Source organism: Pustulibacterium marinum, assembly GCF_900116665.1.
GTDB lineage: Bacteria > Bacteroidota > Bacteroidia > Flavobacteriales > Flavobacteriaceae > Pustulibacterium > Pustulibacterium marinum.
Window position 1 is genome coordinate 1 of record NZ_FPBK01000014.1, and the last position, 93,668, is coordinate 93,668.

Here is a 93,668-nt window from a genome sequence, read left to right on the forward strand (position 1 = left end):
TTGTTTCACTATTGAGCTTATACTATATTTAGGAGCATATTCTATATGCATGTGCACATGGTCTTGACTTACAACTCCTTTTAAGATCTCAATCCCCTCTGCATCACATATTTGTATCAGTAGTTCGCGACATCGTGATTGAATATCTCCTTTTAAAACTTTATATCTATACTTGGTAGACCAAACTATGTGGCAACTAAGACGGCTGGTGGTATGTGCACCCTTTCGATTATAGCTCGTCATAAACTAATCTACAAAATTTTATCGCACTACTAAAGTGCTGCAATAAAATTGCAGGGTTTTAATATCCCTGTTCTGAGACCAATAAAAATAACAAGTGATAAACACTCCCTTTCTTAAGATATGAAAGGGAGTGTTTAATATAGGATGTAGTTCTCATTAATGAATCTATACAAAATTTCAATTTAAAATCATCTCTCATATTCTTGTTTAAGAACGATTTGTTTTGATATGCGTTATTGTAGCTTTACATACAAAAAAGGGACACGCAATGCATACGTGCCCAAAAAAACAAATGGCGGATAAGACCATTATTTGACTTTTCAAGTATTCTTGGTAACGTCTTTATAACTCTTCTAGAGACAATTTCCAGTATTCTACTAAAGAATTTGTTTTTACTTTTTCTTTGTACTCTTCAATGTATTTTTGGTTCAGACTATCGTTGTCTTTATACTCTTTAAAAACATAGAACTAAAATATTAAAAAAACGAAACCTAAAAATTAACTACACTATCCAATGCATCGTCAGCCTCTTGTTGCATGAAATGTGCTTGGTAGCCAATGGTAGTTAAAATAGAAGAATGTCTGTACAATTTTTGCAACATTTGAATTGGAATTTTATCGCCTGATAAATTTCCAAAGCTATGTCTCGCAATATGCATCGTCAAGCGTTTTTTAATTTGAAGTGTTTCTGCTGCCTGTTGCAATAGCGCTTCTCTTGAAATAAGCGTTTCGTCCTTTTGAATATACAGCTTGGTAGCAATTACGACATCCTTGCGGATATCTTTTACAGCCTTACCAAGCAACATTTCATTGTGACCATTACCGTAGCCTTCTGCGGTATCAAAAAAATTACATCCCTGATCGAATGCATAACGAATTAACGCTAAACTATCATTTGCTTCCGGAAGCGGACCATAAGCATGGCTCAACCCCATGCAGCCGTAACCCACTGCGCTTACCTTAACATCTCTCAATTTTCTATACTGCATAATTCTATTTTTATAATTCACTAAACCATTTTACCACTTCTGGGTCTGTATGGTTTTTAAATGTACTTTTTCCTGTGTCGATAGATTTGATGTCTTTCATATCCGTGTCATCTAATTTGAAATCAAAGACATTGATGTTTTCTTTGATACGTTTTAAGTGAACTGATTTAGGGATAACCACAATGCCTCTTTGAATCATCCAGCGTAATACCACCTGTGCTACTGATTTGTTATGTTTTTTAGCAATATTGTTAAGCAATTCATTTTCAAAAACATTTAGTTTACCTTGACCAAATGGAGACCAAGATTGGTGCAGTATGTCATTGTCTGTTAGAAATTGATTGTTCTCTATCTGCTGATTGAAAGGATGTGTTTCAATTTGATTAACGGCAGGTTTAATTTCATTGTATAGTATAAAATCCATTAACCTATCAGGGCGAAAATTACTTACGCCAATGGCACGTATTTTACCTTCTTTGTACAACGCTTCCATAGCTCGCCAAGAACCATACACATCATTAAAAGGTTGGTGAATTAGGTAGAGGTCTAAATAATCCAATCCTAAATTTTTAAGCGAAAGTTCAAATGCCTTTTTGGTATGTTCATATCCGGCATCCTGTAGCCAAAGCTTCGTGGTTATAAACAGTTCTTCACGAGCCACTCCACTATTTTTAATCCCTTTTCCAACAGCTTCTTCATTTCCATATTTTGAAGCAGTATCAATTAGACGGTAACCAGCTTGTATAGCATCTGTTACACTTTTTTCACATTCAGCCAAGTCATTCATCTGGTAAACACCAAAGCCCAACATCGGCATTGTTACACCGTTATTTAATTTTATATATTCCATGATTTTCTATTTTTTATCCTTGTATTTTGTTTTTCCTTCCTGCAATAATTTTTTTAAAAGCGGGTACATCGAAAAGATTAGGTAATGGGCCACCATGTAAGTTTTTATTTAAGTTGTCTATTGCGCTCATGTCTTCAGCGCTTAGCTCAAAATCAAAGATGTTGATATTGTACAACAAACGTTCGTAATGCTGCGACTTAGGAATGGCTATTAATCCTTTTTGGATATGCCAGCGAAGAACAATCTGTGCTGTTACTTTTTTATACTTTTCAGCTAGCTTAACAATGGTATAATCCTGTAAAAGTCTTATCGGAGTTGTTGGGTTACTAGCACTATTGGCTAACTCACCTCCAATAGGACCCCAAGATTCTGTAACTATACCATGTTTTTTATGGAAGTCTCTCAATTCCTTTTGGATAAGATAGGGATGTAACTCAACCTGATTAACAGCAGGTACAATCGAGGTTTGAGACATGAGGTTTTCTAGATGCTCCGGAGTAAAATTACTTACTCCAATAGCACGGATTTTTTTATCGGCATATAATTTTTCTAATGCTTTGTAAGCTTGTACTGTTTTATCAAAATCCGTAGGAACCGGCCAGTGTAAAATATACAAATCCAAATAATCCAACCCTAAAAGGTTAAGGCTATTCTCAAAAGCTTCGATAGCGTTATCATAACCGTAATCTTCTATCCATAATTTGGTAGTAATAAATAGCTCGGAACGATTAATACCACTTCTTTTGATTCCTTCTCCTACCTCTTTTTCATTTCCGTAATTGGTTGCAGTATCCACCAAACGATACCCATTTTGTAAAGCGAAAGCAATGTTTTCAGCCGCTTGAATGGTAGGTAAAGCAAAAGATCCAACACCTAAAACCGGCATTTCAACACCATTATTTAGCGTAATTGAAGGGCTTTTTGCTGGTGAGTTATTGAAATTTTGATTTGTATCATGATGGAACACTGAATTTGCAGAAGTCATGCTTGATACAGCCAAAGCACCGGAGGCTAGGCTAGCTTTTTTAATAAAATCTCTTCTTTTTGACATAACGATATTTTTTTAATTATTTAATAGTATACCCTCCATCCGGAACCACAGCTTGCCCAATCATGAAACCAGCGGCATCACTCGATAACCAAAGCACCGTAGACGCTAACTCTTCAGATTTTCCCATTCTACCTTTTGGAATACTACTAATGATGGCATCCATGTGCTCAGGATGATCAGCAATGGCGTAGGCGACCATTGGTGTATCAGTAGTTCCTGGACAAATACAGTTCACACGAATCCCTTTTGGAGCATATTCTAATGCCGTTGCTTTAGTCAGTCCCACAACGCCATGTTTGGCAGCCGTATATGCACCTAAATTGGCAGTGCCTACAATACCGCTTTGAGAGGAACAATTCACAATAGATCCTGAACCTTGCTCGCGCATTTGCTGTAATTCATATTTCATGCAAAGCCATATGCCTTTTAGGTTCACGGCAATGGCTCTATCGAAGTCTTCGGACAAAGCATCAGCTGTTTCAGCTACGGCAACGTGCATACCTGCATTGTTATAAGCTATATCTAGCTTTCCAAATTTTTGAATCACTTGTTCCACCATATTTTTTACTTCAGCTTCACTGCTTACATCGCATTTAATACCTATCACATCATATCCTTTATCTAAAAGTAATTTAACGGCTTCATCTAATGCCTGTTGATTGAAATCAGCCAACACTACTGACGCGCCTGATTCAGCAAATTGTCTGGCTGTTTCCAAACCTAATCCTGAAGCTGCACCGGTGACCAGTGCCACCTTATTTTTAAATAATAATTCCATCTTTGATCATCTTTATTTTTGTTACTACAAAATTATCCGCTTTCATACAGAGCTACTTATATCAATTACAGAGATGCTGTTACATTTTACAGAAATGGATAACCTTCTGTTTTACATTATTATAATTTGGATAAATTTGCTTTAGAAAAATAGAATTGCAATGAAGAATACAGTGAATTTTAATACAGTAGATAGTTACAATAAGTATGGAGGACAAACGACTGTAAATCCTTTGGTAAGTATTGTTGATTTATCAAAAGGACCGCTGAATAGCTACACCCAATTGAATGTGGGTTTATACATCATTGTTTTTAAAGACAAATATTGTGGCGAAATAGAATATGGCCGCAGTTCGTATGATTATAATGAAGGTGCCTTGTTGTTTTTTTCACCCGGACAGGTCATTCGATTAGAAGAAACGGAAGAATTACATCAACCAAAGGGTTATGCATTGGCCTTCCATCCTGATTTTCTGCATAGAACATCACTGCTCAAAAACTTTCACGAGTACACATTTTTCAATTATGCAATGAAAGAAGCACTGTATATGTCTGAAACTGAGCAGGCAAATATTCTGGATTGTTTTGCAAGGATAAAATCAGAAATTGAAAGACCCATTGATCAGCATAGCAAGCGAGTAATCATCTCTGCCATCGAACTTTTATTGAGTTACTGCATCCGATTTTATGACCGACAGTTCATAACCAGAGAGAAAATGAATTATGGCATACTTGAACGATTTGAAGAACTCATTAGAACTTATTTTCAAACAAATAAACCCCAAGAATTAGGACTTCCCACTGTTTCCTATTGCGCATCTGAATTATATCTATCGCCAAATTATTTTGGTGATTTGGTAAAAAAAGAAACCGGTAAAACGCCACATGAATATATACAAAACAAAATAATTAATTTAGCCAAAAATAAAATTTCTGATCCGACTAGAACTTTAGGAGAAATAGCATATGACTTGGGATTTAAAAGTCCTTCTCATTTCTCTAAATTATTTAAACAAAAAACAGGTAAAACTCCATTAGAATATAGAAATTTAAATTAAAGGACAACAAGTTCCCAAACATGAAACTTATTGCCTTTTAGTTTAGTAATACACTTATTAAGAATTTATCAAACAAATTTTCATGTCTTGACTTTTTCCACCAAATATTTGGGCGGATGGTATTCAAAAGAGAGATTATAAAATTTACGGGAATAACTTCTGTCTAAATTTTTACTAAACAGCGTGAAGCACCCGTAATAAAATTTATCTTTTTCATTCTAAATTTTCATTTAATTACTGAATTAATTCTTTTAGCCCCTCAAATAATGATGAGGGTTTTCTCTCCAATAAAATTTCTAAATCATTTGATGGAAGGTCTAATACACCATTTTGTATGTCATTTTGGAAAGAAGCCAATGCTTCCGCTATATTTTCTGCCAACCCTGCTTCCTTCAAAAGATTTTTGTATTCAACTTGACTTATTTTTTTTACGTCAAAATCTGTATTAGTCGCTTTCTTTAATGCTTTTGCTAACTCTGCATACGTTGAGGACGTTCCTCCTAATTCATATATGAGTTGAGGATTCTCTATAAAAAGGACGTTGGCAGCAGCTTCTGCATATTCTCTTTCTAAAGCCCAACCAACTTTGCCTTCTTCTGAGGAATAAGCAAAAAGGTTTCCTTTTGATGCGTTAACTAGAAGTGATAGTTCGTTTTCTAAATACCAATTATTGCGAAGAACCGTATAGTTTAGACCTGACTCCTCAAGTAACTTCTCGGTATTTCTATGGTCTTCTGCTAAAAACGTTTTAGATGCTTTAGCATTTACCAAACTTGTATAAGCTACAAATTTTACGTTTGCATTTTTAAGCGAATTTATCACAGCCCTATGTTGATCTATTCTTGAAAACGTAGGATCTGAAAGGGTATTTGGATTTGCATTGGATGAGATAAACAATACTTTATCAACTCCTTGAAAAGCTGCCTCCATAGCCTTTTCATGGGTATAATCGGCAATCCTTACTTCAATTCCTTTTTGTTCCAGATTCGCTGCCTTTTTAGGGTCGCGAATCATCGCTATTATATTTTCTGCATTTGTTTTTTTGAGCAAGTAATCAATGACGAATGTTCCTAACTTGCCACTTGCTGCAGTCACTAAATATTTCATAATACTACTGTATTAAAATTGTTTTTCTACAGTGTTGATTTCAATTTTTTCAAAAAACTGATACAAAGGCAAGGTTTTTATTAATTCTTCCACTTTGCTTTGTTTTAAATCTGAAAAAACAAGAAATACACCTGTTGTATCATGTTTCAGATATAGTTGTTCTAAAAGCCCCTCCTTTTTCCAATTAGATACTACTTGATTTTCAAGAGGTAATAATTCTTCAAAATTTGGAATTTGAGTAGCATGTGCTACTATATCAACAATAACATTTTTCATCGTTTTATTTAAATTATAATTGATAAGCCAAAGCAAGTGTTGCAACTCTATGACCAAGAATTTCTGCTGTATTTTTATCTTCAATGCTTGGAGTTATTGAAGGATCTTCGTTTTGAGCAACCGCCATTACACCAATCCAACTTCCTAAATTGTTAATCCCATTAGATTGACCAGGTAATTCTCCTAAACTTACCCAAATCATACCGTGTTGCATTGCAAACAAATTAAAATACTGAAGTGTATGCAACTTATCACCACTTTTAGCACCTGATACTGTAAAACCCGCAGCAAGTTTGTTTTTCCATTTTTGATTAATCCAACTATAAGATGTTGCATCAGCTAAAGCTTTAAACTGAGCAGAAACACCACCCATATAAGTAGGAGAACCAAATATGATAGCATCACTCTCATCTAATTGGTCTATAACGTGTTGATTTTTATAACTACCATTAATTATATCAGATGGATTTATTGCTATTAAGTTGGCTTCTACACCTTCAACTGAATTGGCACCTTTCTCAATTGCTTCTGCTAATTTTTCAGTGTGACCAGTACCTGAATAATATACTATTGCTACTTTTTTCATTTTACTTTTTATTTAATTGTTCAAACTAATTTTCTGAATTAAAACCTGTTTTTTATTTTTCTATACTTTTGGTTGTTTACCAAGGTAAAGGCTTTCCATCTCTAAAAAATTGCCCAGTTGGTCCATTATCAGCTAAGGTAGCTGCCCATACTATTCCCTTGGCGCTTTCGCTTACTGGCCGAGCTCCATATGCTGCCAAACCGGGACGTGTGGCTGTAAAACCTGGACAGATTGCATTCACCAGTACATTATCCCTTCTAAAGTCTTTACTCATCTTAACTGTAAGACCGTTAAGAGCCAATTTCGTTATCGCATATGGAGTCAAAGGATAATCTCCCATCATGTTCAATGCTGGTCCAGGAAAATTGATTATTCCGAAATCTAGATCTCCGTAAGAACCTGCTCCACTAGAAACATTTACGATTCTACCATGACCACTAGCTACTATTAAAGGATAAAAATATTGAGTAACAGCCCATGTACCCGTTACATTCGTTTCAAATTCTATATTAAATTCGTCTAAGTTTTTTTCAAAGGCTGTTGCAGAACCATCTAACATTAGTGCCGCATTATTGATAAGGACATCCAATGTTTGATGATCTCTTTTCACTTTCTTTACGGCTTCAGTAATACTTGCCCTATCTAAAAGATCAATGCATACGGCTGAAGCCTTTATACCTTGTGTATTCAATTCGGCTGCAATGGAATCAGCTTGTTCAAATTTTCTTGCGGCAATGATTACGTGAAATCCTTCTTGTCCTAACTGCTTAGCGATTTCATACCCCAAACCTATTTTGGTACTCACACCGGTAATTAATGCTGTTTTCAATTTATTATGATTTTAAATTTATTAACTCCATGATCTTAATTCGGAATTGTAAAGAAAAATCCCTCATCAACTAGGCCATTATTTTCTTAAAAAAGAAAAAGCGTGCGACCAACTATTATTGTGAAAAGCATAACGTATCCACATCAAAGCAAATGATTCCATATAAAAGGCTTCCCCGATGACTCCAAGATCCATGATATCTTTCCAACCCCAGCCTTTTGCAATTTCTGTTACTTTAGCTTTAGCCTCATTATCATTTCCTGCTACCATTAATACGGGATAACCTTCCTCTCTTTGAGGGTTCACCACTATGTGCATACTCAATGTGTTAAACGCCTTAACTACTTTAGCATTGGGTAAGCGGTTTTGGATTTGCTCTCCTAGTGAGTTTCCTATAGCTCCACCAAAACTTGGAGGAATGCCATTAGAAAGGTCAAGAGGGTTGGTAGTATCAATAACAACTTTACCATCTAAATTCTCTTTTCCTGCCAGATCAATAGCATTGATAGCTACATCACCAAACGTTGAAATAAAAACTACCTCTCCAAATTTTGCAGCTTCAGAAAATGTACCTAATTCAACCGTTTTATTATTCACCTGCCATTCTTTATAAGGAGGTGTCCCTATTACATCAGGTTTGGTATTAGCCAGTGTATTCTCTACATTTCTTGTACCAATCATAATTTCATGCCCATCGGAAATGAGTCTTTCTGCCAGTGTTCTTCCAACCATTCCGGTTCCAAAAATTCCTATTTTCATTTTTTCTAAATTTATTCGTTATTGATCCTATTTAAACTTTCTACGCTCCAGCACCGCCATCAACACCATAATCTGAACCTGTTACAAAACTTGCTTCATCAGATGCAAGAAAGGCTACCACCGATGCTACTTCTTCCGGTTTACCAAAACGCCCCAAAGGAACCATGGCCATTACGTTATCTTTGTGCTTTTGGGATTTCTCTTCAGATAAAGCTGTTTTCTCATAAATAGGTGTTTCAATTGGTCCAACACCAACGGAGTTTACTCGAATACCATCCTTAGCCAATTCTTTGGCCCACACCTTTGTCAGCATATTTACTGCTGCTTTACTTCCTGCATAGGTGGACATATTAGCTAATGGCTTTGATACGATAGATGTTGATATATTAATTACACTTCCTTTCGTTTCTTTAAGCATTGGTAATGCTTGTTTTGTTAAATCAAATAAGCTACGTACATTGATACCAAATACACTATCGTACTCGTTCATGTCGATTTCAGTGAATGGGGTTACTGGTGCAACACCCGCATTGTTTACCAAAATATCCAGTTGAGGTAAAGAAGTTATCAAACGCGCTATATCATTCGTGTTTTCTAAATCGACAACCATGTAAGATATTTTTCTGTTTTGACTTGCTGATTCTTTTAAAGTGCTTTCGGTACGGCCAATAATAACCACCACAGCACCTTCTTCAGCTAAGCGTTTAGCAATTGCTCTCCCTATACCAGTTCCTGCTCCAGTAATAAGGGCTGTTTTATGTTCAAATCGTTTCATTGTTTTAAGGTTAATTTTATGAACGATTGTTTTTATCGTAGTTTAAAATGAACTTTACCAACTCTGGATCTCTATGCGAGAAAAAAGCCGTTTCTTCTTTATTCAATGCAGCAATTTGCTTCATATCTTCATTGGATAGTTCAAAATCAAATACTGATAAATTTTCAATCATTCGTTCCTTGTTTACAGTTTTAGGAATCAGTACTACTTGACGTTGAATGAAATAGCGCAATGTTACCTGTGCTACAGATTTGTGATACTTTTCACCAATTGCAGTTAAAATTTCATTATTGAAAAAATTATTTTTCCCTTCAGCAAATGGTGCCCATGATTCTAATTGTGTGCCGTACTCTTGCATTATTTTTTCACTTTCAATTTGACCATTAAAAATGTTAGTCTCCAATTGATTAATGGCAGGAACAATATTGTTATGTTCAACCAAATCGATGTAGCGGTCTGGATAGAAATTACTAACTCCAATTGCTCTTACTTTACCTTCTTTGTATGCATCCTCCATGGCTCTATAAGTACCATAATAGTCACCAAATGGTTGATGTATTAACAACAAATCGATATAACTGGTTTGTAATTTTTTTAAAGATTCATCAATGGAAGCTTTTGCTTTTTCATAACCAGCATTAGACACCCATACTTTAGTAGTTAAAAAAATGTCTTTTCTGGAAATGCCACTTTTAGTAATGGCTTTCCCTACACCTTCTTCGTTATAATATGCTTGAGCAGTATCTAAAGAGCGGTATCCTACTTCAAGTGCATTTGAAACTACTTGTTCAGTTTCTTCTGGAGTTACTTGGTAAACACCAAATCCTAAAATTGGCATTTCAACTCCGTTATTTAATATTATCGTTTTCATGTCTTAAAAATTCTGTGTTAATCATTTTATAGGACAAATGTATCCCCTCTGACCATGAAGAATATTACCCATTTAACTCAACTCCATACCATTTTTACTTTTGAACTATTTATTTCTAAATTTGTATACCAAATAGTGAAGCATGGACAGGATTGTTACTATTGACAGTGTTGCGAAATACAATGAAATAAGAGGAACTAAAACCGAACACAACTTAATTAGTATTTTAGATTACGAAAGACTTAAAAAGCCGGAAGTTGGAAAATATAACTTTGGAGTTTATGCAATTTTGTTTAAACAATCGGTTTGTGGAGATATTAAATACGGAAAACAACAGTATGATTATGATGAAGAAAGTTTAATTTTTATTGCTCCTGGTCAAATTTTTGAAGTAGAGAATCATAGAGAAGATACCGAGTCTAAAGGTAAAGCTCTCATTTTTCACTCTGATTTTATTAGAGGTACAGAACTTGGAAAAGTTATTGATGATTATTCTTTTTTTTCTTATTCATTTCATGAAGCCTTACATTTATCAGAAAAAGAACGAGACATCATTTTGGACATTTTTGGTAAAATTGAAACAGAGTTGGAACATAAAACAAAGGATCGTCTAAGCAAAACTTTTATAGTTGACTACCTTAAACTATTTTTAAATTATACAACACGTTTCTACGACCGCCAATTCATTACACGTAAACAAGTAAACAAAGGGATATTAGAACAATTTGAAAGTTTACTAAAAGATTATTTAAAATCGGATAAACCTCAAAATATAGGAGTCCCAACAGTTGCTTACTTTGCTGATGAATTGCATTTATCGCCCAATTATTTTGGAGACCTTATAAAAAAAGAAACTGGGATTTCAGCCTTGGATCATATTCAACACAAATTAATTGAAATTGCGAAAGAAAAAATGTTCAATATTGAGAAATCCATTAGCCAAATTGCCCAAGAAATAGGCTTTGAGTACCCCCAACATTTTACCAGAATGTTTAAGAAGAACGTTGGTATTTCTCCAAAGGAATACAGAAATTCACTTAATACTTAAATCCTTTTTTTATTTATTAAATCTGCCTTGTTTCTGATGCATTTGCAGTGGCGTTCATTTTTATCAAAATCTCTTTTGCTGCATACGAACCTTCCCGCATTTGATAGACCTGCGGATCTCCCAGTATAATGGCTTCTCCATTTTTCAACCTTTCAAAAATATCTTTTGACTGCTCCATATTGCTTAATTTTGGTTAGCCAGTTTATAATCTGCTTCACTCACAGGCTCTAACCAGTTGTTTTCATTCGTTTGTGGATTACCTATAATGGAGAGATGGGAGAACCAACTGTTAGCGGTGGCTCCATGCCAGTGCTCTACATTAGGGGCTATTTCAATTACATCACCCGGTATGATCAGTCTTGCTTTTTTTCCTCTTTCCTGATAGATACCTATACCGCCAACACCAACAAGGACTTGTCCGCCCGTGTGACTGTGCCAATTGTTGTAACAGCCAGGTTCAAAGGTGATATTGGAGATGGGTACGTTTAATTCTTGGTTTGAAGTGAGACGAGATATGTACGATTTTCCTTTAAAGTACTGTGCATACCCCGTATTTTCAACACCTGTAGGAAATTCACTTATATAGGGAATCCTATTTCCGTTTACCGTTTGGGTATTGCCCAGTTTACTGAAAATCGCAAGCATGGTTTGCGTATCCAAAACATCCATATCCACGAGTTTCAACGATTTCACCATTTCTAGCGTTGTCTCTTTATAATTTTTGAAATGTGGTGTTTGCAGATGTGACTGGTACGCATTTTTGTCTGCATAAATTTCTACGATCCTTACCTGGTTAGGGGTTTCTTTCTGGAACATAGGAAAAATCCCCACAACACCTGGTTCTATATGAACCGAAGCAGCTGCTTCCTCTTTTAAAATAGCTTTGTATTGTTCTAAAAACTCAGGAACGATTTCAATCTCAGAAATGCGTACCATCATTTCTGGGCTGGTTATTGGTAATTCATCAACTCCAATAGCTTTCCTTAAAATATTCCCCTGTTCACGGCTTACAAATTCGTCGATGATCATGGTAAGCTCGTTTAGCTGGGCATCGGTTATACCAGTATTTTTCCCCATTGCGATATGTGCTTTAAGTTGTGGTACTACACCTGACATAGACGCAAGTGCTGAAATGGTCACAAACTCCCTTTGGCGATGGCTCAATACATCACTGTTAAATACATCTGCAAAAAGATGTTCTTTAAGGAAATTATCGATTCGTGGCGTGAATTCACCAAATCCAGGAGCAGGTTTTTCCTGCCGCCTTCCAGTCAATTCTTCAAGCGTTTTTCTACCCTGCTCGTATTTGTCCTTCGTTTTATTTTCAACAATGATGGCTTTGCCTTCCTTATCCTTTATTCCTCTTGCTGAACGTTCCTCCACCACAGATTTGAAAACACCTAGAGCATTTAAACTACGTGGAAAACCGCAATACGCATACAATTGTGTTAAAGCTTCCTTGATTTCGTTTATAGTAAGACCTGCATCCAGACCGTCATTAAGTTTTGTCTTTAATAAGGCAGTATTTCCCGTAGCTGTTAAAGCTGCGATAGCCGCCATATGCTGCTGGTGTTCATTTAAGGCTGTAAAAACAGCTTTTTCGTTTGTTTGTGCGTTCATGTTTTCAATGTTTATTGTGAAGAAAAACAGCAGTAGAATTGTTGTGATTTTAATTTTCATGTACATCAATTTTATTTTGCTTCAATTATTATTTTTAAACTATAGTTATCAAAAATTTCTTGTGATAGCGATAAGCATAAGTTTTAATCTTCTCTGTATTATCATGTTTGATAATTTTCATTTTCAAAACTTTTAAAAACAAATTTCCGAATAGATTCCATTATTTATTTATATAGAATACAGATATATTTACCAGTTTTACTGTTTTTGTAATAAACTATACATTGCTAATAAAATGATTGATAACTTTGTTTAAAGTGGTTGAACTATGGGAACAATTATAAAAATTGATACGGTAAAAAAGTACAATGAGGCAATGGGCATTGATACGAAACACCCTTTGGTAAGTGTGATAAATTTTGATGAAATACCAACCTATATACAGTTTCGCAGACATATGGGCTTATACTGTATTTTTCTTAAAAATGTAAAATGTGGAGATATCAGATATGGCTGTCAGCCTTATGATTATGAAGACGGAACCTTGGTATTTATTTCGCCGGGGCAGGTTTATGGAATTGATAGCAGCGGAAAAATCATCAAACCTTCCGGAAGAGCTTTAGTCTTTCATCCTGACTTAATTTTAAGAACTCAGTTGGGAAGTGTTATAAAGGACTATAATTTCTTTTCCTACGCTGTACATGAAGCATTACACCTTTCCAAGAAAGAAAGGGCTACCATTAATGACTGTCTTGACAAAATAGAACATGAAATCGATTTGAACATCGACAAACACAGTAAGCCACTTATCGTATCTAATATCGAGCTGTTGCTAAACTATTGTAAACGATTTTACGACAGGCAGTTTATTACAAGAAACCATGTAAATATAGATATTCTAGTGAGATTTGAAGAATTATTGCAGCGTTATTTTGGCTCAGGAAAAGCTCAAACTTTGGGGTTACCTACTGTGACTTATTGTGCTGAGCAGCTTCATTTATCGCCAAATTACTTCGGTGATCTCATTAAAAAGGAGACTGGTAGTACGGCCTTAGATTACATACAAACTAAATTAATAGATCAAGCTAAAGAAAAATTGTTCATTCCTGGAAAATCTATCAACCAAATAGCTGATGAACTAGGTTTTAAATACCAGCAACATTTTACAAGATTATTCAAACAAAAGATTGGAATTACTCCACAGGAATTTAGAAATTTAAACTAGAGAATAGTCCTATTGTACTTAAAAACCATTTGAATAATTCCACTGTAAAAGACTGATCTGTATGTTTCTTACAAAAATCTATTCCAGATAAAACATCTGATTAAATTATATATGATGTATCCCCGCTATTCGGAAGTTGCATAACCCCTACCAACTTAAGCTATATCTTTATTTCATTTGGTTGAAAAAGAATTTTATGACCTCAAAATTTACATCTGAGGTTGTCCAGTGACCAACATTTTCATACGTTTTAAAAAGTGGAAAAATATGTTTTTCCTGATATAGCTTTTGACATATTACATATCTTTCTTGTACTTTTTCCCCTATATGATTATTAATTATTTGGCGTTCATTTTCACCATAAGCATCGTCAAATTGGACGGCATCATTTTCATCTAATTTTCCCATATAAATAAATTGAGGAATTTGTTTATACGAATCAATATCAAACCTTTTTCCAAATAAATCTGAGAAGTCATTTAGCCCAAGAGGATAATTTAATTTTGTACCATTAATTTTATGTTGAGGCAACATCAGTTCTCCATTAAATCCACCAATGGCTAATGCTTTAATAACATGGGGATGAATAAAAGAAAAACGGTTTGTAAACGTTGCTGATGCAGAAAAACCATTCATAAACACTTTTGAATTAACTTGAATGTTCATTTTCTTTAAGACCATTTTAGCATCACTAATCATAGCAAGCAATTGCAAGTCTAGCCTTTTTAATTCAGGTGATTGTTCTAATATTACATCTCTGTCTAAAGCGTGTGTATACATTAATTCTTGTTGAGCCGGCCTAGGAAATATCGGTACAAGTAAGGGGATTTTTAGCATTGTAGAAATATTGTTACCAACAGAACTTACCGATGCTAAATCAATAGCATATTGCTTGTGAACTTCTATACTATCTGTAGGTCTCCCAGTATTGTTTGGCTCTACCAACAGATATGTTTTTTCATTCCGTGGTGTATCTTTTGGAATAAACAAAATATAGTCATGATAAAAACCCTTGTTTATATTTTTCTGAATGATAACTAAAGTATCGCTTTGAGAAGATCCTAATGTTTTATTTTGAGAGAATGAAAACAGACAATTGATCGATAAAATGAATAAAAATATGGTTCGCATATACTTTTTTCAAACTAGACGACTCTTATAGAAATTTGTTACCATTACTGTTTAGTTCCTTATACTGTTTTCATACAACAATCAGTTACGGATTGGTTAAAAACTAAGGTGGCCAAAATTATTGCCCCTTGTTCTAGCGTTTGTTCGCAGTACACAAAGCATCAATTGTTGTTTTACGGTTTGTAAGTTTCTTATTTCACTATTAATTTTTCCAATTCTTCTCTATTATCTTCTCCCCATTTTGCTGTAGACTTAATAATTGGAATTAATGATTCTCCCAACTCAGTTAAACTATATTCAACTTTAGGAGGTTTTACATCATACGTTTTTTTTGAAAGAATGCCGTGATTTACTAATTGTTTTAATTGTCCCTCTAATACACGCCTAGTAGCATTTGGTATTTTTCTTTGTAAATCACTTGGTCTTTTTATTTCATTATAGATACACCAAACTAAATTGATCTTCCATTTACCATTCATTACTTCCATAAATAAATGCAGTCCACAATCTATGTTTACAGGGGTTTTCCTTTCGTACATACCAAATCAATTAACATTCAAATATAGCAATTATAATACGGACAAATTTATCCGTACTTGACTCTGCTGTTTAAGGAACGTAATTTTGGATACATAAAATAATCGATATGAAATATAAATTATTTGGTTCTAATACAGGCTTATATGCAAGTGAAGTAATTTTAGGAGCTGCGAACTTTGGAACTAGAAAAGGCTATGGTGCTACACCACAAGAATCTAAAAAAATACTTTCTGCTTATACAGATGCAGGAGGAAATTTTATTGATATATCTGATTTGTATCAATTTGGTGAAGCAGAAGAAATAGTTGGAAACTTTTTGAAAAACCAACGAAATAATTTTATTATCTGTACAAAATATACAAAAAGTAGTCAAATTAATCCCGCCAAAAGCAATTATGGAAATCATCGTAAATCGATGAAACAGGCTGTGGAAGCAAGTTTGAAGCGATTAAAAACCGATTATATTGACATTTATATGCCTCACTTTGATGATGGTGTAACTCCTATGGAAGAAATTATAAGGGGGTTAGAAGATTTGGTTAAAGAAGGGAAAGTTCTATATACCGGTTTAACTAATTTTCCTGCTTGGAAGGTTGCATCCATTGCAAGCCGGACAAAATTAACCGCTTTACAAATAGAGTACAATTTGTTGCAGCGAACGGTAGACCGAGAGTTTCTTCCTATGGCAGATGAATTTGGTTTAGGAACAATGATCTATTCACCATTAGCGGGTGGTCAATTAACTGGAAAATACAGAAATGGAGCGTCCGGCCGTTTAAATCTAGGAAGTGATTCTGAATATACAGAAGACCACAGAACAAAAAAAATCATTGATGAACTGGTTGTAATAGCAAAAGAAATAAATGCTACTGCTGGACAAGTTGCATTTGCTTGGGTATTATCAAAAAACGTATTTCCTTTAATAGGTGCTCGTAAACTTTCTCATTTTGAAGATTCTTTACAGGCAACAGCCCTTCAATTAACTCACGAACAAATTACGAGTTTAGATAATTTAAGCAAGGTTTCATTAGGTTATCCTCATGACTTACTAGCTACTGTGCAATAATCATATATAATGATGCTCCTTGCCCAGTTTAATTCATAAAATTCATAAAATGATACCTGAAGCTATTCAAGTAAATATGACCATCCACCACATTGTTTTTACGATTTTGGATGTAACCGAAACAGAAAAATTTTACACAAAAATATTTGGTCAAGCGCTTTATACCAATTCAAGTACAGCAATGTATCATGTCGGGCAAGCGATGTTAATTTTTGTAGCAAAGGAAAAAAATCGAATTCTGAATTTGCCCCTTCGGCTATTGGTCTTGATCATGTAGCATTCGGACTTAAAAATCTGTCAGAATTAAAGGAAATAGAAAAAGTCTTAAAAGAAAAAGAAATAAAAAATAGTGGAATCCATATCGATGATTCAAGTAAAAAGGAAAAAATCTGGCTCAACGATCCGAGTAATATTAGAATTGAATTTTACCTATAAAATTTAAATTTTCTATATCATTTCATCATATAGCGTTTTTTCATTACAATGTGGTATAACGATTTTATATAGGATCTTAGCATCTGTTTTTGTTTTCCACATTTTTTGCAAGTTCAATCACTTTTTTAATCGTGTTGTTCAATTCCTTTTTTCGCCAGTTTATGTATAAATCTATTTTTTACTCTAATTCTATAAACACAACATTTTCGACTTTTGCCGATTTGAATGACAACGGTAAAATTGAGATTCCAAGTCCTTTAGATACGAGGTTTACTATCATTGCTCCAAAATCCGATTCAATAATGGCTTTGGGTTCAATTTCATTGTTTGAAAACCACGACCTTAATAACGAAGCAAAAAAAGTGGTTTGGTGTAAACCAGAAATAATAAACTTTTCGTCTTCTAATCCAGTCAAATCTTTTTTTTTAACCTATGGTTTTTAGAGACAACCAAACAAATTGGTTCAGAATAAAGTTTATGGGAGTCAATATTTGCATTTTTAATTTTATCTCTACTAAATGCTATGTCGGCTTGAAAGTTTACTAAAAGTTTTTCGTGATTTTCGTCTGTCGGTTCCGTTAATTCTATTTTTAAATCAGGTAGATTATTGCTTAATTATGTTAAAATTATGTTCTAAATGTTAAAGTGATACCTATATGGATACCCCCTCAACTAACGTCCTTTCTGAACCCTTATAAACACTAGGAAAATGAAATTTTGGTCGTTGTCTCCGACTCCACAAAAAAGCCTGTAAATATTTAATTTACAGGGTTTTGTTTTTTAAGGTAACAATTTAGTTGCCAAAATAGTTTTTGATAAAGAGACAGTATTCTATTTAAATTGCTTACCATTATTTAGATTACCAAAAATCCGAGGAGAGAAGTTTTATGTAGCACCTAGCTTGGACTATTCAAACATTTTATATCAAAAAAAATCAATTATTTTATTGCTCAATTTTGAATGGTAATTTTTTATCCTTGGGAATGGGTATTATTTTACCAAAATCACCTAATTTATCAGAATATAAAATTTTTGAATCTTGTAGAGAATTTTTTATTACCATCCTATATTCCTTTTGATAACTGTGATCTTTTTTCTTTATAAATGGATTTAGTTCAATACGTCCTTCTTTATCTAAATCTAGATAAGTCACTTTATTAGCTTGCAAACTAAGATTTTCCTTTTCTGCATAATTAATTACACTTTCAACAAAAAATTTAGGATTAGAAATTATTAAACCATAACCTCCAAAACTTGACATTTTTTCATCCACTTCAAAAATATTAGAATTTTCAAAATCTTTATCTGTAATAGCATAAAAACTACATGTTAAATAGTTATGATTAAATTGAGTTAACTTGGTTAATGCATCAGGTACACTTTTAAATTTAAATTCTCCATGCTTTGGATGATTCAAGGTTAGCTTAATATTCTTGAAATTTTCAATAAATATAGCTCCTTCATTTTCATCTCCCTGCTCTTTGTTGGATTTTTCTATTTGATTAAATGCTTTTATTGATTGAAAATATAATTCACCCTTGTTCAATAAAGATTCTAGATATCTTTTTTTACCAAATTTAATTAGGAAAATAATTCTTTCAGGTTCTTCCATTTGTCAATTAAATATAATACTATTTAAATACACAACATTTTTAGGCCTCAAAACTCACAAAACTGCTACTTTTTCCTATCTTAGAAAAACACTGTTTTGGACTCAACTACACTTCTAAAAACAGATCAATAATCAAAAGAGATGTCCCGTAGATACCCCGTGTATCTCGCGTAGATGTCTCGTGTTTTGACTAATGGGCAATACTTCCGCAACCGCACCGCAACCAATGCGCTAACTTCTAAAAACCTTCGTATCATCAAATACTAACTAGTAGTTAACCTAACTCAAATGATTCCACAAATTCTTATCGGGTAACAATGCTAAGCCTTCATGAATTAACAGCGCTATCTTGGTTGATTTCTTTTTAAGGATTTGTAAATGAGTATACACTTTTTCTAAAAGCGCTTCATCGGTGGCTAGTTCATAAATTTCTAAACACAACAACCATTCATTGCTGTAATTGGTTTGCAGGGTTTCAAAAATACGGACTAATTCCGCTTCATTAATGTCATGCGTATTTCTTAACTCCCTTACCCTACCATATAGCTTTTCTAATTGTTTAGAACTTTCGGTTTTTTCCGGCTTAATAGTCAGCGTTTGAGATGGACCATATACATTTGGAAAAGAGGTACAATCGGCGGCACCTGCATAGGCCGAAGTGATTTGATTACCCACAGCCATGTCAAACACACCATATTCCGGCATAAATAATAGTTGTTCGCCATACGTAACGGTACAATCCTTTAACTGAATCACTATGAGTTTTCCGTAGATATTCCGAATATCGGTTACATAAGTTCCAGAAACTTGGATGCCACTTTCAAACTCAAATACGACGTGATTATTCGTACTTAAAAAATGCTTTTTAAAATCTGTTGGATTTAGATCTTCTAACAGTATCGTTGTGTTACGAAGTTTTCCCAAAGGCGAGCTAAAACCATCGGCATGGGCCTTAATACCATGACCTATCAGTTCTTTGTCTCTAGTAGCCAAACAAGTTGCACCATCGGTTTTGTAAAAAATCACCTCTCCATTAGCATCGGTGATCACCTTAGCAAAATTACCCGAAACTTGTAGTCCGCTACTTAATTCTATGGTGCCCACCATACGGGAGTCTACCAACTTTTGAATACCGGAGCTCCCTCCTTTCCGAACACTCAACGTATTCGAAAATTCTTCTAAAACTTCCATCAAATGAGCAAAATCCGGTGTTACGTATAACTGGGGTTGTGGTTTGGTAATATTAAATTTCTGTTTGGCAGCATCCAAAGAATACGGTATCTTTTTAACTTCCTCACTCATACACCACTTGCTCTCGCCTATGGATGATAAGAGTCCGGCACCGTAAATTTTGGGATCTTCCATACTTCCTACTAGACCATACTCTACCGTCCACCACTGTAAATTTCTAATTTCAGCCATTTCAGAGAGCTGCACTTCCATTTCTTGCAGTTTGGCTACCTCCTGCTCGGCTTCTTCAATCTGAGCTTCACTAATGCCTTCCGCTTCTTTTAAAATAGAGAGTTTCCGCACTGCTTCATACAAATCCATGTCGTATTTAGATAGGATAGCTTTTGCTCCCACTGCACCTAAACGTCTTAAATACTCGGCATAATCAGGGTTCGCAATAATAGGTGCATGACCAGCCGACTCATGGATAATATCCGGTGACGGTGTATATTCTATATGCTCTAACTGCCGAATATCCGAAGCAATCACCAATACTTTATAGGCCTGAAACTCCATAAACGCATTGGGCGGTATAAAACCATCTACCGCCACAGCAGCCCAACCTATTTCCTTTAAAATACGGTTCATACCATACAGGTTAGGAATTTTATCTATTTCCACCCCTGTCTTTTCTAAACCTTCCATATAGGACTCATGCGCTACTTTCGAAAGGTAATCGGCATTCTTACGCATCACATACCTCCAAACCGCCTGATTTATGGGCGTATAGTCCTCATAGTTTTGAGGTTTTATAAACTGTTTTAGGTGTTTTGGTAACCTATCTATAAACTCATTGCTTTCAAAGCCTGTGGTCTCTGTATGTTCCATGTTCGTAAGTGCTTAGTCTTGTAACAGCGTCATCCAGGCTTCTTTCAGTTTCATTTCGCTTAAATAGGTTTTAGCCAAATGCTGAAGTGCTTCGTGTCGCTGCTCTTTGTTGTTAGCATAGGTAGTTAGAATGCTACGGATATTTGTTTCGTTTGAAAATGCTTGTACTTCCTCCATATCGGGTAAATGCTCTACATTCCCCAATCTACCCAAATCGTTACCCGAAAGTATCTTGCTAAATCGAATGTGTTCAGGTATACTATCTACACCAATTCCCTTAGTGGTTAAGGGCTTTGGAATTTCAAAACGAACATTCTGAGTGGTTCTACAATACCAACTTCCACCCATTCGGGCAATCAAGTCTAATTTCTCTAGGTTGATTTTAGTTCCTTCTGAAATCACTTTTTCGTTTACATGAATGTACACCACTTCAGCAATAATCAGGTTTCCAGCACCATTACTATCTCCTAAAGCAATGATGTCATTCACTTTACATTCAAAAGCCACAGGTGATTCCTGTACATACGGTGGTTGAATGACTTGAGATTTTCCGGGAGTAAATCCGGATTTCAGAAACTCATTCACGCCAGCATCATATTCAGTACTAGATAAAGACATCTGTTCCGCCATTGAAAAGTCTACCGTATTAATCACAACCTCTTTCACTTCCTTTACATTTTCCAACGTATGTTTGGTGGTATTATCTCGAACTCTACGCGCCGGTGAAAACACCAAAATAGGCGGATTGCTGCTAAAGCAATTGAAAAAACTAAACGGACTTAAATTTACTTCGCCCTTAGCATTTATAGTACTTGCCAATGCTATGGGCCTTGGCGCCACAGCATTTTGCAAGTAATATTGCATTTCTAACGGACTAATATCTTTGGGATTTATACTTATCACACGCTTCTGTTTTAATGTTGTTTAATTGGCTGGTAAAATAAGCGTACTCACCTCTCCAAAACCAACTCGAATATGCTCTTTAACAGCGCTACCTTTCATAATTACGGTATCGCCATCTTCTATAAACTTACGTTGGCTACCATCGGGCATGGCAACCGGCTTGGTACCTTTCCAGCTTATTTCTAACATAGAACCATAAGAATCAGGAGTTGGGCCACTAATGGTACCCGAACCGTACAAATCTCCGGTAACGATATTACAGCCGTTAACCGTATGATGTGCCAATTGCTGACTCATATTCCAATACATATATTTAAAGTTGGAATTACACACTGTTTTTTCTTCTCCGGATGGAATTTGGATGGAAACACTCAAGTCAATATCAAAATTCTTGGCTCCACTAAACGCCAGGTATGGTAATACCTCAGGATCTTGTTCAGGTCCTTCTGTACGGAAAGGCTCTAAGGCTTCCATGGTAACTATCCAGGGCGAAATGGATGAGGCAAAGTTCTTCGCTAAAAATGGCCCTAACGGAACATATTCCCATTTCTGAATATCTCTGGCAGACCAATCGTTAAACAAGAGCATACCAAAAATGTGGTCTTCCGCATTTTCTACCGAAATAGATTCCCCTAATGTATTTCCGCCACAGGTAACAAAAGCCATTTCTAATTCAAAATCCAGTAATCTGGTAGGACCAAAAACAGGTTGTGTTTCACCCGCAGGTAAGGTTTGACCTTTCGGTCTACGTACAGGCGTACCCGAAACTACAATAGAAGAAGCACGCCCATGATAGCCCACCGGTAGATGTTTCCAGTTAGGCAATAAGGCATTATCAGGATCGCGAAACATCGTACCCACATTGGTAGCATGTTCTATAGATGAATAGAAATCGGTATAATTTCTAACATCTAGCGGCATTAGCATGGTCACCTCTTCTCTAGGTAGAAAAGCATTTTCTCTGTCTTCAGCATTGTTTTGCAGTTCATCATTTTCTTCGCTTAACAATTCAATGATTCGTTCTCTAAACTTTGTGGTAACCTCTTTTCCTAAGTCTATAAAATCATTCAAATAACGATTCTCAAAGATGAGGATGCTTCTCCCCGACACCATTTCAAAATAACCTTTAGAGGCCAAATACGCTAAGTCGATCATATAATCGCCAATGGCGGTGCCCATTCTTGGTTGCTTGTCTGCTGTTTTAAATATTCCAAACGGAATGTTGTATATCGTAAAATCAGAATCTGCGGGAATATCTACCCAAGATTTCATTTTGTTCATTGTTTGTGTGTTTAAAAAGTGTGTTACACTATTTTATAAAGTCCCTCGGCGTTCTTGTTCTCTTTCAATGGATTCAAATAATGCTTTAAAATTACCAGCTCCGAATCCTTTGGCGCCCATACGTTGTATGATTTCAAAAAATAAGGTAGGTCTGTCTACCACCGGTTTGGTAAATATTTGCAATAAATAGCCTTCTTCATCGGCATCTACCAAAATGGCTAAATCCTGTAAATCACTTATATTTTCTTTCATGATAGACATATGCGCTCCTAAACGATTTGGAATGTCCTCATAATACGCTTGTGGCGGTGCCGAAAGAAACTCCACACCCCTAGCTCTCAATTCTTTTACCGTATGAATAATATCATCAGTGGCTACCGCGATGTGTTGCACACCCGGACCTTCATAAAAATCTAAATATTCTTCAATCTGAGAACGTTTGTTACCCTCCGCAGGTTCATTGATCGGGAATTTAATACGTCCGTTACCGTTGCTCATCACCTTGCTCATTAAGGCTGAATATTCGGTGTGAATTTGTTTGTCATCAAACGATAGAAAGTTTACAAAACCCATCACGTCTTCATACCACTTCACCCATTGGTTCATTTCTCCCCAACCAACATTCCCCACCATGTGGTCTACAAACTTAAAACCAACCGGACTTGGGTTGTAATCAGATTCCCATTTCTCGAAGCCTGGCAGAAAAAGGCCGTTATAATTTTTACGTTCCACAAATACATGAACAACATCTCCGTACGTATGTATTCCTGAACGAATTACTTCGCCCATTTCATCCTTTTCAACAGTGGGTTTCATAAACGATTTGGCACCACGTTTGGTAGTTTCTTCCCAAGATTTGGTAGCATCTTCTACCCATAAGGCAACCACTTTAACGCCGTCTCCATGTTTTAACAGATGCTGATTAATTGGTGAATTGGAGTTCAATGGTGTAGTTAATACAATGCGTATTTTATCTTGTTTTAAGACATAGGAAGTTTCTTCTTTGCTGCCCGTTTCCAAACCTTTATAAGCAAACGATTGAAAACCAAATGCAGTTTTATAGTAGTGTGCAGATTGCTTGGCGTTGCCCACATAAAACTCTATATAGTCTGTTCCTAGCAGCGGTAAAAAGTCTTGCGCTCCTTCAAATATTTTTTCTAATCCGTATTCTACGTTTTTTATTTCGCTCATTATGTTGATTTTAGCTATTCTACAAATGTGTTCTTATGCGTCTAACCAAGATTGGTAATAATCGCCATATTGGATGGCGATGGCTTCTTCGGTCACCATTAATGGCGCGAAAGTGTCTACCATGACGGCTAGTTCTTTGGTTTCCTTTTTACCAATACTTTTTTCCATTGTCCCTGGATGTGGTCCATGTGGAATCCCAGCCGGATGCAAGGTTATTTGTCCTCTACTAACATTTTTTCTACTCATAAAATCTCCGTCTACGTAATACAAAACTTCATCAGAGTCTATATTACTATGATTGTATGGCGCCGGTACCGATTCCGGATGATAATCGTACATACGGGGTACAAACGAGCAGATGACAAAGTCTTTGGTTTCAAAAGTTTGGTGAATTGGCGGTGGCATGTGTAATCTCCCAGTAATGGGTTCAAAATCATGAATAGAGAATTTATACGGGAAATTGTATCCATCCCAACCTACTACACTAAAAGGATGACACGCATAGATATATTCGTGTATCATATCTTGCTTTTTAACTTTCATTAGAAAATCTCCTTTTTCATCAAAAGTTTCTAATTCTGAAGGTGGATGCATATCGCGCTCGCAGAAAGGTGAATGCTCTTGATGCTGCCCAAACCAGTTTCGGTAACGTTTGGGAGTATAGACCGGACTTTTAGATTCTACAATAAACAATCGGTTATCTGGTGTATCAAAAGTAATTTGATAAATCATTCCGCGTGGAATTACTAAGTAATCACCATATTCAAAATCTATGTTTCCTAATTGCGTTCTTAGTTTCCCTGTACCTTCATGCACAAAAATAACTTCATCAGAATCTGTATTCTTATAGAAATATTCCGCTAACGATTTTCGAGGACTCGCCAAAACAATATGACAACCGGAATTAAACAAAACGGTCTTTCTACTTTCTAGAAAATCATCTGTTGGTGGAATCTCAAATCCTTTTAAGGAAATGGATTTCATATTCTTTTCAATAGCAACCTTTGGTGCTACGGAATAAGATTTTACGACTTCTTTAACCTGCGTAGGTCTGTTGGTATGGTATAATAATGTTGACATTCCGTCAAAACCTATGGTACCAAACAGTTCTTCGTAATAAAAATCGCCATTCGGCTTTTTAAATATGGTATGTCTCTTTTTGGGAATCTTCCCAAGTGAATGATATCTGGGCATAACTGCTGTATTTGATTTTAATGACAACAAAACTCAACACATCCTACAACGTTTTCGGTAATCGTTATAAATCAACAGTACAACTATGTTTGTTTTTCCATGAATTATAACTTTAGTAATGAAATTGGGATGTAGAAGAACTTAGTTGGTTTTGTCTCTCGATGCTAAAATATAAAATTTTATCATTTTAAAAGTATTAAAATAAGTTATTTATAATTTTTGACACTAAAAATTATAAATAACTTAAAACACGCTTCACTGAGATCACGTGATGAACATTCAAACAAATGTTCTTTACACACAAATTATGCTTCCTTAAAAGTGCAACTATCACTTTTATTTCAGCTCTATTCCTACTCCTATTTTAGCCAACAGATAAGGATTGTGATCGATCACTAGAAGGTCATTGTATACGCTTAATTGCTGCAAGACTTCAAACAATAAATCAATATCGGCATAATGCAAACCGATACTAGGTTCATCTAAAATTAACAGCTGATTTTTAGTTTTTGCCTGCAACCAATTGTTTAGCAGTAATCGTTGTTTTTCTCCGGAAGAAAGCGATTTTACATTTTGATCTATTCGCAAGTGAGATAAGCCAATCTTCATAAGATTTTCTAATTGCTGAACGGCTTTTGCTGTACCTGAAAAATTACCTAACCATTCCTGTAATTCTGAAACATTCATCGCTAAAATATCCGCAATGTTATTATCATAAATGGTTTTTGACAATATCTCATCTCGGTAACGCTTTCCATTACAAACATCACAGGTTTCAATGTGTTTTGCAGCAACATCTAAACTGGTAGAAACTATTCCGGTTCCCTGACAATTAGGGCACTGACTTGCCTTGGTTTTATAGGAGAAATCTTTGGCCTTACCTCCGGTTTCCTTGGCAAACACTTTGGTGATCACATTCAAAATATATAGATAATCAACCAGTAAAGTACTGTTGTACGCTCGTAATTGTTTCGGTTCAAAATAATTCACGCCTTCATATTGCTCCGGAAAATCAATACTACTACAATTTATCGGTTGTTGCTGTTCTAAACTCGGCATCAACACCTCTTTCACCAGCGTGGTTTTTCCTATTCCCGATTTTCCGGTGATTGCAGTAATTCCTCCTACTGCAATATCAAGTTGCTCTTTTTGCAAGCTATGTTTCGAAATTCCTTCAATATGAATTACATCTTTTCCTTGTTGAAATTCGATATTTTTAGATGCTGTTTTTACAAATGGATGACATGCTTCGGAATTTAAATACGTTTCTGGTTTTCCTTCAAAGATTACTTCCCCTCCTAAACTTCCTGCTTTTGGTCCAATCTGCACCAAATGGTCTGCTGCCAACATAATATCCTTATGATGTTCTATCACAATCACTGTATTTCCCTTGGCAACCAAGGCTTTTAGCAAGGCTATTACATCGGCAATGTTGTTTTGCGACAATCCAGCCGAAGGTTCATCTAACAAATAAGTAACGCCTTGTAACGGACTGTTTAATTGTTTGATGAGCGACACCCGTTGCTGCTCTCCACCACTTAACGTGCTCGATTTTCGATTCAAATGCAAATGATGAATATGCAATTGTTTGGAGCGTTGTAAAGTCGCTTTTAAATGTTCATTCAGTTTTGAAATCAGTTCCGCATCTATAGTTTCTTTCGGCTCTGAATTGAGCAACCAATGTTCAAAATCCCCCAAACTTTTTGCTTTTACATCATGCATCGACAAGCCATCTAAAGTGACGCTTAGTCGTTCGGGTTGCAAACCACTTCCCTGGCAATGAGAACAGGTTTCCGGACTCAACAAAGCAAGCATATGATCTTTGTGTTTGTTTTTGCGTATCATGAAATATTCATCCATTAAATACGTAAACAAACCTTTCCAAACCATGTTTACCTGCTGCGTTCCTTCTCTAGATTTGGTTTTGAATGCCCAGGTTGCTTCCCAGCTTTTTTCCGGTATTCCGTGAAATAAAACATCCTTTTGCTCCTTCGTAAACTCTTTAAAAGGCGTCTGCAACGTAAATCCGTATTTCTTACCAATTTCACTGACTATGGCCATATATTGTCCGCCAGCCTGACCGTAATAATACAAAGCTTTGTTATGTTCTAAAAGTCCGTCTGAAATGCTCAGATTTGGATCTAAAATGATTTTAGAAACATCCGGAAGCAATGCTTCTCCAATCCCATCACAAACACCACATTTACCCAATTCATGTGCGTTTGAAAAATGACTAGCCGACCATTCTTTGCCTTCAAACTGCGCTTTTCGTGAAAAAGCAAAACGCAAACTTTTATCAATATCGGTTTGTTTGGCCACATCAGAACGCTGCGAAAATTGATGATCTTTCCGCGTGATGCAAATGCTAGGCGTTAATCCTGAAATATGATCAACTTCAAACTGATAATCAACACCTACTCTGTTTTGCTGATAGCTGGAAAATTGTTTACTCATTTCCTGCAAACCGTACCCATGTAGCGTATCAATAACCAATGAAGATTTTCCGGATCCTGAAATTCCCGTTACTACCGATAATTGTTGCTTTGGAAAGCTGATATTCAAATCTTTCAACGCATGTGTTCGTGCTCCTTTAATTTGAATCTCATCAGTTAAAACTGACTCAGGAACCGATTCGTTTTCAGTATTTATGGCTTCGGAATTATCTACTAACACATCACAATTTGCTTGAAACAAAGCATGATTTTCAAAACATACAATTCCCGACGTGGCTATTTTTAATTGCTGTAAAGCGTTTACCAATTGTATTACATTTTGTTGATGCAATCCAATGCTTGGTTCTTCTAACAAAAGAATGGTTTGCTTCGTTGGTTTTGCGAAATGCTTTGTCAGTTTAATTCGTTGTGCTTCGCCTCCGCTTAAGGTATTGGAATGTTGTCCCAACCTTAAATAACCAACGCCCAAACGCTGTAACAAGGCTAAAACTTCTGCTAATTTCTTTTCAGCTTGAAAGAACTCAGAAGCTTCATTAATACTCAGGTTATAGATATCTGAAATGTTCTTGTTATTCCAATGAACCTGCAAAACTTCCGGTTTAAAACGCTTGCCATTACATTCGGGACAAGTCTGATTAATGGTTCCCATCACGCTCATGGAAAGTGTAATAACGCCCGCACCTTCGCAACGCGGACAACGCCCCGCTTTGTTATTGAACGAAAAAGCGTTTTTCTTCAATTCCAAAGCTTTGGCTTCATCAGTTTTTTCTAATAAATCTCTGATTTTATCTGCAATTCCGGTATAGGTTGCAGGATTGCTTCGGGGTGTTTTTCCAATCGGTTGATCGGTTACCGTGAGTAATTGCAAGCCTTTGGCTTCACTATATTTTTGAATTGAAGTTAAGACGGTGGCAGTTTTTCTACTTACCACCGCTAACTGCTTTTCGAGTGGTTGAAATTTGATTTCTGAAATCTCTTTTCTCTTAAGATTGATTTTAGTTTCGGGAGCATGTAAGGCCTCTAAAGTGGGACTTTCAATACCTTTCGCCTGAAGAAAATCTGTTCGTTTTCCGTTGAAAATGATCTCTCCACCTTCAACACCTGCTTTGGGTCCTAATTCAACAATCCAATCTGCTTTTTTGATTAAATTCAGATCATGTTCCACCACTAAAACGGTATTTCCACGACTGATCAATCGTCTTAAAATATGATACAAATGCTGCTGATAGGCCGGCGACAAACCAATGGAAGGTTCGTCAAAAACGTATAAAATCCCCTGCAAACTGCTATTCACCTGTTTGATGAGTTTGATACGCTGGCCGTCACCGCTTGAAATTTCCGTACTCGGCGTACTCAATCGGTAATGATCCATGCCCAAGCGAATCAAATCTTGCAATTGCGTACAAAGCTTGTTTACCAACACCTGCTCGCCTGCTTCGTAGGTTTGCGATTGTAATTTTTCATACAATTCGTTTAAAGGCAATTCCATCCATTCCTGAAAATTCAATCCCTTCCAGCGATACTTTAAATGAGCTGCCTTGATACGTGCGCCGTGACAACTAGGACAGGTTTTGGCGCTGGTAAAACGCAAAATACTCGGATTTCTGTCTAAGCGAAGAATATCGCTCATAATAGGCAAAATTCCTTTGTAATAGCCTATTTCGCGCGGTTTTGCTTTGAAACCTTCCCAACGTAAACGCGACTCTAAACTGTGTTTTCCGTAGTATACTTGTATGCGATCGCTTCCGTTCCAAATTACATTCTGCTGTTCTTTGGACAGTTCTTTCCACGGAATATCTACATTGAATCCGTGCGCCACACAAACTTTGTTCAATTCCTCTACCGTTACCTGAGAATACACAATATAACCATTCGGCAAAGTGGTAACAATAGCTCCTTCACGCAAGGTCTTATTTGCATCCCCAACCAATTTTTCAATATCAATATACTCGGCCTCACCAATTCCACGACAGGTTTCGCAAGCTCCTTTCGGATGATTGAAAGAAAACAGTGATTTGCTCATGCTTTCTTCCGCAGCATAACGCGCAAACAGAATTCGGAAAATAGGCGTCAACTCCGATAACGTACCAAATGTAGCATTGATAGACTGAAAACGTTTGGACTGTTCTACTTTAATCACCGGAGGTAATTCGGTAATATCATCTACCAAAGCCGTTGGAATTGCGGTTGCATTCTGCTGATTGTACGCCGGTAAACTCTCTAAAAAATACCGATAGCCTTCGTTACCAATAACTCCCATGGCAAGAGAAGATTTCCCCGAACCGGAGAGTCCTGTTACCACAATTAATTGGTTTTTAGGTAAGGTTAACGATACATTTTTGAGATTGTTTTGGTAAGCGTTTTGAATGCGCATGTAGACTTGATTTTTCTTTAAAAAAATCAAAGATAGCCAGAATGTTTCCCAAATGCGAATCCTTTACTATTGCAATGTTACGGTTGTACTGGAAGGAACCACCTTCTTTAAAAAACCATTATCAGAAAAATTTAAACTATCGATAGCTAATTCTCTGTATAATTCAGCATCATTATTTGTAATTCTATGGTATAAAATATAGTCTTGTCCACCTTGTTGGAAAACGGCGTGATGACCAGGTCCCAAAGTGATACTATCCTTTGAAGTTGTTAAGATTGGGCTATTTTCTCCTTCCGACCAAGGACCATAAGGCGTTTTTCCTGTAGCATATCTTACCTTATAGGTACTATTGGTGCATTTTCCATCAGAATACATCAAATAATAGGTATCTTTATTTTTTATCATAAAAGGTGCTTCAAAATAATTTGGAGGTGTAATATCTTTAATCGTTTTTTCATCAAAACTGATCATATCATCATTCAATTTAACCACAAAACAATGTCCGTTTACCCATTGTAATCCAGAACCCCAATACAGGTAAGCCGTGTGGTCATCATCTATAAAAACTTCTGCATCTATCATATGATATTCCGGAAACATATTGCCTTTAATAAACGGTGTTCCATCTGTTTTTGCATTTTTCCAAGGTCCCAAGGGATGCTCGCTTATACCTACCCAAACTTCACTACCCACTGAAACATACATATAAAAATTACCATTTTCAGCCTGAATTACAGAAGGAGCCCAAACGCGACTATCATTTGAAGTTGGACTTGAACAAATAGTTTTTGTAGGCCAGTTTAGGTGTTTTTGTTCCCAGTTTAATAAATCTGAAGATTCAAAAACGGCCAATTCTTCTCCTCCCCAAGGATCCATAGTGGCATAGACATAAAATTTGCCTTCATATTTCACTATGGAAGGATCAGCAAAATCTCCTTCAATTATTGGACTTTTGATAGTTACCTCTTTATGATCTTTACACTGAAAAAAAGAAAATGAAACTATGCTTATCATCAAATAAACTGTAATTTTTTTTAAATACATGAAATTTATTTTTAGTTGATTTTTTTGATTAAAATTAAGAGCAATCGGTCAATTGTGTATGTATAAATAATTCAAAAACATAGACTCATCGCCTTTTATACATTTTTATTTGAGCAAACTACTTGGCGATTTACCAAACTGTTTTTTAAAGCATCTACTAAAATACAGCGGATCATTGAACCCTACTTGATCAGCAACTTCACTCACATTGTATTTCTTAGTTTTTAGTAACTGTGCTGATTTTTTCAATCGAATGGTTCGAATAAATTCATTTGGGGACATATCCGTTAGTTGCGTTATTTTTCGATATAGTTTGGATGAACTCATACCCAATTCGTCACTTAAAATATTGGAGGTTAAATTTGGATCTGCTATGTGCACTTCTATAAATTCTTTTACTTTACTTATCAGGTCTACATCCAGGGGAGAATGTGCTAGCGTCAATGCGTCGCTTTCCTCATCTCCAGAAAACTTCTGTTTTAAATCTGCATGAATTTTTATAATGTTATCAATCCTTGTCTTGAGTAATGCAGGATCAAATGGTTTCACCAAATAACCATCTACGCCTATTTGATATCCTTTCATTCGGTTTTCATTTTCGGCTAATGCTGTCAATAATATAACGGCAATATGACTTAGATTATCGTCATTTTTCAATACTTCTACAAACTGAAATCCGTCCATTACGGGCATCATCACGTCTGCTACACATAAAACCGGTTTTTCCTTTTTACAAATAGTAAGTGCCTCTTCACCATTTTCAGCCTCAAAAACCTTGTAAAAATCTGATAGATATTCTACTACATATTTTCTAAGTTCAGAATTGTCATCTACAATAAGAATTGTTTGTTTTACATCGGTATTTGTTTTTGCTTTTTTAGGAGCATTTCCTTGAAGAGATGCTTCTATCTGACTGACGGAAATTAACGTTTCTGTGGGTTCTTTTTCTTCTACAAATGTGAATATTTCTTCAGGATCAAAAGCCTCTTTAAAAACAGGTAAAAGTACTGTAAAAGTACTGCCCACATTGGGTTCACTCTCTACTTTGATTTCGCCTTTATGCAAGGTAACCAAAGCTTTTACGAAGGACAATCCTATACCTGTACCTGTGGTACTTTCTTTACTATTATTTGCTTGATAAAATCTAGAAAATATTTTCTCTTGACTTTCCAACGGTATTCCTATACCGTCATCGCTCACCTCAATGACCAGGTTATTTTTTTCTTCTCCCTGAAATCCTATGAACAAATCTACCGTACCATAGGCATTGGTAAACTTCATGGCATTGGAAAGTAGATTAAATAAAATTTTGTTGTACTTATCCTTGTCTATCCAACATTCAAGAGAGGTTTCATCAACGTGCAAATTGAAGGTGATATTTTTACTATCCGCTAATTCTATAAAAGAGCTGAATATATTTTTGGTACTAATTAAAATATCATTTTGGCTTACTTTGAGTTTTAATTCTCCTGTCTCTGCTCTTCTAAAATCTAAAATTTGATTCACCAAACGCAGTAATCTGTTCGCATTTTGATAGATAAGATCTATTCTTGAACGTGTGTATGTATTTTCTTTTTCTTGCTCAAGAAGCTGTTTGGTTGGTCCAAGAATAAGTGTCAATGGAGTTCTTAGTTCATGAGATATGTTTGTGAAAAATCGTAATTTTTCATTATTCAGTTTTTCATCTCGTTCTCTTTTTACCTTTTCTGTTAATAACTCTTGCTTTAGTTTTATTCTGAATTTCAATTGCTTTCTTAGCAAATAAAACATTAAAACTATCGTAAAAATTATGAGTACTATTCCCTGAAAAGAATTCCAAAAAGTAGGTAATACGGTAATCGCATAAGCCGCTTCTTCGCTCCAGTTACCATCACTATTAGCAGATTGTAACTTGAAGGTATACTCTCCGGCAAACAAATTTGTATACTGAACTGTTCTAGAATCGCTTGAGGTTTCTATCCAATCTTCATCAAAGCCTTCCAATTTATATTTGAACTTATTCAAAGAAGGATTTGTATAAGACGGAGTTGAAAATTGAATTGAAAAATTCCGGTTTGAATAATCTAGTAGTGCTTTTCTATGATAATTGATGCCTCGCTCAAAGATAACCTGGTCATTGATAGTATCGTTTGGAAGTACTTCTTTGTTTTGAACTTTAAATTCTGTAATGATAGGTTTTGGACTTATTTCATTCTCCTTAATTAGGTGTGGAGAAAAAGAGATAACTCCTTCCTTTGCTCCTACATAAATCAAAGAATCGTTGAAATTTAAAAAACCGCTTGAACTAAAAACATCGAGCCTATTTCCACTAAGTACATGATAAATTTTGGCTGTATTCATTTCGGTATCATAACTTGCAATGGTGTTGTTGTTCATATTGAACCATATGTTATGATTTCCGTCTAAAACCATATCGATCACCCATTTCCCTTGTAAACCATTGGGAACTTCAACAGTCATAAAATTATCTTTTATTGCATCGTATTTAGCAATTCCATTTCTGGTTGCAGCCCAAACATTGTTCTTATGATCTATCAAGATGTCGCTAACGTTTTCATGTGGTAATCCAATAGTTCCGTGAGCTTCCGATGTGTATTTTTTTATCTCACCTGTAGAAAGATGATATTTAACAGCTCCGGTTTCTGTTGCAAACCAAATTTCGTTTCCAATACGTTTCATTTTATTAATGTCGTAATTAGGTAACAAATCAGTTGAACTCTCAAAAACCTTCATAGTATTCGTATTGAAAAATTTAGCTCCTTTACCAAAAGAACTTACCAATAAAGTATCTCCAAACAATTCAAAATCTGTGATAGGCACGTTTTCAAAACCACCAGCTACAACCTTATAGCTATTCAGCAAATAATCGTATACTAAAATATCTCCGTTCCAAGAACCTGAATAGAATGTTTTTCCATCTTGAGAATAGATACTTGCTATTTTTGGAATTCCTTTTTTGAGCGGAACAATGTGTTTATTTTTTGTAATAAAAAGTCCGTTATGCCAAGTGGCTACAATAATTTCATTGCGAAGTGTTTTGGCAAAACCTCTAATTTTTGGAGCTTTATCTGCAATGTATTTAGAAATATCTTTGTTTAAATTGAATTGATTTTCAAAAGGATCGTATTTATCCAAACCATCTTCAGTACCAATCCAAAGCACACCAGATTTATCAAAATACAACGAATAGATCAAATTGTCTATCAAAGAAGAATTGTCTGAAAGCATAGCATAATGCCAATCAAAATTACCGGTTGCAATACCTTCTAAACTATCGCAAACCAATAAGCCTCCTAAAGTTCCAACCCAATATTTTCCATCGGGAGCTTTAGTGACAGCATTGAAATGTGGCCCCAAGCTTTCTTTCACTGTTTCATCCTTAAGCGCTATTTCTTCAAAACCATCTTTTGAGATATTTAGTTTAAAAAGTCCCTCGCGAGTTCCTGCAAAAATAGATGACTTAGCATCTTCATAAATAAAATTGAGATAAGGATTTTTGACATCTGAATTACTCACATGTAATTCGTAGGTATTTAATTTGCTGATGTTTCCTTGAGCATCTAATTGAATTTTAGCGATAGCAGCTTCTCCAAAACTTCCTATCCAAATAGTGCCAATCGAATCTTCATAAATCACTTTGATGTATTCAAAATTAGGAATAAGCACTTTGGTAAACGTTTCATTTTCTACATTGAGCACGTATAAACCTTTGGTTTTGGTACCTACCCAAACTTGTTCAAATTTATCTACATGGACTGATCTTATTTCTTCATCGGGTAAACTGTTGGCAGAATCGCCGGGGAGAAAAGTTTTAAAAATATGTGTTTCTGTGTTATACAACGTTAAACCGCGCCTTGTACCTATCCAAAGATGGTGCGTTGGTTCATGAAATTCCAAAGCAGTAATATCATCATTAAACATGGCGCCATTGTTTATAGCTGCGCTGAGATAAGATTTGAACTGATATCCATCGAATCTATTCAAACCACCGAAAGTACCTAGCCACAAAAACCCACGATCGTCTTGCACAATATGACGTACAGAATTATGACTCAACCCGTCGGTATCATCATAATGTTCAAATTTTAACTCCTGTGAAATTGCCGAGAAGTAACAACTAAGCAGTAAAGCAACAAGTAAATAGTAATTTCTCAAAAAATTTACCTTTTATTAAAGATTCACTAATATAGAAAGTTTTTATGTTTCTGCTAGAAAACCTTTTAAAAACTATTGAAAAGAAGGTTATTTACGTGTTTCTTTCGGAAAATTATAACTAGATTTCTTACCTCCAAGATCTATTAAAATTTGATCGAGCATGACACCAGGATCTACCATATAAATGGTAAGCCTGTGTTTTCCTGGTTTTTCGATAGTGGTTTTAAAAGATTGAATGGCCGAATTTTTCAACACGTTTGCTTTCCAAGTTTCACTTCTTCCTTCCGTTTTAAAATCAACAATCACAGGTGAGGCATCATCTACCGCGACTGCAAAACGAACTCCGGATCCTTCAAAAAAGGCATGCGTTGGCAACGTTCTCAAGTAAATACTAGCTTCTCCTTTATTAAACGTGTAGAAATCATAATGAAGTGCCGCACTTTCATCCTTCATTTTACTGATCTTAGTTATAGAAGCTGCTGTTCTTGGCAAGGCTACTATGGTTTTTCCTGCGTAACCAATTCCGTCTAAAACTTCAAAATTAGCTGCTTTTCCTTTTGTAAGATCAGAAAAATGTGCCGCATTGATGACCACAAAACCTTTATCCTCTACAAAACCATGAAAATCATCCAGTTCAGAAAACTGAGGATTGTAAACGGAAACTCCCACAGTTTTTGTTTGATGGTTTGAACTGATTTCTATTGCTGAATTAATTTTATAACTTGGTGGAATTAATTGATAATCGTGTCCCAACGGAGCTTCTTTTAAAGGTTTTGCCTTTGGTACTTTGCTCCAATCTATGGTAACCCAAATACGTTCTTCCGGATGGTTTTTATCTAAAAAACCATCTGATTTTGAAAGTTGAATCCAGTCATTTTTAACACTAGATTTCCACTCCAAACGATTGCTCCCTTTTAAAAATACATCTATATAATAAGTACTTTTGGTATATGCATTGAACACCGGTAATGTTTGGGCAAAAGAATTAATAATTGCTGTATTCCATTCCATTTCATGACCTTCCAAAGCTAAGCCAAAACTTGTTTCCTCAACCTCATCAACACTTGCTGTAACAGGTTTTTGAAAAACCGGTAAATTTCGCGGAGCATCGTTCATAATATATTTCCATTTACCATTGCTTATACTATCATTAAAAAATTTAGTATCATTTTGAATTGCTTCATAAGCTAAGGCCGACTGCTCGGCAAAATACCTAGCACTTGTACGATTTTGTTTTGCTACAAATTGGTTTTTATAAGCATATAACCATTTAAAATTCATGTTGGCAGTACTCATTAACGGATAATAAACCAATTGAAAAAATGCTGCTTTTTGAGCATCGGGAATTTGCTGTGAAAGTTGTTCTATATTTTCTGAAATTTCCTTGTAAGCAGATACACGTTGCCCTACTTCATCTCCATAATGAATTTGTGTCAAAGCAGTTTCATTAGCTTTGGTTACTGGCTCTACACTACTCCAAGCCATGAATTCTGGTCTTCTTGTAAACGACAGAGAATCGTTTTTTCTAAACAAGGCATTTAGCTGTTGGCTGTTTTCTTTACCAAACTTTTGAGTAAGCCATGCTATTCTATGCGACTGAACAGCATTACTTTTCTGAAAAGAATCCATATTCCAGGCCATGTCTAAAAACAAGTCCATATTATATTCATGTGGTTTGATATCGCCCACATTCAAAATCCATAAATTCCGAGCATTAAACTCATAAGCTTTTGACATTTCTTCCCATAACAAAACAGGATTGGTACTGTTCAACCATAAATAATCGTGCGGACGTCCCCAATACGAGGTATGATAATAAACCCCGGCTCCTCCACTTCTTTGCTGTTCTTCCGGATTGCTCAACTGTCTGATGTAACCATAATTATCATCGGTCCAAACCAAGGTTACATCTTCCGGAACTTTTAATCCATTTTGATAATAATGCAACACCTCTTTATAAGGCACAAAAATTTGCGGTTTTGGGACTTTAGCATTGTGATATTTATCTAAAATTGCACGCTGGTCTTCTATTACTTTTTCTAACAATGTTACTTGTGCTTTGGTATCATCTGTCTCAACGATCATGGGAGAATCATGTTCTCCGCGCATTGCCAAGGTATACATACCTTCGTAATTTTTTGTTTCTTTTGCTCGCTTATCAAAAAAGTTTTTAATGGTTTCGGCATTGGTATCATATCTATATGCTCCCATTGTTTTATGATTCCATTCTTTATTGATGTTAGAAAGCATTGGCTCTGCGTGCGAAGTTCCTATCACAATCGCATAATCATCCGCTACTTTTTTGTTTTCAGGATACGAATAAAAAGCACCTGTACAGGAATGCATGGCTGGCCAAATGGTATTGGCTCTTAAACGCAACAATAATTCAAAAGCCTTGGCATAGGTTTTAGGGCCAATATCGCCCAATTCTTGTTCAAAGTTTAAAGCTGCCCAACGCTGTAATCCCCAATCTTCATCATTCAAAAAAACACCTCTGTACTTTACCGAAGGTTCGCCATAAGTTTTTGGAGTTATGGAAATACTGATTTCCTCATTTTTCTCTGGTTGTACATCTGCCCACCATTCCCACGGAGATACTCCTAACATTCGTGAAATTTCTAAAATCCCATAAGCAGTTCCTCTTCTATCAGAACCCACAATTACCAATGCCTTTTCCACATTTTTAAAAGGTTGATGAACCATAAGAATTTTGTAGGTTTCCCATTTATTTTGAACATCCTGAACTTGTATTTTTTGCTGTTGAATAAGCTCATTGATCAACTTACTCTTTCCTATAGTTCCGGCCAAAATGCACTGATTTGATACCGTATTTTGAATATTTATTTTTTGATCGGTGATTGACAAAATATCTTTCTGAAGCAATTCGGCCGCTATTTGTACTACCTTCGGTTCCTTTTTATCTATCACAATCGTCGTGGAAGTTGAAGAACTCACGATACTAAAGTTTTCTTGTGCAGACATCCAAACGGTCATTAAAAGGAAAACTAGCAATTGAACTTTTTTAAAACTATTTTGAAATTTATGTACGCTTTGATTTGAAAAGATCATTACTTAAATTTTTATGTATATTTTTCTTTTATCTAATATCCAACCGATGCTCCAGCACAGTAGCATGAACAGTACCGCTACAAGAAAAGCTCCGAAACTTCCTGGAAAAATCTGCTGAATTATTGCTTCGCTAAAAAACTCAAAAGCATCTTTATCACCTACAGAAATGCGCCTTAATATCACATAGAAAAGTTCGGAAAACAAATAGATGAATAATGGATTTTTGCCAAAGACCTGAAAGAAATACACGCCTTTTTGCTGTTTTTTTATTTCGATAAAATAGAGTAACATAGCCATTAAAACGCTATCTATGCCACAGGTATACAACACAAAAGAACTGGTCCAAAGCTTTTTATTGATCGGAAAAAACAAATCCCACGCTAATGCTGCAATAATTAGTAAAAAGCCTAGTAAAAAAAGTTTGGCAATTCCCTCATAACTGCTTCCTTTTTGTTGCACAAAAACACCAACAAGGTAACCAATGATTACATTTACCAAAGATGGTAACGTGCTCAACAAACCTTCTGGATCAAAAATAAGAGCGTCTCTCTTATACATATGGTTATCGCCAATGATCCATTTATCAAATTGTGTGGCGGCATTGGTAGCCATATCCATAAAATCGGCTGTTCCTGCAAAAAACAAAAGCACTAACCAATACACAAAAAGTACTGCTATGCTTAGTATAATTAAGTGCTTGTTTTTTAGAAAACGTATGAGTAATGCCACAAAAAAATAGCAAATGGCAATACGCTGCAAAACGCCCATAACGCGAGTTTCTTCAAACGGATATAATGCCCATTCTCCATTTACTTTATGGAAAAAAGGAAACCAATACATGAGAAAACCTAGTAAAAAAATGATGCTACTACGCTTTAAAACTTTAGCAAAATACTCTTTATTTGAAACTGAACTTTTGTTCAATGAAAAGCTCATTGCATTTCCCATAGCGAAAAGAAACGAAGGAAAAACCAGATCGGCCAATGTAAATCCTGACCAATCTGCATGTACCAAAAAAGGATACATATCGGCCCCTGTTCCCGGTGTATTTACAAGAATCATCATGCAAATAGTGGCACCTCGAAAAACATCTAAAGCTAAAAATCGTTTTTTATGATTGGTTGGTTGCAATGATTCCATCTTTTAGTAATTATAATCTATGGGCTTCATTTCTTTAATTACAGACAACATTTGTCTTCTGTATTTCTCATAAAGTTGTTTAACCACCGCTGCTGCATCTCCCGATTTTTCTAACGGATAATCTTTACGTTGATTTACCCATTGCCATTCCCATTTTTTGATCTTTTCATCGAATGCAGCCTGATCAAAATGTTGCCAATCTTTTTCTACTTCTGCAAAAAATTGTTCCCAGCGAGGCTTGTAAAAATCCGCTAACAATCCACTCCACTGCCGGTTACTATATTCATGCAAACGATTGTTAGAAGCGCCCCATAAAGTGATTAAATCCTTGGCATTCATTTCGTATAAAGCCTTTTCTTCCGAAGTAATTCCCCATGATCTGGCATCGTTAACCCAAGGGCCTAAAAGAAAATCTTTTCGAGTAGCTAAGAGTTTATCCATATCGTCTATCAATGTTAAAAACTCTTGACTGTACTTTTTAAAATTCTGCTGATCTTTTGCCTGATAAGCAGTCGTTATTTTTTGCTGTAATGGTAAGGCATAATTTGCCAGAAATTGCCTTGTAAGATCTACCAATTCATATTCAAAACCATCCGATTCTTTTGTCTTTGGAATTGAAGCTACAAATAAATCCCATGCCGGCAACAAGTCTTCCGGAGCATAATTAAGTTTTGTTCTGGCCCAACGGCGATAGCCTTCAAAAGTAGGTCTTGCCACAATGATAGATTCTGCTCCATCTCTTATTACTTTTCCATTGTAAGCCGTTTGCACCAAAATATCCCACGCTTTTAACAGATTTTCATCCTTTACACCGTAACGCTGCTCTGTATAAGTAGCCAACCAATTATTTAAATCAATCGGTTGATCTCTCCAAACATTATCCGTCATTAATTCATACAAAACAGGATTTTGCTCTATGGACTCCATAGTAAGACCTATCCCTTTCATGTTTCCGGAATTAGGATCTTGCAATGCTTCAGCCGGTGCTGTAGCAACCGTTTCTATTCTACCGAACATACTTATATTACCACCAAAACTATGCAGCATATTCCAAATCCACTGTTTGCCATAAAATGCTTCAGTACGTTTCCAAACAGGTTCAATTTCTGCAGCCAAATCTAAAATAATCATACCATCGTTAGGAATCGGTTTTAGCAAAGCTTCGATCTGTGGCGCTTGCCAAAAATCTCGATGACTGTAAAACAACCAACCTTGCATTACCCAAACAGCATCTTCATCGGCCAACTGCATACCTTGATATACTTTTTCGCTCAAGTTTGCTAAATACTCAGGATTGTTAGAAGGAGGTGTATTTTCATTAAAAGTATCGGCAGAATATAGATGATCGGTTCCGTAAATACGTTCTTGTGTTTCTAAAAATTTCCTACCTATTTCTTCAAACAAAGGATCATTCGCGTCTAAAATATATGTGTCTTCAAAATCATTACCCCAATTGGTCTTTTTTAAAGAGGCCTCTGGAAAAAACTTTTTAAAAGATGCCGGTACATGACCTGTAAAAGCAGGCAAAACAGGTTTCATTCCTAATTCTCGTTCTCGCTTCACTATTTTTTGTTGCAGATCGCGGTGGCTATCCATCCAATGTTTTGGTAATGGACCGCCCCAACCGTCTAAATTTCCCATCCAAAACCAAGAAAAATAAGCAGGTCCACTGTAAAAATCGGTTAAATCTTCATCTGTAAAACCGTAAGATTTGTAAACTTCGTCCCAAACATATGCTTCTCCAGTAATGGCCAGCGGCATTGAAATTCCGTGAAGCGCCATCCAATCTATTTCCTTTTCCCAACGTTCCCAATCCCACCAACTCATGGTATAATTGAACGTGCAATAATTAAAGTAATAACGATAATCGTAAGGCGTTGTTTTATGTACTTTTTGAGGAACTTTTGGTAATGTTTCCGAAAGGTTCAAATTAGTACCATTCCAGGTGATTTGACATTTTGCATAAGCTTTCAAATAATAATACAAAGCTGAGCCAATTGCAATACCATTGTTCCCTTTTAAAAGGATTTTATCGTTGACTGAACTTACCTCAAACCAATCTTTTTCAGCAAAAGAGGAATCTATTTCTACGATAAACTGATCAGCATGTTCAGGAATTACACGTGCTATCAATTCTCTTTCAGGTGTTGTTACAACCTCTTTTTCTGGAGCTATTTCACAGGCTATTTGTGAAAACAATCCCACTAAAATAAAAGTTCGAAATAGAATTTTAAAACTTCCTCTTTTTTGCATATCGATTCCTTTTTAGAAATGAAGATTCATTAGGTTCGGTTGTTTTTTCTGTGGTGCCGGAATCATATAAAATGAATATTCATACGTTGCAGGCTGTAGCTTAAACTCTTCATGTGGTTCTGCTTTAAAAGACCAGGTGTTATCGCCACCAATTCCCATTTGCTGTAAATCTATATTTACGGTAAATTGATTCGTTTTCTTTACTTCATAAGTATGTAACGCAGCTTCCAAATTTTCTAACGTATAAGGAACAACACTAAAATTTAAAGGTGTTTCGCCTTTGATAAAAATTCCTTTTTGCTTCGCATTCAATACAGAAAACCAATAGGTTTGCATATGGTTTCCGAATTCTTGTGGAACCACATATTCATAATTCATCTGATTTGCATCTCCCTGAAACAAACCAACAAAAGCACCACTTTCTCTATCTTGATAATTGGCCTGTGGACCTTTTCCTAAATATGACACATTTGAAAATTGATTCGCAATGCCAAATTGCATTCCTATTTTGGGAACATCTGGTGCTGCAGCATCAATAGCTAATTTAGGCGTCACTTTTACAAACCCATTTCCTAAAATAATATAGCTTATTTCTACAGTCGTTTTTGGCGTTGCAATAGTTCCTTTTACCAAAATGTTGATTTTGGTAGGATCATCATCAATCACTTCAAAAGATGATGGTTGAAAATCCTTTCCGGCATGCATCCATTGTTGTTCTTCTGTTTTTTGCATTGACTTTCGGTATGCACGGTCATTCTCGGTAGTTGCTCTCCAGAAATTTAATGCTAATGGAGTTTGCATAAGCGGCATTCCGTCTACAGTATACTCTGTGATATATCCTGATTTTTTATCAATACGAAGCGTAACTTTCTTATTCTTTAAACTGATCTCTGATTCGTTACTTTGAACAGTTAGAGATTCTCTTGCAGTGACAACTGTTGATGTTGGCGTGGTTAAAGGTAACGAAAATTGCTCTTCAAAAACAGTAAATCCTTTTGGCGCCCAAGCAGTAGCCGATTTTAATTTCCCATAAATGTTTACAAAATAAATAGCATTTGCTTTGGTAGTTATCTTTTTAAACGGAAGATTGAATTGTTGCTTTTCATAAGGCGCAACCTCTAAACTTAATGAGCTTCCTGATTGAATGGTTTTACCATTTTCAGTGATTTCCCAAGAAATGTCGTATTGGTTCAAATTAGCAGCATGGTGTCTGTTTTCTATTTTGAACTGACCATTAAATACATCTTCTGCAATGATTTTTACCGGTTGATTTACTTTTTTAGCTTCGTAGATCTCCGGTTTTGGAGTTCTGTCTGCTGCCACAATTCCGTTTAAACAAAAACTACCATCATTTGGCACATCACCAAAATCACCACCATAAGCAATGTACTCAACTCCTTCTTTGGTAGTATTGACCAATCCTTGATCTATAAAATCCCAAATAAACCCACCCATCGCACGATCATATTTATGAATCACATCCCAGTATGTTTTATAATTTCCTAAGGAATTTCCCATGGCGTGCGCATATTCACACATCAATACTGGTCTTTTATCAAAGGAAGTATCATTGATCAGATCTTCCAATTCTTGCGGCTGCGGATACATTCTACTCAACATATCTACCCAATATGGATCGGTTGGATTTCCTTTGTCCGATGGCCAATAATCTCTTTTATACGTAGGATCGGTTGCAACACCCTGAGCACTTTCATAATGAATATATCTTGTTGGGTCTAATTCTTTGATCCAACCAGACATTGCTGCGTGGTTGGGTCCCATTCCAGATTCGTTTCCTAAAGACCAAATTACCACACTTGGATGATTTTTATCGCGCTCTACCATACGGATTCCTCTTTCTAAAAAAGCCGTTGCCCAATCAGGATTTTGTGATAGTTTACCAGGTAGTCCGTGTGCTTCAATATTTGCTTCATCGATTACATACAATCCGTAAGCATCACACAATTCGTAAAAATATGGATCATTTGGATAGTGTGAAGTTCTCACAGCATTGAAATTGAATTGTTTTATCAACTCTACATCCTTTTCCATATCTGCTCTGGAAACTACTTTTCCGTTGTTCATATTATGATCATGCCTGTTCACTCCAATAAGTTTTACCGGATTTCCATTTACTAAAAATCGACCTTTAGCATCAATTTCTATACTTCTAAATCCTACTTTTTGACTGGTATATTCTATTATATTCCCTTTATCATCTTTCAGTGTAAACAACGCTGTGTACAAATTAGGTTCGTCTGCAGACCATAGTTTTGGATGATCAACAGCAACTTCTATCAACCCGAAATATACTTTATCGCGCGATGGCGAACGTTCTCCTAAAACTTTTGCCAGTGTTATGGTTTTTGGCTGCGTAATAAAATGACCTTCAGCATCTACCAATTCGGTAGTTAACGTCCAATCATCTACGGTTGTTTGTAAAGGAGTTGTACTAAAATGTCCCACCTTTTCTACAAACTTATCCTCAATATTCACCGTGAATTTTGGGCGCACCTGTAGCGTTGCATTTTCATAATTGGCATCTAACTTGGTTCTCAAATGCAAATCGGCAATTCTAACTTTCGGAACTGCTTGTAAAAAAACTTCACGCTCAATTCCACTTAATCGCCATGTGTCTTGATCTTCTAAATAGCTACCATCGCACCAGCGATACACTTTTACCGCTATAGTATTTTTTCCATCCGTTAAAAAAGGAGTTATATCAAACTCAGATGGAAGTCTTGTATCTTCACTATACCCTACAAATTTGCCATTAATCCACACATAAAAAGCCGAAGAAACACCACCGAAATGCAGTATCACATCTTTATTTTTCCAGGATGGATCTATGTCAAAATCTCTGCGATAATATCCCAAAGGATTATCGGAATGGTTGATAAATGGCGGATTGCTGTAAAACGGATACGTATTGTTGGTATAAATTGGCGTACCATATCCACGCATTTCCCAATTGGCAGGAACTTCTATTTCATCCCAATCTGCATCGTTGAAATTTGCTTTTTCAAACTGTTTAATTTCGTCTTCAGGTGTTGGAGTCCAAAAAAACTTCCAATTACCATTTAAAAGTTTGAAATTTTCTGATGCTGTTCTGTTATCGTTTAAAGCCAAATCACTGTTTTCATAACTGTAAAAAGTGGCTCTAGCCGGTAATCTATTAATTTGGTTTACCTGTGGATCTTCCCACTCGTTAGATTGTGAGAAAAGTGCAGTTGGTAGCAATAAAATGAATACAATAAGATTAAATTTCATAAGGCTATATTACTGATTTTTAGAAATCATTTCAAGGGATTTATCCATTGAGAAGTATTTTGAATTGTTGAGGATTATTTGCTTCTTGTTTTTCTTCGGAATTTCTATATTATTCAATTCTATTTTATAGGCATCATCAAATACAAAAGCAGGTCTGTAATCTTCATCTTTCAATGTTAACTTCAGATTTTTGATAATCAATCCCTTTACATGTCTTACATAAAATGCCCAAGCTGGTAATTCTCCAAACATAGTAAACTCTGGATATCCTTTTACTTCTTCTGGTACTCTGTCTAATCCACTTAAAGGAACGTATGCCATACCTTTAAAAGCTTTTCCAGGGTATTGAATTTCAACATTTTCAAGAGAAACTTCTTCTATGTAATGATTTGGAATGCCGGTAATAATAGCTGGAAAAGGATTGTGAAAGTAATTTACTTCTGGTCCTCGTAATTTATAATCAAGATCTGGTCTACCAAAAGGTACTTCTACCTTTAGATTTTTGATGTTGATATTTTGTATACTACCGGGCTTTTCACCATCTCTATGTCCTAACCGAATAAAAATAGCATTCCCGGTGTTTTTAGCTGTTAAATTATTGACTTGCACATTTTCTATAACGGCTCCATCAACAGATTCAATAGCTATAGCAGATCTAAAAGTATCATATACCTTAATATTCTGGATCACTATATTTTTGAAACCTCCATATGAAGCGCTTCCAAATTTAATAGCGCTAGCACTAGACCTTATGGTGCAATCGGATATGAAAATATCATTATTGCAGTAATCAGAAAAATACGATTTTAAACAAATACCATCATCTGCAGAATTAATATCACATCCTGTAATGCTTACTTTATCGCAATCTGTAATATCAATACCATCGTTATTCCAATAAGATCTATTGGTAATTGTAAGGTTTGCTAGTGTTAAATTTTCACACAATTCAAATGATAATCCCCAGCAAGCTGCTTCCCCCAATTGTAACGCTGAAATTTCTACATTTTTACATTCAGAAAACCTGAATAACTTAGGCCGCGCCAATTCGCTAGGCCTCTTTCTTCTATAATTATATGCAGAATCTACCCTAATCCCGGCATGGTGTAAACTATCAATTGCCAATGCTAAATCTAAACCTTGCCCATTGATACTTCCTTTGCCATATATTTTGACATTTGATGCTTTGTACGCTAGAAGTAGAGCTAATTGTGAATTATCGTCTTTTTTTGAAGCCAGAGGTATATTTTTGACATCTAAAACTTTATAATCTCTTGGATCGGTACTTCCTAAAAGCTCTGAATCTTTATCAAAATATAGCTGTACATTACTTTTTAACTGAATTGTCCCGGTTACATACTTTCCTTTCGGAAAAAAAAGAGTTCCACCTCCTGCTTGATGAATATGGTCAATGGCATTTTGAATTATTTCTGTATTCTTAGTTATTCCATCTGGCTTGGCTCCCTCGCTTATAATATTTAAATCTAAGGGTTGGGCCATACTTGTACCTATAGAGAACATTAAAAGGAATAATAATTTTTTCATTTCTGAATTGCTTTAATTATTGATTACTCATTTCCAATTCCAAAATTCCACCGCTGGTTATAGAGGAATGCTTCAAACTAGTTTTATGCAACTCTTTATCATTCCATAAAATCTTTTTAAGATACCTATTTTCGTCCGAATTGTTCTTTGTGGTGATCACAAAAGTTTCTCCTTCATAAAAATCAGGATTTAAATGGATGGTTATTTTATCAAAAATGGGACTTCCAATTTGATATTCAGGGTCAGCTTCTGTTCCTCCATTCATTTGAAACAAACCTATTTTCATCAATACAGCTAAACTTCCCATGAGTCCTTGATCTTCGTCTCCGTTATAGCCTGTATTTTCATTTAAACCAGAAAAAACCGTATTTACAACTTCTCGTGACCAATATTGCGTAAGATCTGGGCGACCTAACTTTTCAAATATAAGAGCCGTTTGAATAGAAGGTTGATTTCCGTAATTGATAGGAATTCTACTATACTCAGGATGTAATTCTGCTGCATGCGAATCACCCGAAGTAAAACCAAGCTTAGCCGCTGTTTTAAATTGTTCCTGTAATTTCTCTATTGCTTTTTCAGCTCCGCCCATTTGATTGGCCAATCCTAAAATATCTTGAGGAACAAACCACGTTGCTTGCGCGCCATTGGCTTCTATAAATCCATTTTGATATGTATACGGATCATACTTCACTGACCAATTACCGGAAACATCTTTAGGATGCATCCATCCGATAGCACTATCAAATACGTTCTTGTAATTTTGAGCACGTTTCAAGAAATAGGTTGCATCCTCTTTATACCCCATTTTATCAGCCAATTGTGCCAATGTCCAATCTTGATAAGCATATTCCAGCGTTAAACTTACACCATCCTGATGCCCGCCAAATTCACCATCGGGCAACGGATATGGTACATAACCATTTTTCATATAGTATGAAAAACCTCCACCCTTTTGCGTATTGTGTTCATACCCGGCACGTTCCATGATTCCACCCGGCATATGATTTTTTTTCAAAGCCAGATAAATACTGTCTAAATTCTCCTTTACAATTCCTTTTTGAATGGCACTCACCATAAATGGTGTGGAAGATGCACCCGTCATCACATAGGTATAATTTCCTCCAGAAGGTCCACGGGGTATTAAACCGCCATCTTTGTAATACTGCATGAGTGAAAGTGAAAACTCCTTCATTCTCTCTGGATAAACTAAACCCCATAGGGTATTTATAGTCCATTGTGCTCCCCAAAAAGAATCTGAATTGTAATGATTAAACATTGGTTTTCCTTCCTTGTCCAATGGCAATTGCCCTATTCTAAATGAAGTTCCGGTATAATCTGGATATGCTCCATTTACATCGCTGATAATTCTTCTTCCTTGTAAAGCATGCCACAGATCTGTATAAAATCTTCTCTGGGTTTGATCCGTTCCTCCTGTAATTTCAATTTTACTCAATTCACTATTCCATTCTTTTTTGGAAGCATTGACGATTTCATTAAAATTCCATTCCGGTATTTCATTGACAAGATTTTCCTTAGCATTTTCATTGGATGTATATGAAATTGCAAGCTTCATCTTCACCTCGTTCAACTGATTGTCTAACTTCACCAAATAATTACCTGTAACCTCATCTTTCTGAATAGATTCTATTTCAGAATTTAAAGAAACATAGAAAAAGATTTTTGTAGCTTTTGGTCTTCTATACGTTGGTTGTGCTATTAAAGATCCTTCTAAAGTTGAATCATTTACTTTTTTCAAAAAACCTTCAGCATTAGTACACGGTCCCAAAATGGTATTCAAATTGAATAAAATTCCTTTTTCTTTCTCTTTCGGAAAAGTATACTTATGAAAACCTACCCGCGTTGATGAAGTGAGCGCTACATCAATCTGATATCTTTCTAACTTCAAATGATGATATCCCGGAGTAATTTCTTCATTCTGGTGGTTAAATTTTGAATAAAAGTCTTGAAAAATGTGTTGCTCATCAGTTTCCTTCATCACAACAGGCATTACCGAAACTCCTGATAACTGCCATGCATGGATATGACTAAAACCTTTCACTGTATCCGATTCAAAACGATAACCACTTCCCCAAGCTCCTTCGATACGTGTATCTGGGCTTAAATTCACCATTCCGAAAGGTCTGCTGGCCGAAGAAAAGTAAAACCATCTGGAGTTTTTGGTATCTAGTAAAGGGTATACTTTTTCTGTAAATGATGATGAACTTTTTGAAATATCTTTATTTGTTTTCTGTTCTTGCTTAGTCTGCTTACAAGCACTTATAAAAATAGCAATACAGACTAAAAAAGTAACCCGTTTTGAATACTGTCTAATGCATGTTTGTACAATCATTCCCCGCAATTTTTTTGATACTCATTATTATTCTACTAAAAAAAGAGCGGCCAAAATTCTTTCACCTGTCCGCCCTTTATTATCCAACTATATACTTCAAACAAAAAATAATCTTGCTTTAATATCCAGGGTTTTGTTCTATACTTCCACCAGAGTTGTCTATTTCTGTCTGTGGAATAGGGCGCAACAAATGCTTTTCTTGTAAAGCATTGTTCAGCGCCGCATGCGGATTGTTCTCCAAAACACGATCTATAAGTCTACCTGTTCTTTTAAGATCCATCCATCGGTTTGCTTCTCCAGCTAATTCGCGAGCTCTTTCATCCAAAATAAAATCGATATCTACTTCAGTGGCAGTTACCTCTTCTGTAATACCTGCTCTAGCACGTAATGTAGTTAATAAGGTTGCAGCTTCTGCTGTATTTCCTAATTGCAAATAGGCTTCTGCAGCAAATAAATAGGCTTCTCCACCACGCATGAGTACCATATCTCTTTCTCCTTGAACGGAAACATCTGGCTGTGCAAAAGGAGCCGCAGGGTCATCAAATTTTTGAAACATAGGATAATGTACTGTAGTTACACCATCGTTTTGAAAATAGGTTCCCGGATTAATCACAGCATAAGGTACTGCATCTATTTCTGCTTGTGTCCAAGCAGTTTTAGGAAAATAGATAGCTGTATCACCAGCTGAAACGGTTACAGATGAACCATTTACGGTTGCTGTATATTCCTCTGTTGCATCTATTACTCTCGTAAATGTAGCTTCTGCTCTTTCATCTTCTTCTTCAAAAAGGCTATAGTAAAATGGTGTAGGCATTGGCCCTAAGCCTTTTACGGTTCTTGTTAAACCAGGGTAATCAAAAAATCTAAACTTGTACATCATATGTCTTGAATTTCCCCAACCTCTGGAAACTGAATTGCTTCCGAATAAATAAGAGAAAATTACCTCATCGTTTCGTTGATTGTCTATAGATACTAATTCTGAAAAGCTATCTTCTAACGGGTGATTGGCTATTACGGTTTCGGCTAACGTAGCTGCTTGTGAAAAATCAGCATCTGAACCGTACGACTTATACCCTCTTGTTAAGAGCACTTTAGATATAAAATGTCTCACTGCGTCTTTGGAAACTCTACCAAATGTATCGGGTTCTTCCGGTACGCCAGCCAAAGCATCTTCTAGATCCATTAATATTTGATCATAAACAGCTTCTTCTGAAGCTCTGGTAAAATCTCTTTCAGCAACTGTAATTTGATTTAATACTAAAGGAACTCCGCCATAATTTTCAGCCAATTTAAAATAAGCCATAGCTCTAAAGAACTTCACCTCGCCAAGACCAACGGCTAAATCATCTGCTGAAAGATCGGCAATACCTTCTGAGTTATCTATCACTACATTGGCAGCAGCAATAATTTTATATTGATTGGTCCAGTAGTATCCAATACTGCTATTTAAAGAGGTTAAATTCACATAATCATTGAGTTCATCGGTACCGGTAATGGCTCCTCCTCTTGTAACAATATCGGTCCCCAGATCCTCCAGAGTATAATATACATTTGGTGTATAATAGGTAGTTGTTTCCCTAGAAATTTCATAGGTATACGCTACCAATTGATCAAACATATCAGCATCTATATTCTCTAAGCTTAAATAGGAGTTATTCTCTTCTTCCAAGTAATCTTCACAGCCTACCATAGCTACGGAACATGCAAATACCGAGGCAATTATTCTATATTTTAATGATTTCATTTTGATTCGATTTTTTGTTGATTAAAAACTTACGTTTAGACCTAACATATAGGTGCGCGACATAAATGCTGCTCCCCAGGCATTTCTTCCGGCATTCTCAGGATCCCAACCATCATATTTGGTAAATGTGAAAGGATTTTGAACGGTAGAATACACTCGTAAACTACTCATTTTTAGTTTTTCTAAAACGTTGTCGGCGAAGGTATAACCAAGAGTCATATAGCCTACTTTTACAAAAGAGATATCCTTGTATTTTACCGCATTTTGATAAATACCTCCGTTACCAGGCTGGTACCAATCATTTGTTGGGTTGGTTGGTGTCCAGTAATCTACATCATAAGCATTGAATAATCTTGTTGGGTCTCCATCCCATGGAAATGAGAAATTGTTATGGAAATTACTTAAGATTTTGTTACCCTGACTAACGTTTAGGAAGAATGAAAAATCAAGATTCTTATATTTAAAATTATTGGTAATACCACCTGTCCATTTTGGCGTAACCTGACCAATAACTTTTCTATCAGCATCGGCAGTAATTTGACCATCATTATTCACGTCTCTTACTTTTACCTGTCCTGGGGTTTGTCCGTACTGAGCTGCTTCTGCTGCTTCATCTATTTGCCAAGTTCCTATGTATTCATAATCATAAATAGCACCAACCGGTTCTCCTACACGTTGAATAAGATTTGTTCCTTGTACATTGAAGATAATTTCATCTACACCTCCATATAGTTTTTCAAGACGGTTTCTGTTAGATGCAAAATTGATATTGGTAGACCATGTAAAATCTCCTTTGTCAATGTTGATTGTGTTTAATCCTATTTCAATACCTCTGTTCGTAGATTCTCCAATGTTTTCATATACTCCGCTAAAACCTGTTACGGTAGACAGCCCCGTGTTGAAAATGATATCGGTGTTTTTTCGGTTATAAACATCAATAGAACCATTAATTCGGTTGTTTAAAAATCCAAAATCAATACCTATATTGATTTCACTGGTTCGTTCCCATTTCAAATTCTTGTTAGCCAATGCAGTTACATACAACGTAGAGTACGACTGATCTCCAAGCGTTGTTGCGCTACTACCTAATAGCGATTGAGATCCAAGAGGAGCTAAACCTCCACCTTGACCGTTATTACCGGTTTGACCGTAACTAAGTCTTAGTTTTGCATTGGTAAGTACTTTTTGAGATTTCATGAAATCTTCTTCCATAATTTTCCAAGCGAATGCTGCGGATGGGAAGAATGCCCATTTATTACCATCTGCCAAGATAGAAGCACCATCATAACGACCGGTAAGAGTAATTAAATACTTATCTAACAAGCCGTAGTTAATTCTACCTGTATAAGATTCTAAAGTTAATTTTGAAAAATCACTAGACACATCTCTAATATCTGTACCAGCTCCAAGGTTGTAGAAAGAAAATTCATCGGTAGTGAAGTTTCTTACCTGTGTATAATATCCTTCTGAGCGTTCTAAATATCTAGAAAATACTCCAGTAAAATCTACTGTGTGAACTCCTTTTTCAAAATTGTAATTAATAATGTTATCCCATGCATAAGAGAAGTAATTGGTGTTTTCTACTTGTGCTCTTCTGTTCGCAGGATCTGCCACTACACTTTTTGAATACAAACCTCTATATTCCCCGTATCGTCCAAACTTGATATTTGGCGAAAATTTAGTAGTAAAAGTTACATTTTTTATAGGCGTTAATTTTAAAGCAATATCACCTATGTACTGTAAATATCTTGTTTCTCTGGTCACATTATCTGCTTCAAAAAGCGGATTGGTAACTTGAGTTTCCTTTGCTGTTGGAAAAAACTTTAATGTTCCATCTTCATTATAAGCCCTACCAATAGGTTTTAGACGATATGCACTACGAAACGCTTCCCAACTTCCTGTATTTTGAACGGCATAGGTCAAGTAATTACTTAAACTGAAATTCACCCATTCCGCCAGATCACTGTTTACACTTGCACGAATGTTGTATCTACTAAAATCTTCTCCCTCCATGTTTCCTACATCACGTGTATATCCTAAACCTGCAGCATAGGTTGTTTTTTCTGAACCACCGCTTAAGTTTAAGGTATGGTTGGTTTGGAATCCTTTTTTCAATAAAAGACCTACCCAATCTGTATTAACTCCGTCCGCTACATTTTGTAATTCTTCAGCATCTAAATAATCTGATAACACCACATCATCTCTGGTATAATCTAAGTTACCGGCAGCAAACTCATTTCCTACTACTACATCTTTAAGGTATTCCACATACCCTGGACCGTCTTGAATAGATGGTAAATGATAAGCTTCTTTAAACCCGAAGTAATTGCTATAATCTACACGCATTTTTCCATTTCTACCACTTTTCGTTTCAATAAGCACTACCCCGTTACTACCTCTAGAACCATACACTGCAGTAGCGGAAGCATCTTTTAAGATATCCATTCGACTAATATCGGCCGGATTTAAAAACGAAATATCATCTACAAAAATTCCGTCTACGATAAACAATGGATTTTGTCCCGGATTAAAACCTCCATTGGACGCTGTTTCATTGGTATTAATGGTACTGGCTCCACGAATACGAATGTTAAACCCTCCCGAACCGGGTTTGTTATCTGTTCTTTGAATCACAACACCGGGAGCTTGACCTTGCAAAGCGGAAACTGCATCTACTTTATTAGCTTGTTCAATTTTCTTAGAATCAACAGTAGCTACAGATCCGGTAACGTCCTTTCTCTTTACAGTACCATATCCAATAACCACTACTTCGTCTAACTGTGCACTATTTTCTTGCAGTGTTACGTTCAACGTAGTTTGATTCTCAAAAGTGATTTCCTTTGACTGAAATCCAATAAAAGAAAATACCAATACATCTCCTTTTGAAGCTGTAATGGTAAACTTTCCATCAAAATCTGTTGCAGTACCAGAAGTTGATCCTTTTATTACAACGTTTGCGCCAGGAATCGGAATTCCGCCACCGTCGGCAACAACCCCATTAACAGTTGTCTGTGACCAAACACTGCCTGTAACAGCTAGTATGCAAACTAGTAGTACAAATTTTAGTTTTTCCATCTTCTTATGTTTTTAAATACTTACTTGTTTTGTCCTTGATTATCTGAAGCTAAAAGTAGTTACAGATATAGCCTATACTCATGGATAAATCATTCAAATATATGTACTGATGCTTCACTCCTATTCCAAAAACATCATAAGAATAGATACAAAAACCTATAAATAAACACTTAACAGTTCAACTACTATTTTTTATATAGGATAAGGTTATGCTCATATTTTCCATATGTATATACAGTTTATCCATGACCTGAAATGCTTTTTAAAGAACATGATAGTACTAAACAGCGATATTTTTAGGTAATAAAAAAGCCTGACCACATGGCCAGGCTCTACACAAAACAAATTAAAACTATGATTAATTGAGCACAAAATCTTTTTTTGATACATGCTGTATGTTCTTCAAATCTTCCACATGACTTTCATCCGCAGTAATTTTTACATGTATAAATGAAAAATCCTTTAATTGATATTGATCTGACTTTTTAATATTAAAATCCATTTTACAATCAATCTCTACATTTTCAAAGGTGATGTTATTTGCAACGGATTTTTTTATATCCTTCTCTCCTTTGAGGTTAAAAAATTGTGTCCATGGTTTTATCTCCATAATTTTTGCTACGTCTCCTTTTATATCTTGTAGCGTTATATATTCATAATGCTGCGGTGTATCTGGTCGCATTTTCAGATTTAACAATCTCGAAGCTTCTGAAACGGTACTTCTTCTAAATAGTACGTTATAATTATGAATAGATTCACTACCACAAGTTAACGCACTATGGCAAAATCCGTAAGTATTGTCTTCTATCAAAATATTTCGGTTCTCTCCATTCTCTTCGTTCTTATCTGCAAAAGGTCCTTTCCCTCCTTTTAAAGCTACAGCATCATCGTTTACGGACATGTAACAGTTTTTAATTAACACGTTACTACATACATCTAAATCTACTGCATCTGTACTTGGTGATTTTACTGGCTCTCTGGGTGATGTTATGTGTAGATTTAATAATTTCAAGTTGTTACATTTATAATAATGCGTAGTCCAGAACGGAGAATCTTTAAAGGAAACATTAGCTATTTGAACATTATCAGAATTAGACACATAGAGCAAGCGTGGACGCATTTCATCTTTATTTGTACATTTTGGATTGAACTCACGACGTAACCAAAAAGCTTTCCAATATCGTAAGCCATTTCCATTTAAGAGACCTTTACCTGTGAGTGTAAACCCGTCTACATGGTCTGCATTGACCAATGCAGGAAAATATTTTACGCTTTCTCCTTCTATTCGTGTCATCATTACTGGAAAGTTGCTAATGTCGTCACTCCCTTTTAACACAGCTCCTTCCTCTAAATAAAGATGTGTTTTGGGCTTAAAAAAAATAGCTCCACTTAAAAAAGTTCCTTTGGGAATAATTATAACTCCTCCACCATTTGCTGCAGCCTTATCTATTACAGCTTGTATTTTTTCGGTTTGCAACAACGTACTGTCGTTTACAACTTCATGATCTGTAATGACATATTTTTTACCAAGATCTTCGAGTTCCACAACTTTGTAATCCTTGAACCAGTTAGAAATAGGTGTTCCATCTGGGAAAATATCTTGTGCATTTATAACAAGGCTACAAAGAATACAAACAAAGGTTAAAATAGTTTTCATACCAATTTTTTAATGAACTATAAAATTACGGTTTTCATAAAAAACGCTATCCTGTTCTGTCCTGAGAATACCGTTTACTTTATTGTTTATCGTACACAAACACGGTATAAGTATTACAAGTATCTTGTTGAATATAGGGCATCAAAAATTGATAGGTATTCGTTGAAAATGCTGCAGTTTCCGCTTGTTTGGGCATCAAATACAATACGTTATCTTCTATTGCCAACTGCAAATAATTAGCCCATTTAGATTGTGATATTTCTTGTTGCAATGTCTCTTTTAACTCGGTAAGGCAACTTTCCTGGGAAGCTTCTATCACCGTTACGGCTACATAAGTTTTCTGCTGATTCTCTTTGAAAGCATATAAATTGATGAGCGTCATAACTCCAATAAAAACAAGGATCTGAAATGTAATCTCTGAAGTAGTTTTTTTATTGAAAAACGAATGTCCCATACATCTGAAAAAGTAAAACCAACTGTACTATGATACTTACTTTAAAGGACGACAAGAATAAAGCAATGTTGCAAAATATTTAGAGTAGTGCTATTCTAACGAAGAAACAGAAACCACACAACGAAAACCGGTATGTTCCAACCCTGTATCTGGTGAAGACATCATTCTCGCAGAAGCTCTGTAACCGGAACAATAGGTTTCGTTACACAAAAAAGAACCACCACGTACTACTTTCATAGACAATTTTGGTTGACGCGCATCATATCCTTTGGAAGGACCTTTGGGATTATCGCTCACCTCATCTTTAAACTGACTGTAATAATCATTTTGGTAATTATCACTACACCATTCCCAAACGTTTCCGGCCATGTCAAACAATCCATAATTGTTTGGTGCAAATGTGCTAACAGGCGCTAAACGTGTGTAACCATCCTGAGCGGTATTTTGATACGGAAAATTTCCTTCCCAAGTATTGGCCTTCGCTTTTCCTTGGTAAGGTTCTTCTGCTCCCCACGGATAGGGTTTGTTTTGTAAACCACCACGGGCTGCATATTCCCATTCTGCTTCTGTAGGCAATCGTTTCCCTGCCCAAGATGCATATGCATTGGCATCTTCCCAAGAAACATGAACCACCGGAAAATTTTCTTTTCCTTCAATGCTACTCTTCGGCCCTTGAGGATGTCTCCAATCTGCTTTTCGTTTCCAGCGCCACCAAACTCCCGGATTATTTAAAGAAACGGCTTCTTTTGTGGGCGTAAACACGAGAGAAGATGCTTTTAAAACGCTATCAGCCGGTTTAGGGGTTCCTTCCGGTAATTGCTTTTTTAATTCTTCCCAATCCACATCACGTTCTGCTGTAGTTACATAGCCCGTAGCTTTCACAAATGCTTCAAATTGTGCATTCGTCACTTCTGTTTTATCTATATAAAAAGCATCCAATTGGACTGTATGCTGCGGATATTCATTTGGACGACCACGACCATCCGGCGCCCCCATTAAAAAAGTTCCTTCTTTTATTTTCACCATGCCAACAGTATCCGCTTTTGCAATTTTTTGTTGTTTCAAATTTTCTGTAGAAATGGTTGAAAAACGATCTGGAATTCCAGCGCTACAACTGGTTTCTGAATTAGCTTCTGTAGTAACCACTTTTACCGCTGGTTCTTTTTGCTCCTCTTTACACGCGTTGAAGATCCACCCTACGGTTGCTACTCCAAATAGAATATACTTACGGAAAGAACTGTGGTGTGACAATAACATAGTGGCTATTTTTTTTTCGGTAGCTAATGTAACCGATTTTTATGGAATATATATTTTCAATATCGGTAAAGAGTTATTTCCGAAGTACAAATTCATCATCTGAGGATGTTAAACGTAGGGTTGTAAAGGCATTGGCACTTTTGATACTTATGCTATAGTCTCCACTAGGAATGTAATGTTCGCTATATTCATTTCCTAAAAAAGTGATGGAAAGTACTTCATCTGAAAATTGCCAGGTGTAAAACTCATTTTCTCCATCGGAAAATGTAAGCGTAGCCGATAATGGCTCATTGAAAGAAAGTGTTGGACAATCATTACAAATACTGGAAGTTCCCTCTTTTATATGTTCTTGAACACTCCAATTCCCGGTTATTTGCCTAGTTGAAATGGCCACTTTAGTTGTAGTTGTGGTTTCAGAAACTGTTTTGGTAGTTGGCTTGGTATTTTCTTTACAAGAAAAGGTAAAGATTATCACCAGCAAGCATATCATTTTTTTCATAGCAATGTTGGATTTCATGTTCTAAATCAAACTTCTATAAAGCTACAGAAAATTAAATAGTTTTGGAGAAACAAGCTTATGATATGCTAAAAGCTTCGAAAAACGCTTCTTAAAACATCATTTTTCTATTTAAATACTGATAAATTTCCAAAACCCTTTTTTAGTGATGTCAAGTACTCTCTCAGATGCAATGACTCGTTGTTCGCTATATTTTCTTCTTTCAGCCTTCTTCAAAGTTTCTGATTCTCAATCATAGCTGGTTTCCTAGCTTTATAGAATCTTCAGCACTGTTATATGGATATGTTTGTGCTCTTAAATATGTTGGAAACACATTTAAAATCAGTATTATTAAAATCACTCTCATTAATCAAACCACTTTCAACTTAAAACTATACCCGCACCTCATCAGGAATCAAATCACAAAACCAAAAACCATATTTCTCAGGTCCTTCTTCTTCTGGTTGTGGATTGTCGTATGTTCTATAGACTTTTTCTCCAATAGTAAACGCTACAGGATGTTGAAAGACAGGCCCGTCATAACAAAAGGTATGAAACTCGCCATTTTCTCCACAAGGGTCTACTCCTTCCGGTAAATCATTTACAAAGTCTGCATCAATGGTGCGGCCTACGAACGAAGCGTCTAACACATTGGCATTGATACATACTACAATGGCTTTGAATCCTGCTACTATAAAGTCTTGTATTAATGCTTTGGTATCCTTTTTCCATAACGGAAACTGACATTCAATACCGTAAGGTTTCAGTTGTGCTACGCGGTAGTCTTTTAAGTCTTCCAGAAAAATATCTCCAAAACCACAATGCGTATAACCTTGATTTGTCAATTCAGAAACCGTTTGTTGCATGGCTGCATTATAGGTTTCCATATCCGGACTTTCGGGGAGTTCTATGGTTTGTAACGGCAACCCAATGGCGTTGGCTTGGGCCATTAACAAAGTTCTTCGCAGGCCGTGCATAGATACTCGGTTATGATGACTGTTGATACTAGTAAGCAGACGGTCTACCGTATAATGTTGGTTTTGCATTAAGGCATGCAACGCCATAGAAGCATCTTTACCGCTACTCCAGTTCATATAAGTTTTATAGGGTGTATTCATAGTTTGTCTTCTCGTAAAGGATGTAGCTATTTTGACAATTCTTTTTTTCTAAAGCGAACCATTTGTTGAATCAAAGCTTTGGGAAAAGGTTTGTCATATGGAAATTGAACTGAACCTTTCCCTTGTTTATAGGCTTTCAAATCATCTGAAAAGGCTTCCATGGTAGTAGGAAAAGGATAAAACCCAATAAACTTTGCATACGCTGCCATCATGATCTGTTGATCTCTTTTCCCGTTGGGAACTAAAGTAAACGAGGGTACTTTATAGTTGATCATTTCTTCTGCATCTGGGGCAGCTTCTTTGATAATAGCTCGCAACTCTTGCAGTTTGTCTTGAATTTCCTTTGGGTATTGCGCAATATAATCATCTATTGTCGCAAATGAAGGCATAGGTCCTCTTTTTGCCATATGTATTGATTTGTACCGAAAAATACAAAACTTACCACCTGAAAACAATAGAGGATACAAAGATTTTCTGTAGCATCGATAGTTTGTAGCTAAAGATATGCATTCCCGAAACAACTTATCAAAATTTGCTATTAGAAACGATACCCGATACGTACATGTATATTGAAGATCACATTACTTTCTGCAGATTTGAATTGTGACGGTTGTTCAAATACATATTGATATCCTACACCAATACCGGTTTCGTAGGTAAAATGACGACCAATACCTCTTCTAATACCCCAAGTAGGGATTACCGATAAATCACTTTCTACAGATACATTGTCTTCATTAGAAATTACAAACCAATCTGGATGGTAGCTTGTTTTAATACTTAAAAAGTTGGCACTATTTCCGTCGATGGTTTTAGATTTTGCAAAGCGTTTTTTAATGTTGTAATACCATCTAGGTTCTAAAGTTAGTACCGGCGCCATCACAAAACCTACGCCGTCGTAGAAATGTCCTCCCCAAATAGCGCTATCAAATCCTACTTCGGAACGTAACGCTAGTGTATTGGTCAATTTAAATTCATTATGCGCCCAAACACCCAACAAACCGGTTTGTATACCAAAAGTGGATGATTCCACACTGGCGTCTTGTGCGTAATTAAAATAAGTAATGAAAGAAAGAATCAGAATCAAGTAGTACTTTTTCATAATGTTTGAGTTTTATATAATAATTAAAATGATGTCAAAAAAAAATGAATTTCAGCGCACACTATCATTGATTCCTTTCTTAAGTAGTAAGTACATTGTACTCACTACATAGGGCATTCCTCAATATCGAAATACCCATTTGCTGAAAACTTTTTTACACACTCAACTATCGTACCAATTTTCCTACTCTTTTCTAAAAAACAAAATAATATGCTCGTAAATCACATCGCTTCTGCCCTTTTCTTTTCTATTTGTAGTATGTTATTTTGAATATCTTTCATAATCCATTTTCCCCACCAACCTGCATAGAAATTGAAGGTTGTGTTCATTTTGAAATGACTATACAAGTGCAAACGTTGCTTACCGTTTGGCAAAGCTTCCAATTCATAGGTTCCGTTTAAAACATCAAAATAATCGCCGCCTATAACCACATGTTCGTCTAATGTGGTAGATGGAATCTCATGAGGATACGCTTTGATTGTAAAAACCATTTTTTGCTGTGGTATATACTCTGTAACGGTTTCATGAAATACCAATCCTTTGGTAAAAATAGCTTCTCTGTAGCCTCCTACTCCTTCAAAATTAAGTTCAGCTTTTATAGGTCTTGGAAATCCTAACATACGAGTTAAATAGCCTTTGTCTTGAGATGCTGGAATCTCTTGTACTCGCGTAACCAAACTCCAAATCTTTTCCGCCGGAGCATCAATATCAATAGACGTATAAGCTTTATAGGTACCCGGAATGGTATCTATAGCACTTTCTAACGGACCTATTAAGAACGGTAACAACACAAGAAGGGAAAAATTTAAACGATGGTTTTGTTTACGTGTTTTTAAGTAGCCGCCTAACAAACCGCCCAGCGATGCTGTTAATAGAAAAACAGGAAGAATCATTAACCAACAGGCCCAACCTTCAATACCTATTACTAATGTAATGGCCAAAAACAAGAAAAGTGGTATCCACGGCATGAAGATACGATACTTCATGCTTTTTGCTTTTTCTACACTCGATAAATATACCGTCAAGGCACCAACAATAGTGGGTAACAAAAATAAAAACGTAACAGACATTACTGAAAAAAGAGCATTCCAGCTGTCTATTCCAAATAAAACTCGTAAAGCTAGTGCATATAAAGTGGGGATACCTATGACAATCAAGGTATTGCGTACGTTGGTATTCATAAATTGAATAGTAACAAAATTAATGGTTATTAAAAGAAGAAAGCAAAAGTATGTAAAAAATAAACTTTTACACGTTAAGAGAAAAGTATTCATCGCATGAATAACTAAATTTATACTGCCAACAAAGATGTCTTCTGCTACATCAAACATTAACGTTTTATTACCATTTTAAAATTGCGGTCATTTTATATAGCCCTTATTTTTGGCATTGAAATATACCCATGAAAACAAGAAAAAACTCCGCTAAAAAAAGTCGTTGGCGACTTTTACACCAATATTACTCATACACAGGCTTTTATTCGTTTGTTGGTAAAAGTATGTACAAAGCTATTCTACCTATTGTCCTTTTTGTAGGCATCATTGTAGGGATTCATTTTTTTGTCATTGACATCAATGATGCATTGGAATATGCTACGGAACATTTTCCTCCTTTAGGTGTGTTGAGTATCTTTTTTGTTTCAGAATCTATATTAGGACTTATTCCTCCGGAAATATTTATAGCATGGTCTGGCAAAACAGCACACCCAAGTTTGTATTTAGCTTTGATAGCCATACTTTCTTACTTGGGCGGTATTGTTTCCTATTTTGAAGGACGCAGCATTGCCAACATCCCTAGAGTATTTAATTATTTGGAAGGAAGCATGTCTAAACATATTAAGAACATGCGTAAATGGGGCGGACTCTTAATCATTGTAGGTGCTACTTTACCACTTCCTTTTGCCGTTTCCAGTGTTGCCGCGGGTATTATTAAATTTCCGTTTAGAAGTTACCTAGCTTTTGGATTGCTACGTTTCGTTAGGTTTCTAGTGTATGGAATTGCAATTTATGGACTGCTGTAAGGAGATGATTTTTCACTACTCCGCCAACCAGTCGTTGTGCAACAATCCCATGGAGATAAAATAATCGGTTTGAAAGCTGATCAAGCGTATCTCGCTCAATACAAATTCATACCCGTTATCGGTATCTAAAGAACCGTCTGATAGAATCATATCGATTTCTAATCGATCATTGACTGCCATTTTAATTTTACCATAAAACAGCTCAGTATCGTCTTCATCCTGAAATTCGAAGTATCCAAATTGTTGTTGCGACCATCGTAATAATCCCAAGGTATCTGCAAACTCAAAACCATCCGGAGCCGTTGCTTCAATGCCTTTTAAAGTTAATACCTTGGCTATTCTATCGGTTTCTTCCGATTGTTCACGGTCTTCTATAAATTCCTTTTTGTACAAACGATATCCGTCTACTACAAAGTCCACTGGAATGTGTTTTACTAAAATCCATTCTTCATTTTCAGAAATGAGCAAACCGTTTTCCGGCTCTTCCCAATCTGCTATGGTATAGGTTTCTACTGTGTACATTTGCTTGTTGTTTACAGGGAAAGTTCCCTTTTTTTTCCGGAGTCAAAGCTAGGGAATTTGTTGCTTCAAAAGGATATTTTCTTTTTTAAAAATATGCTTTTATAACTAGCTATCTATATTTGAAAACAACCAATAAACTTCCTATTAAATTCATTTCCATTCGGAATCAACGTACTGTCGAGATCAAAACTTAGGTGCATGTTATTTTTTACAGAGGAAAATCAAAGACCATACCTGTAGTAGTTACAATTCAGCATCTTTTACAACTACAGCTCCCTTTTCACAACTTATGAGTGATTGATAGATAGCCACTCCTTGCGCTTTTAGTATTTTGGGGATGCTTCCCCATTGTGAATCTATATGTAAATACAATGACTTTTGGTTTGTTGTTGGATGAGTAATGATGGCTACCTGCGAAGAAGGTACGCGTTCTTCTGCTGTGACAGGGTATGGCATGTCTAACAAAAACGACGTAAATGCAATGGAATCTTTTTGAGTACTCAACCTCAGCATCGGATAGAAGTACGTATGAGCCCCTCCGTTGCCAATAAAAATCAATTCATCGTTGATATAATCTCCATCAAAGTCCCATTCCTTGTATTGGTACGTAAGCAATTCCGTCTGTAATATTGAATCATATTTCATTACAGCATAGGCTGCATTAGGTATGGTTGGCTCGTCCATTGACGATGTAGCTTGTGCCCAAACACTGTTAACTAGAAAAAAACTCACCATTGCTAAAAACCCCAATTTACCAGACATATACATCGTATTTGCTGTTAAAGATAACGATTTAATGCAGAAGTATTGGTTATAACTTTCATGTCCCCTTACAATTGGTCTTTTACATAGGCTATGTATGCATTTTGTTTGTAATCAAACCAATTTTGTCTATAGGCTGAAGCATCTACCAATGCCTTAAAATGCTGAAATGGTTTTCTGTTGGCAAGCACTTCTTCTAAACTTTCTTGAAAAGCTGCATCGGTTAAAGATGCTGCAAAACCTTCCATTACCCGAAAAGCTTCGGAGCTATTCATTTTTTCAAACTTATCATATTCATCTTCACGAGCTTCAATGGTATCTATAATGTCTTGCCAAGGTTCCGGATCAAAATATATGTCATTAGGGTCTGGGTAACTTTCAATAGTGCCTGTTGCTCTGTGGTAAAAACAAACCATGCCACAGTCAAGTTCTTCTGCTATAGTGGCTATTTCTTTTGCTGTCAATGCTCTTTTGTTTTAGTAGTTGCTATTCCAAATATAAGTTTTTTAAACTACAACATCTCCCTTAGCTACCTCAACGCTATTTCAAACGTTCGCCTAGCAAAGCTACTTTGTGCAACCACTTTTCTCTAAAAGCTGCACTAGAGTTTTTAATGGTAGCAATATAGGTTACCTTCACCGGATGGATACCACAAAACTGCAAGGTTCCTTTTTTAAATTGATGAATGGCCGGACGTTTCATGATCAGAAAGTGATACCACTTCGGTGTATCTGAGGTAATAATCAAACGTGCCGAGGTACCTTTCAATAACTTTTTGGGCAAGGGTTTGCCCGCTATGGGTTGGTAGGTAATTCCGGGAAGAAAAGTTCGGTCTATAAATCCTTTCATCAGCGCAGGATAACCAAACCACCACATAGGGAATACCCACACCACATGGTCTGCCTGTTGTAACTTGTCTATAGCGGCTAACAAATCGGGTTCTAAAGGTGTGCGCTTTCGGTATCCAAAAGCTAAGTTGGGATTGAATCTTAATTCCGCGATATTAATTTGAGTAACCGTAACGTTGGTTTTTTCAGCACCTTGTCGGTAAGCTGCTGCCAGCGCATGGTTAAAACTCTCTTTATCGGGGTGCCCGTTGATAATCAATATGTTTTTCATAGTACTGCAATCTTTTTTACAAAGAACAGCACTCAACCACACTTTTGGTAGGACATTTGTCTATTTCGAAAGCTGTTTTCGAATTCTACTCAAATGCCGTTGGGTAATGCCCAAATACGAAGCCAGATAATTCAACGGAATCATTTGCAAGTATTCCGGTTGATGCGCCAACAGATCTAAATAGCGCTTTTCGGCAGTTTCTTTCTGTAACAAAAAAATACGCTTTTCTAGTTTGATGTATTCCTGTTCGGCAATCAGTTTAAATAATCTTAGCCAATTGGTGCTCATGGCTTCTAAGGCTAACATATCCGATTTAGAAATACAAAGTAACGTTACATCGGTTAATGCCTGAATGGTTTCTACTGTTGGTTGTTGCGATAAAAATGAAGAATAGGCACTCACAAACGAATTGGAAAACGTAAAACAATAGGTTACTTCTTCTTCGGCAGACGAATAGTAATAAGACCGCAACACACCCGAAACTACAAACCCCACTTCTCTACTAGTTTGCCCGCTTTGAATAAAGAAATCGCCTTTTTGAAGTTTCCGATACACTACTTTTGTTTCTAGTACATCCAGTTCTTCAGCAGTCAACAACCCAAAGCTTGCTAAATAGTTTCTCATGGTTTTTAGTCGTTCCTATAGATTTTTCAAGATACAATTTTACAACCAAACCCTCAACTCATAAAAATAAATAGCCCCGACACGAAATCTTTTCACCTACAATCCCCTATTCAAATCTATTCTGCTAGCTCTTGAAACAAGTTCAAGATGAAGTTTATAAAAGCTTTCTGCTAAACCCCGACTTCTATAATTCATCTTCTACAGCTATTTACTACACCTTCTCCCCATGTTGCACATAACTTTGTATCTTCGCTTCCACCAGTTCCCTTTCGTCATCAGTAAGGTCACTAAATAACCGAATCACATCTCCTCTATAGTCAAATTCAACTTCTCCTATGGTAAAAGACAAAAAGATTCTTTGCAATTCTTTAATAGCCAAATAGTTCTCAGCAAACCCTTCGGGTTGACTTAAAAAAAGTTTTGTCTCGTATTAAGTTCTCACATTTTTAATGTACTTAAGCTGATATTCTTTTGTTTTTGTCCAAAAAGTACCCGTCTTTTCTATGGTTAGTTTTTCATTTTTAATTCTCAGTATTTCTTTACCTCTTAGCAGCCATAGAAATTTTCTAATTCCAATAATACCAAATATTGGGTGAATTACAAACCCTACTACTAACAACCCGGTGGTCATGTTTATTCCTTGGTATAGCATCAAAAAGCCCGAAAAAACAAAAACAGATAACAAGCCAAAAAAGAACAAATAAAAGAAGGTGTTGCGTGACGAATTCACTATAGTTACAAACGCATCACTTTCTTGAATATGAAACACTTTTCTACGAATGCCCAGCCCCATTATTTTTAATGGTAGTTTCTGAACTTTTAAGATTAGATCAAACATGTTTTTTAATTACTTACAGCAAATTTATACCCACAATATACAACTTTTATGCTCCTCTCCCCCAATCCATAAAAACAAAAACATCTGAGTGAAGCTTATTGATATCACAAAACTCTACCACCGTTACTACTTGACCGACACGGAATCTCTTTACTATTTGCTAAAGGCTGTCTGCTATTGGCTAAAAGCTGTCCGCTCTCTCGGTGGCTGAGTGCTTTGCGGAATGCAATGGAACAAAGTGTACCGAAGCCGTTTTTACTATTTTGAATGCTGAATTATAAATGTTGAATGTTTTTTGATCCTAAGTCCTAAGTCTTAAATCCTAGGTCTAACTTGTATCTTCCCACCGCTTCTAAAATACTAACTATCTAATATACTATCCATCTTCCCCCACCAAATACCAGCAACAACAAAACAGCTAGTTGTATTAACAGATGTTTTATAACATAAGACTTTGTTAGCAAAAGTTTTTTTCAATATATGTCTTTAAATCCAAGTTGTTTTCAAAAATAAAATCTCTCCATTTTTTCCAACTGAAATACTGACTTGGATGCTTAATAAAAAAAATACTCATTTCATTCTGTGAATCCATTATGTATTTCACTCCATAATATTTTCCAATTTTTAGGCAATATCTTTTCTTAATTTTAAAAGCATCATTATTTTTTACACTGTTTTCAAAATAATATCTTCCTGAATTACCCAAATAAATAATATAATTAGGTTTATCTTTCATATTATTGATAATGTTCAGACTCAATTCAATATATTTTTTGAAGTCCTTTTTAGATGGCCTTTCTGAACTACTTTTCATAGGTCTCTGAATAAGATTAAAAAATGATACTTTCGACCAAAATTCAGATTTAACTACATTAGTACTACCTAATAACAATCTATAAGTATTATCAAATATTTTCCAAGTATTCCCATCTATAAGTTGTTCAATAATTTCAATTGTAATATTTGGATTTTTAATAAAATCATTATAATATTCTTCATTTGGGCTTCCGTCTTCATTTTGCGCATAATGACTTTCACCTATAAGTAAAATTTTATTTTCCTGTAAAGAATAATTTTTTCCAATCCAGCAATTCCAAATTTGATTTTCAATCATTTTATTTATCTTATAAATAACGGTCTTGTTTGTTAAAAGTAGCAGATTTTAAGCGTTAACTTTCGGATTATAACTTACCTCCAATTGATTAATTATATCAGATTAAACAATCAAACTGCTATTTATTATATTATTTATTGGTAACTTTTGTTTTATTGCCTAGTTTATCAATTTGAAACTTATCTTTATTAACCACCACATCAGCTATTCCGTTTTTGAAGTACGTTGCCGAATCAAATTGATAATCAATAATTACGTTGCCATTTCTATCAATAAATCCCTTTTTCTGATTCATTACTACTACTGCAAGACCTTCTGAAAAAGGAAAAGCATCTTCGAAAATGAAATCAATCACAACATTTTTTTCTTTATCAATATAACCCCATTTACCTTTTTGTTTATAAATCTTAAATTCCGATTCTGGATAAGAACTTTTAAATGTAAATTTTAGGTCATTGTCATTAGAACATCCAGGTTTAATTTTCTTTTCCGTATTCGTGATTTTACTATTAGTTGTTATAGAAGGATACTTTTTTTCTTTATTACTAATTCTTATTTTTAAAGACTCATCCTCAAATTTATTTAAGTAGTTATTTTCTAGAAATGTTAAGACTGTTTCTAAAGAATTTAAAAACTTTTCATACACTTTCTCATCTATGAAAAGTACATATTCTTTTGTTCCATCCAATTTTAAGGCAAGAACTGTATCATCTATAAAACCATGTTTAAATAAATAGCTCTTTCCCTCTACATCAACAACGATACTTCCATTTCCTATATGTTCCCAATTGGCTTTTTCAATTAGCCCATTTTTAGAAATAAGTAATTGATTATTGATTTTTCTAAATATATAAACAGTTTTATTTCCATCTTCTCCTAATAAAACCCAATGTTTGCCCGTCAAAATTGCAGTATCATCTAATTGTTGACTATACTTCCGTATTTTTGGAATAAGATCTAATATGTAGGTTTTCATGTTTCAAATTTTATAGAATAAATATTAACACTAGTTAGTTTTAAAGTTTAAATTTACCATTTCGTCCTCATTATTTGTATTTATTGCTAGTTCTTTATTCTTCATATCGATAATTTGAATTCTCCACCAACCATTTTATATCTAATTTTCCTGTTTTAGATATTTCTACATAAATGGGAACATTAATATCAAAGGTGTGTCGTCTCGGTGGTTTTTCGGTAAAATCATTATCGTCAAAAACAAAAAATCTAAGACTACATTTGAAAATACATTCAACCTCAGTTCTGTCTGGTCTAAAGGATATTATCCTATATGAATCTAACTTATTTGTAATAATCTCATAATTAGAAATATCAATACTTTCAGACGTTAATAATACGTTCTCATTAATCAAGTCAATACTTACTAGTTCTAAATCTTCCTTGTGTTGCGCAATTATTTTTTTTGTCGATGTAATTTTATTTAATTTATATCTAGTATTGTAATATTTAGAAATATTTTCGAGTAATACTGATAAATCGCCACTAATCAATAAATTGTTACTTTTATAACCAAGCCAATCATTATCTTTGCTCAATACATACATTTTACTATCATTTTTATCACACCATAATTCAAGTGATTTTAGAATTATCGCGTCAATAAATTCATTTTGTTTCCCCGAATTATGAAAAGGTGGTTTTTTATTGTAATAATTATCGACTATCTCGGTGATTGGAATATTTGAAGTCCGAATAGTATTAACATTGCTCCTTTTGAAATAGTCATCCATTTTTTTAATCAGTTCGGCGGTATGATTTTTCACATTTATTTCTGGAATTGAAACAGACTTATAAAAACCAATATTTTTGGCAATCCGTGCATTTTTATGATTAAATGTTTTTGTCAGTTTTTTGAACTCCGATTTACTTTCAGTAATCCTCTTTTCTATTCTGTTATATAGTTCTTTTTTAGAAATCGTTGTTGAATGGATTTGAATAGCTCCAGTCTGAGCATAGAAAAACAAGCTATGTATCTTTGTACTATTCATAAAGTTTTGTTCCTCAAATATTGAAGCATCAAGAAAAACATTCTGGGTCTCTATGTATTTATTCTTTCTCATTTATTAACAACAACTCGTTTTATGCTAATAAATAAACACCATATCCATATAAGTTTTCTGATAAGATGGGGTTGATGTTTATGTATACTATATATTTATAGCCCACCCAATATACAACTTTTTTACACAAAACTGATTGTATATAGTCATAGCATAGATGAAGGGTAAAAACAATACGCCTAAATTACAACACCCCTTCCAAACTCCGTTACGGTTTCCCATAATCCACAAAAAAAAGCTAATAGCTATTAGCTGACAGCTATAAGCTTCTAAAAGTATTCAATAACAGTGGGCAGGCGACTGCGCTCAGTGTGACATTCACTAACCATCTAACATACTAATAATCTAACATACTAATAATCTAACATACTAATAATCTAACGTACTAACAATCTAAAATACTAAGGTACTGTTGGCTACCGTAGTGGTGTACTGCCAGTTCAGTTTAAAAATCGCGTTTTGTACCGCTTCGCCTTCTTCCAGCAATACCCCTTCGGCATCGTAAATAAATACCTTTACATACGTAAGTTCCAAAATGTCTTGAAACTCAAAGATCAAAACATCTCCAATAGCACCCGTGTACTGGTCTAGCTGTACACCGTAAAATTCAGGCGGAGTCATAAAGTCTTTCATGGCTACATTGTAGGCCGACGCTCCTTTTTTGGCTTTGGCAGTATACGCCGCCTTAATTTCCTCGTTCTGTATCACACTTTTAGCGTAATAAGTCGCTTGCTTAAAGCGCAATTTCTGGGCCTTTTGGGCTTCCGAAGCCTCATAGCCGTCGGGCATTTTTGGAATTTTCGTCATTACAAACAAGAATACCTAACCTCTCAAAAGTGTTTGTTTAATAGCTATCTTAAGATTCCGTATCAACTATCAAGAAGAATCCCTATCTTACACGTAAAAAGATATGGCTGTTCACTATAGGGTGCATCCCCGTCCCAATCCACAAGACCGAGAGGCACCTGCAAAATACTACGCTACTGCTGTACTACAAGGAGAAACAAACTTAGACACCCTGGCCAATGCCATCTCGCATCAGTGCTCTCTTACCCGAAGTGACTGTTATGCTGTATTGGTAGCTTTGGAAGATAATTTAATGGAAGAGTTACAAGCAGGCCGAAGCGTTAAACTGGGGCGTATTGGTAGTTTTAGAGTAAGCCTCACTTCAGAGGGAATGCCTACAGCTACGGAAGTAAACCCTACCAAATTCAAACAACAGAAGATTATTTTTAAACCTGCAAAAGCCTTGCAAAGCATGCTGAAAAAACTACGGTACAAGAAATTAAAGTGAATGCTACCCAACACTTCTTTTGTATCACTAGGAAAACCGCAGTAAATTATACGTATGATTGAATGCAAACAAACGGTTCATTGGATGTTTTCAACCGTTTGACTGAAAAGAAACACACGTGTGTTTTTGAAAAAACGCACGTCCGTTTTACTAAAAACAGACGTCCGTTTTTAGTAAAACGGACGTCTGTTTTCAAGTAGTTTTAGAAATACCAATAATTAAAGGTTTTTCAAAACCTTGTTTAAAAGTAATAAAAAAATATTGAATACAACGTTATTCAATGAAAATACCGTCATCCTGAACTTGTTTCAGGATCTCACCACAAAAGAGCTAAAAGCCATCAGCTAACAGCTATAAGTTAAATCACGCCCCCCAAAAGCAACCGTCTCGCTCATAACTTTCTCCTACGTCATCCTGAACTTGTTTCAGGATCTCAACACAAAAGAGCTAAAAGCCATCAGCTAACAGCTATAAGCTAAATCACGCCCCCCAAAAGCAACCGTCTCGCTCATAACTTTCTCCCACGTCATCCTGAACTTGTTTCAGGATCTCACCACAAATTAAATAGATTTCCTATTCGAGCATGGAATGATGGATATTTTAAAAGTGTTCATTAAGCAGTATCAGTTGGCAGAATAGCTATAAATACATAAGACTACACGACGTAAGACTTAGGATTAAAAATAAAATTCAGCATTTATAATTTAACATTCAAAATAGTAAAATCGGCTTCGGTACACTTTGCTCCATTGCATTCCACAAACCACTCAGCCACCGAGAGAGCAGATAGCCATTAGCTAACAACAAAAAGATTCCGTGTCGGAGCATGGAATGACGGTTATGTATAGACTCCTGAGCAGGTCACTGAGTGATTTTCAATACTACGAAGTAAAGGGTTGAAAATAGTACCGAAGTGCCGCGGCTTCGGTACACTTTGCTCCATTACATTCCACAAACCACTCAGCCACCGAGAGAGCTGATAGCCATTAGCTAGCAACAAAAAGATTCCGTTTCAGCGTACGAAATAACGAAAGTTTTAAAAGTGGTCAGTTGGCAGTAGCAGTTGACAGACCATCTATAAAGATATAGGACTACACGACTTAAGACTTAGGATTAAAAATAAAATTCAGCATTTATAATTTAACATTCAAAATAGTAAAATCGGCTTCGATACACTTTGCTCCATTACATTCCACAAACCACTCAGCCACCGAGAGAGCTGATAATAATTTATGTATCAATTATGATACAAAATACATCTGAGTGAAGTTCCCCCCCTTTTTACAGAATATATCCGAGCAAAGCTCCGAGATTCAGGAGCGGTTGAACGACGCAGGATCAAGCGTAAAGAAACAGTTCAGTGAACTGTTTTAGCGAAGAGGTCAGCAGGCGCAAGGATACCGGATGGTTTTTGGTGCTGTGGTAACAAGCAGCAAAAAATTCCTTAAAAAGGGTGTCGTTTTCTTTGGTTCGTTTCTTTTGGACAAGCAAAAGAAATGAACATACCCGTTAGGGTATAACCTGGCGTTTACACCCAAACCTCAAACAATACCAAACACTACTCACATCTCACTTCAAAAAAAATCAATATAATACTGAACACCGCTACTGAACACTCCTACCAACCTCTAACAAAACTTTAACCCTTTAGCCCTTCCCCTATTCCTGATAATTTTGATACTTTTAGGGGTATGAGCAAAAATGATAAAAACCTTCGAAAGGGATTTGTTTTTAAGCAATATGAAGCCCCCGAACAATCGGTGTTTGATAAACTGCTGGAGATTTTCAAGGAGTTGATCACCCATACCTCGGGCGATTTTGACGAGGCTATCGACTGGCTAAAATCACTCGATGAAGAATACCAATTAACCACTCCGGAATATACCTTAGACGATTTTATAGAAGACTTAAAGAAAAAAGGCTACATCCGCGAAGAGGCAGAACCCAACGGCGATGGCAGTGGTATTTCCATTACCGCAAAAACCGAACAGGCCATTAGAAAACGTGCTTTGGATCAGATCTTCGGAAAGCTAAAAAAAGGGAACAAAGGAAACCACCGCACTACCCGAAACGGAAGCGGTGACGAACAAGTAGGCGAATTTAGAAACTACCAATACGGCGATGCTCCCGAACGTATTTCAATGACCGAAAGCCTACGCAATGCCCAAATTAACCATGGGATGGGCGACTTTCATTTGGATGAGTCAGACCTGGTCGTGGAAGAAACCCAGTTCAAAGCCCAAATGAGCACAGTATTAATGATTGATTTAAGCCATTCGATGATTCTCTATGGCGAAGATCGCATTACCCCGGCAAAGAAAGTAGCCATGGCTTTAGCAGAACTGATTACTACGCGCTACCCAAAAGACACCCTAGATATTATTGTCTTCGGAAACGATGCCTGGCCGGTATCTATCAAAGAATTGCCCTATTTGCAGGTAGGTCCGTACCACACCAATACCGTTGCCGGACTCAATTTGGCGATGGACATCCTCCGTAGAAAGCGAAATAGCAACAAACAGATCTTTATGATTACCGACGGAAAACCGAGTTGCATCCGCGAACGCAATGGGGAGTATTACAAAAACTCTATGGGACTAGATCCCTACATTGTGGGGCAATGCTACACAAAGGCAAGACAAGCACGCAAACTCCATATTCCCATTACCACCTTTATGATTGCGCAAGACCCCTACCTTATGCAGTTTATACGTGAGTTTACGCAAGCCAATCAAGGGAAAGCCTTTTATACAGGCTTAAGCGGATTGGGAGAAATGATATTTGAAGATTACGAAAAGAACAGAAAAAAAAGAATTAGATAGTACACTATGCAAATTGAAAACATCAAAACCATATCCGATCTTAAAAAGGCAAACTACACAACAAAATCCATTAAAGAAGAATTGCGAAGCAACCTCATCCAAAACATCAAGGAAGGTACGCAAGTGTTCGAAGGCATTCACGGTTATGAAAACTCCGTGATTCCAGAGCTAGAACGCGCTATTCTTTCTAAACACAACATCAACCTTTTAGGGTTACGCGGACAAGCTAAAACGCGTTTGGCCAGAAGCATGACGAAGTTGTTAGATGAATACATTCCGTACATTACAGGATCTGAAATTCATGATGATCCTTTTAATCCGCTTTCTCGCTTTGCGATAGAGTTAATTAAAGAAAAAGGAGACGATACGCCTATCTCATGGTTGCATAGAAGTGATCGTTTTTATGAAAAACTAGCCACACCGGATGTTACTGTAGCTGATTTAATTGGAGATGTAGACCCTATAAAAGCTGCCAACTTAAAACTAAGTTATGCAGATGATAGAGTGATTCACTACGGAATGATTCCAAGAGCTAACCGCTGTATCTTTGTGATCAATGAGTTACCCGATCTACAAGCGCGTATTCAGGTAGCCTTATTCAATATTCTTCAGGAAGGTGATATACAAATTCGTGGGTTCAAGCTGCGTTTGGCATTAGATCTTCAGTTTGTATTTACCGCTAATCCGGAAGATTATACCAACCGTGGTAGTATCGTTACTCCGTTAAAAGACCGTATTGGTTCGCAAATATTAACGCATTACCCAAAAAACATCAGCATTGCCAAAACCATTACCGCCCAGGAAGTTGGTTTAGATGGTCGTCAGAAAGAAGATATTTATGTACCAGAATTGGCGAAGGATATCTTGGAACAAATAGGTTTTGAAGCGCGTGACAGCGAATACATTGATGCCAAAAGTGGTGTGAGTGCACGTATGAGCATTACGGCTTATGAGAATTTATTAAGTGCTGCCGAACGTCGTGCATTGCAAAATGGCGAAGAACAAACCGTAGTGCGTTTATCAGACTTTATGGGCGTAATTCCGGCCATTACAGGAAAAGTGGAATTGGTATATGAAGGTGAACAAGAAGGTGCGGGTGAAGTAGCCATTCAGTTATTGGAAGCAGCTATTAAAACGTTATTCCCGGATTATTTTCCTAAGATAGAAAAGCTGGAACGCCAAAACGAACATTCGCCTTATGATGATATTGTAGCTTGGTTCTTTGAGCAAAGCGATTTTGAATTAGCAGACGATATGAGCGATACCGAATACAAAGAAATGCTGATGAAGGTAACGCCATTGGAGCAACTAGTGAGTAAACATCAGACAGAATTACCTAAGGAAGATTTCTATTTCATGATGGAATTTGTATTGTGGGGATTGGTTGCGTTTAACAAACTGAGCAAACACCGCTTTACCGAAGGGTATCAATTCAATGATCTCTACGGAAATTATATCAAAGGATTATAGGAAGTTTTTATATTTTCGCACAAACTAAAAAATAGAAGACTATGTTTGGAGACCTTATGGGCATGATGGGTAAACTAAAAGAAACCCAACAAAAAGTAGAAGACACGAAGAAAAGATTAGATACCGTATTTGTAGACGAGCAATCTGCAGACGGGTTGTTGAAAGTAACACTTTCGGCCAACAGAAAAATAAAATCCATTGCAATAGACGATAGTCTATTGGAAGACAAAGAACAGTTAGAAGACTATTTAGTGTTAACACTTAACAAGGCTATTGAAAAAGCCACAAGCATTAACGAAGCCGAATTGGCAGCTGTAGCCAAAGAAGGCATGCCAAACATTCCTGGTATGGATGGTATGTTCTCGTAATTATAGAAGAATTATAAGAATTTTGTAAAAAAGCACCCTAATGGGTGCTTTTTTATTATAAATTGTAATCATATAATGATAAATTAACCGTTAAACGATTTTTAATACCGATTATATGTTTTAGTAAAATTCATACGAAAATTAGCGTATTTTAGTATACTATAGTTTTGATTTATATTTTTTTTAGTATTTTCAAAGTAATTCAAATATCAAAGGGGGAATGGTATTTATAAAATCTTTAAACTTAAAGCTTTCTTTTTTCTTTTTACAAAAGTTAGCAGCCAGCGTAATTGTGCTAATTGCATTGGTAAATATTGCCGCATGGATAACAGGCAATGTTGGTACCGTTAACTTTCAATATCATCTAAATGAGAAAGCTACCATGAAGGTCATCACTGCCGTGAGCTTTCTGCTAGTGGGGCTTTGTCATTTTTTTACAAAAAGGCGTTTCTTGTATCCAATATTTTTAGGAGGTATTGCCATTCAACTGCTGCAACTATGCAGTATTTGTATCATTGGCCTATTTCGTCCTAGTTCTCCTATAACCATTTTTCTCTTTCTTGTTACTTTTTTAGAGATGTACGTGCAAGGGGTTCATAATAATACCACATTTTCTATGATTCTCAACAGTCTTGTCTATGTGATTACTACTTTTACCATTTATTATTTTGTGTTGAACCCTACTTTTTTAGGGAGTATACCTGGCTTTAAATCATTGAGTTGGAATACTGCCATTCTTTTTTACATCAACTCATTGTCTTCGCTACAACGAATATTTCGTAAGAATATAAAAGAAGTATTTCAGTATAACGATGACAAATACAATCTAAATCCCTTCAAGTATTTTCCTGTTTTCTTTGGTATTCCCATTGCGGTAATTATCATTGTTACACTTCTTATTCATGTAAATTTAATTGGGAGTAAATTTGGCATCTTTATCATCTTATTTATACTCAACGTAGTTACTTTGGTGAGCGCTGCTATCTTTACGAAAAAGTTTGTAAAGCTGTTTAAAATTATCTTGGTAACACAAAAACAGGTGCAATATAAAAATGAGAAACTAAAAGAAAAGAACAGGTATTTAGAAGACTTTGCTTCTATATCATCTCATAATTTGAAAGAACCCATCATTGCCCTGAACAATCTGATAGACTTTAGAGAAAAAGAAGAATTTAAAGATACAGTTCCGCCAGAGGAAATAGATCAAATGATCACAACCAATATCAAGAACTTGAGTAAGAATATTGATTCTATTAATAAATTTCTCCAGGCTATTAGAAAAGGTGAAAAAGGCAATTTCATCTATGTATCTGTAAAGGAAAGTATAGAAGAACAATTGGGGCTACTCAAAGATTTCTCGAAACAAATTAATGCTACAACTACCATTAATATTCGAAAAGACACCTTATTCCCTAAGGTTTATATAGATAGTATTTTATACAATCTAATCAGTAATTCATACAAATACAATGATAAGAAAAGACCATTATCTATATTTATAGATGCCTACTTTGACAACAAAGATTATGTGATCATCTATAGGGATAATGGAATTGGGATAGACATGGAAAAACATGGTGACCAACTTTTTAAACCCAACAAGCGGTTTCATAAGACCAACGTTCCTAGCAGTGGTTTTGGTTTATACTTTACCAAAATGCATATTCAAAAAATGGATGGAACTATTACGGCTAAAAGTACGCTAGATGTGGGTACAGAATTTACCCTGATATTTAAAAATAAAAAAGATGATACACATGAAAAAGATGAAAATAGCAATCGTAGATGATAACATTGTCTTTAGGAAACTTACCAAAATTGCTATTGAACACAGTGACTCTAAAGATGTAGAAGTGCTCCTTTTTGAAAACGGACAAGAAGCTTTCGACTACATTAAAACCTATATAGAAGATAAAGAACAGTTGCCAAAAGTTATTCTTTTAGACTTAAACATGCCCGTAATGGACGGCTGGCAATTTTTAGAAGAAACATTACCCATAAATAAAAGTCATAGCCTAAACTTGGTTATCTACATAGTTTCTTCATCCAATAATGATGAAGATATAGAACGAGCCAAAACCCTTTCAGATGTAAAAGGATATTTGGTAAAACCAATCAATATTACCCAAATCAATAGTTTGATTGCAGAATTGCAGTAAATAGTCATAAGACATACTCATTGCTATTTCAGCAAATAATAAAGCATCCTTATTTTGAAAAGGATGCTTTATTATTTTTCTGTTATGAACAATTACAACATCATTCCGCCGGAAACTTCAATACGTTGTCCATTAACCCATTTTGCTTTATCACTACATAAAAATGCAACCACGCCTCCAATATCATCGGGTTCTCCTACTCTACCCAATGCGGTGGCACCGGCAATAATCTGTTGTTTATCGGCTTCTCTATTACTTCCACCTCCAAAATCGGTTGCTATGGCTCCGGGAGCTACTGAATTTACACGAATACCTTTCGCGCCCAATTCTTTCGCCATGTAACGAGATAAACTATCAATAGCTGCTTTTAAACTTCCATACACAGAAGATCCAGGAAATGAAAAACGTGCCAATCCTGATGAAATATTTACAATTCCACCGCCTTCATTTAAATAAGGTAATGCCTTTTGAGTTAAGAAAAATACTCCTTTGTAATGAATGTTATACGCAGCATCCATTTGCTCTTCTGTAGTTGTAGCTACCATAGCATACAAGGCTGTTCCTGCATTATTAACTAAAAAGTCAAAATTAGGACTTCCTGTTGCTTCTTTTAAATGTGATGTAACCTTGGTGATAAAACTATCAAACTGAGAAATATCAGAAGTGTCTAATTGATATGCGATGGCTTTTTGCCCTTTTTTCTTAATTTGATCTACCACTTCATTTGCCATGGTTTCATTGCTGTGATAGGTAAAAATAACATCTAGGCCGTTTTCAGCTAGATTGAGTACCATATCTTTTCCTAAACCACGACTACCGCCGGTAACTACTGCAATTTTGTTTCTTGAATTCATATCTTACTTTATGATTAATTTTGATAGTACAAAGATCTGGAGAAACTGAAGCATTCTAGTTGTACAGTTCAAAGCAAGATTTGCAAAAAACAAACAATTGCCATTATCTAAAGGTATTTGGAGCTATTTGTGTTTGCTTTTTGAAAAAGTTAGAAAAATGGGCTACTTCTTCAAACCCTAAACTGAAAGCTATTTCAGAAACCGACCAATCTGTTTGTTTCAGTAGTATTTTTGCTTCCCGCAAGATTCGTTTGCTTATGAGTTCTGTTGTTGTATTTCCGGTGGAATCTTTCAATACTTTATTCAAATGATTCACATGAACAGATAAGCGAGAAGCATACTCTTTGGCAGAGCGTAACACCAATCGTTGCCCCGGAGTTTCTATAGGAAATTGTCTTTCTAAAAGTTCGATAAATAAAGAGGTTATTCGGGATGCAGCACTTGAATGCGCTTCTACGCTAGTTGCAGGTTGGAGCTTTTGCCCGTAATGAATTAACTCTAAAACATAATTGCGAATCAGATCGTATTTAAACTCATAATCAGAAGCTATTTCACGCTCCATTTTGCGTAATACCTGCTCCAATTCATCTGCCTGATCATCTGTAATTTCAAAAACAGGATACGCTCCCGATTTGAAAATAGGCAATTCATCTAATACCACACCGCTTTTATTCTTTACCATAAAAGCATCTGTAAATACACAAAACAATCCGGCTTGTTCCTCTGCTTCGGGAATCCAATGATACGGAACTTTTGGTGTAGCAAATAGTAGCGCATTACTCTGAACCTGAATTACTTTATCGGCATACTCAGCTCTGTTTTTTCCCCTGATTAAAGATATTTTGTAATACGCACGCCTATTATAGGGCATGGTATTTTTTTGCTTCACCTCTCTTATGGTGTTGGCTATATCAAATACATTGAAATGCCCAACTTCTTTGTGTATTCCCGGTGGTAACAATTCACTTAGTGGTTTTCCCGTAAAGACTTCCGCTTCTTTATAAAAGTCATCCAATGATTTATGAGGTATATTCATGTGTACTATGAGTTGTAAAATTCAAATCAAACAACGAATATCGACTGAATAAATGTGTTTTCCAAAAATGATTTTTTAACTTTAGGAAAAGTCTGTTCCCTATGTTTAAAATTGTTTTTGATAAAGAAAAAGAGTGTTTTCACTTTTTATTGAATTCTAAAAATGGTGGTTCACTGCTATTAAAAAGTATTGCTTTTGATTCGAAGGCAGAAGCCGAAAAAGCTATTGATGATTGTAGACAGCAAGTGCTTTTAAAATCGAACATTGAAAGAAAAACGCTAGGAAACGGAAAGTTTCATTTCATAATTAAAGACAACAAAAGAAAAATACTAGCCGATAGTCTTTTTTACAGTTCGGAAGCTGGAATGCAAAACGGTATTGAAGCGATAAGGAAATATATTCCCATTGCCGGCATTGATGCATAGAAAAGCCTGAGCAGACACTCAGGCTTTTAACTATATTTATCTAGTTCTGAAAACTAAACCGATACCGAAATATCAAGATTCTTTACCGTTTCTAAGAAATACTGATGCATCTTAGCAGTATAATCTAAATGGGTAACAATACGCAATTTAGGTCCCATAGTACTAATGGAAATACCTTTTTCTTGTAATAGCTCAATATAATCTAAATGAGAAATCACTTGTTTATCTAATTCAAAAATCACAATGTTTGTCTCTACCGGAGTTACCGACTTTACATAAGGGAACGACTGCAACAAGGTTGAAATCTCTTGTGCTCTCTGGTGATCGTCTGCTAAACGCTCTATATGGTTGTCTAACGCATAAATTCCCGCTGCAGTTACATACCCAATCTGGCGCATAGCTCCACCCAATAATTTACGAACGCGGAAAGCTCTGTTGATAAACTCCTTGGTTCCCATTAAAACAGAACCTACCGGACAACCCAATCCTTTACTCAAACATACCGAAATACTATCGAATACTTCTCCGTATTGTTGAGGAGTTTCGTTCTTAGCCACCATAGCATTCCATAAACGAGCTCCGTCTAAGTGAAGTTTTAAGTTATGACGATCGCAAACTGCTTTAATCTTTAAGATCTCTTCAAAATCATAGCAAGTTCCGCCCCCTTTGTTCGAAGTATTTTCTAAAGATACCAATGAAGTATACGGACTGTGAAATGAATTAGGATCGTTAATCACCTCCTCTACTTGTTCAGCAGAGATAACACCGCGGTTTCCATCCACCATACGACACGATACACCGCTGTTAAAACTTACTCCACCGCTTTCGTAATGAAAGATATGTCCGTCTTTATCACAGATCAACTGATCGCCCGGATTGGTATGTAGTTTAATAGCTGTTTGGTTGGCCATGGTTCCACTAGGAAAAAACATAGCAGCTTCCATCCCAAACATATCGGCTATTTTCTCTTCTAGCGCAATGGTTGTTGGGTCTTCTCTATACATATCATCGCCTACCTCTGCCTTCATCATCGCATCGAACATACCAGAAGTTGGTTTGGTGACAGTATCGCTAATTAAGTTAATTTTCATGTGTTGTGTTGGATTGAAAAATTAAGCGGCAAATTTAAAAAACATTCAAATGCTAAAAAATGTTTCTAAAACTATTTACATTCGCTCTATAAATCAAACACTTACATAACAATAATAGCATATTCAAACAGATATTTATACACTCTCCTCATAAAAAGTTATAATTGTAACAATACTATCAAAAGTCCTAGCTACAAAAACCACAATTTTTGCATTACCTTTGGCTAAATTAAATACAAATTTATGGTCACAACTGAACAAGTGAAAGACTTAGTGGAGCGCCTTGGTGCGTTAAGGAGGTATCTTTGACATTGATGCCAAACTAATCGAAATTCAGAACGAAGAAGAAAAGACATTTGCACCCGATTTTTGGGACAAACCCAAAGAAGCCGAAGCGATTATGAAAGTGCTTCGCGGTAAAAAGAAATGGGTAGAAGACTATGAAAAAGCCAAAACCATGATTGGCGAGCTCGAAGTTTTCTATGAATTTTATAAAGAAGGGGAAGCCGATGCCGAAGATGTGGAAACTCAATACCAGCAAACTGTAACACATATTGAAGATATTGAGTTCCGTAACATGCTTTCAGAAGAAGGTGACGAAATGAGTGCCGTGTTACAAATTACAGCAGGTGCCGGCGGTACCGAAAGTTGTGATTGGTCATCCATGTTAATGCGTATGTATTTAATGTGGTGCGAAAAAAACGGATTTAAAGTTAAAGAGCTGAACCATCAAGAAGGTGATGTAGCCGGAATTAAAACCGTAACCTTGGAAATTGAAGGTGATTTTGCCTTTGGATATTTAAAAGGAGAAAACGGTGTTCACCGTTTGGTGCGTATTTCGCCTTTTGACAGTAACGGAAAACGCCATACATCGTTCTCTTCGGTGTACGTATATCCGTTGGTAGATGATACCATTGAAATTGATATCAATCCAGCAGATATTGAAATTACCACGGCACGTTCTAGCGGTGCGGGAGGACAAAATGTAAATAAGGTAGAAACTAAAGTACAGTTGGTGCACAAACCAACAGGTATTCAGATTTCATGTTCCGAAACACGTTCTCAGCACGATAACCGTGACAGAGCTATGCAAATGCTACGTTCGCAGTTGTACGAGATCGAATTGAAAAAACGTATGGAAGCCCGTGCAGATATTGAAGCCGGGAAAATGAAAATTGAATGGGGATCGCAAATTCGTAACTATGTAATGCATCCTTACAAATTGGTAAAAGATGTACGAACCAGCATAGAGTCTACCGATGTAGACGGCGTTATGAACGGAAACATTGATGAATTTTTAAAAGGATTCTTGATGATGATGGGACAAAAAGAAGAAGACAATTAATAGCCTATGATAACCATATATCACAACCCACGCTGTGGAAAATCTAGAGAAGGATTACAACTTGTAGAGGCTTCGGGACAAGATTTTGAAATTGTAAAATATCTGAACGATGTTCCTACAGAAAATGAATTGAAAGGTATTCTGAAAAAGCTAGGAATGCAGCCAATGGAGTTGATCAGAACCAAAGAAGCCATTTGGAAAGAGAACTTTAAAGGCAAAGAATTTACTGATGATGAATTGGTAACCATTATGGTTGAAAATCCAAAGTTAATTGAACGACCTATCGTCATTAATGGCAATAAAGCTGTTGTGGGCCGTCCACCGGAAAACATAAAAGATATTTTATAATATGAAAAGCGCTCCCATTGAGGAGCGCTTTTACTAACTAACTAAAAACCTAACATCACATTATAGAGCATTATCCATAATTTCTTGCACAACCTCAGGATTCAACAACGTACTTGTATCACCTAAGTTGCTTGTATCTTTACTTGCTATTTTTCTTAAAATTCTACGCATAATTTTTCCAGATCTGGTTTTCGGCAAACCATTCACAAACTGAATTTTATCTAATTTGGCTATTGGTCCAACCTTATCAGTAATCTGCTGATTGATCTCTTTGCGTAAGTTATCTTGATTACGCGTTTCACCAAATTCTTTCAACATTACATAACCGTACAACGCATTTCCTTTTACATCATGTGGGAAACCTACAATGGCAGATTCTGCTACTGCTGGATGTTCGTTGATAGCATCTTCTATAGGTGCAGTTCCTAAATTATGTCCGGAAACAATAATTACATCATCCACTCTACCAGTGATTCGGTAATAACCAACTTCATCTCGCATAGCGCCATCACCTGTAAAATACTTGTTTTCATAGGCTGAAAAATAGGTATCGCGATACCTGTCATGATCGCCCCAAATGGTTCTTGCCATAGAAGGCCAAGGGAATTTGATACACAAACGACCATCTACCTGATTTCCTTTGATCTCTTTTCCTTCTTCATCCATCAAAGCAGGCTGAATTCCTATAAATGGAAGCGTTGCATACGTTGGTTTTGTAGGGGTTACAAACGGAATAGGTGAAATCATAATTCCACCGGTTTCTGTTTGCCACCAAGTATCTACAATTGGACTCTGTTTTTTACCAATATTATCGTTGTACCAGTGCCAAGCTTCCTCATTAATTGGCTCTCCTACAGAACCTAACACTTTCAAAGAAGACAAATCATGACGTTCTACATATTCGATATTCTCCTTAGCCAATGCACGAATGGCCGTTGGCGCCGTATATAAATGGGTAATTTGATGTTTTTCTACAATTTCCCAGAATCTACTAAAATCAGGATAACTTGGTACACCTTCAAACATTACGGTAGTAGCTCCGTTTGCTAACGGACCGTAGACAATGTAGCTGTGTCCTGTAATCCAACCAATATCTGCTGTACACCAATACACATCTGTTTCACGGTATTGAAAAATATTTTTGAAGGTATATGCTGTGTACACCATATAACCTGCTGTGGTGTGCACCATTCCTTTTGGTCTTCCCGTAGATCCGGAAGTATATAAAATGAAGAGTGGATCTTCTGCTTTCATAGGTTCAGCAGAACATTTTACTTCAGCATCGTCTAACAAAGGCTGTAACCAAAGATCTCTTCCTTCTTTCATATGGATCTTGTTCTTTGTTCTTTCAGCCACCAATACTGTTTCTATAGATTCACAAGATTCTAAAGCTCCGTCTACAATGGCTTTTAGGTCTAAAGTTTTAGAACCTCTATAGGAACCATCGGAAGTAATCAGCATTTTACAAGAAGCATCGTTAATTCTGGTGGCTAAAGCTTTACTTGAAAAACCTGCAAAAACTACAGAATGTATAGCACCAATACGTGCACAGGCTAATAATGCAATGGCAAGCTCAGGAATCATAGGCAGGTAAATACATACACGATCTCCTTTTTCTATTCCTTGTGACTTGAGCACATTTGCCATTTGATTGACACGCTCATACAACTGCTGATACGAAATATGTTGAGCAGGTTCATCGGGATTGTTGGGCTCAAACAAAATAGCTGTTTTATCTCCGCGAGTTCTTAAATGGCGATCTATACAATTTTCAGTAATATTTAGTTCGGCGCCTTCAAACCATTTAACTTCAGGTTTTTTAAAATCCCAACTTAAAACGTTATCCCAACGTTTGCGCCAAAGAAAATGCTCTTCAGCCACTTCCTCCCAAAAATTTTCAGGATTACGTACTGATTTTCTATAGACTTGAAAATATTCTTCTAAATGCTTAATGTGATAATTACTCATACGTTTTCGTTTTTTAATGTTTTTAAGAGCTTGCTTACAGATTCATTAATTCAACCTTAAATATTTAAGATGAAGATTGTTTATATTTAAATAAACCAAACCAATTAGGGTTTAATACTTTCAGTTTAATAAAAACCCAAAGTATTATCATAAACGACAAACCTATAAGAATAGAAGTTAAAGGATCTACTGTAATTTGTGTTTCGTAGTTAACACGTAACAAAAGCGTAACAGCTACATAGACACTAATAATAATGTCTGAAGCTAATGCATTAAGTCTGATTTTCATTATAAAACTAACTTAAATTAAACAATGGTTTAGTTTGCACACAAAACCAATTTAATCGAGCAGTTCGTTAATATCAGAAACTATTTTCTTTATTGAAAAAGGCTTTGTTATATACTTGGCTGCACCTAATGCCAAACCTTTTTCTATGTCTGATGCTTTATTTTTTGCTGAAAGAAAAACAACTTTTGTATTATTCAATTTTTCTTCCAAACGTATTCGCTTTAAAGTTTCATAACCGTCAACCTGTGGCATCATTATATCTAACAACACAAGATCGGGAGTTTTGGTTTTTAATAGCTCCAAAGCTTCACCACCATCTCTAGCAATGTACACCTCAAATTTATTCTTTTTTAGTGTATATTCCAAAGACATTACAATATTTGGCTCGTCGTCTACTATTAAAATCTTTTTCATTTTGGTAGTTTAACTACAAATTTAGCACCTTTTTCTATAGGTTTAATAGCTTTTATAGTTCCGCCGTGGCTTTCCACAATGTGCTTACAAATAGCTAATCCAAAACCACTCCCCTGTGGTTTCTTAGTATTTTGATGCTTTGATTGATAAAACTTATCAAATATATAATTAAAATCTTCGTCAGGAATACCTTTTCCATTATCTATAACGCAAATGATCAAATGTTCTGATGTATGCTCTGAAAAGATATCGATTTTTCCCGTTGATTCTTCTACAAATTTAATAGCATTTGACAATAAATTGGTAAAAACTTGTACAATTCTGTCTTCATCTACACTAATAACCTGAGAATCAACTCTATTATTAATAGTAATTTTCTTTAGTAAAACCTCTCCCATTACTAAATGGACTGCTTCATCAATAACGTGTGCTATATCTGTATCTGCTTTTTCTACTTTTTCTCTTCCAGATGCTAGTTTTTCTATATCCAGAATATTATGAATTAATCTTGATAAGCGTTCAGAATCTTCAACGATATTATTTAAAAATTGGGCTCTTATAGCATCTGGCATTTCCTCATCGTCCAGCACTATTTCTGCCGAAGCTTTTATAGCTGTGATAGGAGTTTTGAGTTCGTGTGCCACGGTATCTAAAAATTCATCTTTTTGTTTATCCTGAAATATCAATTCTTCATTGGCAGATTTCAATTCTGCTGTAAGTTTTGTTAATTGATCTGATTTTTCCCGAAGAAATTTATTTCTAGAAATAGTTTCTTTACTTTCTTCCAGAATTTGAAGTACTTCCGGAAGACTCACTGGTTCTTCCTTTACTACACTACTAATCAAAATTTTAGCAGAAGCACTCCCCAAACTACCGGTAAGCAATCTTTCAGAAAAATTAATCAGTTTGGCATCGGCCATTACCGCGTCTTTTGGTATGTTGTACTTCACAAAGAAACTATCTAAAACTTCTTCTGTTTTTCTGTTTCCTAAAAATCTTTCTAGAATTTTCTTAATATCCGAAATATAAGCTACACCACGCCAAACGTAAGCGCCTTCTTGCAAATGACCATAATTTTGGCTTCGTACAAACATTTCAGCATAATTTCGCTCCCTGTAATTTCCTTTCCCTATTAAAGACATGGACAAATAGGTGATCAAATTGAAAAACATACTCCAAAAGAATGCATGAGAAATAGGGTTTAGAAAATCGAGACCAAAAAGCTCATGAGGTTTTAATAATTTTATTCCGAATGGACCAAAATCTGTAAAATTACTATTGTGCAAAATGGCTTCTAATGTAAACGGAAGTACCAAAGAGTAACATGTAATAAAAACTCCTACAATAATTCCTGCTATAGCTCCTCTTGCCGCTCCACGATTCCAATACAACCCTATAAAAAATGATGGAGCAAGTTGTGCAATCAGTACAAAAGAAATATACCCTATTGAGAATAATGAAAGTTCCCTCGAGAAATTGATATAGAAAACGTAGGCTCCCATAATCAACATGAAAATAGAAAACCTACGAATGTTTTTAATGAGTTTGTTATTTTTTTCGGTTCCTCTTTCTCTGAAATAATCTAAATATCCGTAAGGTATAATGATATTATTACTCAACATAGTTGCCAACGCTAAAGTAGCCACAACTACCATAGAAATAACTGCTGAGAATCCGCCCAAAAAAACTAACAAAGAAAGCACTTTATTGCCATTCTTAATAGGAAGAAGTAATGTGTAATATTCAGGATTCACAAAATCTTCAAAAGACAAATTGCCACCCCAGGCAATGAAAATCACAAAAATATTGAACAATAATAAATATAATGGAAACATCCATATAGCATATTTCAAATAGCGTTCTCTATCATTTTCAACAACCATCATTTGAAACTGTCTTGGTAATAAAAACACCGCTACAAACGAAATAACAATCATATAAAACCAATTGAAACCTCCATAAATATCTGGAAAAGTTGAGAGTTTCTCTATGTTGCCTACTTTAGAAAATTGATTGTAAATATCGGAAGTTCCATCAAACAGAAAATAAGTAACATACACACCAACTACTAAGAAAAAAACTAGTTTTAGAATAGATTCAAAAGCTACCGTTGCAACAATACCAATGTGTTTATCTGTAGTATCTGTAGTTTGTGTTCCAAAAAAAGCAGCAAAAATTGCAAGTAAAACAGCCACGTAAAACGTTATCCATTGAAAACTAGTTTTCTGCGGAACGGCGCCCAATGACAAAATCTCGAATGTTTCTGAAACCGCCTTCAACTGAAGTGAAATATAAGGTACGATTGCGATAAGGCATGTAATGGTTACCAAGGCTCCTATGAAACGATTGTTCCCGTACCTCAGTGCCATAAAATCTGCAATAGAAGATATTTTTTGGTGTTTTGAAATACGCATAATCTTCCGAAGAACCACAATCCATAGCGGAGCTGCAATTACAGGTCCTAAATAAGTTGATAAGAAAGATGCACCTTCATCTGCGGCAACTCCAATACTTCCATAATACGTCCATGCTGAACAAAACACACCAAGTGACAACGTGTACACAACAGGATTGTTTACCCATTTGCTAGTTGCATTTTTTTCGGCCCAAAACGCTATTAAAAAGAGCATTACCAAATAGCAAATGATAATACATATTAAAATATAATTACTCATAATGCCTTTTAATAATGATGAAAGAAATGATTATGGAAAATAACCAAACAGAAAAAATGATAAAATAAAGCGTAGGAAAACCGAAAATTACTCCGTCTTCATTAAAAATTAAAATCAATGGCATATTTAGCAATAATGCTAGTGCCAAAGATAGTACCACCAATTTCTGTTCGTGTCTTTTTTTCATGAGCTAAATATAAAAAAAACAGTGTTAGAAGACTAACACTGTTTTAACCCAACATATATAAAACCAATTAGTGAGCCTGAGCTTCACCTGCCCCACTTGGTATTCTAATATTTTCAACGATATCTTGAACTTCTGCTGGAGTTGGTTTTGTCACTCTAGAAATAACAAGTGCTACCACCACATTGGCAATCATGGCCACTGTACCAAAACCTTCCGGAGAAGTTCCAAACCACCATTCACTTGATGGTCTTGGATCCATTAATCCAACCAAACCAGTTTTGTATGTAATCATGTAAAATAACATAAGACCTATACCCACCATCATTCCTGCAATGGCTCCTTCTTTATTCATTCTTTTATCAAATACCCCAAGTACAATTGCCGGGAAGAATGAAGCAGCTCCCAAACCAAAGGCCAAGGCGACGACGGCAGCAACAAATCCTGGAGGATTTACTCCAAAGTACCCAGCAATTACAATCGCTACAAAAATTGCTGCACGAGCAGCTAATAATTCACCTTTTTCAGAAATATCTGGCTTAATTTGTTTCTTAATCAAATCATGCGAAATCGATGTAGAAATAACTAAAAGTAAACCTGCTGCGGTTGATAATGCCGCTGCCAATCCTCCTGCTGCTACAAGCCCGATAACCCAGTTAGGTAATTTTGCTATTTCTGGGTTGGCAAGCACCATGATATCTCTATCTACATATAATTCATTTACTTCAGCACTAGGATTGGCTAAAACTCTTTCCCCATATTTCCCTCTAGTCTCTTCAAAAACAGGTTTTTTTCCATCCAAGGCATTTCCTGCTACATATTGAATTTTTCCATCTTCGTTTTTATCTGTCCATGCAATTAATCCTGTATTTTCCCAATTTTTGAACCAAGCAGGCATTTCGGTGTATTCTTTATCTCTAACCGTTTCAATTAAATTAGTTCTGGCAAATACTGAAACTGCTGGGGCTGTAGTGTATAAAAATGCTATAAACAATAATGCTAATCCAGCAGACTTACGGGCATCTTTTACTTTTGGAACCGTAAAAAACCTTACAATTACGTGTGGTAAACCAGCAGTACCTGTCATTAAAGCCAATGTTATGGCAAAGACATCCCAAGTTGATTTAGAACCATTGGTATATTCTTTAAAACCAAGTTCTGTATGCAGATTATCTAATTTTTCTAGTAAATATGTCCCATCTTGAACTTTAGCTCCCATTCCCAATTGAGGAATTGGGTTTCCAGTCATTTGTAATGAAATAAATATAGCTGGAACTAAAAATGCAAACATCAAAACACAATACTGCGCCACTTGCGTATATGTAATTCCCTTCATACCTCCCAGAAAAGCGAAGACCAACACAACGGCCATACCTATGATAACTCCAAGATTTATATCAACCTGAAGAAATTGTGAAAAAACTATTCCAACACCACGCATTTGCCCGGCTACATAGGTAAACGAAACCAACAAGGCACATATAACCGCTACGGTACGAGCCGTATTAGAATAATATCGGTCACCTATAAAATCTGGAACTGTAAATTTTCCAAACTTTCGAAGATATGGAGCTAAGAGTAATGCCAAAAGAACATAACCACCTGTCCAACCCATCAAGTAAACAGAACCATCATACCCCATAAATGAGATAAGACCAGCCATTGAAATAAAAGATGCAGCACTCATCCAATCTGCTGCTGTTGCCATTCCGTTTGCCATTGGAGAAACTCCTCCCCCGGCTACATAAAAGTCTTTTGTAGAACCTGCTCTAGCCCAAATTGCGATTCCAAAATACAGTGCAAAAGTTACACCTACTAATATCCAAGTCCATAATTGTACACTCATAATTTCATTTTTTTAGGTTAGTTACTTTTGCTTATTCGTTATATCCGTATTTTTCGTCTAATTTGTTCATGAGTCTTACATAAACAAATATTAAGATTACAAACACATAAATGGATCCTTGTTGAGCAAACCAAAACCCTAATTTAAATCCACCCAGTGTAAATTCATTTAACTCATCCTTAAAGAGTATTCCAGCGCCATAGGAGGCAACAAACCAAATCACTAGCAGTATTGCGAGATATCGTAAATTCTCTTTCCAATACTTTATTGCATTTTCGTCTTTTTTCATTTTAGAAAATTGTTAGAATTATAAATAAATCATTGCTTGAAGTGTTACTGTTCCAAGCTTTGTATCACCAAATTTTTGATGTTGATATTCTAGAGTAAGTTTTGAATTGTTTCCACTCAAATAGGTATTTGTCCCCAAACTAAATACTGTTCTATTATCATCTACAGCGTCATAAGTATTTACTGCATAAGCTAAATAAGGCTGAAATCTAATTTTTTCCAAAGTTCCAGGTAATACATACCCAAAATGACCATACATCATATTACCAGTACCATAAGCGCTATACAAATAATTGGTTCCATAAAAGTTTGATTGAAAAACACCATAAGCGGTTAAAGCGCTTCCATTATCAGATAACGGAGTATCATAAAAAATATCAGCCGCTAATATTTTAACATCTTCTCCTTTTATTTCTGCCCCATCCAAAATTGCAGCTCCTTGGGGATGTAGAAAAAAACCAGCTCCTACATTGAAGACTTTTTTACCTCCTAGATAACTTCCAACCTTAAATGGTAAAAAGTTAGACTCCTGATCAAGAAAATGAAAATCCATATACCCTGCGTAGACTTTACCAGCCTCCTTACTACCTAATAAACGAGTTCCTGCATATACAGCCTCACCGTTCATAGCATCTCGTGTATCAAGACTATTAACAATAGCATCGTTTATAGCTATGCGATATTGTAATTTACCGAATTTTCCTTTCGCAAATACACCTACATGCCTCGCAAATTGATCTGCTAATCCCAATGTAGACCAAGATTGACGATTGTTATCAAGAGTAAGCATATTTAGCGTACTTTGATTATTTAATCTTGATATACCATTAAAGTAGTGTAAACCACCACCAATAACGTGATCTGGTAAAATTTTGTATTGTGCCCAAACATCATGAAAAAAAAGCTGAGATCCCTCTTCCTTTCCTGTTGGACTCATCGTAGTGCTAGATAAACTATTGAGACCAAAATGAGATAATATCAAGAATTTTTCATTGATTTGTGAAAACATAAGAACCCTCGCTCGTCTAACTTTAAAACTTGGGTTGCTTGCAGCTTCTGCGTCAGAATAGACAGCGTGAAACTGAGCCCATGAAATAATTCGAAGATATTTTTTCCCATCTTCATCAAAATCTACTTTTAAACCTCCCTTGTAATAAGGAGAGGCTTGAGCTAAAAGTCCTGATGAATACATAAAGACTCCTAACCATAAGAAAAGATGCTTCCTCATAGTGTAAAGATTTTATCGTACTACTTTAAACTGATTTTGTGTGCAGTACGAACTTCACATAAATTGAGGATTTATTAAAAAATTATATATATAAATGCTTACTATATATATTTAATCCTTAAAACGCTCCCATTTTATTAACATAAACTTATCACCCAGCTCAGTGATAATAACCCCAGCACCTTTCAAAACTGCAGGATTTTTAAAATAGTTTGACAATTCAGACCCATTGATAATCTTATATGTAGGATGGTATTCAGAATTATATGGTCTTTTGATATTGTACTTTTTAACCCAGTTCATAATTGTTACATGTGAAATACCTAGAATACGTTCTATTTCCCTATAGGTTAAACCCTCTAAATATAACTGTAATGCTTTGTTTACATAGTAATCATCTATTTGTTTGCCTAACTTATTTACCGTGAAATAATAATTACATTTTTTACATTTATATCTTTGACGATCATTTACGATTCCTGCTTTAACGTACTGATTGGAACCACAATTTGGGCAAGCATCAATTTTCATATATAATAATTTTGCATAAATATAGTAAATTAGCTTTATACGTACAAAATCAATATAAAAATTAAATTTTTACCACGTTAAATTATGATTAAGCAAAAATATGCAAATATAAAATAAAGATATATCAACGAAAACGTTTTATATTTATCAATAAAAAAACTAACTTATTTCTCTCTTCGTTGTTTAAATTAAAAAAAATCATAAAACATATAGATATCGCGAAAACCAAAACGTTCACTCTAGATATAGTATAAATTTTGATTGGTACGTGAAAATATATTAGTAAGGAGCATATTTAATTTAAAATAGATTAATAGATTATCTAAAGAATATCAAAAACGCGACCAAAGACAAAACTATATTAGAAGATAATTGGACTTGCAACAAAAAAGTAGACAATTACTTAAGTCATGCCGCTATTCTATTATTGTTGTCTAATTTTATTTCAAATTCCAAAGGAGTAAGGTATCCTAATTTAGAATGTCTTCTTCTGGTGTTATAATACGTTTCTATATATTCAAATAACGATAGCCTGGCTTGATCTCTAGTTTGGTATTTGTAATGATATACCCATTCTGTTTTTAAAGATTTGAAGAAGCTTTCTGCTACGGCATTATCCCAACAGTTTCCTCTTCTACTCATGCTTTGCGTTACTTTTCCTGTTGCTGATAAAATACTTCTAAACTCGTTAGAAGCATATTGAATACCTTGATCTGAATGAAAAATTAATTCTTGATGGATAGGTCTATTAGCTATGGCCATTTTCCATGCACTGACAATGGTATTTTTAGTTTCCATAGTTTTACTGGTTGCCCATCCTATTACTTTTCTATCTGCCAGATCCATGATAATCGTTAAATAAAGCCAACCTTGACGAGTTCTTATATACGTTATATCCAACACCCATTTTTGTGCTTTTTTATCTGCTCGGAAATCTCTATTTAATACATTTTCAGCTACCGGATGATGATGCTTAGAATTGGTAGTAGTTACAAATTTTCTTTGTACAATGCTTTTAAGACCAGCTTTGCGCATTAAACGAGCTACACGTGGCCTAGATATACTAATTTGGTTTGCAAGCAATTCTTTTGTAATACGAGGACTACCATAGATTCCTTTATGCAAACGATAGATCTTACGTATTTTATCTATCAGCATATCGTTTTCAAGGCTACGTTTAGAAGGAGTTATTTTAAGCCAAGCATAATACCCGATTCTACTTACTTTTAATACTTTACACATCTTCTCAATGGGAAAACTGCTGCTATGAGCCTTTATAAATTGAAATTTTTTCCATCGCTCTTGGAAAAGATGCCTACCGCCTTTTTTAAAATATCGCACTCCATTTTAACCTCTGAAAGTTCTTTTTTTAAACGAGCTAGTTCACTTTCTTCTTCAGTCATTTTAGCTTTACCATTACCAGGAAAACTATGTTCTTGAAGCGATGTAAACTCACTACGCCAACGATAAATCAGCTCTGGTCGCACATTTAACTCATGTGCAAGCTCTTTGATGTTATCACGTGTATAGCTAAGCTCTACCGTATTAATTTTAAACTCCCGAGTAAAGTGTCTTCTTTCTTTCATAATTTCTAAGATATAAATTAATGCGAATATCTTAACTCACTGTCTAAACAAATGTAGCAGGTTCAAATTCAATATAACCATCATTCAAAACCTCTATAAATCTCATATACGTTTAAGAATACCCAAGAAAAAATCTTTATACGCTTCTTCATAAAGTATCTAAACAAAAAAAACTCCTCAATCTAAAAATAGAATGAGGAGCTTTAAAAAAAGGCGGCGACATACTCTCCCACCGGATGGCAGTACCATCTGCGCTAATGGGCTTAACTACTCTGTTCGGAATGGTAAGAGGTGAGCCCCATTGCTATAACCACCTTAAATCTTTGGTTATTTACATAA

Annotated in this window: 81 protein-coding genes and 1 rRNA gene; 15 read left to right on the forward strand and 67 right to left on the reverse strand. The window is 35.6% G+C overall.

Annotated features, from left to right (window positions below; genetic code table 11):
- From tnpA to BM383_RS15390, 5 genes are all read right to left on the reverse strand, one after another.
- Window positions 1-243: IS200/IS605 family transposase (gene tnpA, locus BM383_RS15370; protein ID WP_143106443.1), on the reverse strand; the 243-nt coding region annotated here is incomplete at its 3' end.
- A gap of 491 nt (window positions 244-734) precedes the next feature.
- The gene (locus tag BM383_RS19070; protein ID WP_177229143.1) at window positions 735-1,232 is read right to left on the reverse strand and encodes an aldo/keto reductase; all 498 of its coding nucleotides are present in this window, start codon (window positions 1,230-1,232) and stop codon (window positions 735-737) included.
- A 10-nt stretch (window positions 1,233-1,242) separates the two neighbouring features.
- A complete protein-coding gene (locus BM383_RS15380) occupies window positions 1,243-2,082 on the reverse strand; it encodes an aldo/keto reductase (protein ID WP_093026039.1) in 840 nt (279 codons plus the stop codon).
- 13 nt (window positions 2,083-2,095) lie between these two features.
- Window positions 2,096-3,133, reverse strand: coding sequence for an aldo/keto reductase (locus BM383_RS15385; RefSeq protein ID WP_177229144.1), 1,038 nt, complete (start codon window positions 3,131-3,133; stop codon window positions 2,096-2,098).
- A 16-nt stretch (window positions 3,134-3,149) separates the two neighbouring features.
- Entirely contained in the window at window positions 3,150-3,887 is a 738-nt protein-coding gene (locus BM383_RS15390; RefSeq protein ID WP_218157951.1) for an SDR family NAD(P)-dependent oxidoreductase, read from the reverse strand.
- A 184-nt stretch (window positions 3,888-4,071) separates the two neighbouring features.
- Between BM383_RS15390 and BM383_RS15395 the strand changes: the two genes are divergently transcribed.
- Window positions 4,072-4,968 carry a helix-turn-helix domain-containing protein gene (locus BM383_RS15395; RefSeq protein ID WP_093026042.1) on the forward strand — a complete coding sequence of 299 codons (897 nt, stop codon included), beginning with the start codon at window positions 4,072-4,074 and terminating at the stop codon, window positions 4,966-4,968.
- Window positions 4,969-5,202: 234 nt separating this feature from the next.
- Here the strand turns inward: BM383_RS15395 and BM383_RS15400 are convergent, their stop codons facing one another.
- The 7 genes from BM383_RS15400 to BM383_RS15430 form a co-directional block, all read right to left on the reverse strand.
- Complete coding sequence (locus BM383_RS15400) at window positions 5,203-6,075, reverse strand: SDR family oxidoreductase (protein WP_093026043.1); 873 nt, start codon at window positions 6,073-6,075, stop codon at window positions 5,203-5,205.
- Window positions 6,076-6,087: 12 nt separating this feature from the next.
- Window positions 6,088-6,351 (reverse strand): hypothetical protein, encoded by a 264-nt coding sequence (locus tag BM383_RS15405; protein ID WP_093026044.1) that lies wholly within the window; start codon window positions 6,349-6,351, stop codon window positions 6,088-6,090.
- A gap of 13 nt (window positions 6,352-6,364) precedes the next feature.
- A complete protein-coding gene (locus tag BM383_RS15410) occupies window positions 6,365-6,937 on the reverse strand; it encodes a flavodoxin family protein (RefSeq protein WP_093026045.1) in 573 nt (190 codons plus the stop codon).
- A gap of 76 nt (window positions 6,938-7,013) precedes the next feature.
- Entirely contained in the window at window positions 7,014-7,766 is a 753-nt protein-coding gene (locus BM383_RS15415) for an SDR family NAD(P)-dependent oxidoreductase (RefSeq protein ID WP_218157952.1), read from the reverse strand.
- 78 nt (window positions 7,767-7,844) lie between these two features.
- Window positions 7,845-8,525: an NADPH-dependent F420 reductase gene (locus tag BM383_RS15420; RefSeq protein ID WP_093026046.1), complete on the reverse strand. Its 681-nt coding sequence runs from the start codon at window positions 8,523-8,525 to the stop codon at window positions 7,845-7,847.
- Between the two features lie 40 nt (window positions 8,526-8,565).
- Window positions 8,566-9,300, reverse strand: coding sequence for an SDR family NAD(P)-dependent oxidoreductase (locus tag BM383_RS15425; protein ID WP_093026047.1), 735 nt, complete (start codon window positions 9,298-9,300; stop codon window positions 8,566-8,568).
- Window positions 9,301-9,316: 16 nt separating this feature from the next.
- Window positions 9,317-10,171: an aldo/keto reductase gene (locus BM383_RS15430; protein WP_093026048.1), complete on the reverse strand. Its 855-nt coding sequence runs from the start codon at window positions 10,169-10,171 to the stop codon at window positions 9,317-9,319.
- Window positions 10,172-10,313: 142 nt separating this feature from the next.
- Between BM383_RS15430 and BM383_RS15435 the strand changes: the two genes are divergently transcribed.
- Window positions 10,314-11,219, forward strand: a complete 906-nt coding sequence (locus BM383_RS15435; protein ID WP_093026049.1) for a helix-turn-helix domain-containing protein — start codon at window positions 10,314-10,316, stop codon at window positions 11,217-11,219.
- 16 nt (window positions 11,220-11,235) lie between these two features.
- On the opposite strand, the gene BM383_RS18885 is transcribed toward BM383_RS15435, so the two are convergent.
- Complete coding sequence (locus BM383_RS18885) at window positions 11,236-11,397, reverse strand: hypothetical protein (protein ID WP_177229145.1); 162 nt, start codon at window positions 11,395-11,397, stop codon at window positions 11,236-11,238.
- Window positions 11,398-11,402: 5 nt separating this feature from the next.
- Window positions 11,403-12,899, reverse strand: coding sequence for a carboxymuconolactone decarboxylase family protein (locus BM383_RS19035; protein WP_093026050.1), 1,497 nt, complete (start codon window positions 12,897-12,899; stop codon window positions 11,403-11,405).
- A 268-nt stretch (window positions 12,900-13,167) separates the two neighbouring features.
- Between BM383_RS19035 and BM383_RS15445 the strand changes: the two genes are divergently transcribed.
- Window positions 13,168-14,064, forward strand: a complete 897-nt coding sequence (locus BM383_RS15445) for a helix-turn-helix domain-containing protein (protein WP_093026051.1) — start codon at window positions 13,168-13,170, stop codon at window positions 14,062-14,064.
- A gap of 168 nt (window positions 14,065-14,232) precedes the next feature.
- Here the strand turns inward: BM383_RS15445 and BM383_RS15450 are convergent, their stop codons facing one another.
- Window positions 14,233-15,195 carry a hypothetical protein gene (locus BM383_RS15450; protein WP_093026052.1) on the reverse strand — a complete coding sequence of 321 codons (963 nt, stop codon included), beginning with the start codon at window positions 15,193-15,195 and terminating at the stop codon, window positions 14,233-14,235.
- Window positions 15,196-15,386: 191 nt separating this feature from the next.
- Complete coding sequence (locus tag BM383_RS15455; RefSeq protein WP_093026053.1) at window positions 15,387-15,734, reverse strand: winged helix-turn-helix transcriptional regulator; 348 nt, start codon at window positions 15,732-15,734, stop codon at window positions 15,387-15,389.
- Between the two features lie 107 nt (window positions 15,735-15,841).
- On the opposite strand from BM383_RS15455, the gene BM383_RS15460 reads away from it, so the two are divergent.
- Together BM383_RS15460 and BM383_RS15465 are read left to right on the forward strand one after the other, a co-directional pair.
- Window positions 15,842-16,801 carry an aldo/keto reductase gene (locus BM383_RS15460; protein ID WP_093026054.1) on the forward strand — a complete coding sequence of 320 codons (960 nt, stop codon included), beginning with the start codon at window positions 15,842-15,844 and terminating at the stop codon, window positions 16,799-16,801.
- Window positions 16,802-16,850: 49 nt separating this feature from the next.
- Complete coding sequence (locus BM383_RS15465; RefSeq protein WP_093026055.1) at window positions 16,851-17,078, forward strand: VOC family protein; 228 nt, start codon at window positions 16,851-16,853, stop codon at window positions 17,076-17,078.
- Window positions 17,079-17,414: 336 nt separating this feature from the next.
- Here the strand turns inward: BM383_RS15465 and BM383_RS19075 are convergent, their stop codons facing one another.
- The 27 genes from BM383_RS19075 to BM383_RS15595 all read right to left on the reverse strand — a co-directional run bounded on the left by BM383_RS19075 (window position 17,415) and on the right by BM383_RS15595 (window position 61,212).
- On the reverse strand, window positions 17,415-17,651 hold the full coding sequence (locus BM383_RS19075; protein ID WP_262501739.1) for a LysR substrate-binding domain-containing protein: 237 nt from the start codon (window positions 17,649-17,651) through the stop codon (window positions 17,415-17,417).
- The gene (locus tag BM383_RS19080; protein WP_262501740.1) at window positions 17,648-17,824 is read right to left on the reverse strand and encodes a LysR family transcriptional regulator substrate-binding protein; all 177 of its coding nucleotides are present in this window, start codon (window positions 17,822-17,824) and stop codon (window positions 17,648-17,650) included. Before BM383_RS19080 ends, BM383_RS19075 begins: the two co-directional genes overlap by 4 nt.
- Window positions 17,825-18,179: 355 nt before the next feature.
- Window positions 18,180-18,848: a hypothetical protein gene (locus BM383_RS15475; protein WP_093026056.1), complete on the reverse strand. Its 669-nt coding sequence runs from the start codon at window positions 18,846-18,848 to the stop codon at window positions 18,180-18,182.
- A gap of 279 nt (window positions 18,849-19,127) precedes the next feature.
- Window positions 19,128-20,906, reverse strand: a complete 1,779-nt coding sequence (locus BM383_RS15480) for an aromatic amino acid hydroxylase (RefSeq protein ID WP_093026057.1) — start codon at window positions 20,904-20,906, stop codon at window positions 19,128-19,130.
- A 12-nt stretch (window positions 20,907-20,918) separates the two neighbouring features.
- A complete protein-coding gene (locus tag BM383_RS15485; protein WP_093026058.1) occupies window positions 20,919-21,809 on the reverse strand; it encodes a flavin reductase family protein in 891 nt (296 codons plus the stop codon).
- 21 nt (window positions 21,810-21,830) lie between these two features.
- Window positions 21,831-23,081, reverse strand: coding sequence for a fumarylacetoacetase (fahA, locus tag BM383_RS15490; RefSeq protein WP_093026111.1), 1,251 nt, complete (start codon window positions 23,079-23,081; stop codon window positions 21,831-21,833).
- A gap of 42 nt (window positions 23,082-23,123) precedes the next feature.
- Window positions 23,124-24,281: a 4-hydroxyphenylpyruvate dioxygenase gene (gene hppD, locus BM383_RS15495; protein ID WP_394331596.1), complete on the reverse strand. Its 1,158-nt coding sequence runs from the start codon at window positions 24,279-24,281 to the stop codon at window positions 23,124-23,126.
- A gap of 33 nt (window positions 24,282-24,314) precedes the next feature.
- Window positions 24,315-25,475 carry a homogentisate 1,2-dioxygenase gene (locus tag BM383_RS15500; RefSeq protein ID WP_093026060.1) on the reverse strand — a complete coding sequence of 387 codons (1,161 nt, stop codon included), beginning with the start codon at window positions 25,473-25,475 and terminating at the stop codon, window positions 24,315-24,317.
- 336 nt (window positions 25,476-25,811) lie between these two features.
- Window positions 25,812-30,302, reverse strand: a complete 4,491-nt coding sequence (locus tag BM383_RS15505) for an excinuclease ABC subunit UvrA (RefSeq protein ID WP_093026061.1) — start codon at window positions 30,300-30,302, stop codon at window positions 25,812-25,814.
- Window positions 30,303-30,368: 66 nt separating this feature from the next.
- Window positions 30,369-31,346, reverse strand: coding sequence for a family 43 glycosylhydrolase (locus tag BM383_RS15510; protein WP_218157953.1), 978 nt, complete (start codon window positions 31,344-31,346; stop codon window positions 30,369-30,371).
- Between the two features lie 105 nt (window positions 31,347-31,451).
- Complete coding sequence (locus BM383_RS15515; RefSeq protein WP_093026062.1) at window positions 31,452-35,501, reverse strand: hybrid sensor histidine kinase/response regulator transcription factor; 4,050 nt, start codon at window positions 35,499-35,501, stop codon at window positions 31,452-31,454.
- An 87-nt stretch (window positions 35,502-35,588) separates the two neighbouring features.
- Window positions 35,589-38,570 carry a glycosyl hydrolase 115 family protein gene (locus BM383_RS15520; protein ID WP_093026063.1) on the reverse strand — a complete coding sequence of 994 codons (2,982 nt, stop codon included), beginning with the start codon at window positions 38,568-38,570 and terminating at the stop codon, window positions 35,589-35,591.
- 3 nt (window positions 38,571-38,573) lie between these two features.
- A complete protein-coding gene (locus BM383_RS15525) occupies window positions 38,574-39,710 on the reverse strand; it encodes an acyltransferase family protein (protein WP_093026064.1) in 1,137 nt (378 codons plus the stop codon).
- Between the two features lie 3 nt (window positions 39,711-39,713).
- Window positions 39,714-41,963: an alpha-N-acetylglucosaminidase gene (locus BM383_RS15530; RefSeq protein WP_093026065.1), complete on the reverse strand. Its 2,250-nt coding sequence runs from the start codon at window positions 41,961-41,963 to the stop codon at window positions 39,714-39,716.
- A 12-nt stretch (window positions 41,964-41,975) separates the two neighbouring features.
- A complete protein-coding gene (locus BM383_RS15535) occupies window positions 41,976-45,233 on the reverse strand; it encodes a beta-galactosidase, LacZ type (RefSeq protein WP_093026066.1) in 3,258 nt (1,085 codons plus the stop codon).
- Window positions 45,234-45,242: 9 nt separating this feature from the next.
- Window positions 45,243-46,778, reverse strand: a complete 1,536-nt coding sequence (locus BM383_RS15540) for a glycoside hydrolase family 28 protein (RefSeq protein WP_093026067.1) — start codon at window positions 46,776-46,778, stop codon at window positions 45,243-45,245.
- Window positions 46,779-46,794: 16 nt separating this feature from the next.
- Window positions 46,795-49,128 (reverse strand): GH92 family glycosyl hydrolase, encoded by a 2,334-nt coding sequence (locus tag BM383_RS15545; protein WP_093026068.1) that lies wholly within the window; start codon window positions 49,126-49,128, stop codon window positions 46,795-46,797.
- 118 nt (window positions 49,129-49,246) lie between these two features.
- The gene (locus BM383_RS15550) at window positions 49,247-50,872 is read right to left on the reverse strand and encodes a RagB/SusD family nutrient uptake outer membrane protein (protein WP_093026069.1); all 1,626 of its coding nucleotides are present in this window, start codon (window positions 50,870-50,872) and stop codon (window positions 49,247-49,249) included.
- 21 nt (window positions 50,873-50,893) lie between these two features.
- Entirely contained in the window at window positions 50,894-53,947 is a 3,054-nt protein-coding gene (locus BM383_RS15555) for a SusC/RagA family TonB-linked outer membrane protein (RefSeq protein WP_093026070.1), read from the reverse strand.
- Between the two features lie 358 nt (window positions 53,948-54,305).
- Complete coding sequence (locus BM383_RS15560) at window positions 54,306-55,604, reverse strand: rhamnogalacturonidase (RefSeq protein WP_093026071.1); 1,299 nt, start codon at window positions 55,602-55,604, stop codon at window positions 54,306-54,308.
- 79 nt (window positions 55,605-55,683) lie between these two features.
- Complete coding sequence (locus BM383_RS15565; protein ID WP_093026072.1) at window positions 55,684-56,058, reverse strand: hypothetical protein; 375 nt, start codon at window positions 56,056-56,058, stop codon at window positions 55,684-55,686.
- 90 nt (window positions 56,059-56,148) lie between these two features.
- The gene (locus BM383_RS15570) at window positions 56,149-57,315 is read right to left on the reverse strand and encodes a formylglycine-generating enzyme family protein (RefSeq protein WP_093026073.1); all 1,167 of its coding nucleotides are present in this window, start codon (window positions 57,313-57,315) and stop codon (window positions 56,149-56,151) included.
- A 73-nt stretch (window positions 57,316-57,388) separates the two neighbouring features.
- The gene (locus BM383_RS15575) at window positions 57,389-57,814 is read right to left on the reverse strand and encodes a hypothetical protein (RefSeq protein ID WP_218157954.1); all 426 of its coding nucleotides are present in this window, start codon (window positions 57,812-57,814) and stop codon (window positions 57,389-57,391) included.
- A gap of 389 nt (window positions 57,815-58,203) precedes the next feature.
- A complete protein-coding gene (locus BM383_RS15580) occupies window positions 58,204-58,929 on the reverse strand; it encodes an adenine nucleotide alpha hydrolase (protein ID WP_218157955.1) in 726 nt (241 codons plus the stop codon).
- Between the two features lie 26 nt (window positions 58,930-58,955).
- Window positions 58,956-59,336, reverse strand: a complete 381-nt coding sequence (locus BM383_RS15585) for an iron chaperone (protein WP_093026075.1) — start codon at window positions 59,334-59,336, stop codon at window positions 58,956-58,958.
- A 131-nt stretch (window positions 59,337-59,467) separates the two neighbouring features.
- Window positions 59,468-60,031: a hypothetical protein gene (locus tag BM383_RS15590; RefSeq protein WP_093026076.1), complete on the reverse strand. Its 564-nt coding sequence runs from the start codon at window positions 60,029-60,031 to the stop codon at window positions 59,468-59,470.
- Window positions 60,032-60,252: 221 nt separating this feature from the next.
- The gene (locus BM383_RS15595) at window positions 60,253-61,212 is read right to left on the reverse strand and encodes an SRPBCC family protein (protein WP_093026114.1); all 960 of its coding nucleotides are present in this window, start codon (window positions 61,210-61,212) and stop codon (window positions 60,253-60,255) included.
- Window positions 61,213-61,433: 221 nt separating this feature from the next.
- Between BM383_RS15595 and BM383_RS15600 the strand changes: the two genes are divergently transcribed.
- The gene (locus BM383_RS15600; RefSeq protein WP_093026077.1) at window positions 61,434-62,051 is read left to right on the forward strand and encodes a YqaA family protein; all 618 of its coding nucleotides are present in this window, start codon (window positions 61,434-61,436) and stop codon (window positions 62,049-62,051) included.
- 15 nt (window positions 62,052-62,066) lie between these two features.
- Here BM383_RS15600 and BM383_RS15605 read toward each other — a convergent pair whose 3' ends face one another.
- From BM383_RS15605 to BM383_RS15650, 11 genes are all read right to left on the reverse strand, one after another.
- Entirely contained in the window at window positions 62,067-62,573 is a 507-nt protein-coding gene (locus tag BM383_RS15605) for a hypothetical protein (protein ID WP_093026078.1), read from the reverse strand.
- Window positions 62,574-62,816: 243 nt separating this feature from the next.
- Entirely contained in the window at window positions 62,817-63,335 is a 519-nt protein-coding gene (locus tag BM383_RS15610; RefSeq protein WP_093026079.1) for a hypothetical protein, read from the reverse strand.
- Between the two features lie 68 nt (window positions 63,336-63,403).
- Window positions 63,404-63,799, reverse strand: coding sequence for a UPF0158 family protein (locus BM383_RS15615; protein WP_093026080.1), 396 nt, complete (start codon window positions 63,797-63,799; stop codon window positions 63,404-63,406).
- 76 nt (window positions 63,800-63,875) lie between these two features.
- Window positions 63,876-64,454, reverse strand: a complete 579-nt coding sequence (locus BM383_RS15620) for an NAD(P)H-dependent oxidoreductase (RefSeq protein WP_093026081.1) — start codon at window positions 64,452-64,454, stop codon at window positions 63,876-63,878.
- A gap of 60 nt (window positions 64,455-64,514) precedes the next feature.
- Window positions 64,515-65,078 (reverse strand): Crp/Fnr family transcriptional regulator, encoded by a 564-nt coding sequence (locus BM383_RS15625; RefSeq protein WP_093026082.1) that lies wholly within the window; start codon window positions 65,076-65,078, stop codon window positions 64,515-64,517.
- A 211-nt stretch (window positions 65,079-65,289) separates the two neighbouring features.
- Window positions 65,290-65,442, reverse strand: a complete 153-nt coding sequence (locus tag BM383_RS18890) for a hypothetical protein (RefSeq protein WP_177229146.1) — start codon at window positions 65,440-65,442, stop codon at window positions 65,290-65,292.
- 66 nt (window positions 65,443-65,508) lie between these two features.
- Window positions 65,509-65,916, reverse strand: coding sequence for a hypothetical protein (locus BM383_RS15630; protein ID WP_093026083.1), 408 nt, complete (start codon window positions 65,914-65,916; stop codon window positions 65,509-65,511).
- Between the two features lie 457 nt (window positions 65,917-66,373).
- Window positions 66,374-67,030, reverse strand: coding sequence for a hypothetical protein (locus tag BM383_RS15635; RefSeq protein WP_093026084.1), 657 nt, complete (start codon window positions 67,028-67,030; stop codon window positions 66,374-66,376).
- Window positions 67,031-67,160: 130 nt separating this feature from the next.
- Window positions 67,161-68,006 carry a WG repeat-containing protein gene (locus BM383_RS15640; protein WP_093026085.1) on the reverse strand — a complete coding sequence of 282 codons (846 nt, stop codon included), beginning with the start codon at window positions 68,004-68,006 and terminating at the stop codon, window positions 67,161-67,163.
- 94 nt (window positions 68,007-68,100) lie between these two features.
- Window positions 68,101-69,108, reverse strand: coding sequence for a PIN domain-containing protein (locus BM383_RS15645; protein WP_093026086.1), 1,008 nt, complete (start codon window positions 69,106-69,108; stop codon window positions 68,101-68,103).
- 393 nt (window positions 69,109-69,501) lie between these two features.
- The gene (locus BM383_RS15650; protein WP_093026087.1) at window positions 69,502-69,915 is read right to left on the reverse strand and encodes a hypothetical protein; all 414 of its coding nucleotides are present in this window, start codon (window positions 69,913-69,915) and stop codon (window positions 69,502-69,504) included.
- Between the two features lie 103 nt (window positions 69,916-70,018).
- Here BM383_RS15650 and BM383_RS15655 point away from each other — a divergent pair, with 103 nt between their 5' ends.
- The 6 genes from BM383_RS15655 to BM383_RS15680 all read left to right on the forward strand — a co-directional run bounded on the left by BM383_RS15655 (window position 70,019) and on the right by BM383_RS15680 (window position 77,221).
- A complete protein-coding gene (locus tag BM383_RS15655) occupies window positions 70,019-70,402 on the forward strand; it encodes an HU family DNA-binding protein (protein ID WP_093026088.1) in 384 nt (127 codons plus the stop codon).
- Between the two features lie 1,691 nt (window positions 70,403-72,093).
- Window positions 72,094-73,224, forward strand: coding sequence for a vWA domain-containing protein (locus BM383_RS15660; protein WP_093026089.1), 1,131 nt, complete (start codon window positions 72,094-72,096; stop codon window positions 73,222-73,224).
- Between the two features lie 6 nt (window positions 73,225-73,230).
- Window positions 73,231-74,694 (forward strand): magnesium chelatase, encoded by a 1,464-nt coding sequence (locus BM383_RS15665; RefSeq protein ID WP_093026090.1) that lies wholly within the window; start codon window positions 73,231-73,233, stop codon window positions 74,692-74,694.
- A gap of 41 nt (window positions 74,695-74,735) precedes the next feature.
- The gene (locus BM383_RS15670) at window positions 74,736-75,062 is read left to right on the forward strand and encodes a YbaB/EbfC family nucleoid-associated protein (protein WP_093026091.1); all 327 of its coding nucleotides are present in this window, start codon (window positions 74,736-74,738) and stop codon (window positions 75,060-75,062) included.
- A 220-nt stretch (window positions 75,063-75,282) separates the two neighbouring features.
- The gene (locus BM383_RS15675; protein ID WP_093026092.1) at window positions 75,283-76,851 is read left to right on the forward strand and encodes a sensor histidine kinase; all 1,569 of its coding nucleotides are present in this window, start codon (window positions 75,283-75,285) and stop codon (window positions 76,849-76,851) included.
- Complete coding sequence (locus BM383_RS15680) at window positions 76,820-77,221, forward strand: response regulator (RefSeq protein ID WP_218157956.1); 402 nt, start codon at window positions 76,820-76,822, stop codon at window positions 77,219-77,221. The genes BM383_RS15675 and BM383_RS15680 overlap by 32 nt, the downstream gene beginning before the upstream one ends.
- A gap of 92 nt (window positions 77,222-77,313) precedes the next feature.
- Here the strand turns inward: BM383_RS15680 and BM383_RS15685 are convergent, their stop codons facing one another.
- Window positions 77,314-78,075, reverse strand: a complete 762-nt coding sequence (locus BM383_RS15685; RefSeq protein WP_093026094.1) for an SDR family NAD(P)-dependent oxidoreductase — start codon at window positions 78,073-78,075, stop codon at window positions 77,314-77,316.
- 103 nt (window positions 78,076-78,178) lie between these two features.
- Window positions 78,179-79,111, reverse strand: a complete 933-nt coding sequence (locus BM383_RS15690; protein WP_093026095.1) for a helix-turn-helix domain-containing protein — start codon at window positions 79,109-79,111, stop codon at window positions 78,179-78,181.
- Between the two features lie 101 nt (window positions 79,112-79,212).
- Here BM383_RS15690 and BM383_RS15695 point away from each other — a divergent pair, with 101 nt between their 5' ends.
- Window positions 79,213-79,536, forward strand: coding sequence for a YegP family protein (locus BM383_RS15695; RefSeq protein ID WP_093026096.1), 324 nt, complete (start codon window positions 79,213-79,215; stop codon window positions 79,534-79,536).
- Window positions 79,537-79,589: 53 nt separating this feature from the next.
- Here the strand turns inward: BM383_RS15695 and BM383_RS15700 are convergent, their stop codons facing one another.
- Window positions 79,590-80,627, reverse strand: coding sequence for a threonine aldolase family protein (locus BM383_RS15700; RefSeq protein WP_093026097.1), 1,038 nt, complete (start codon window positions 80,625-80,627; stop codon window positions 79,590-79,592).
- A gap of 243 nt (window positions 80,628-80,870) precedes the next feature.
- Here BM383_RS15700 and prfB point away from each other — a divergent pair.
- Both prfB and arsC read left to right on the forward strand, forming a co-directional pair.
- Window positions 80,871-81,972, forward strand: a protein-coding gene (gene prfB, locus BM383_RS15705; protein WP_143106444.1) for a peptide chain release factor 2 whose coding sequence is annotated in 2 segments (ribosomal slippage) — window positions 80,871-80,933 and window positions 80,935-81,972 — 1,101 coding nt in all. Because the reading frame shifts where the segments join, the coding sequence is not laid out codon by codon here.
- 6 nt (window positions 81,973-81,978) lie between these two features.
- Window positions 81,979-82,320, forward strand: a complete 342-nt coding sequence (gene arsC, locus BM383_RS15710) for an arsenate reductase (glutaredoxin) (RefSeq protein WP_093026099.1) — start codon at window positions 81,979-81,981, stop codon at window positions 82,318-82,320.
- Between the two features lie 60 nt (window positions 82,321-82,380).
- Here the strand turns inward: arsC and acs are convergent, their stop codons facing one another.
- The 10 genes from acs to rrf form a co-directional block, all read right to left on the reverse strand.
- Complete coding sequence (acs, locus tag BM383_RS15715; RefSeq protein WP_262501742.1) at window positions 82,381-84,306, reverse strand: acetate--CoA ligase; 1,926 nt, start codon at window positions 84,304-84,306, stop codon at window positions 82,381-82,383.
- Window positions 84,307-84,628: 322 nt separating this feature from the next.
- Window positions 84,629-84,991 (reverse strand): response regulator transcription factor, encoded by a 363-nt coding sequence (locus BM383_RS15725; RefSeq protein ID WP_093026102.1) that lies wholly within the window; start codon window positions 84,989-84,991, stop codon window positions 84,629-84,631.
- The gene (locus tag BM383_RS15730) at window positions 84,988-87,666 is read right to left on the reverse strand and encodes a sensor histidine kinase (RefSeq protein WP_093026103.1); all 2,679 of its coding nucleotides are present in this window, start codon (window positions 87,664-87,666) and stop codon (window positions 84,988-84,990) included. Before BM383_RS15730 ends, BM383_RS15725 begins: the two co-directional genes overlap by 4 nt.
- Window positions 87,659-87,853, reverse strand: coding sequence for a hypothetical protein (locus BM383_RS15735; RefSeq protein WP_093026104.1), 195 nt, complete (start codon window positions 87,851-87,853; stop codon window positions 87,659-87,661). Before BM383_RS15735 ends, BM383_RS15730 begins: the two co-directional genes overlap by 8 nt.
- 67 nt (window positions 87,854-87,920) lie before the next feature.
- Window positions 87,921-89,696 carry a sodium:solute symporter family protein gene (locus tag BM383_RS15740; protein WP_093026105.1) on the reverse strand — a complete coding sequence of 592 codons (1,776 nt, stop codon included), beginning with the start codon at window positions 89,694-89,696 and terminating at the stop codon, window positions 87,921-87,923.
- Between the two features lie 31 nt (window positions 89,697-89,727).
- The gene (locus BM383_RS15745) at window positions 89,728-89,985 is read right to left on the reverse strand and encodes a DUF4212 domain-containing protein (protein WP_093026106.1); all 258 of its coding nucleotides are present in this window, start codon (window positions 89,983-89,985) and stop codon (window positions 89,728-89,730) included.
- An 18-nt stretch (window positions 89,986-90,003) separates the two neighbouring features.
- Window positions 90,004-91,212 (reverse strand): hypothetical protein, encoded by a 1,209-nt coding sequence (locus tag BM383_RS15750; protein WP_093026107.1) that lies wholly within the window; start codon window positions 91,210-91,212, stop codon window positions 90,004-90,006.
- A 111-nt stretch (window positions 91,213-91,323) separates the two neighbouring features.
- Complete coding sequence (locus BM383_RS15755) at window positions 91,324-91,743, reverse strand: IS1/IS1595 family N-terminal zinc-binding domain-containing protein (protein WP_093026108.1); 420 nt, start codon at window positions 91,741-91,743, stop codon at window positions 91,324-91,326.
- Window positions 91,744-92,151: 408 nt separating this feature from the next.
- Window positions 92,152-93,329, reverse strand: a protein-coding gene (locus BM383_RS15760; RefSeq protein ID WP_093026109.1) for an IS3 family transposase whose coding sequence is annotated in 2 segments (ribosomal slippage) — window positions 92,152-93,074 and window positions 93,074-93,329 — 1,179 coding nt in all. Because the reading frame shifts where the segments join, the coding sequence is not laid out codon by codon here.
- A gap of 208 nt (window positions 93,330-93,537) precedes the next feature.
- Window positions 93,538-93,647 (reverse strand): 5S ribosomal RNA (gene rrf, locus BM383_RS15765).
- Window positions 93,648-93,668 lie beyond the last annotated feature (21 nt).

Bases quoted from the DNA above. Each gene is read 5' to 3' on its own strand.
- BM383_RS19070 (WP_177229143.1), bottom strand. From the start codon at position 1,232: ATGCAGTATAGAAAATTGAGAGATGTTAAGGTAAGCGCAGTGGGTTAC.
- BM383_RS15380 (WP_093026039.1), bottom strand. From the start codon at position 2,082: ATGGAATATATAAAATTAAATAACGGTGTAACAATGCCGATGTTGGGC.
- BM383_RS15385 (WP_177229144.1), bottom strand. From the start codon at position 3,133: ATGTCAAAAAGAAGAGATTTTATTAAAAAAGCTAGCCTAGCCTCCGGT.
- BM383_RS15395 (WP_093026042.1), top strand. From the start codon at position 4,072: ATGAAGAATACAGTGAATTTTAATACAGTAGATAGTTACAATAAGTAT.
- BM383_RS15400 (WP_093026043.1), bottom strand. From the start codon at position 6,075: ATGAAATATTTAGTGACTGCAGCAAGTGGCAAGTTAGGAACATTCGTC.
- BM383_RS15405 (WP_093026044.1), bottom strand. From the start codon at position 6,351: ATGAAAAATGTTATTGTTGATATAGTAGCACATGCTACTCAAATTCCA.
- BM383_RS15410 (WP_093026045.1), bottom strand. From the start codon at position 6,937: ATGAAAAAAGTAGCAATAGTATATTATTCAGGTACTGGTCACACTGAA.
- BM383_RS15420 (WP_093026046.1), bottom strand. From the start codon at position 8,525: ATGAAAATAGGAATTTTTGGAACCGGAATGGTTGGAAGAACACTGGCA.
- BM383_RS15425 (WP_093026047.1), bottom strand. From the start codon at position 9,300: ATGAAACGATTTGAACATAAAACAGCCCTTATTACTGGAGCAGGAACT.
- BM383_RS15430 (WP_093026048.1), bottom strand. From the start codon at position 10,171: ATGAAAACGATAATATTAAATAACGGAGTTGAAATGCCAATTTTAGGA.
- BM383_RS15435 (WP_093026049.1), top strand. From the start codon at position 10,314: ATGGACAGGATTGTTACTATTGACAGTGTTGCGAAATACAATGAAATA.
- BM383_RS18885 (WP_177229145.1), bottom strand. From the start codon at position 11,397: ATGGAGCAGTCAAAAGATATTTTTGAAAGGTTGAAAAATGGAGAAGCC.
- BM383_RS19035 (WP_093026050.1), bottom strand. From the start codon at position 12,899: ATGAAAATTAAAATCACAACAATTCTACTGCTGTTTTTCTTCACAATA.
- BM383_RS15445 (WP_093026051.1), top strand. From the start codon at position 13,168: ATGGGAACAATTATAAAAATTGATACGGTAAAAAAGTACAATGAGGCA.
- BM383_RS15450 (WP_093026052.1), bottom strand. From the start codon at position 15,195: ATGCGAACCATATTTTTATTCATTTTATCGATCAATTGTCTGTTTTCA.
- BM383_RS15455 (WP_093026053.1), bottom strand. From the start codon at position 15,734: ATGTACGAAAGGAAAACCCCTGTAAACATAGATTGTGGACTGCATTTA.
- BM383_RS15460 (WP_093026054.1), top strand. From the start codon at position 15,842: ATGAAATATAAATTATTTGGTTCTAATACAGGCTTATATGCAAGTGAA.
- BM383_RS15465 (WP_093026055.1), top strand. From the start codon at position 16,851: ATGATACCTGAAGCTATTCAAGTAAATATGACCATCCACCACATTGTT.
- BM383_RS15475 (WP_093026056.1), bottom strand. From the start codon at position 18,848: ATGGAAGAACCTGAAAGAATTATTTTCCTAATTAAATTTGGTAAAAAA.
- BM383_RS15480 (WP_093026057.1), bottom strand. From the start codon at position 20,906: ATGGAACATACAGAGACCACAGGCTTTGAAAGCAATGAGTTTATAGAT.
- fahA (WP_093026111.1), bottom strand. From the start codon at position 23,081: ATGAAATCTTGGGTAGATATTCCCGCAGATTCTGATTTTACGATATAC.
- hppD (WP_394331596.1), bottom strand. From the start codon at position 24,281: ATGAGCGAAATAAAAAACGTAGAATACGGATTAGAAAAAATATTTGAA.
- BM383_RS15500 (WP_093026060.1), bottom strand. From the start codon at position 25,475: ATGCCCAGATATCATTCACTTGGGAAGATTCCCAAAAAGAGACATACC.
- BM383_RS15505 (WP_093026061.1), bottom strand. From the start codon at position 30,302: ATGCGCATTCAAAACGCTTACCAAAACAATCTCAAAAATGTATCGTTA.
- BM383_RS15510 (WP_218157953.1), bottom strand. From the start codon at position 31,346: ATGTATTTAAAAAAAATTACAGTTTATTTGATGATAAGCATAGTTTCA.
- BM383_RS15520 (WP_093026063.1), bottom strand. From the start codon at position 38,570: ATGATCTTTTCAAATCAAAGCGTACATAAATTTCAAAATAGTTTTAAA.
- BM383_RS15525 (WP_093026064.1), bottom strand. From the start codon at position 39,710: ATGGAATCATTGCAACCAACCAATCATAAAAAACGATTTTTAGCTTTA.
- BM383_RS15530 (WP_093026065.1), bottom strand. From the start codon at position 41,963: ATGCAAAAAAGAGGAAGTTTTAAAATTCTATTTCGAACTTTTATTTTA.
- BM383_RS15535 (WP_093026066.1), bottom strand. From the start codon at position 45,233: ATGAAATTTAATCTTATTGTATTCATTTTATTGCTACCAACTGCACTT.
- BM383_RS15540 (WP_093026067.1), bottom strand. From the start codon at position 46,778: ATGAAAAAATTATTATTCCTTTTAATGTTCTCTATAGGTACAAGTATG.
- BM383_RS15545 (WP_093026068.1), bottom strand. From the start codon at position 49,128: ATGATTGTACAAACATGCATTAGACAGTATTCAAAACGGGTTACTTTT.
- BM383_RS15550 (WP_093026069.1), bottom strand. From the start codon at position 50,872: ATGAAATCATTAAAATATAGAATAATTGCCTCGGTATTTGCATGTTCC.
- BM383_RS15555 (WP_093026070.1), bottom strand. From the start codon at position 53,947: ATGGAAAAACTAAAATTTGTACTACTAGTTTGCATACTAGCTGTTACA.
- BM383_RS15560 (WP_093026071.1), bottom strand. From the start codon at position 55,604: ATGAAAACTATTTTAACCTTTGTTTGTATTCTTTGTAGCCTTGTTATA.
- BM383_RS15565 (WP_093026072.1), bottom strand. From the start codon at position 56,058: ATGGGACATTCGTTTTTCAATAAAAAAACTACTTCAGAGATTACATTT.
- BM383_RS15570 (WP_093026073.1), bottom strand. From the start codon at position 57,315: ATGTTATTGTCACACCACAGTTCTTTCCGTAAGTATATTCTATTTGGA.
- BM383_RS15575 (WP_218157954.1), bottom strand. From the start codon at position 57,814: ATGAAAAAAATGATATGCTTGCTGGTGATAATCTTTACCTTTTCTTGT.
- BM383_RS15580 (WP_218157955.1), bottom strand. From the start codon at position 58,929: ATGAATACACCCTATAAAACTTATATGAACTGGAGTAGCGGTAAAGAT.
- BM383_RS15585 (WP_093026075.1), bottom strand. From the start codon at position 59,336: ATGGCAAAAAGAGGACCTATGCCTTCATTTGCGACAATAGATGATTAT.
- BM383_RS15590 (WP_093026076.1), bottom strand. From the start codon at position 60,031: ATGAAAAAGTACTACTTGATTCTGATTCTTTCTTTCATTACTTATTTT.
- BM383_RS15595 (WP_093026114.1), bottom strand. From the start codon at position 61,212: ATGAATACCAACGTACGCAATACCTTGATTGTCATAGGTATCCCCACT.
- BM383_RS15600 (WP_093026077.1), top strand. From the start codon at position 61,434: ATGAAAACAAGAAAAAACTCCGCTAAAAAAAGTCGTTGGCGACTTTTA.
- BM383_RS15605 (WP_093026078.1), bottom strand. From the start codon at position 62,573: ATGTACACAGTAGAAACCTATACCATAGCAGATTGGGAAGAGCCGGAA.
- BM383_RS15610 (WP_093026079.1), bottom strand. From the start codon at position 63,335: ATGTCTGGTAAATTGGGGTTTTTAGCAATGGTGAGTTTTTTTCTAGTT.
- BM383_RS15620 (WP_093026081.1), bottom strand. From the start codon at position 64,454: ATGAAAAACATATTGATTATCAACGGGCACCCCGATAAAGAGAGTTTT.
- BM383_RS15625 (WP_093026082.1), bottom strand. From the start codon at position 65,078: ATGAGAAACTATTTAGCAAGCTTTGGGTTGTTGACTGCTGAAGAACTG.
- BM383_RS15630 (WP_093026083.1), bottom strand. From the start codon at position 65,916: ATGTTTGATCTAATCTTAAAAGTTCAGAAACTACCATTAAAAATAATG.
- BM383_RS15635 (WP_093026084.1), bottom strand. From the start codon at position 67,030: ATGATTGAAAATCAAATTTGGAATTGCTGGATTGGAAAAAATTATTCT.
- BM383_RS15640 (WP_093026085.1), bottom strand. From the start codon at position 68,006: ATGAAAACCTACATATTAGATCTTATTCCAAAAATACGGAAGTATAGT.
- BM383_RS15645 (WP_093026086.1), bottom strand. From the start codon at position 69,108: ATGAGAAAGAATAAATACATAGAGACCCAGAATGTTTTTCTTGATGCT.
- BM383_RS15650 (WP_093026087.1), bottom strand. From the start codon at position 69,915: ATGACGAAAATTCCAAAAATGCCCGACGGCTATGAGGCTTCGGAAGCC.
- BM383_RS15655 (WP_093026088.1), top strand. From the start codon at position 70,019: ATGGCTGTTCACTATAGGGTGCATCCCCGTCCCAATCCACAAGACCGA.
- BM383_RS15660 (WP_093026089.1), top strand. From the start codon at position 72,094: ATGAGCAAAAATGATAAAAACCTTCGAAAGGGATTTGTTTTTAAGCAA.
- BM383_RS15665 (WP_093026090.1), top strand. From the start codon at position 73,231: ATGCAAATTGAAAACATCAAAACCATATCCGATCTTAAAAAGGCAAAC.
- BM383_RS15670 (WP_093026091.1), top strand. From the start codon at position 74,736: ATGTTTGGAGACCTTATGGGCATGATGGGTAAACTAAAAGAAACCCAA.
- BM383_RS15675 (WP_093026092.1), top strand. From the start codon at position 75,283: ATGGTATTTATAAAATCTTTAAACTTAAAGCTTTCTTTTTTCTTTTTA.
- BM383_RS15680 (WP_218157956.1), top strand. From the start codon at position 76,820: ATGAAAAAGATGAAAATAGCAATCGTAGATGATAACATTGTCTTTAGG.
- BM383_RS15685 (WP_093026094.1), bottom strand. From the start codon at position 78,075: ATGAATTCAAGAAACAAAATTGCAGTAGTTACCGGCGGTAGTCGTGGT.
- BM383_RS15690 (WP_093026095.1), bottom strand. From the start codon at position 79,111: ATGAATATACCTCATAAATCATTGGATGACTTTTATAAAGAAGCGGAA.
- BM383_RS15695 (WP_093026096.1), top strand. From the start codon at position 79,213: ATGTTTAAAATTGTTTTTGATAAAGAAAAAGAGTGTTTTCACTTTTTA.
- BM383_RS15700 (WP_093026097.1), bottom strand. From the start codon at position 80,627: ATGAAAATTAACTTAATTAGCGATACTGTCACCAAACCAACTTCTGGT.
- arsC (WP_093026099.1), top strand. From the start codon at position 81,979: ATGATAACCATATATCACAACCCACGCTGTGGAAAATCTAGAGAAGGA.
- BM383_RS15725 (WP_093026102.1), bottom strand. From the start codon at position 84,991: ATGAAAAAGATTTTAATAGTAGACGACGAGCCAAATATTGTAATGTCT.
- BM383_RS15730 (WP_093026103.1), bottom strand. From the start codon at position 87,666: ATGAGTAATTATATTTTAATATGTATTATCATTTGCTATTTGGTAATG.
- BM383_RS15735 (WP_093026104.1), bottom strand. From the start codon at position 87,853: ATGAAAAAAAGACACGAACAGAAATTGGTGGTACTATCTTTGGCACTA.
- BM383_RS15740 (WP_093026105.1), bottom strand. From the start codon at position 89,696: ATGAGTGTACAATTATGGACTTGGATATTAGTAGGTGTAACTTTTGCA.
- BM383_RS15745 (WP_093026106.1), bottom strand. From the start codon at position 89,985: ATGAAAAAAGACGAAAATGCAATAAAGTATTGGAAAGAGAATTTACGA.
- BM383_RS15750 (WP_093026107.1), bottom strand. From the start codon at position 91,212: ATGAGGAAGCATCTTTTCTTATGGTTAGGAGTCTTTATGTATTCATCA.
- BM383_RS15755 (WP_093026108.1), bottom strand. From the start codon at position 91,743: ATGAAAATTGATGCTTGCCCAAATTGTGGTTCCAATCAGTACGTTAAA.